We start from the raw sequence: 81,534 nt of genomic DNA on the forward strand, positions 1-81,534 counted from the left end.
ACCCTCGTCATGGTCGCCGCGACCGTCGTCGGCTCGGTCGTCGGCGGCCAGCTCTCCGACCGGTCGGGCCGCCGCAGGCCGTACGTCCTCGGCTCCTCGCTCGGGATGGCCGTCGGTCTGGCGCTCGTGGCGACCGCCCAGACCTTCGGGGCGTACCTCCTCGCCATGGTCGTGTTCGGCTTCGCCGAGGGGCTCTATCTCTCCGTGGACATGGCGCTGGCAGCCGCGGTGCTGCCCGACCCGGAGGAGTCCGCCAAGGACATGGGCGTCCTCAACATCGGCAACGCCCTGCCCCAGTCCCTCGTGCCGATCATCGCCCCGGGCCTGCTGGCCGTCGGCGGCAGCGGCTCCAACTACAGCGCCCTGTTCCTCTTCGGCGCCGTCGCCTCGCTCGCGGGCGCCCTCGCCGTCCAGTTCGTCCGTTCGGTCAAGTAGCCCCGCCAGAGCCCCCGTACAAGGAAGCCCCTCGCATGCTCCCGTACCGCGACCCCAGCCGCCCCGCCGACGAGCGCGTGGCGGACCTCCTGAGCCGGATGACCCTCGCGGAGAAGGCGGGCCAGCTCTTCCACGCCATGCTGACCATGAACCCCGACGGGTCACTCACCGGGGCCACCGACGCAACGCCCCCGCGTCGCGGCACCGCCGAACTGGTCACGGACGGGCACCTGAGCCATTTCAACCTCCTGGGCCAGTACGGGGTCCGCGAGACCGCCGAGTGGGTCAACCGGCTCCAGGCGGTCGCGGCGGACACCCGGCTGGGCATCCCGGTCACCCTCTCCACCGACCCGCGCCACTCGTTCACCGACAACCCGGGCACGGCGTCCGGCCACGGCGCCTTCTCGGCCTGGCCCGAGCCCCTGGGGCTGGCCGCGATCGGCGAACCGGAGCTGGTGGAGCGGTTCGCCGACACGGTCCGCCGCGAGTACCTCGCCGTCGGCTTCCGCGTCGCCCTCCACCCGCAGATCGACCTCGCCACCGAGCCCCGCTGGTCGCGCCAGTCCGGCACCTTCGGCTCGTCCGCCGAGGTCACGAGCGCACTGGTCCGGGCGTACGTACGCGGCCTGCAGGGGCCCCGGCTCGGCCCGCGCTCGGTCGCCGCCATGGTCAAGCACTTCCCCGGCGGCGGCCCGCAGCGGGACGGCGAGGACCCGCACTTCCCGTACGGCAAGGAACAGATCTATCCCGGCGGCATGCGCGACTACCACCTCGCGCCCTTCCGGGCGGCCGTCGAGGCGGGCTGCTCGCAGATGATGCCCTACTACGGTCAGCCGATCGGCGTCGAGGACTGGGAGGAGGTCGGCTTCGGCTTCAACCGGGACGTCCTCACCGGCCTGCTGCGCGAACGGCTCGCCTTCGACGGCATCGTCTGCACCGACTGGGGTCTGCTCACCGACGCGTCCATCGGCGGCGAACCGCACGAGGCGCACGCCTGGGGCGTCGAACACCTCACCGTCGCCGAACGCGCGGCCAAGGCCCTGGACGCGGGCGCCGACCAGTTCGGGGGCGAGCAGTGCCCCGAGGTGATCGTCGAACTGGTCCGTTCCGGCCGGATCCCCGAGGAGCGGATCGACGCCTCCGTACGCCGCCTCCTGCGCGAGAAGTTCGTCCTCGGCCTCTTCGAGCGGCGGTTCGTCGACCCGGACCGCGCCGAGGAGACCGTCGGCGCGAGCGAGTTCACGGCCCTCGGCGAAGCGGCCCAGCGCCGTTCCCTCACCGTCCTGACCAACCACTCCCTCCTCCCGCTCACCGACCGCCCCAACCTGTACGTCGAGGGCGTGTGCGCGCAGACGGCGTCCCTGTACGGCAACGTCGTGGCCGACCCCGCCCACGCGGACGTGGCCGTGCTGCGGCTGCGCACGCCGTACGAGGAGCGGCCCGGGCTCTTCGAGTCCTTCTTCCACGCCGGGTCACTGGCGTTCGGCGAGGAACGGCTGACGGAGATCCTGGCCCTGCTGGCGGCCGTGCCCACGCTGGTCTGCGTCAATCTGGAGCGGCCCGCCGTACTCCCGGAGATCGCGGCGAAGGCGGCCGCGCTCGTCGCCGACTACGGGGCCCACGACGAGGCCCTGCTCGACGTGGCCTTCGGACGGGTGCGGGCCGAGGGGCGGCTGCCCTTCGAACTGCCGCGCTCCATGGCGGCGGTGGCGGCGTCCCGCCCGGACGTGCCCAACGACACCGAGGACCCGGTCTTCCCCTACGGGCACGGTCTGACGCTCTGAGCCCCCTCCCGCCCCGCTGCGATCACGCCGGGTCGTCACCGGGCCGACGTAATTCGGCGGCCGCCGGCGCCCCGGTCGGGTAAGGATGGGCGGATGCCCATCACCGACGAACCCGAAGTCATCGACCGGCGCGAGGGCCCCTACGGCGAGGTCGTGCTGCGGCGCCACGGGGAGCTGCTGCAGATCATCGCCAACGGCTGCTTCCTGATGGACACTTCGGACGGCCGCTCGGAGCGGCTGCTGGTCGACGCCGCCCTCGACGCGCTGGGCCGCCGTTCCCGGCCGAGTGTGCTGATCGGGGGCCTGGGCGTCGGCTTCTCGCTCGCCCACGCCGCCGCGGATCAGCGCTGGGGAACGATCACAGTTGTCGAACGCGAACCCTCCGTGATCGAGTGGCACCGCGCGGGCCCGTTGGCCGAGGTGTCCGCCGAAGCGCTCGCGGATCCTCGTACGGAGATCGTGGAAGCCGATCTCGTGGCGTACGTCAATGAGACATCCGCCACGTTCGACGCACTCTGTCTGGACATCGACAACGGACCCGACTGGACCGTCTCCGAGGCCAACGGAAACCTCTACTCACCTGCCGGACTGGCAAGCTGCGCAAGGGTGTTGAGGCAGGGTGGGGTGCTCGCCGTCTGGTCTGCGCGGCCTTCTGCGGAATTCGAGGAAACCTTGCGGAATGCCGGGTTCCAACAGGTGCGTACCGAAGAGATCGAGGTTGCCCGGGGAGTTCCGGACGTGGTGCACCTCGCGATCCGACCTGGATAGCCGTGGTGCGGCGACTGCCCGTACCCTGCTTGCCTGACGCCGATCATTCAAGCGTCAATCGCAGTCAGGCGCAGCCATGCGTAGTCAAGGGATCACCCCACTGATTCCGGAAAGCAACACAGGGGCGGGCGATGGAGCAGACACACACCACCCACAGCAGCACCACGGCGACCCCGGGCGCACAGCGCCGGGTCCTCGTGGTCGAGGACGACCCGACGATCGTCGACGCCATCGCGGCCCGCCTGCGCGCCGAGGGTTTCGTCGTGCAGACCGCGACCGACGGGCCGGCCGCGGTCGACACCGCGGAGGCCTGGCAGCCCGACCTGCTGATCCTCGACATCATGCTGCCCGGCTTCGACGGCCTGGAGGTGTGCAGGCGCGTCCAGGCCCAGCGGCCCGTCCCCGTGCTGATGCTCACCGCCCGGGACGACGAGACGGACATGCTGGTCGGGCTCGGCGTCGGCGCCGACGACTACATGACCAAGCCGTTCTCCATGCGTGAGCTGGCCGCCCGCGTGCACGTCCTGCTGCGCCGGGTGGAGCGGGCCGCGCTGGCCGCGACCACACCGCGCTCGGGCATCCTGCGCCTCGGCGAGCTGGAGATCGACCACGCGCAGCGCCGCGTGCGGGTGCGCAGCGAGGACGTGCACCTCACGCCCACCGAGTTCGACCTCCTCGTATGTCTCGCGAACACCCCGCGTGCCGTACTCTCGCGCGAACAGTTGCTCGCCGAGGTGTGGGACTGGGCGGACGCGTCCGGGACGCGGACCGTGGACAGCCACATCAAGGCGCTGCGGCGGAAGATCGGCGCGGAGCGGATCCGCACGGTGCACGGTGTGGGGTACGCCCTGGAGACCCCGACTCCCTGATCCCGTGCCCGCACCGTGCGCGCGGGGCATACGCAGGCACAGAGGGACAGAGGGCTGGTGGCGTCATGAGCGGAGTCGGTGACCCGGGGTCGCGGAAGGGCGCGGGGCCGCTCAGCGGTCTGCGTCCCTTCTCGATCAAGACGAAGCTCGGCGCGCTCGTCGTCATCTCGGTCCTGATCACGACCGGTCTGTCGATGATCGCGGTGCACACCAAGACGGAGCTGCGCTTCATCACGGTGTTCTCGATGATCGCCACACTCCTGATTACGCAGTTCGTCGCGCATTCGCTCACCGCCCCCCTGGACGAGATGAACGCGGTCGCCCGGTCGATCTCGCGCGGCGACTACACCCGCCGGGTCAGCGAGAACCGCCGGGACGAACTGGGCGACCTCGCCCACACGATCAACCTCATGGCCGACGAGCTGGAGGCGCAGGACCGTCAGCGCAAGGAGCTCGTGGCGAACGTCTCCCACGAGCTCCGTACGCCCATCGCGGGCCTGCGCGCGGTCCTGGAGAACATCGTCGACGGTGTCACCCAGGCCGACCCCGAGACGATGCGGACGGCCCTGAAGCAGACCGAGCGCCTGGGCCGCCTGGTGGAGACCCTGCTCGACCTCTCGCGCCTGGACAACGGCGTGGTCCCGCTGCGCCGCCGCCGCTTCGAGGTCTGGCCGTACCTCTCGGGCGTCCTCAAGGAGGCCCAGATGGTCTCCTCGGCCCGGGGCGGCATCGCCTCGGGCTCCGGCAACCACACCCGTACGGACGTCCACCTGCACCTGGACGTCCACCCGCCGGAACTCACCGCCAACGCCGACCCGGAACGCATCCACCAGGTCGTCGCCAACCTCATCGACAACGCGGTCAAGCACAGCCCGGCGCACGGCCGCGTCACGGTGAAGGCCCGCCGCGGCCCCAGCCCCGAGTCCCTGGACCTGGAAGTCCTGGACGAGGGCCCCGGCATCCCCGAATCCGAATGGCACCGCGTCTTCGAACGCTTCAACCGCGGCGCCGTCAGCTCCCCCCACGGCCCCGGCAGCGACGGCGGCACCGGCCTGGGCCTCGCCATCGCCCGCTGGGCCGTGGACCTGCACGGCGGCCGCATCGGAGTGGCCGAGTCCCCCAAGGGCTGCCGCATCCGAGTACTCCTGCCAGGCGTACCGCCCCAGGCCACTCAACGCCAGCTGCAGACCTGAGCCGATCACTCCGGAACGGCGTTTCCGGGCAGCGACAGAGACAGCGTGCGGGCCTTCCCCCGATACCCACATCACACATGGCTGAATCCCCCCACCATTGCCGAATATCGCTCATCCTCCCGGTGCTTACATCTCCCCCAAGTTGACGTAAAGTTCGAAGCGGAGCCACAAGATCCACGGCCGTTCCGCCCAGCCGGACACGTGTGATCAGGTGCGTTCAGGCAGAGGGCCGCGGACACATACCCGCAGGCCCCACCCGACGCATGCCCAGCACACACCCCCCACCCCCATTCCGGACCGGAACCACGCTTGTTTCCCGCCATTTCCACCCCCGAAACACGCTTTCCGATGTGACTTACGCGACGAAGAGCGGACTCGGCCTGACCTACCCGGCCCCGGGGGCGTAGCCTTGATTCCCGCTGTCCATCACCTTGTGAAGCGGAAGAGGGCGGTTGCCGCCGTGTCGCCACAGTCCCCCAGTAACTCGAGCATCTCGACCGACGCAGACCAAGCGGGTAAGAACCCCGCCGCGGCCTTCGGTCCGAACGAGTGGCTCGTCGACGAGATCTATCAGCAGTACCTCCAGGACCCGAACTCGGTAGACCGAGCCTGGTGGGACTTCTTCGCCGACTACAAGCCGGGCGCCGCTGCCGCCTCGGCTCCGGCGAGCACTGCGGCCGCGGGGGCCGCAGCGACCACCACGCCCGCGGCACCCGCCGCCCCGGCTCAGGCCCAGGCCGCCCCCGCGAAGGCGGCCGCGCCCGCCCCGGCGGCCCCGAAGCCCGCCGCGGCGCCGCCGGCCCCGGCCGCCGCGAAGCCCGCCGCCGCTCCGGCCGCGCCCGCCAAGCCGGCGGCCGCGGCCCCCGCGAAGCAGGCCACGCCGGCCGCCGCCACCGAGGGCCCGGAGTTCATCACGCTGCGCGGCCCCGCCGCCGCGGTCGCGAAGAACATGAACGCCTCGCTGGAGCTGCCCACGGCCACGTCCGTGCGCGCCGTCCCGGTGAAGCTGCTGTTCGACAACCGCATCGTCATCAACAACCACCTGAAGCGCGCCCGGGGCGGGAAGATCTCCTTCACGCACCTGATCGGCTACGCGATGGTGCAGGCCATCAAGACGATGCCGTCGATGAACTGGCACTACGCGGAGAAGGACGGGAAGCCCACCCTCGTCAAGCCGCCGCACGTCAACTTCGGCCTCGCCATCGACCTGGTGAAGCCCAACGGCGACCGCCAGCTGGTCGTCGCGGGCATCAAGAAGGCCGAGACGCTGAACTTCTTCGAGTTCTGGCAGGCCTACGAGGACATCGTCCGCCGCGCCCGTGACGGCAAGCTGACGATGGACGACTTCACCGGTGTCACGGTCTCCCTGACCAACCCCGGCGGCCTCGGCACCGTCCACTCCGTGCCGCGTCTGATGCCCGGTCAGTCGGTCATCATGGGCGTCGGTTCCATGGACTACCCGGCCGAGTTCCAGGGCACGTCGCAGGACACCCTGAACAAGCTGGGCATCTCGAAGGTCATGACCCTGACCTCGACGTACGACCACCGGGTCATCCAGGGCGCCGCCTCGGGCGAGTTCCTGCGGATCGTCGCCAACTACCTGCTCGGCGAGGGCGGGTTCTACGACGACATCTTCGAGGCCCTGCGCATCCCCTACGAGCCGGTCCGCTGGCTCAAGGACATCGACGCCTCGCACGACGACGACGTCACCAAGGCCGCCCGCGTCTTCGAGCTGATCCACTCCTACCGGGTCCGCGGCCACGTCATGGCCGACACCGACCCGCTGGAGTACCGCCAGCGCAAGCACCCCGACCTGGACATCACCGAGCACGGGCTCACCCTGTGGGACCTGGAGCGGGAGTTCGCGGTCGGCGGCTTCTCGGGCAAGTCCCTGATGAAGCTCCGCGACATCCTCGGCGTCCTGCGCGACTCGTACTGCCGTACGACCGGCGTCGAGTTCATGCACATCCAGGACCCGAAGCAGCGCCGCTGGATCCAGGACCGCATCGAGCGTCCGCACAGCAAGCCGGAGCGCGAGGAGCAGCTGCGCATCCTGCGCCGGCTGAACGCGGCGGAGGCCTTCGAGACCTTCCTGCAGACCAAGTACGTCGGCCAGAAGCGCTTCAGCCTCGAAGGCGGCGAGTCGGTCATCCCGCTGCTCGACGCGGTCATCGACAGCGCGGCGGAGTCCCGTCTCGACGAGGTCGTCATCGGCATGGCCCACCGCGGCCGCCTGAACGTCCTGGCGAACATCGTCGGCAAGTCGTACGCCCAGATCTTCCGCGAGTTCGAGGGCAACCTCGACCCGAAGTCGATGCACGGCTCCGGCGACGTGAAGTACCACCTGGGCGCCGAGGGCACCTTCACGGGCCTGGACGGCGAGCAGATCAAGGTCTCCTTGGCCGCCAACCCCTCCCACCTGGAGGCGGTCGACCCGGTCCTGGAGGGCATCGTCCGTGCCAAGCAGGACATCATCAACAAGGGCGGCACGGACTTCACGGTCATGCCGGTGGCGATCCACGGCGACGCGGCCTTCGCGGGCCAGGGCGTGGTGGCCGAGACCCTGAACATGTCGCAGCTGCGCGGCTACCGCACCGGCGGCACGGTCCACATCGTCATCAACAACCAGGTCGGCTTCACGGCCGCCCCGGAGTCCTCGCGTTCCTCGATGTACGCCACGGACGTGGCCCGCATGATCGAGGCCCCGATCTTCCACGTGAACGGCGACGACCCGGAGGCCGTGGTCCGCGTCGCGCGGCTGGCCTTCGAGTTCCGCCAGGCGTTCAACAAGGACGTGGTGATCGACCTCATCTGCTACCGCCGCCGCGGTCACAACGAGTCGGACAACCCGGCCTTCACCCAGCCGCTGATGTACGACCTGATCGACAAGAAGCGCTCGGTGCGCAAGCTCTACACCGAGTCCCTCATCGGTCGCGGCGACATCACCCTGGAAGAGGCCGAGCAGGCGCTGCAGGACTACCAGGGCCAGCTGGAGAAGGTCTTCACGGAGGTCCGCGAGGCCACCTCGCAGCCGGTGTCCGGCGAGGTCCACGACCCGCAGGACGGCTTCCCGGTCGCGGTGGACACCGCGATCACGGCGGAGACCGTCAAGCGCATCGCCGAGTCCCAGGTCAACGTCCCGGACCACATCACCGCCCACCCGCGTCTGCTGCCGCAGCTGCAGCGCCGGGCGGCCATGGTCGAGGACGGCACGATCGACTGGGGCATGGGCGAGACCCTCGCGGTCGGCTCCCTCCTCCTGGAGGGCACCCCGGTCCGCCTGGCCGGCCAGGACTCGCAGCGCGGCACCTTCGGCCAGCGTCACGCGGTGATCATCGACCGTGAGACGGGCGAGGAGTTCACGCCGCTGATGTACCTCTCCGAGGACCAGGCGCGGCTGAACGTCTACAACTCGCTGCTCTCCGAGTACGCGGCGATGGGCTTCGAGTACGGCTACTCGCTCGCCCGTCCCGAGTCCCTGGTGATGTGGGAGGCCCAGTTCGGCGACTTCGTCAACGGCGCCCAGACGGTCGTGGACGAGTTCATCTCGTCGGCGGAGCAGAAGTGGGGCCAGACGTCCGGCGTCACCCTGCTGCTCCCGCACGGTTACGAGGGCCAGGGCCCGGACCACTCGTCCGCCCGCCCGGAGCGCTTCCTCCAGATGTGCGCGCAGAACAACATGACGGTCGCCATGCCGACCTCCCCGTCGAACTACTTCCACCTCCTGCGGTGGCAGGTGCACAACCCGCACCACAAGCCGCTGGTCGTCTTCACCCCGAAGTCGATGCTGCGCCTGAAGGCCGCCGCGTCGAAGGCGGAGGAGTTCACGAGCGGCCAGTTCCGCCCGGTCATCGGCGACAGCTCGGTCGACCCGAACGCGGTCAAGAAGGTCGTCTTCTGCGCCGGCAAGGTCTACTACGACCTGGAGGCCGAGCGTCAGAAGCGCGGCGTCACGGACACGGCGATCATCCGCATCGAGCGCCTCTACCCGCTGCCGGGTGCCGAGGTCCAGGCGGAGGTCAACAAGTACCCGAACGCCGAGAAGTACCTCTGGACCCAGGAGGAGCCGGCGAACCAGGGCGCCTGGCCCTTCATCGCCCTCAACCTGATCGACCACCTTGACCTCGCGGTCGGCGCGGACGTCCCGCACGGCGAGCGGCTCCGGCGCATCTCCCGCCCGCACGGCTCGTCGCCGGCGGTGGGTTCGGCCAAGCGGCACCAGGCCGAGCAGGAGCAGTTGGTGCGTGAGGTGTTCGAGGCGTAACAGCCCTCGACGACCGTACGCAACCGGGCCGCACCCCTCTCCAGGGGTGCGGCCCGGCCGTTTCCCCGCACTTATCCTTGACCCATGTACTTCACGGACCGTGGCATCGAGGAACTGGAGAAGCGGCGCGGCGAGGAGGAGGTCACCTTCGAGTGGCTGGCCGAGCAGCTGCGGACGTTCGTCGATCTGAACCCGGACTTCGAGGTCCCGGTGGAGCGGCTGGCAACCTGGCTGGCGCGGCTGGACGACGAGGACGAGGACGAGTAGCCGCCTCCCTTCGGCCGCGGTGCGAGTGATCAGTCGCGCGGGTGGGACAGGTCGTACAGCAGGCCCACGGCGCCGTGGGCGATGAGGAGACTGCCGGCGGTCAGCCAGCCGAGGCTCCGGCGGTGCAGACCCCAGGCGGTGAGCGGTAGGCCCGCGAGGAGTTGCGCGGCGGCCAGGGCACGGGCTCTGGGAGTGCCGGCCCAGGGGAGCCAGGGGCCGAGGCGGCCGCGTTCGAGCGCGTCCAGCTCCGTACGAACGGCACCGCGCCAGCCGGTCCATTCGATGCGCTGGACGCCGGGCTGGACACGGGCGACCTCACGGAGCCGGTCGGCGGGTTCGCCCGGGCCGAGGCCGGCGGGGAGCGTCACGCCCGCGCGGGCGAGGACGGCGAGGAGACCCAGCAGCCGGGAGCGGGCGTCCGCCGCCGGATCGGGTCGCGTGAGGCCGTCCAGGGCCTGCGCGTCGAGCACCGGGTCCAGGCCCAGACGGGCCGCGAACGTACGCATCGCCTCGTCCTCGCCGACCGGGGTGCCGTTCGCGAGCCATACGTAGCCGACGGTGCGGCGGAAGCCGGCGGCGAGGGTGTAACCGCCCCGGTCCGCGTCCCACCACAGCGCGAGCACGGGCCAGGGGACGCCGACGGCCAGGGCGGTCGCCCAGCCGGTGAGCACGCGGTCGACGGGTTCTCCGCCCTGCAGCCAGGGCTTTCCCTCGGGCACGAGCGCGGTCCACTCGGCTCCGGCGGGGGTGAGCAGCATGCGCTCGCGAAGCAGTTGGGCGACGGGGGCGACGGAGTCGGGATCCGCCCGGCAGAGCAGGAGCGCGCCGGGGGCGGGGGTGGACCGGGGGGCACGGGGCCCCGGGGAGCGTTCCGTCGACATGCACTCCACGCTAGGCCGGTTTGCCCTCTATGTACGTGCCGAGTCACCAGAACGGGTGTCTTGACTTTCCGTGACCGCGATATATCGTGAATAGCGAGAACGCGATAGTGCGCGTGTGGTCCTACGTCTTCTCGTCCTGCCCGTCTGTCATGCCGAGGGGGTCAGCACCATGTCCGAGTGGTCCGTCGCCGAGCCGCGGAGGCTCACGTTCGACGAACCGGTGACGGCACTGCATGTGCGCGTCGTCAACGGAACGGTCAACGTGGTGGGCACCGACGAGAGTTCCGCCCGTCTGGAGGTGTCCGCCGTCGAGGGCCCGCCCCTGACGGTGACGCAGAAGGGCGGCACCCTGACCGTCGCCTACGACGACCTGCCCTGGAAGGGCTTCCTCAAGTGGCTCGACCGGAAGGGCTGGCGTCGCAATGTCCTGGTGTCGCTCGCCGTCCCGGCGGCCACCCGTGTGGAGGTGGGCGTGGTCGGCGCGACGGCGGTCGTGACCGGGCTGGAGGGGCGCACCGAGGTGAAGGGCGTCTCGGGCGACGCCACCCTGGTCGGCCTGGCGGGCCCGGTGCGCGCCACGACGGTGTCGGGGAACGTGGAGGCGCAGTCCCTCAGCGGCGACCTCCGGCTCAGCTCCGTCTCCGGCGACCTGACCGTCATAGAGGGGTCCTGCCCCAGCGTGAAGGCCGACTCGGTGAGCGGCTCCATCATCCTCGACCTCGATCCCACGGGCGGCCCCACCGACGTCGGCCTCACCAGCGTCTCCGGTGAGATCGCCATCCGTCTCCCCCACCCCACCGACGCCGAGGTCGAGGCCAACACCGCCAGCGGCACCATCTCCAACGCCTTCGACGACCTCCGCGTCAGCGGCCCCTGGGGCGCCCACAAGGTCACCGGCCGCCTGGGCACGGGCAACGGCCGCCTCAGGGCGACCACCGTCTCCGGCTCCATAGCCCTCCTGCGCAGGCCCCCGTCGGAGGACGAGCCATGGGAGCCGGACCGCGAGGGCCGGGCGGAGGCCGGGGAGCCTCAGCCGGGCGGCAGTGCGGAGAAGACGGCGGAGGCGGGGCAGAACCCGGGAGCGCGGCAGGACCCGCGTCCTGGCACACCGGACGCGACACCGAGCGGGTCCGACTCCACCGGCCTCCCGTCCGTCGGCCGACCCGATGACGAAGGCGAGCCCTCACCCACCGACCCAACCGACGGCCACGGTGGCCCCCCGCCCACCCACCGGCCCGAGGGCATGAGCGACCATCCGTCGGACGGCTCCTCCGCCCCGGCGGGGAACCCGCCCGGCCACGCGCCCGCCCCGGACGACGGACCGGACGTCACCGGGGCCGACCGGCCGGCCGACGCCGCGACCGACCGCACGACCGACAAGAAGGTGTTCTGACATGCCTCCCGTCTTCGCCCACGGACGCCTGCGGCTGTATCTGCTGAAGCTGCTGGACGAGGCCCCGCGCCACGGCTACGAGGTGATCCGGCTGCTGGAGGAACGCTTCCAGGGCCTGTACGCCCCCTCGGCCGGCACCGTCTACCCCCGCCTGGCCAAGCTGGAGGCGGAGGGACTGGTCACCCACACCACCGAGGGCGGCCGCAAGGTGTACGCGATCACGGACGCGGGCCGCGCCGAACTGGCCGACCGCGGCGGCGAGCTGGCCGATCTGGAGCTGGAGATCCGCGAATCGGTGGCGGAGCTGGCCGCCGAGATCCGGGCCGACGTACGGGGCGCGGCGGGCGACCTGCGCCGAGAGATGCGGGCGGCCGCGTCCGAGGCCCGCAAGGGCGGCGGGACGGGCGAGGGGGAGCAGGGGACGCCCGGGGAGTTCGGCGGGTACGCCGACAACGCGTCCTGGCGTGCCGCCAAGGAGGAGATGCGCCGCGTCAAGCAGGAGTGGAAGGAGCAGGCACGCCGCGCGAAGGACGAGAGCCGGCGCGCCCGCGAGGAGGCCCAGCGTGCCCGCCGCCAGGCCAAGGAGGCGCAGGAGCATGCCCGCACCCAGGCTCAGGAGGAGCTGCAGCGCATCGCCAAACGAGTCCAGGACCACGTGCAGGACCACTTCACCCGGGGCGACTGGCCGACGGGCGTACGGGAGGGACTGACCGAACTGGCCAAGGAGTTCGGCGAGTTCGGGAAGGACTTCGGAAAGGAGTTCGGAAAGGACTTCGGCTTCGGGCGCACGGGCGCGGCGACCGGCGCCGGGGAGCCCGAGTACTCGGCCACTCCCGAGGAGTTCCCGGCCGACTACGAGCCCGCCTGGGTGCACGAGGCACCCACGGGTGAACCGGCCCGTGACCTCGACCGTCTCCTGGACCGCTTCCGCGACGACATTCGCGACGCGGCCCGCGACCACGGCGTGACCGAGGAGCAGCTGCGCGACGCCCGCCGGCACCTGTCGACAGCGGCGGCCCACATCGGTGTGGTGCTGCGGGCACCGAAGGGGTGAGCCGGGGCGGCACTCGCCGCACCCCGGCACGCTCACTCGGTGCACTCACCGACGCGCTCACCGGCGGGCGAACCGGCACGCTCACCCCGCTTTGGCCTCCCCCGCCCCGTACAGCACCCGCTCCAGCGCCGCGTACGTCACCCCATGGTCCGCGAGGACCTCGGCCGGGAGGCCGGGGCGGGTGGTGAGGGCCAGAAGGAGGTGTTCGTCGCCGATGTGCCGGTCGCGGTGGGCGTGCGCGGCGCGCAGGGAGCGGGTCAGGACGTCCTTGGCGTCACGGGTGAAGGGCCGGTGGCCGGAGCGGCGCGCCCAGCCGCTCCCGAAGCCCTTCCGCTCCGATGCCAACGCCCCCACGCCGTGAGCCTCTTCGACGCGGGAGACGATCTCGGAGAGGTCGATGCCGAGGCCGGAGAGGGCGTCGACGTCGGCGCGGGAGAGCCCACCCCGGCGGCGGGCCTCGGCGAGGGCACGCTCGACGGACTCCCGGCGGTCCGCCCCGGCGAGCCCCAGCGCGGCCAGGGCGAACGAGGCGCGACTGGCCTCGCGGTCCAGCAAGGAGAGGAGGAGATGCTCCTCGGTCACCTCCACCGCACGGGTGCGCTCCGCGTGGTCCACCGCTCCCAGGACCACGGCACGGGCGTCTTTCGTGAACCGTTCGAACATCAATGCCTCCCGTACTTCTTGTGCACGGCCTGCCTGCTCACTCCGAGTTCCGTGGCGATCTCCTGCCACGACCAGCCCTGCCGGCGGGCGCTGCCCACCTGCACCGACTCCAGGCGCTCCAGCAGCCTCCGCAGCGCGGCGACGGCCCGCAGCCCGACCCGGGGGTCGCGGTCGCCCGCGCGCTCGGCGAGATCCGTTGCTTCGGTCATGATGTCAACCTACGTTGACATTCATCCCCGCGTCAACCCCGGTTGACATGAGGACGGCCGGCCCGGAGAACCGGGCCGGCCGTCGCGGTCGCTGTAGCGAGAGAGTCCGTCAGGGGTTGGTGAGCACGATCTTGCCGAACTGGTCGCCCGCCGCCAGGCGTTCGAAGCCCTCGCGGGCACGGTCCAGGGGAAGCACCTCGTCGATGACGGGACGGACGCCGGTAGCGGCGCAGAAGGAGAGGAGGTCCTCCAGTTCGTCCTTGGTGCCCATGGTGGAGCCGACGACCTTGAGTTCGAGGAAGAAGATGCGGGTCAGTTCGGCGTGGGAGGGGCGGTCGCCGCTGGTGGCGCCCGAGATGACGAGGCTGCCGCCGGGGCGCAGCGACTTCACCGAGTGGGACCAGGTGGCGGCACCGACGGTCTCGATGACCGCGTCGACACGCTGCGGCAGCCGGGCCCCCGACTCCAGCGCCTCCACCGCGCCCAGCTCCAGGGCGCGCTTGCGCTTGGCCTCGTCCCGGCTGGTGGCGAAGACGCGCAGTCCGGCCGCCTTGCCCAGCACGATCGCGGCGGTGGCGACACCGCCGCCGGCACCCTGCACGAGGACGGAGTCACCGGGGCGTACGCCGGCGTTGGTGAAGAGCATGCGGTACGCCGTCAGCCAGGCGGTGGGCAGGCAGGCGGCCTCCGCGAAGGAGAGTTCCGCGGGCTTGGGAAGGACGTTCCAGGCGGGGACGGAGACGAGTTCGGCGAAGGTGCCCTGGTAGCGCTCGGTGAGGATCGAGCGGGGCTCGTCGGGGCCGACCCCGTGGCCGGTCTGGCCGATCACCGAGTGCAGGACGACCTCGTTGCCGTCCTCGTCCACACCGGCGGCGTCACAGCCGAGGATCATGGGCAGCTTGTCCTCGGCGAGGCCGACCCCGCGCAGGGACCACAGGTCGTGGTGGTTCAGCGAGGCGGCCTTCACCCTCACGGTCGTCCAGCCGGGCCTCGGTTCCGGGGCCGGGCGGTCACCCAACTCCAGTCCGTCGAGCGGTCGATCACGGTCGATGCGGGCGGCGTAGGCAGCGAACATGCGCCTGACCATAGGGGGACGCCGGGAGCGATGGAACCACGGAGCCCTGTGACACGCGTCCCGTCGCCCGGACTTCGGCGTTCCGGAAGCGGGCCATACGGGTTGCGTCGTCGGGTGCGGGTGGGTGGGGCTTCTCGCGCAGTTCCCCGCGCCCCTGAAAGACCAGGCCCTACGGGCGTGAAAGGTGGCCGGTGTCGGCGCTGAAAAGCACGGGGCGCAGCCACTGCTTTTCAGGGGCGCGGGGAACTGCGCGACCAGCCCCCACCGGACGGACGCCTGGGGGTCGAAGGGGCGCAGCCCCCGGGGTGGGCCGGGTAGGCGGTGCGGGGGCGAGGAAACCCCCGCACCGCCCCGGCACTCGGCTCAGCGCCGAGCAACACCCTCCGCCCGAGCCGCCGCGGCGACCGCCGCGGTCACGGCAGGAGCGACCCGCTCGTCGAACGGCGACGGAATGACATAGTCCGCGGCGAGGTCGTCCCCGACGACCGACGCCAGCGCCTCGGCCGCCGCGATCTTCATCCCCTCGGTGATCCGGGACGCCCGCACCTGAAGGGCCCCCGCGAAGATCCCCGGGAAGGCGAGGACGTTGTTGATCTGGTTCGGGTAGTCCGAGCGCCCGGTGGCGACGACCGCCGCGTACTTGTGCGCGACGTCCGGGTGCACCTCGGGGTTGGGGTTGGCCATGGCGAAGACGAAGGCGTTCTCAGCCATCGAGGCCACCGCCTGCTCCGGGACCGTACCGCCGGAGACGCCGATGAAGACGTCCGCGCCCGCGAGGGCGTCCTCCAGGGAGCCCGAGAGCCCGGCCCGGTTGGTGAGTTCGGCGAGTTCCCGCTTGACCGGCGTGAGGTCCTCGCGGTCCGCGGAGACGATGCCCTTGCGGTCGGCGACCGCGACGTCGCCGAGACCGGCCTCCAGCAGCATCTTGGCGATGGCCACACCGGCCGCGCCCGCACCCGAGATGACGGCCCGCAGATCGCCCAGCCCGCGCCCGGTCAGCTTCGCCGCGTTCCGCAGCGCCGCCAGCGTCACGACCGCCGTGCCGTGCTGGTCGTCGTGGAAGACGGGGATGTCGAGGGCTTCCTGGAGCCGCTTCTCGATCTCGAAGCAGCGGGGCGCGGAGATGTCCTCCAGGTTCACGCCGCCGAAGGAGGGCGCCATCCGGACGACGGTCTCGATGATCTCGTCGACGTCCGTGCAGGCGAGCGCGATCGGCACCGCGTCGACGCCGCCGAACTGCTTGAACAGGATCGCCTTGCCCTCCATCACGGGGAGGGAGGCCTCGGGGCCGATGTCGCCGAGTCCGAGGACCGCCGTACCGTCCGTCACGACGGCGACGACCGACGACTTCCACGTGTAGTCGTTGACCAGGTCGGGCTGCTCGGCGATGGCGGTGCACACCCGCGCGACGCCGGGCGTGTAGGCGAGGGACAGGTCGTCCTTGTCCCGGATCGGCACGGTGGCCTGCACGGCCATCTTGCCGCCGCGGTGCAGGGCGAAGGCGGGGTCGAAGGAGTCGAGGGAATTGAGAGGCTCCCCTCCGCCCTCCTGACCCGTACTGCCGTCGCCACTGTCGGTGCGAGGATTGACAATCTCCGCTGCCACTGGTGTTACCCCTTAGGTCTTCATGGTTTGAGGGTGTTCCGCTTCCGGTTCGCAAGCGGGCGGGCACCGCGTAAGTCCCAGGTCACCGATACGTACGGCGACGCCTGCGGGCTCAGACGCGACGGGCGCGCCGCACACGCGCCCTGGGCCCCGGATGAGGGGTGTAAGGAACCTTCTTACCGGACGGACGGCGCCGACGACGAGTCCACACGTCTTGATACCTCGAAGGTCACAACTCGTAGGTCATTTGAAGACGATCATGGATCGTTCGATTCATCGACGGATAACGGGGCAAGTCGGTACACGTCACGACAAGTCCAGTACAGCCACGTGTGCGGAGTTCGCGGCCGACCGCATCCTGAGATGCGCCGAAGATCTTCCGGCCGGAAGGAGGAATTCCCGCACAGGATCCGGTCTGATCACCTGGTCCGCGGCGGTTCGTAGGTCATCGGGGGGTCACCCGTTATCCGATTTTGACATGGCCGGTCATCTGATTGCACATGCCCGAATGGCAAGATGCCGTAATCACACGAGGTCGCCACACTCGAAGACGCGTGTTAATCGTCGACCTGTCGGCAACTCCACACCACCCCCGCCGGAGGAACCCACCATGACCGCAAGCACCACCTGTCGTACGACCGGCCTGCGTTCCCGTACCGCCGCCGTCGGAGCGATCGCGGTCGCGGGCGCCCTGCTGCTCACCGGCTGCGGTGACCAGACCAAGAGCAAGGACAGCGGTTCGGAGACCGCCTCGGCCAGCGGGGCCCCGCTGGCCGACAAGCTGCCCGCGGCCCTCCGGGACAAGGGCGTGATCAACGTCGGTTCGGACATCGCGTACGCCCCGGTGGAGTACAAGGACGAGTCCGGCAAGGTCGTCGGCATCGACATCGACATCGCCGCGGCGATGGGCAAGCAGCTCGGCGTGGACTTCAAGTTCCAGAACGCCACCTTCGACACCCTCATCGGTGGCCTGGCGGCCAACCGGTACGACATCGCGATGTCGGCCATGACCGACACCAAGGACCGCCAGGAGGGCATCGACGCCGACACCGGCAAGAAGGTCGGCGCCGGCGTCGACTTCGTCGACTACTTCACCGCGGGTGTCTCGCTGTACACCAACAAGGGCGACGACCAGGGCATCAAGACCTGGGACGACCTGTGCGGCAAGACGATCGCCGTGCAGCGCAACACGTTCTCGCACGACCTCGCCAAGGACCAGGCGAAGAAGTGCAAGGACGACAAGAAGAAGGCCCTCAAGATCGAGGACTTCGCCACCAACCCCGAGGCCGAGACCCGCATGCGCTCCAAGGGCGCGGACGTCGTCTCCGCCGACTACCCGGTCGCCGCGTACTCGGTGAAGACCTCGGGCGGCGGCAAGTACTTCGAGATCGTCGGTGACCAGGTCGAGGCCGGCCCGTACGGCATCGCCGTCGCCAAGGACAAGACCGAGCTGCGCGACGCGCTGCAGGCCGCCGTCCAGGCGATCATCGACAACGGCGAGTACGAGAAGATCATCAAGAAGTGGGGCGTCGAGGACGGCGCGATCACCGAGGCCAAGGTCAACGGCGGCTCCTGAATCTCGGCTCGGTTCTGAAAGGCAAAGGCTCCACCCGTGACTGTTGACGTCAGCAAGACGGACGGTCCCTCGGACACTCCCCCCGCCGGTCCGGAGGCCCTCAAGGCCATTCCGGTCCGGCACCCGGGGCGCTATGTGTCCGCGGCCATCGCTCTCGCTCTGCTCGGCTCGATCATCTACGCGTTCGCGCAGGCGAAGAAGATCAACTGGGGTGTCATCCCCGACTTCTTCTTTGACGAGCGCATCATCGAGGGCGTTCTGAACACCCTCCTGCTCACCGTGGTGTCCATGGTGATCGGCGTCGTCGGCGGCGTCCTGCTCGCCGTGATGCGGCTGTCCAAAAACCCGGTGACCTCGTCCATCGCGTGGTTCTACATCTGGTTCTTCCGCGGTACGCCGGTCCTGGTCCAGCTCTTCGTCTGGTTCAACCTGGGCCTGGTCTTCGAGTACATCAACCTCGGCCCGATCTACAAGGACTACTGGTCCTCCTTCATGACGCCGCTGCTGACGGCGCTGCTCGGCCTCGGTCTCAACGAGGCGGCGTACATGGCGGAGATCTGCCGCGCCGGTCTGCTCTCGGTCGACGAGGGCCAGACCGAGGCGTCGCACGCGCTCGGCATGAGCCACTCCAAGACCCTGCGCCGGATCGTCATCCCGCAGGCGATGCGCGTCATCGTGCCGCCCACGGGCAACGAGGTCATCAACATGCTGAAGACCACGTCGCTCGTCTCGACGGTGCAGTTCGTGGATCTGCTCAAGGCGGCCCAGGACATCGGCCAGAATTCGGGCGCCATCGTGGAGCTGCTGTTCCTCGCCGCCGCCTGGTACCTGGTCCTGACGAGCATCTTCAGCGTCGGGCAGTACTACCTGGAGAGGCACTACGCGAAGGGCTCCTCGCGGTCCCTCCCGCCGACACCGATGCAGCGTTTGAAGACGGCCGTGCTGCCCGTGCGCCGTCCGAAGGGAGTCTCGGCATGACCGCCATGGTGAAGGCCGAGGGCATCCACAAGTCGTTCGGCCCTGTCGAGGTCCTCAAGGGCATCGACCTGGAGGTGCGGACGGGCGAGGTGTTCTGCCTCATCGGCCCCTCCGGCTCCGGCAAGTCGACGTTCCTCCGGTGCATCAACCACCTGGAGAAGATCAACGCCGGCCGGCTGTACGTCGACGGTGAGCTGGTCGGCTACCGCCAGAAGGGCGACAAGCTGTACGAGCTGAAGGACAGCGAGGTCGCGGTCAAGCGCCGTGACATCGGCATGGTCTTCCAGCGCTTCAACCTGTTCCCGCACATGACCGCCACCGAGAACGTCATGGAGGCGCCGGTCCAGGTCAAGGGCGTCAGCAGGGCCCTGGCCCGTGAGCGCGCCCGTGAGCTGCTGGAGCGCGTCGGTCTCGGCGACAAGGCGGGCAACTACCCGTCCCAGCTCTCCGGCGGCCAGCAGCAGCGCGTGGCCATCGCCCGGGCGCTGGCCATGGAGCCGAAGCTGATGCTCTTCGACGAGCCGACCTCGGCGCTCGACCCCGAGCTGGTCGGCGACGTCCTCGACGTCATGCGCGACCTGGCCGAGTCCGGTATGACGATGGTCGTCGTCACCCACGAGATGGGCTTCGCCCGCGAGGTCGGCGACAGCCTGGTCTTCATGGACGGCGGTGTGGTGGTCGAGTCCGGCAACCCCCGTGACGTGCTGACCAACCCCCAGGAGGAGCGCACCCAGTCGTTCCTGTCCAAGGTGCTGTAGCGCCGCGGCACGACAGGCAGGGGCGGTACGGATCTCCGTGCCGCCCCTCGCGCGTGCACCCGTCCGTGCGCTCGTGCACCCGTCCGTGCGCGCGGCGGTCCGTGCCTGCGGCGGTCCGTGCCTGCGGCCGAATCCGCGTGCGGCCCCTCGGCGGTCTACCTCACGGCCAGCACCAGCGAGTCGGACGGCGAGCACCAGACCGCGCGGGCCTCGGCGAAGCCCTTCTCGCGCAGGACGCGGGCGTGCCAGTCGACGCTCTGGACGTCGCCGTCGGCGTGCTCCCCGTAGATCTCGAAACGGCGGGCCGTCGGCGCGGCGAGCACGGGGTCCTGGGCGGCGAGCTGCCACCATGCGGCCCAGTCGACGGCGCCGCGCGCCTTGGCCTGTTCCATACCCGCGTGCCGGTGCGCGCGCTCCGCCGCGTTGATCCGGGGCGTCGACTCGTCGATCATGTGGTCCGCGTTCATGAAGACACCGCCGTCGCGGACGAGTTCCGCGACCTGACCGTAGAGGGCGGCGAGGGGTTCGCTGTGCAGCCAGTGCAGGGCCGTGGCCGTCAGCACGGCGTCGTACGTGTCGTACGGCAGTCGGGTCGTCCAGTCGGGGTCGGTGAGGTCGGCGGTGACGAAGGTGACCCGGGGGTCGCCCTCGAACGTGCCCTCGGCGATCGCCAGGAGCGCGGGGTCGAGGTCCACGCCGGTACTGACGGCCTTCGGGAACCGCGCGAACAGTCTGGACGTGATGGAACCCGTACCGCAGGCGAGGTCCAGGACGCGGGGCTCGGGTCCGGTGAAGGCCTCGACCATGTCCAGCATCACCCGGAACCGCTCCTCACGGTCCGGCAGGTACCACTCCTGTTGCCGGTCCCAGCTCTCCTGCCAGGCATGCCAGTCGGTTCCGGCCGTGGTGGTCATGAGGCCCCTTCCTCCGTGTACCGCGTCTTCCGCCTACCGCGTAATACCCTGTAAGCACGAGCAGCCATTACCTGACCCGCATCACGACAATAGAGCGCCCTCGTAAGGACTACAAGTGGAACTGGCCCATTACTCGGACTACGCCGTACGCCTCGTGAACACCGAGGAGCCGGACCGGGGCAAGGACGCGCTCACCTCGGTCGAGGCCGTCCGTGATCTCTTCGGGCCCAGCCGGCAGGCGGCCCGGCGGGCGACGGACGCCGACGTGACCCGGTTCCGGTCGGTACGGGCCCGCCTGCGCTCGGTCTTCGAGGCGGCGAACGACGGGGACGAGACCCTCGCCGTGGACCTGCTGAACTCACTGCTGCTGGAGTTCCCGGTGAGCCCGCAGATCTCCGGCCACGACTTCCGCGACGACGACGGCCGCCCGCTGTGGCACATGCACCTGGCGGACCACCCCTCGAACGCGACGGCGGGCTACGCGGCGATCGCGGCGATGGGCCTGGCCTTCCACCTCACCGAGTACGGCGTGGACCGGCTCGGCCTGTGCGAGGCGGCGCCCTGCCGCAACGCCTACCTCGACACCTCCACCAACCGCTCCCGGCGCTACTGCTCGGACCGCTGCGCGACCCGCGCCAACGTGGCGGCCTACCGGGCCCGCAAACGCCTGGAGGCCGACCGGTCGCCGAACACGGGCCGGGCGGCCGAGAGCACCCAGCGGGCGAGCGCGAACGGCGAGCGCTGACCACCGGGCCGGGGCCGGTAGCGGAACCGGACCTTGCCGAGGACGAGTTCGTCGGGCACGACCCCGTAGTCGGTGCTGTCCCCGCCCGCGTACGCGTTGTCCCCGAGCACCCACCAGCCGCCGTCGCGGCGCTCGGCGACCCGCTTGACGACGAGCAGGTCCTGCTGGAAGGGGTGCCGCAGCACCAGGACGTCGCCGACCCTGAGGCGAGCCCCGTAGTGGACGAGCAGCTGGTCCCCGTGGCGCAGCGTCGGAACCATGGACGGTCCTGTGACCTCGGCCACTCCGAAGGGCAGGAGGGCCCGCTCCCGCTCGCTCTCCTGCGACAGCTCCGGCATCCCCGGCACCTCCCCGGTTCGTTCCTCCACCAGTCCCAGTCTGACCCCGGACTTTTGTCCTAAGCCCATGGGGGCACCCGCGAAATCCCCTCTCGCAGGGAGTAATGTCCCACCTGAGAAGACGATCACGAGGAAGGAACGCTCCATGCTTTCCCGCCTGTTTGCCCCCAAGGTCAAGGTCAGCGCCCACTGCGACCTGCCCTGCGGTGTGTACGACCCGGCCCAGGCCCGCATCGAGGCGGAGTCGGTGAAGGCCGTGCAGGACAAGATGGCCGCCAACGACGACCCTCACTTCCAGGCTCGCGCGACCGTCATCAAGGAGCAGCGCGCCGAGCTCGCCAAGCACCACGTCTCTGTGCTGTGGAGCGACTACTTCAAGCCCCCGCACTTCGAGAAGTACCCGGAGCTGCACCAGCTGGTCAACGACGCCCTCAAGGCCCTCTCGGCCGCCAAGGCGTCCACCGACCCGGCGACGGGCCAGAAGGCGCTGGACTACATCGCCCAGATCGACAAGATCTTCTGGGAGACCAAGAAGGCTTGATCTTTGATCACGCCATGTGACCTGCGATTTCCTTGGTCGCCAGGTCAACCGGTCCGCACCCGGTCCGCATGCCGCCGAGCACGGCGTCCATGACGGTCCGGGTGCGGTCTTCTTCGCCCGGCCAAAGGTGCGCGTAGATCCGCAACGTGATGACGGCGGACGCGTGGCCGAGGACCAGCTGGACCTGCTTGACGCTCGCTCCGCCGGCGATGAGGGCGGAGGCGTAGAAGTGGCGCAGGTCATGGGTCACCGTGTGCGGCAGCTCGACGGGCTTGCGGCCCTCGCGCTCGGCCGCCTCGTTCTCCGCTGCCTGGAGCGTCCTGCGAGCGCAGTTCCACTCCGTCTTCCAGCGGCGGTAGTTGAGCGGCTCTCCCTCCTCCATCGTGAACAGCCACTCCCTGGAGGGGCGTGCGGCGAGGTGCGCGAGGAGGGCGTCGGTGACGACCTCACCGACCGGGACGGTGCGCCGGGACTTGGCCGTCTTCGGTGGGCCGATCTTTCCGGACTGGAGACGCTGCCGCTCGACGCGGATGGTGCCCACCTTGAAGTCGACGTCCGACACCTTCAGGCCGAGCAACTCGCCTATTCGCAAGCCTGATCCGGCGAGGGTGACGATCGCCGCCCGGATGTACGGCGGCATGACGCGGGCCATGGCCTCGACCTGCGCGACCGTGGGCGGGGTGACCTCCTCGTCCTGCATGGGCGGAAGCGTGATCCGGCGGCAGGGGCTGGACGCGATGACCTTGTCCTCCACGGCCGCCGTCATGAGGCGTACGAGGACGTCGTAGACGTTGCGCACACTGCCGGGGCCGAGCAGCTCGGACAGGCTCTTGAAGAGCACCTGGAGGTCGTTGCGGCGTATCGCCGCCATCGCGCGGGAGCCGAGCGCCGGGACGAGGTGGAGCCGGAGCGCGTTGTCGGTGATCCGCTCGCCCGCCTCGCTTGCGATGAGTGACTCCTCCCACTTCTTCGCGTACTTCTCGAACGTGATTCGTCCGGCCTGCGGGTCGACGTACTGGCCGGTGACGATGCTGGCCGTTACCTCGTCGATCCAGCGCTGGGCGTCGAGCTTGCGGTCGAAGTGGCGGGCGTGCTCCTTGCCGTCGAGGTCGCGATAGCGGGCCCGCCATTTGCCGTTGGGGCGCTTCTGGATGTTCGCCAAGTGGCTTCTCCCTTGGGTTGGTTATCGGTGGTAGCCGCCGCCCTCGATGTGCTCGGTGAGGGTGCGGGCGTCGCGCTCATCACCCATGAGGCGAAGGCACTGCTCGTGGATGGCCCGTGAGCTGTCGGGGTGGGCCTGGATGTGCTCGGCGATGCCGACGACTGCGTGGTGCAGTCGGTCTTCGGCGTCGCGTGTCTCGTAGTACGCCTCGACGGCTTCCTGGACGAGCCGTCTGCTGTCGAGATCCAGCCCTTCCAGAGGCGGGGACATCAGCTCTTCGAGGGGCAGTTCGAAGACGCGGGCGAAGGCGAGGGCTTCGTCGACATTGATGCGGCGGCGTGGGGTGCCGTTCTCGATGCGCCAGACGGCGGTCTGGTTCATCTTGACGCCGGCCTTGGACACCCGATCTGCCAACTCGGTCGTGCTCCACCCCCTGACCTCGCGCTCCAGCGCCACCCGCGCGGCGATGTTGCCTTCGCTGTACAGCAGCGGCACCTCACCGCCGTCGACCTTGTCGCCTGTCATCGGACCTCCATCACGACCATCACTTTCCCAATTGAAACACACGCTTGCCGATTTGGTTAACCGGCGATCGTCGAGTACAAATTATGCAGACCGGATTGCCGCCTAGTCGATTGGGAATGCATGCGATACCTGACCACCGCCGAGGTCGCCGAGCGCTACCGCACAGCGGAGAGCACCGTCCGCTACTGGCGCCAGATCGAGAAGGGCCCGCGCGGTATCAAGATCGGCAAGCGGGTGCTGTACCCCGAGGCCGAGCTGCTGCGCTACGAGCGGACGCTGATCGAGGGCCGAGACGAGTGGGGTCTGGCCTCTTGAGCCGCCGGAAGCTCCGGACACAGAAACGGCCCCCGGCGCGCCAACGCCGAGGGCCGGAGATTCCCCTGCCGATCGCCCATCCCTGAACGTACGAGCTGGTGAGGGGCGGGACGTCGCCCGTCCTGCCCCTCACGGAGAGGAACGTCTATGGAGGACTCTATGTCCCCCACCACGACGGACACATCCCCCGCCGCCTGGCCCACGACGGCGGTCCCCGGCGGGGGCACCCCCTGGCGCCGCCGGGACCAGGACTCCGCTGATGCGGTGTCGGGGGACCGCCCCCGCGACGCACCCGGTCCCCTGTCACCGCAAGTCGCGGTCCCCATATCCACATCCGCTGGAAACGTGCAGGCCAGCAGCGTGGCAACGGGGACCGGTCCCCGAGACGCGGGAGTTGCACCAGGGGACCGCAATGGGGACCGGGGCGTCGGTCCTCGTCTCTCACCGGGGACCGACAATCCCGTGGAGGCCGAACAGCACGAGATCGCACCCGTCGATGGCCAGGCAGACAACGGAGTCCATGAGGGCGCGCGGGCGCAGGTAACTGCTGACGGGGTCGCGCTGCTGGACGAATTGCGGGCAGCGATCGGCAAGTACGTGGTGCTGCCCAGCGAGGAGGCTCTGACCGCGGTCACCCTGTGGGTGGCGGCCACGCACATCCAGACGGCTCTGCAGCACGCGCCACGTCTGGCGGTGGTCAGCCCGACGAAAGGGTGCGGCAAGTCCCGGGTTCTGGACGTCCTCCACGAGACCGTGCACCAGCCGATGATGACGGTGAACACCTCTCCGGCGGTCATCTTCCGGATCATCGGCAAGAACCCGCCCACCATGTTGGTGGACGAGGCGGACACCATCTTCGGCCCCAAGGCGAGCGGTGACAGTGAGATCCTGCGCGGCCTGCTGAATGCCGGCCACCAACGCAACCGGCCTGCCTGGCGGATCTCCGGTCCGGATCACAAACCGACCCCGTTCCCCACCTTCGCCATGGCCGCCATCGCGGGGATCGGCGACCTGCCGGACACGGTCATGGACCGGGCGGTCGTTCTGCGCATGCAGAAGCGCAAGCCGGGCGAAAGGGTCACCCCTTTCCGCTCCCGGTACTCGGTGCCAGAACTCAACGCGCTACGTGACCGGCTGACCTCATGGCTGGGTCCGCTGCGCGGGCAGGCAGCCCGCATGGTGCCGCACATGCCGGTGGAGGACCGGGCCGCAGACACCTGGGAGCCGCTGGTCATCATCGCCGACCTGGCCGGCGGCCAGTGGCCCGCCCAGGCTCGTGGCGCCTGCCTGGCCATGACCCGCCACGAGGCGGCCCAGGACGAGCAGAGCAGCCTGAAGACGCGGCTCCTGCGCGACATCCACCGCATCTTCGCGCAGGTGGAGAACCCCGAGGCCCTGTCCACCCAGGATCTGGTCGCCGCGCTGCTCCAGGATGCCGAGGCCCCGTGGGCGGAGCACGGCACCAAAGGGCTGAACGCCTACCACCTGAGCAACCTGCTGCGGGACTTCAACATCAGCCCGGCCAACTACCGGTTCGACAAGGGCAGGCAGGCCAAGGCGTACATGCGCAACCGCTTCCTGGACGCCTGGGCCCGCAACTGCCCCGACCTCGTCGAGGCGGCGCCCGAGTCCGAACACGGCGCTTTTCCTGCTCGCGTAGCGCAGGGCAGGCTGCCCGCCGCCCCGGCGGGGACGTTGCCTGTCGGCCCGCCCGGTGGACCCGCCGGACCGAAGCGCTCTCTCTGATCCCACCGGGATCCGTATCACTTCGTCGCATCCGTCCCCGCGCAGGTCAGCGCGGGGACGGACTCTGTCGCCGGGACGGAGTTCTCCGTACCTGCCCGCGTGTCCGTACCTGTGCTGACCAGGCGTGCGACGGATGCGACGGACGTGACACAGCCCGATCCCCTCACCTTCGGAGCACCACCATGCACACCGAGAACGACACGAACCCCTCTTCCTCCCGCCGCTGGGGTTGGTTCAACCGGGACCGACGAACAGCAGCAAGCTGGAGCGAACGAGCCCCTAACGGGGCTTCGTCCGCGCTTGCCTCCGCCCCTGGGGTGGCGGAGGGAGAGAAGGCCGGGCGCCAGCGGGCGCCCGAGCCTGAGGAGGGGGTGAACGAGCCCGGCACCGCGTCTGCCGCCGACAGCGCCGAGCAGCCCGTCACCGACTCCGTCACCCCATATGCCGAGCCGTCTGCCCGTCGACCGCCCGCCGCCGTCGAGCAGCCCTCGTGGCGTGAGCCCGACGCTCCCGCGCTGCCCGCGCGGATGAACCGCAAGCGCACCATCGAGAAGCGCGACCAAGAGAAGAAAATCCGCTTCACACCGACCGCGGTCCGTCTCATCGACGCCGAGGCCAGGCGGCGCCACCAGAAGTTCGCCGGCTTCGTCGGCGACGCCGCCCTCGCCGTAGCGCTCGGCAAGGCGAGCGTGATCGGCAGTCCAGAGGACGACCCCATCCGCCCGCTGGTGGAGGCCATCGAAGCCCACACCAAAGCGTTGAACCGGGTCGGCACCAACCTCAACCAGGTCGCGGCAGCCATCCACTCCGGCGCGATACCCGAGCGCGCCAAGGCCGTCCTCGAACGCATTGAGCAGGCCGCCCGGGCCAGTTACGCACTGATGGACCGGCTCCTGGCGGAAGGGGTTGGTCATGGTTCCTGACGTCTCCACCGGCGCCAGCACGCTCGGCCTGATCAACTACCTCTTCGGCAAGGGGCGACGCGACGAACACACCGACCCCCACATCGTGGCCGCCTGGGACTTGGCCGGCGCCCCCGACCCCGGCCGCGACCCCTCCGCCACCTACACCCAGCTCGCCCGACGCCTGGACCACCACGTCGACCTGCGCACCCGGGAACTCGGCGGAAAGCAGCCACCGCAGCATGTGTGGCACTGCCCGGTGCGCACCGCGCCCGGCGACCGCTACCTCACCGACGCTGAGTGGGCCGAGGTTGCCCGCCGCGTCGTAGCCGCCACGGGCATCGCCCCCGAGGGAGACGACAAGGCGTGCCGCTGGATCGCGGTCCGGCACGCCGACGACCACATCCACATCATGGCCACCAGCGTCCGAGCCGACGGCCGCCGCCCCCGTACGAACCGGGACGGCTGGCGGGCACAGCGCGAATGCCGAAAGATCGAGGCCGAGTTCGGGCTGCGCCGCCTGAAGTCCGGCGACCTCACCGCCCCGCGTACCCCAACCGGCGCCGAGCGGGCGAAGGCGGAACGCCAGGGCCGGGAGGAGACCGCGCGGGAGTGGCTGCGCGAGCAGGCGTACGCGGTCGCCGCCGCCGTACGCAGCATCGACGAGTACTTCACCGTGCTGCGCTCCCTCGGCATCCAGGTCAGGCCGCGCATAGGCCCCGAGACCGGCGAGGTGACCGGCTACAGCCTGGCCGCGCCCGGCGACACCACCCAAGGTGAGCCGGTCTGGTACGGCGGCTCACGGCTCGCTCCCGACCTGTCCTACAACCGCCTCTGCGAACGCCTTCCCACCCAGGATCTGGCCGACCGCCCCGAGCAGGCGGTAGACCCAGCCGAACCGTGGCACCGCGCCGAGACCGCCGTCCGCGACATCCACACCGCCCTCGACTCGGGCGACGACGCCGCGGCCCAGGGACATCTGGATGCCTTCGGCGACGCCCTCCACAACCTGGCCCTCACCGCCAACGGCGGGCACCGAGCCGAACTGCAAGCCGCCGCAAGGGCGTTCAACCGTGCCCGCCACTCGGTGATCCGAGCCGATCACCAGGCCGCCACCGCCCTACGGGAAGCCGCCAAGGAACTCGCCTACGCCACACACGATCCGGGCGGACTCGCCATCGCCCTGATCTTCGCCGCGCTCCACGTGGCGCGCGCGGCCGCCAAGTGGCATGAGCAGCGCGGCCACGAGCAGCAGGCCGCAGCGGCCGAAGAAGCCTTCCGCCATCTGCAGGCCGGTTACCAGCAGGCCGCCCAGCCGGCCTTGGCGGATCTCGCCCGTCGTGCACCGCGCGCCACAACCGTCAGCCGCTTCGAGCAGGATCTGCGTGCAGTCCTCCCCGACCACGCCGACCGCGTCCTCGCCGATCCCGCCTGGCCGGCCCTGACCACGACCCTCGCCCGCGCCGAGACCGCCGGCCACAACCCCCGACGCCTCTTGGCCGAAGTCGCCGCGCGGCGAGAACTCGACACCGCCGATCGCCCCGCCGAGGTCCTCAATTGGCGCATCGCCGTGCAGCCGAACAGGCGTGCTCAGGCGGCTCGCAGGCTGAGCACCCGCATGACCGCACCCGTGACGCCCACACCACAGACCACGTCCACGCCGGTGAGCGAACGGCTTACGGAACGCGGCCGACGGCGATAGCCAAGTCGGCTGTCAGCGACGGCAGACGAGGATGCCGCCCAGGCACGTGACCTCGAAGGCCCCATGCCGGGCAATGTGATCGACGAGGATCGCGCGGGCCCGCTCAATCGTGGCCTCGAAAGGCACGTCGTGCTGGTCCGCCCAAGCCCGGTAAGAGGCCATGTGCGCGATGACCGGCTCGGGGTCCTGGACCGTGATGATGCCGGGCAGTTCGATCGTCTCCACGCGGCCGAATTCATCGCCCAGGAAGGCCGGGGCCTTCTCCAGAGAGAAGCGGGCGCTGAGCGAGATGCGGGCCGGGCCACGTCCGGTACCGAGGACGTCGCCCGCCGCCCGCTGCCACAGGTCGTCGAGTTCGGCCTTGTCCCGGTCGCTGTTGGTGGAGACGATCACCGCCCCGTCACGAGCCACGACGCGGGACAGCTCCCTGACCGCCTGTGGGATCTCCGGGACGTGGTACAGCATGTGCAGCGCCAGGGCCGCGTCGACGCTCGCCGTGGCCAACGGCAGGCGAGTGGCATCCGCCACGGCGACCGGGCCGGGCACGCTGGCGAGGATGCCGGGGGCGATGTCCAGTCCGAGCAGGACCAGCTCGGGTCGATCGTCGCGAAGCCGCTGGATGAATTTACCGTTGCCGCAACCGACATCGACTACACGCCCGCGTACGCCGCTCAGCTGTTCGGCGACGATGCCAGGCAGGTCGTATCGGGGTGTCTGCCACTGGTAGAGCGACTGGCGGGCAGCCAGGTCCCGGTCGCCGTTGTAGGCGCTTCCGGCAAGGCGGCTCCGGTCGGTGACGGCGGCGTCGTGTGCGGCAGACAGTTCGGTCACGTCGGCAGCTCCGGTGGGTGGGCGGCGGGTGAGGCCGCGAGGACGGCCGCGTCTACACCGGGGGCATGGCCCATCTCTGGACCATGCGCGAAGGAATCAGCAAGAACGCACAGGTAGCCTCGTCCGACAACAACAAAGCTCGATTCGTCGTAGCCTGCCCCTGACGAAGGCATGATGCACCGCTCTTGAGTCGATGCGCCCGCAAGGCCAACGGCCCTGCGGGCGCATCGCTTCGCATCATGCCCTGTGCTTGCTGTCCTTTGCCGTGCCGCGTGACAGGATCTCATTCACCGAGACCGTGCCCGGGACTGCAATATTCAGTTTCAGCGGGTCGCCGAGCAATGCTTCCTCGCCGCCCAGCGGATAGCCGGTCGCCGGGTCAAGGAGCAGGGAGTCCCTGAATGTCGCTGCTTTGTGCCTGCCCTCCTGCGTGACGGCGAGGGCTTGCCGGCCGTGCCAGGTGGTTGTCGTCGCGACCGTCACGTCGGTCTGGTTGGCGAGGACCCGTAGCGCTGCCGCGCGCAGCGCCGGTTCGATGATGCCACCCGAGGCTCGTTGAGCCGTGTCGAGCATGGCGGAGACGCCCCAGATCAATCGCCCGCCTTCCCAGTTGACCTCCTTCAACTGCGCGAGCAGCCGATCCGGATCTGTCGAGAAGGGCAGGAGCACCTCCCACTCGGAGTCGTGCGCGAAGTGGCCCGGGCCGTACGTCGTGTCCTTGAGGCCCTTGCCCTCGATCAGCCCTGCCTCCCTGGCATCCCGTTCCTGGTCCGGGTTGGGGAAGTACGGCTTGCCGTACTTCCGGCGCTCGCGGCCCGCCCCGTCGGAGGTGTTGATCCATTGCTCCGTCACGGTCGGGACCGCAGCGTTGGCGACGCCTCCCGGGACGTCACCGGCGGAGTTCAGCGCCCAACCCCAGCTCTTGGTGTACAAGTACGGGCCGTGCACTGTGTCCGGGGCGAGTGCGCCGACCTTCTCGGCCAGTTGACTCAGCACGTCGTGCGGCGACCTGCCGGCAATCCTGCGCAGGTCAAGAACCGGTGGTGTCGTCATCGCTTGCGCCTCCACTCCCTCTGCGCCCAGCAATCGGCCCAGCTCGCCGGACGCGGCCACGGCGGTGCCCGCTGCCACCACCCCGCCTGCCAGCAGAATCCGCCGACGGGACATGCCCGTGCGGGGGCGCGGAGCGGTCTGTTCCGCAGCGGCCAGCAGCACAGCCAGTTCCCGCTCGGCGCGGTCCGGAAGCACACCGTCCCGGCCGAACCGGGCCTGCGGGTCGGGAGGCGCCATCTCCCGCACCTTCCTGAGATCGCCCTTCACCGTGTCCTCCCGTCCACCGGCAGTCTTGCCCCGGGTACCTGAATTTCGTCTGCGGCCACCGCCGCCTCCAACATTCGACGTGCGCGGTGCATACGGACCCTGAACGCCCCCGAGCTACAACCCATCACTTTGGCCGCGTCCCGCACGGACAGCCCGTCCCAGGCCACGAGAAGGAGCACCTCCTGCTCGTGTTCCGGAAGGCGCCCCAAGGCGCCTCGTGCCCCCAGCCTGTGCAGGACCGCCTCCTCAGCCGCGGGTTCGACTCCATCGTCGTGATGGGCACGTATACGGTCATCCAGACGATCAGCTCGACCTCGCGCTCGTACGGTGTTGGCCACGACGCGACGAGCGATGCCGTACAGCCAGGGCAGTTCCTTGCCGCGAAGTTCGTGTCGGTTCCGCCAAGCCGCCAAGAACACCTCTGCCGCCGCGTCTTCAGCCGCATTCGCCGGCAGACGCCTGCGCAGGAACCGCAGCACGGGCAGGTAGGTACGCCGGTAGACCTCCTCGAACCCCTGCGGGTCGTCCATCGGTCTGCTCACGCCCACCCTCCCCACACAATGGCTTCACCATGTTTGTGTCCGGCGCCGCGTGAAAGTTACGCGGATGAGCGAGCGGACATCCCGCAGTCCGCACACAGTCCGCAGAACACCCGATCGAGACCGTCGCACCCCATCGCCACCAATCGCCAAAAGGCCAGGTCAGCCACCCACAGGGAAGATCCCCGCAGGTCACCGACCTGGCCCATTACTAGGAGACCAAGAAGGCCTGACCCGGCCCCTCTCGACCGCACCCGGTCCGTATGCCGCCGTCCCGCACGGCGGTGTCACGGGCCGGGTGCGGTTGTGTTCCGGGGCCGTGCTGGTGGGGTTCCGGGGCCATGCTGGTGGGGGTTCCGGAGCCGTGCGGTGGGGTTCCGGGGCCGTGCGATGGGGTTCCGGAGCCGGAGCCCGGACCGCGACGGCGGCCGGCTCAGGTGCCCCGGCTCGGCAACGGCAGGGCGATGACGGTCGGCGACGGTGATCCGGGCGTCCGCGCGGACCGGACGGGGCGCTTCCTGCTGCCGACGGCCGACGGTGTGTCTGGTCAGCAGGCCCGGCTCGGGGCCTTTCGAGGGGGATCGGGCGGCTCACGGGCCGGTGTGCACGTAGGCGGCCCAGAGCAGGGGGTCGGCGTCGCGCTGCCGGACGCGGCCGACGGCCGTGCGCAGGGCGAACGCGGTGCGGGCGGGGTCGAGGCGGTCGGGGTGGTCGGGGTGGCGGAGTTCGGCGTAGAAGTGCGCGGTCAGTTCCCGGGCCGTGGTGTCCTCGGCGACCCACTGGGCGGCCACGACATGGGTGAAGCCCGCCAGTTGCAGCGCTCCCGCGAGATGCAGGGCCTCGTCCGGCAGCCGGGCCGTGCCGCGGGCCGTCTCGCAGGCCGACAGGAAGGCCAGTTCGGCGGTGTCGAGCCGGAGCCGGACGATGTCCTCCACGGTGAGGAGCGCGGGCCCCCGGTCGCCGTGGCAGAACAGCCCGCTCCTGGCCGGTCGCACCGGGTCGTGGCGGGCGTGCCCCGCGAAGTGCAGGCAGGAGTGGTTCGGCAGGGCCCGGCGGACGGCGCGCCGGTCGACCGTGGGCCCCGCCAGCAGCTTCCGCTCCCCGACCTGCGTGACCAGCCGCAGCGCCTCCTTGCGGGCGGACGGCAGCGGCAGGAGACCCGGAACGTCGGACTGGTCGACGACGAGGACACCGCCGGGCGCACGGTCACCGTCGTTCTGCCGCCGCCGTGCCCCGGCCAGGGATCTCAGCGTGGTGGTGTACGAGCAGACGTACCTCTCGGGAATCTCGCCGGCGGCGTGCAGCGGGAGGAGCGTGAGCATGCCGGTCGGGCACCACCACAGGCGTCCGGAGCCCCGGCCGGCGCGCCCCAGTCCGCTCAGCACGGGGGCCACCACGGTCTCCCGCAGCCACTCCAGGGTGTCGCGGAGCATCCGGCCGGCCTCGGCCGGAGACCGGCCCGCCGAGGAGAGCGCGGCCAGCAGTGCCTCCGTCCGCTCCCGGACCCCGCCGGGCCCCTCCAGGGCGAGGCCGGGCAGCGGTACGGTCCGCACCCCGTCCCGCGTGACGATCAGCGCGTCGCAGCGCAGGAAGCTCGTGTTGACGACCACCACGGCTCCGTCGCCGGCCGCCTCGCGCGACTCCTCGGAGGTGGGCGGCCGCAGGAAGTCGCCCAGGCCGAGCCTTCGGTACGCGCTGTGGGTCAGCTCGTCCAGCTCGGCCGCCAGCTCCCGGCGTTCGTGCGCCGCGGCCCACTGCTCGCGGGCCGGCGCCGCGGGGTCGACGAACGGGGAGTCCGCCGCATGGAGGACGGCGCGGATCTCCGCGATGCGGTGGGCGAGCCCGGGCTCCAGCTCGGCCAGTTCCGTCATGTCGAAGCGGGAGTCCACCGCCTGCGCCAGGAGCAGCCCGCGCCCCTGTTCCAGCAGCGCCAGGGCGGTTTCCGGCCGTCCCGCGGAGAGGGCGCAGGCCGCCGCGTCGCAGGCGACGTTGTCCGAGACGGCCAGCCCGCTGATGCGGTCCTCCAGCTCCAGGCCGTGCCAGGCCATCAGCGGGAGCTGGGCGATCGCCAGGCGGTAGGCGTCGACGGCCTGGTCCCAGTCCTCCAGCATGGCGGACCGCAGTCCCCAGTGCCCCGCGGCGGAGAAGCGCACCTTCGTCGGCACGCCCTCGACGCCCGCCGCCTCCCGGAACACCGCCCGTGCCGTCTCCAGGTCACGGGGGTCGCCGCCGTGCAGGGCCGCGAAGGTGTGTGCCTGGGCCAGACCGGCGAGGAAGCCCACACGGCGCACGTCGTCCTCGGGCGTGGCCCGAAGCGCCGCGTCCGCCGCGGCGATCGCCTCGTCCAGCTCGGCGCCGGACAAGGTCAGTTCGTACCGGGCGAGGTGGGCCGCGGAGAGCCCGAGCAGGGCCCTGGCCCGGTCCGCACGGCCCTTGGGACCGGCGTCGGCGGCCTCCTGGAAGCAGCGGACGGCCTCGTCCGCGTCGCCGCGCCGTCGGTGCCGCGCGCAGCGGTCGAGGAGGACCGTGGCCAGGTTCGTCAGCGCTCCGGGTCGCCGTGCGTGTCCCCGCGGCCAGGCCGCCGCGGCCAGGCGGCCGGCGTCGATCGCCTCGTCCAACTCCTGCGCCGACTCGGTGCGTTCGTGTCGATCGGCGAGCGCGAGACAGAGATTGGCGGCGGCCTCGCCCGCGCCCTCGCCGCCGGGGGCCACCGCCTCCACGGCCGTCCGCAGGACCTCGACGGCCTCGTCCAGGTCGGCGGTAGCGCCCGTCCGCTCGTGCGTCTTCCGCAACGCCACGCCCAGGTTCGTCAGCAGGACGGCCCGGTCGTGCGGCGCCGTCCCCGGCGGCACGGCGGCGACGGCCTCCCGGCCCACCCGCACCGCCTCCACCAGGTCCGCCACCGTGTTCAGCCGCAGGTATCGGCCGGTCAGGGTGGCGACGAGATGGGCGAGTTCCAGGGCGCGCTCGGGATGACCGAGGGGGAGCAGGTCCGCGGACTGCCGGGTCAGTTCCACCGCCCGGTGCAGATCGGGGACGGCGTCCAGGGTCTCGGCCCTGCGCAGCAGCGCCATGCCCAGTGCGGAGCACGCCTTCGCCAGGTTCCCGGCACCGGGCCGGGAGGCGATGGCCACGGCCTCCTCCAGACGCCGGACCGCCTCCTCCAGCAGGGCCGCCTCACCGGTGCGCTCGTGCAGCAGGCCAAGGGAGCGGCCGAGGTTGAACAGGGTCGGCAGTGCCTCCGCTCCTTCCAGGGCCCCCGAGTCCGCCGCCTCGCTCAGGACGGCGACGGCCCGGTCCAGCGTCTCCCGCGTGCCGTCGCGGCCGGCGTGCCGGAAGCGGATGGCCCGGGCCAGGTGGGTGAGGCCGAGTTCGGCGAGGCACCGGGCGCGTCGCTCGCTGCCGGCGGGCAGCCGGCGGCAGGTGTCCTCCAGGGCCGCGACGGCCTCGTCGCCGGTGTCCGCGCCGCCGCCCGGGTCCCAGTCCCCACCGCCGTCCAGGTCCCCGACACCACCGCCACCGGCGCCCGTACCGCCCGGCGCGAGCCGGTACCGCACCGCCAGGGCCTCCGCCAGCAGGGACTCGGCCTGCTCCTTCTGCGGGCCGACGGCGGCCGACACGGCCTGTCGCGCGACGTCGACCCCGGCATCGCCGTCCGCGGGGTCCTGGGACTGCCGGAAGCGCCCGAGGTACGCGCTGCCCAGCTCGTGGAGGTACAGCGCGGCGACGGCGCCCTCGCTCGCACGCAGCCCCTCCTGGCAGAGCGTGACGGCCTCGTCGATGTCCTCCGGCCTGCGTGTGCGGTCGTACCGGTACCGCAGGACCACCACCAGCAGCCACATCCGTCGCGGGCGCGACGCGGCGGGCAGGGCCGCCAGTTCGCGGCGCTCCTCGTCCACCAGCGCGTCGAAGTCGACGCTCTCCCCGAAGAGTTCGGCCTGCGAGGCGATGACGGCGGCGAGGTTGCCGAGGAACAGGACGTACTCCGGGTCCTCGGGGGAGCACAGCCGCGTCGCCCGCCGGGTGTGGTCCCTTGCTTCCCCGAGGCCCCGCAGAGCGTCGGCAGGCCCGCTCGCGTCCGTCGTGCTCAGGGCGCGCCGGTGGAGGGCGACGCCGAGGTGGGACAGGTACGTCGCGAGCCGCGGGTCGTGCGGGTCCGCCGCGCGTACGGCGCCGTGGAAGGCCTCGACGGCGTTCCGTACGTCGGCGTCGGCACCGCTGCCGTTCCGGCCGGCGCGGGCCAGGAGAGCCGCGCCGAGGTGCCCGTGGAGCAGCGCGACGGGCCGGGGCGCCGACCGCACGGCCTCGCGGGCGCACGCGACGGCCTCGTCCAGGGTGGCGTCCGCGCTCCCCGGCCGGGTCCGGCACAGCACGTCGAGCGCGCCGCCGAGGTCGCCGTGGTACATCCACCGGTTCGGGTCCCCCGGGTGCGCGGAGGCCACCGCCTCCCGCCCCGAGGCCACCGCCTCGTCCAGGTCGGCCTCGTACCGGCGCAGCGCGTACCGGTCGCGCAGGGCGCCGCACAGGTGGGACAGCGTCATGGGACGGCCGGGATGCCGCTCGGGCAGGAGGTCACGGCAGCCGCGCAGCAGCGCGATCGCCTCGTCGAGCGCCCGCGGGTCGCGTGCGGCGCCCCAGGCGGCGTACAGCTCCAGGGCTCGGGCGTTCATCCGGGCGACGTCGGTGTGCTCTGCCATGGCGGGCTTGTCGGCCTCTCCTGTTCGAAACGGGTCCGCCGCGCGGGGCGGGAGGGGTCAGCCCCCGTCCGTGGCCAGCAGGAACAGCACCGCTCCGAGGACGACGAAGAGCGACGCCGGTATCGTCTGCGCCCGGGCCCGGCGCAGGGCTCCCCGCACCTGCCAGGCGTGGACGAGTTCCACCAGGGCCCGGCGGCGGGCGGTGGCGTGCGCGATGTTGACGCGGGCCGCGGTGAGGGCCCGGTCCAGTTCGGCGCGGCGCTCCTCGTCCCGCTCCCGGGCGAGACGTGCCGTCAGGTTGACGGCGACGGTGGTGTGCAGCCGGCAGGCCCGGTCCAGTTCCTCCGCGGAGGTGCCGAACGGGCCGAAGAACACCTCCGGGGCGGCCGCGATCTCGGCGCGGAGATCGGCGAGGGAGGGGGCCCGCAGCGACCGCAGGGTGGTGAACCGGGGGGTCAGCACTTCGCCGGTCCACCAGATCGCCCAGAAGACGCCCACCATGGCCAGGGCCAGCCCTCCGGCGGCGAGCGCGATGTCACCGAAGCCGTGGATCTTGCCGATCGCCGCCAGCGGGAACCCGCCGAGCAGCAGTCCCCCCACGGCGGCGGTTGCCATGATCGTCCAGCGCGCGACCGCGCGCATGTCCGCGACGGTGGCGTCCGCGAGCGTGACCGCGGCCGCCTGTTCCCCGGCCGGCCCGGGATCGTGGGCCTGGGGCACCCCGGGAAGCGGGGTACTCATGACCGCGTGACACCGTCCCCGTCGTCGGTCCGAAAGCGCGTCCCCGACAGGTCGCCGTCGTCGGGCAACTCGCCGTAGGGGCGCCACGCGGTGCCGTCGTAGTGCTCGACCCCGCCGTCCGCACCGATCCGGACGGCACCGGTCTGCGGGACCTCCTCACTCTCCGAGGCGGGCCCGTCCCCTCGCGCCTGCGCACTCACGTCCGCAACTCCCCTACAGAGGCACCTGAGTGGGGAGAGGGTATCGCCGACCGCTCACCCGCGGGGCCGGACGCACTCGTACGAGTGGCCCGTCGGACCTCGGCGGTGCGTGGGCCGGGACGCCGGTCAACTCCCGTCGGGGCCGGGCCAGATGGCCGAGGCGTCGTCGCGCTCGGGGGCCGGGAGACGCAGGGGGCGGACGGGGACGGTCCTCGTGCCGCCCTCGGTGACCGCCGTCCAGGGGGCGGGGCGGCCCGTGTAGGAGAGCGTGGTCAGGGCGAAGACCCCGTCGGCGTAGATCTCGACGTACTCCCCGACGGTCAGGATGCGCAGGGTGGCGGCCGGTTCGGGGAGGACGGTCTCGGCGAGGGAGGTGCCGGCGGCGCCGGTGATCCGGAGGTTCTTGCCGTCGCAGCCGACGGTCAGGGCGGGGCTCTCGGCGCGGCCGGGGCTGTCCGCGCGGCCGGGGCTGTCCGCGCGCGCGGGGCTCGCGCGGTCGGGGCCGAAGGAGTCGGGGCCGAAGGAGTCGGTGCGCAGGGTGACTTCGACGGGGCCGGAGACCTCGACGTCGCCGACGGCATGCGGGGCCGGGGCGTGCGTCTCCTCGCCCAGCCAGGCGTCCAGGCCGGGCCACCACTCCAGCCGAGGGGCCGAATCCCCGCCCGTCACCAGGGACTTGGGCTGGGCGAGCATGCCTCGGCAGTGGTCGCCGGTGTCGGTCAGGCCGACGCGGCGGGGAGTGGTGTGCAGGACGACCCGGGAGCCGTCGGGGGCGAGGATGACGCGCGGGGCGTACGCCCCCGTCGGGCCGAGCACGCCCCGGCGGGTCCACGGGCCGCGCAGGCGCGGGGCCGTCCACGCCTCGAAGCCTCGGGTGGCGCCGATGGAGCCGAGGAGGAGCCAGGTTCCGTCGTCGAGGCGTTCCAGGACCGGGCATTCGAGTTCGTCGACGTCGCCGGGGGAGATCAGCGGCGGGTGGACCGTCCAGTGCTCCAGGTCGTCGGAGGTGGCGAGGGCGACGCAGCCGCCGGTCTCCACGGGGAGGGAGGCGTCGCTCGCGCAGATCGCCATCGCCCAGCCGTCGCCCTCGTCGTCGCGCACGACGAACGGGTCCCGCCAGCCCATGCGGTCGGCGGTGCGGTACCAGCGGGGGTCCGCCTCGACGACGGGCGTCGTGCCGTGGCGCCGCCAGCCCGTGCCGTCCGTGCGGTCGGAGTACGCGAGGCCCACCGCCTGCAACGGCCAGCCCTCCGGCGTCAGCCCGCTCACGCCCGTGTAGAGCATCGCCATACCGGTGCCGTGGCGGAACGGGTGCATCGTCCAGACCGCCCGCTGGTCGAAGCGGCCGGGCAGACCGTTGCCGAACACGCTGCCCTCGGGCAACCAGGCGACCAGGTCGGCCGAGGTGGCCCGGCCGTAGGAGGTCTCCATGCGCAGGTGGTCGAAGTCGTCGGTCCAGGGGCCCTGGAGGTGCAGCACGGAGTAGGTGCCGTCGTCGTCGCGGAGCAGGGCGAAGTCGTTCACGCAGAGGCCGGGCGGGGCGTATCGCATGCGCAGCAGTCCTGTCGCTCACAGCGCCCAAACGCGTGCGCTGACCATGGTTCCGGAGGGTGTCGCTGGAGAATCAGCGCCAGTAAATCTGAACGCAAACGCTTGCGCAACAGAGGAGGCGGGTTTACGGTCACGTCACCCCAACAGCTCACACCGACGTGAAACCGGCGCGGGATTGCACGCGAGACGCCGTTCCACGCCCTACCGACGGGAGAAGACCGCCGTGACGGTCAGCATCACCGATGTCGCCACCGCCGCCGGGGTCTCGGCGTCCACCGTGTCCCGCGCGCTGCGCGGCCGGCCGGGAGTCTCGGACGAGGTGCGGGCACAGATCGCGGCCGTCGCCGCGCAACTCGGTTATACGGCCTCCCGTTCGGCGTCCAGCCTGGCCAGCGGGCGGACCTACACGATCGGGGTCGTCGCCCCGTACATCGGCCGCTGGTTCTTCGGCACCGTGCTGGACGCCGCCGAGCAGGTGTTCAGCGCGGCCGGGTACGACGTCCTGCTGTACAACCTGGGTTCGCCCGAGGCACGCAAACGCTTCTTCACCAAGCTGCCGGTGCGCAAGCGGGTCGACGCGGTGCTCTCGCTGCTCATCCCGGACGAGGACGAGTCGGCGGCCCTGCGCTCGCTCGGAGTGCCGCTGGCCTCCACGGTCGGGGGCCCCCGCCCCGGCTTCACCGTGGTCGGGATCGACGACCGGGCGGGCGCGGAGAGCGCCGTACGGCATCTGGTGAACCTCGGCCACCGGAGGATCGGCATGATCTCCGGGGCCAGCGGTCCGCTGCACTGGACCACGCCCCTCGACCGTCGCGCCGCCTATCTGCACGTCCTCGCCGAGGCCGGGATCGAGCACGATGCGGCCCTGGTCGCGGACGGCGACTACACCGTCGACGGCGGTGAGCGGGCGATGACCGAGCTGCTGGCCGCGTCCCGGCCGCCGACCGCCGTGTTCGCCCAGTCCGACGAGATGGCGATGGGCGCGCTGCGCGCGCTCAGGCGGCATCGGCTGCGGGTGCCGGACGACGTGTCCGTGGTCGGCTTCGACGACCACGAGCTCGCCGACGTGGTCGGCCTGACCACCGTCGCCCAGCCCGTCGCAGGCCAGGGCGCGGAGGCGGCCCGGCTGCTGCTGCGCCGGCTGGACGAGCCGGACACCGAGCAGCCCGGCCATGTGCAGATGCCCATCCGGCTGGTCCTGCGCGAGACGACGGCACCGCCCCGCCCACGCGGACCCCAGTGACCCCCGGCCGACCGGCCGGACCGCGGTGATTCCCGTCCGCCCCGGTCCCCCCAGCCACGCACCCCCACGTCCACGCCCCCCGTCCACGCCCGCGCCCTCACCCCCCGGGACCGCGCACCCGCACGCCGCGACATCCCGCCGGCCCCGCCCCCCGAAGGCCCCGCCCGTCGCACCTCTCGGCGCCACCCGCTCCTCGCACCCTCATCCCGCACGGAGGCACACACCATGAGCCCGACCCCCAGCACGACCAGCAAGAGGTTCCGCCGCACGGCCCGAGCGGGCCTGGCCCTGGCCCTCCCCCTGGCAGCACTGGCCGCCTGCGGCGGTGGCGGTGGCGGCGACACGTCCGCCGAGGCCGGCAGCGGTGAGGGAACCATCAGCGTCTGGGCCCACCAGGGGCAGAAGAGCGAGTCGGAGGCGCTGCAGAACGCGGTGAAGTCGTTCAACTCCTCGCAGGACAAGGTGAAGGTCGAGCTGAAGCTGATACCGGAGACCGACTACACCAAGACGATCACCGCGACGAACGCCGACAAGCTGCCGGACGTCCTGGAGTTCGACGGCCCGACCATGGCCAACTTCGTCTACACCAAGAAGCTCGCCCCGATCGACGACTACGTCTCCGCCGGGACCCTCGACAACGCCACGGACGCGAGCAAGGCGCAGGGCGAGATCGACGGCAAGCACTACGGCCTGGGCATGTTCGACTCCGGGCTCGGCATGTACGGCAGCAAGAAGCTGCTGGACGCGGCCGGGGTGACGTATCCGAAGGGTGTGGACGACGCCTGGACGGCGGAGGAGTTCGACGCGGCGCTGAAGGCGCTGAAGGCGAAGGACTCCGACGGGAAGGTCCTCGACCTGCAGGAGGGCAACGGTTACGCCACCGAGTGGGGCACCTACGGCTTCGCCCCGGTGGTCTGGTCGGCCGGCGGTTCCCTGCTCAAGGACGGCAAGGCCGCGGGCGCCCTCGACTCCCCGGCGGTGGTCTCGGCCATGAAGACCTTCCAGTCCTGGAAGAGCACCGTCGACGCCAACACCGACGGCAACGCCTTCGCCAAGGGCCGGGTCGCCCTCAGCTGGGTCGGGCACTGGATGTACCCCGCCTACAGCGAGGCGCTCGGCGACGACCTGGTCGTGCTGCCGCTGCCCGACTTCGGCGACGGTCCGAAGACCGGCCAGGGCTCGTGGGCCTGGGGCGTCGGCGCGAACTCCGGGAACGCCAAGGCCGCCGGCGCCTTCCTGGACTTCCTCCTCGACGACACCAACGTCGGCGCGATGACGAAGGCCAACGGGGCTCCGCCCGCGACCAGGTCGGCGCTCGCCGCCAGCGAGCTGTACAAGAAGGGCGGCCCGCTCCAGCTCTTCGCGGACCAGCTCGCCAAGCCCTGCGGCGACATCGACATCAGCAAGTCCTGTGTCGCCGTCACCCGCCCGGTCACCGCCGGATACCCGGTGGTGACCGCGAAGTTCGGCGAGGCGCTCAACTCGATCTACGGGGGCGCCGACCCCGAGGACGCCCTGGCCGAGGCCGCCCGCGCCATCGACCGCGACTTCGCGGACAACGCGGGTTACGCGATCCCGTAGCCCCCTGGAATCCGTAGCACCCGTAGACCCACACGCCCCATAGGACCCACAGGACCCATCGGGTTCAGTCGAACCCATCGGCCGGGGCGGGCGCACACCACGTGGCCGCCCGCCCCGCAGGGAAGAGGACCCTCCCGTGAAAACCGTGAAAGCCGTGGAACCCGCGCCCGCGGCGGCCCCAGGCCGGAAGCAGGCCTCCCCCGTCGGTGAACCGGCCCGGCGGCCGTCCCGCCGGAACCGCGAGTGGCTGCACGGACTGCTCATGTCCGGGCCGGCCGTCGCCGGGCTCATCGCCTTCGTCGGCATCCCCTTCTGCTACGCCGTGGTGCTCTCCTTCTACAACGTGCGCCTCGGCTCCCCGCTGGAACCCACCTTCTTCGGGATCGAGCAGTACCGGCGGCTGTTCACCGACCCCGACCTCTCCGGCCCGTTCCTGCGGGCGCTGCTCAACAACCTGACCTTCGCCGTGGTCGTCGTCCCCCTCCAGACGGGTCTCGCCCTGGGCCTGGCGATCCTGCTGAACCGCAAGCTGAAGGCGATCGGCCTGTTCCGGTCCCTCTTCTTCATGCCGGTCGTCTTCCCGATGGCGCTCGTGGCCGTGATCTGGCGGCTGATCCTCGCCCGCAGCGACCAGGGCATGCTCAACTCGGTGCTGGACGCGGTGAGTCTCGGCAACTGGGGCGCGTTCGACTGGCTCGGCGACGGGCTGACGGCGATGGCCTCGATCATCGTGCTCTCCGTCTGGCAGGGCGTCGGCTTCCAGATGGTCATCCTGCTCGCCGGCCTCCAGCAGATCCCGGGCGAGCGCTACGAGGCCGCCCGGCTCGACCGGGCCTCCGCCTGGCAGCAGTTCCGGCACATCACCCTGCCCGGCATCCGCGGCACGCTCGTCTTCGTCGTCATGCTCACCTCGGTGCTGTCCTTCCGGGTCTTCGACCAGGTGTACGTGCTGGTCAAGGGCGGCGGCCTCGACGAGGACGCCGCGCGCACGGTGATGTACCAGGCGGTCACGACGGCCTTCGACCAGAACAACGTCGGTCAGGCGTCCGCCATCACCGTCGTCTTCTTCCTGATCGTCGTCGTCCTGACCCTGATCCAGCGCCGCGTCGTCCGGCCCGACAACGAGGACTGAGCATGAGCACCACCATGAGTACGAGCCTGCGTACGCGGACCGGGACGAGCGCGGGGGCCGGCCCGTTCCGCACCCGGCTGCGCCGGTTCCTCGACTACGCCGTCCTCTCCGTCCTGGCCTTCGTCTTCACACTGCCGGTCCTCTACCTCCTCCTCGGCAGCCTCAAGCCGTCCGACGAGGTCCTGAACGGTCTGTCCGGCTTCCTGCCCACCCATCTGTCCTTCGACAACTACGCCGCTGTCCTGGACAGCCTGAACTCCGACAGCACCGGTCACTTCTGGCAGTTCATGGGCGTCTCGCTGCTGCTGGCGTTCGTGGTGGTGACGGGCGGTCTCTTCGTCAACTCGATGGCGGCGTACGGGCTCTCGCGGCTGCGGTGGCGGGGGCGGGAGGCCGTGTTCACCCTGGTCCTGCTGCTGATGCTGGTGCCGTTCGAGTCGGTGGCCGTGCCGCTGTTCTACCTGTTCAACGACCAGCGGAACACGCTCTTCATCCAGGCGCTCCCGTTCATCGCCAACGCGTTCTCGGTCTACCAGTTCCACACGTTCTTCCGCTCGATCCCGCCGAGCATCGAGGAGGCGGCCCGGCTGGACGGCGCGGGCCCCTGGCGCACCTTCTTCGCGATCATCGTCCCGATGTCGAAGCCGGCGTTCGCGTCGGTCGCGATCCTGACCTTCCTCACCCAGTGGGGTTCGTTCCTGTGGCCCGTGCTGATGGTCTCGGACCCGTCGGTGCGCCCGCTGCCGCTGGAGATGAGCGTCTTCCAGGGCCAGCAGCCCCCGGACTGGGGTCAGATCCTCGCCTTCGGCGTCCTCCTCGTCCTGCCGGTCCTGATCGTCTTCGCCTTCTTCCAGCGGTGGTTCGTCCAGGGGGTGGCCAACTCGGCGGTGAAGGGGTGATCACGGGGGCCGGGCCGCGCGTGCTCCCTCGTCCGTGGCCGGTGCGATGCTGGTGGCATGAACCGGGACGACCTGGTGCGGCTGCGGCGGGCGCGGGACCGTATGGACCGCGAGTACGCCGAGCCGCTGGACATGACCGCCCTCGCCCGCACCGCGCTGGTCGGCGGCTGGGCGGGAGAACGTACGAGTCGTCCGGCCGCGGGGCCGGAGTCCGAGAGGGAACGGTGCTGTGGGCGGAGTGCGCGGGGGCGGCGGGGGCGGCGGCTCGCACGGAGAGAGGGCGGACGCGGCGCGCGGGGTGATTCGGTGGACGTATGCCTTCGCCGACCGGCCGACGGCAGGGTTCGAGCGGGCGTGCGCCTTCTGGACGGCGGTCACGGCCACCCGGTCGTCCGAACCCCGGGGCGACCGGGGTGAGTTCGTGACCCTGCTGCCCGCGACCGGCGACGCGTGCGTGAAGGCGCAGGGTGTGATGTCCGGCGACGGCGGCGCCCACCTGGAGCTCGCCGTCGACGACGTCCCCGCCCTGGTCGACCGGGCGGTCCGGCTCGGCGCCGAGGCGGTCGCCCCGAACGACGGCTGGACGGTGCTGCGCTCCCCCGCCGGGCACCTCTTCTGCGCGGTGCCGTGGCACGGGGAGTCCGTGCGGCCGCCGGTGGTCGACGGGAGCCGGCTGGACCAGGTGTGTCTGGACGTGGCGCCGGCCGACTTCGCGGGCGAGGTCGCGTTCTGGGCGGCCCTGTCGGGCTGGGACTCCCGTCCGGGCTCACTCCCGGAGTTCCATGTCCTGCGCCCGCCGGCCGGCCTCCCCTTCCGCGTCCTCCTCCAGCGTCTCGACGCCCCTCGCCCCGCCTCCGCCCACCTCGACCTGGCCTGCGCCGACATCGACACCGTCCGGGCCCGTCACGAAGCCCTCGGCGCCACCGTCGTGGCCCGCCACCCCCACTGGACGGTGATGCGCGACCCGGCGGGCGGCACGTACTGCCTGACGGGCCGGTCCCCGGAGACGGGCGGACTGCCACCGACGACGGGGTGAATCGGCGGAACGGGGACAGGGACGAACGGCTCAGACGTCTCCCGCGCCGTCGAGCACCGGCCGGATGACCACCGGATACTCCGTGAGCCCCTCGGGGCCGGGGCACCGGGCGACGCGGGCCGCGATCTCCGTGGCCCGGTCCAGGTCGGCGCAGTCCAGGAGCCAGTAGCCGGCGAGCAGCACCTCGGTCTGCGGGTACGGCCCGTCCGTGACCACCGGCTCGCCGTCGGCGCCGGCCGTGACGAAACGGGTTCGCGCCGGCTCCGCCAGTCCCTGCCCGTCGATCATCTCCCCGGTCCGGGCGAGGTCCTCGTTGATCGCGCCCATGTGTGCGTACATGGCCCGCAACTGCTCCCCCGTCCAGGCCGGGGAGCCCGCGGACGCCTTGCCGCGCATGCCCTCGTAGTCCGCCTGTGTGCCCAGGACCATCAGCAGGTATTTCATGCGTCCGCTCCTTCGACTCCCCTGGTCCGGGCAGCGCGCGCGGAAGGCGGCTGAGCCGCTCCGCCTCGGTGGCGGCCGCACCCGTCAGGTCTTCTCCTCGGCCCTCACCTCTGCGGTCTCACCCGCTCCGCCCGCCCGCGCGTCCTGACCGGCGTGCGCTCCATGACTGCCGTGCGTGCGCCGGGCCACCGCCCGGGGCTTCTCCGCGGCGGTCTCCTCGGCCTCGACGGCCTCGTCGACGTACGCCGCACACTCGTGATTCCTGCACGGACCCGGACTCCATACGGGTACCCACGCGCCCAGCGTCTTGTGCCGCCGTACGACCGTGGCCACAGGCTGTCCGCAGACCGGGCAGACATGCTCGTCGATGCCCATGCCCTCAGGGTAGGACCGACAGGGCCGGCGCGCTCCCCGCGTGCGCGAACGATCAGCGACCGGTCACGCGCGCACGGCGCCCGGACGGACGCCGCGGGGCCTCGACCGCGCGGGGCCCGTCCGTCAGCGCTTCCTGCTGTACGTGCGGACGACCACCCCGTTGTCGAAGCCGCGCACCTCGTCGAGCGTGAACTCGCGGATGTCGAAGCCGGAGCCGAACATCGGCATCCCGCTGCCCTGCACCACCGGATACGTCTTGATGATCAGCTCGTCGATCTCGTCGATCAGCGCGCCCGCGACGGCCGAGCCACCGCAGAGGTAGATGCCGAGTTCGCCGTCCTCCGCCTTGAGCTCACGGACCTTGCCGACCAGGTCGTCCGAGATGATCTCGACGTTCGGATCGGGCGACTCCTTCAGCGTGCGCGAGGCCACGTACTCGCGCAGGTGGGCGAAGGGGCTGGTGATGCCGTCCTTCAAGGCCACGTCGTAGCTGGCGCGGCCCTGGACGATCGTGTCGTAGTGCTTGTTCGGCAGGCCGTTCGTGCCGACGAGCCGACGCACATGGCTCGGATTGATGTCCGGGTGCTCCGTGAGGAGGTACTCGGCGTACTCCCCCACCACAAAGGGATACATGTACGACGCGTCCCCCTCCGGGTCCCCGATGAAGCCGTCGATGGAACAGGCGATGGCGTACGTGAGCTTGCGCAAACCGGTCTCTTTTCCTCGTCCGACAGGTGGATCACCGCGTGACCACCGTGCAACCACTTCAGTTATAGTACTTCAGTCGTAGTGGTTGCAAGCCGATTTCGGATACGAGGGAGCCCAGATGGTCAGGAACCCGGAGCGCAGGGCCGCTCTGCTGGACGCGGCGGTGGAGGTGCTGGCGCGGGAGGGGGCGCGCGGGCTGACGTTCCGGGCGGTCGACGCCGAGGCCCGGGTGCCGGTGGGCACCGCGTCGAACTACTTCGCCGACCGTGACGCCCTTCTCCACCAGATCGACGCCCGGCTGAAGGAACGCCTGGCACCCGACCCGGCCGTGGTCGAGGACCTGCTCGCGTCACCGAAGGACCGGACCCTGGTCACGGCCTTCATGCGCGACCTGCTGGCCCGCGTCACCGGGGACCGCACCGGCTACCTCGCCCATCTGGAACTGCGCCTCGAAGCAACCCGCCGCCCCGCCCTGTACGCCTCGTACACCGAGTCGGTGCGCGGAGAGCTGGAGTTCGGGATGCGCTTCCACCGCGAGGCCGGTCTCCCCGGCGGCGACGAGACGGTCATGGTCCTCTACCTGGCCATGCAGGGGCTCCTCCTCGAACACCTCACCCTGCCGGACGTCCTCGACGGCGCCCTTCCCGGCGTGCGGGCCCCCGGGGGCCTGATGGAACGCCTCGTGGAAACGATCGTCCCCGACCACTGACCCGCGCGCGAACCGCTGATCCGCGCGAAAAAAGACCGGCGGGCCCCGCACACCGTGGGGATGTGCGGGACCCGCCGGTCGACCGGAGGCGCCGGTACCACGCGGGGTCAGGTCGGCACGGCGCCGACACCTCCGGAGCCTGGACGCCGGCCCTGGGCGCCGGCCTCAGCTGCTGCGGCGCGTCACGAACTCGGCCAGGGCGAGGAGTCCGCCGGCCGACTCCGGGTCCGGGACCGCCCGGGACAGATCCTGCATGGCACGGGCCATCCGGTCGGCGGCCTGGACCTGCGCCCAGTCTCGACCGCCGGCCCGCTCCACCACGAGCGCCGTGCGCTCCAGATCTCCCTCTTCGTACGGCAGTCCGTACAGCTCGGCGAGTTCGGTCGCCTCCGGGGTGCCGGAGGCGAGCGCGGCGACCACCGGGAGGGACTTCTTGCGGACCATGAGATCCGCCCCGGCCGGCTTTCCGGTACGGCTCGGGTCCCCCCAGATGCCGATCACGTCGTCGATGAGCTGGAAGGCGAGCCCGGCCTCCCGCCCGAACGCGTCGAGAGCCTCGACGTCCTCCTCGCCGGCGCCCGCGTACAGCGCTCCCACGGCACAGGCGCAGCCGAGCAGCGCGCCCGTCTTCGCCTCGGCCATGGCGAGCACCTCGTCGAGAGTGACCTCCTCGGGCCGGCGGCCCTCCATCTCGGTGTCCGTGTGCTGGCCCGCGCAGAGTTCGATGACGCAGGACGCGAGCCGTGCGGAGGCCGTGGCGGACGCCGGGTGCGGGTCCTCGGCGAGCAGTTGCTGGGCGAGGGCCTGCATAGCGTCCCCGGCGAGGATCGCGTCGGGGACACCGAACACGGTCCACGCGGTCGCCCGGTGCCGACGGGTGGTGTCCTGGTCCATCACGTCGTCGTGCAGCAGGGTGAAGTTGTGCACCAGTTCCACCGCGGCGGCGGCCCGCACGGCGGCGGACTCGTGCCCGCCGAGCGCGGAGACCGCGGCCAGGACCAGGGCCGGGCGTATCGCCTTGCCCGCGTTCCCGGCGGCCGGGGTGCCGTGCGCGTCCTCCCAGCCGAAGTGGTAGCGCGCGACCCGGCGCATCGACAGGGGCAGGGTCTCCACGGCCCGGCGCAGTTCGGGGTCGACGGACACCCGGGCCCGCTCCAGGATTCCCGCCGCCTCCCGCCCGTCGAGCGGATTCCGCCCGCGCGCCCGGCCGGCCGCGCCCCGGTCACCGCCGGGAGACCCAGCCCTCACCGGCTCCCCGCCCTCCTTCGGCTCCGGCTCTCCCCTCCGCTTGCGGCCCCGGTCGCCCGCCGGCCCCGGTGGCCGGACAACTCCCGCCGGTTGCACCACCCGCACCGAGGACCCCGCTCCCGCGGGCTCCCCGGCCCCGGCCTCCTCCTCGGCGTACGCCGGCTCCTCGGCGTACGCCGGCTTCACCGTCCTCGCCGGAGTCTCGGCGGGGCCCCGCTTCGTCTCCGTCAGGAACTCACCCATGGGGCCGCCCCGGAGAGCCGGCGGTCGGTGGTGGTGCCGCTGCCGAGGGGCGCGTCCCGGAGTGCACCCGCCTTGAGGTGCGGGGACCCGCATTCCGGTCGGACAGGGTCACCGCCAGCGGCCGATCTCGACGTTCTCCAGAACGCCGAGCGCGTCGGGGACCAGGACCGCGGCCGAGTAGTAGGCCGTCACGAGGTACTTGATGATCGCCTGTTCGTTGATGCCCATGAAGCGCACGGACAGGCTGGGCTCGATCTCGTCCGGGATGCTCGCGGCCCGCAGACCGATGACGCCCTGGTCGTCCTCGCCCGTACGCATGGCGATGATCGACGTGGTCCTGGCCTCGGTCACCGGGATCTTGTTGCACGGGTAGATCGGCACACCGCGCCAGGTGGGAATGCGGTTCCCTGCGATGTCGATGGTCTCCGGGACCAGCCCGCGCTTGTTCAGCTCGCGTCCGAACGCGGAGATCGCGCGCGGGTGGGCGAGCAGCAGCTTGGTGCCCCGGCGGCGGCTGAGCAGTTCGTCCAGGTCGTCCGGGCTGGGCACACCGTCGTGCGGCTGGAGCCGCTGGTCGTACTCGCAGTTGTGCAGGAGGCCGAACTCGCGGTTGTTGACGAGCTCGTGCTCCTGGCGCTCCTTCAACGCCTCGACCGTCAGCCGGATCTGCTGCTCGGTCTGGTTCATCGGCTGGTTGTACAGGTCGGCCACGCGCGTGTGGATGCGCAGGACGGTCTGGGCGACGCTGAGTTCGTACTCGCGCGGCGCGGCCTCGTAGTCGACGAAGGTGTGCGGGATGTCCGGCTCACCGCTGTGGCCGGCGGCGAGGTCGATCTCCTTCTCGCCGTACTTGTTGGTGCGCTGCGACGGAATCGCGCGCAGCTCCTGAAGGTGCTCGCTCAGGGTCTCGGCCCGCTCGGCGAGCTGCTCGACGGCGCGACGGGGCAGGACGAGCACCGTGCACGCGGTGACCGCGCGGGCCGTGTACTCCCAGATCGCCTCGGGGTCGAGCAGGGCCTGGTCGCCGAAGTAGGCACCGTCCGCCAGTACGCCGAGGACCGCGTCGTCGCCGTAGGGGCCCGTGCCGACCTTCTCGACCTTGCCGTGGGCGAGGAGGAACACCTCCTCCGCCTGGCTGCCGAATTCGGCCAGTACGTCACCGGGGGCGAACTCCCGCTGTTCGCAACGCTGGGCCAGCTCGCCCAGCACCTCGATGTCCTCGTAGGTCCGCAGGGCCGGCAGTTCGCCCAGCTCCGCGGGGATGACGGCGACCCGGTCGCCGGTCTTCACGAACGTGACGCGGCCGTCGCCGACCGCGTAGGTGAGCCGCCTGTTCACCCGGTACGTGCCACCCTGCACATTCACCCAGGGCAGGGTGCGCAGCAGCCAGCGCGAGCTGATCTCCTGCATCTGGGGTGTGGACTTCGTGGTGGTGGCCAGGTTCCTTGCAGCCGCCGTGCCGAGACTCTGCTGCGGCTTGTCCTGCTGCGAGCGAACCTCTTCGCCTACCGACATACGGATTTCCCCTCCGGGTGTGCACTGATATCGCGGTCACCGATCTCCCGACCAGCCTCCCATCACGGAGCGTGTTGGTGCTATTACCCGAAAGAGCGGGAATGGATCTTAGGGAGACTGGGCATATCCGTCGCCGCTGTCGACCCGCTCGCGCACCTGTCCGAGCGCCGCGCGAATCTGACCGGATCCACCCGCACGCCCCGCCGACAACTCGCCCGCGCCGCGCGAGGGGGGTACAAGCCTGCGTACGAGGCGGCCACGACCAGCGGCCGCCGGACAGCACGAAGGAGTCGGCCATGGCCCCACCCATGTCCGCGAGCAGGTTCCTCACCGTCCTCAGGAACGAGGGCGTCCAGGTCGTCGAGGTCGGCGACTGGGAGCATCACAATCGCAACCACGTGGGCCCCTGGGGGCCCGTCCACGGCGTGATGATCCACCACACCGTCACCTCCGGCAGCGAACGCACGGTGCGCATCTGCCGCAACGGCTACGAGGGCCTGCCCGGCCCGTTGTGCCACGGCGTCATCACCAAGGACGGCCGGGTGCATCTCGTCGGCTACGGCCGCGCCAACCACGCCGGCCTCGGCGACGACGACGTACTGCGGGCCGTGATCGCCGAGAAGGCGCTCCCGCCGGACAACGAGTCCAACACCGACGGCAACCGCCACTTCTACGGCTTCGAGTGCGAGAACCTGGGCGACGGCCAGGACCCCTGGCCGGCGGCCCAGCTCGAAGCCATCGAACGGGTCTCCGCCGCGATCTGCCGCCACCACGGCTGGAACCAGCGGTCCGTCATCGGCCACCTCGAATGGCAGCCCGGCAAGGTCGACCCCCGGGGCTTCACCATGGCCCACATGAGAGACCGCGTACGGGACCGTCTGAAATAGGGCGCGCCCGACGCCGACCGGTCATGTGTCCGACAATGGGCACGTGACCGGCCAGCCCTCCGCCCCCGACCCCGTCGCCGCCCTGGACCCCGCGCTGCCGTCCCCTCTGCAGGAGGTGGTGGACGAGCGCTTCGCCCGCCACGGCGTCCGGCTGCTCCTCAAGCGGGACGATCTGATCCATCCGCGGCTCGTCGGCAACAAGTGGCGCAAGCTGGCCCCCAACCTGCGCGCGGCGGCCGGCCGGCCGGTGCTCACGTTCGGCGGCGCCTACTCGAACCACCTCCGTGCCACCGCGGCGGCGGGCCGCCTCCTGGGCCTGCCCACCGTCGGCGTGGTCCGCGGTCAGGAACTGGCCGACCGCCCGCTCAACGCGTCCCTGGCCCGCTGCGCGGCGGACGGCATGCGGCTGCACTTCGTCGACAGATCGACGTATCGCCGCAAGTCCGACCCCGCCGTCCTGGCCGCCGTCCTGCGCGCCGCCGACGCCGGGGACGCGTACGTCGTCCCCGAGGGCGGCAGCAACACTCTCGCGGTGCGCGGCTGCCAGGACCTCGGCGCGGAACTGCGCGGCCGGGCCGACGTCGTGGCCCTCGCCTGCGGCACCGGCGGCACGCTCGCGGGTCTGGCCGCCGGCCTGGCCCCCGGCCAGCGCGCCCTCGGAATTCCGGTCCTCAAGGGGGGCTTCCTCGACGAGGAGATACGAAGGCTGCAGGAGCGGGCCTTCGGCGGACCGCGCGGCGACTGGCGTCTCGACGACCGCTTCCACTGCGGCGGCTACGCGCGCACCACCCCCGAACTGGACGCCTTCGCCGTCGACTTCGAGGCCCGCCACGCCCTGCCCGTGGAGCGTCTCTATGTCGCCAAGTCGCTCTACGGAATTGTCGCCCTGGCCACGGAGGGCGCCTTCGCGCGCGGGACGACGCTCGCCGCGGTGATCACCGGCCGCCCTTTCGAGGACCACGCGCCCTAGGGCCCTTCTGACATGCCGAAACCGTCTCAGGACGCCTCCCGGAAGACCGCCGCCTCCTCCAGGTCCAGCCTGCGCAGCAGAGTGCGCAGCATCTCGTCGTCGATGTACCGGCCGTCCCGCAGTTTCACGAAGACCTCGCGTTCGGCGCCGATCATCTCGCGGGAGAGGCGGCTGTAGGTGTCGTCGACGCTCTCCCCGGTCACCGGGTTGACCGCGCCGAGCCGTTCCCAGACGGCGTTGCGGCGGCGTTCCAGGACGGTGTGGAGACGGTCGACGAGCGGGGGCGGCAGCTCGTTGCGCTCGTCGGCGAGGAGTTCGTCGAGGCGGGCCTCGGCGGCACGGGACGCCTGGGCCTGGGCGTTGGCCTCGGCGAGGGTCTCGGCCTGCTGGTCGCGTCCGGGCAGCTTCAGGACGCGGATGAGCGGCGGGAGGGTCAGCCCCTGGATGACGAGCGTCCCGATGACCGTCGTGAAGGTCAGGAAGAGGATCAGGTTCCGTTCGGGGAAGTCGTCCCCGCCGTTCACCGTGAGCGGGATCGAGAAGGCGATGGCCAGCGAGACGACACCCCGCATGCCGGCCCAGGCGATGACGAAGGGCGCCTTCCAGGTGGGGTTGGCCTCCCGCTCCCGGATGCGCCGCGACAGCATGCGGGGCAGGAAGGTGGCCGGATAGACCCACGCGAACCGGGTCGCGACCACGACGAGGAAGACGGCCGCGGCGTACCAGGAGGCGCGGACCCCCTCGTACTCGCCCAGCCCTTCGAGGACGAACGGGAGTTGCAGGCCGATGAGGGCGAACACGGCGGACTCCAGCAGGAAGGCGACCATCTTCCAGACGGCCTCCTCCTGGAGGCGGGTGGCGAAGTCGACCTGCCAGTTGCGGTAGCCGAGGTACAGGCCGACGACGACCACGGCGAGCACCCCGGAGGCGTGCACCCACTCGGCGAGGCCGTAGGCGACGAACGGGATCAGCAGGGAGAGGGTGTTCTGGAGCAGCGCCTCCTTCAGGTGCGTGCGCAGCCAGTGGATCGGCACCATCAGCAGCAGGCCCACCGCGACGCCGCCGACCGCCGCCACCAGGAAGTCGACCGTCCCGCCCGACCAGCTCGCGCCCTCGCCGATGGTGGCCGCGAGGGCCACCCGGTAGGCGGTGATCGCGGTCGCGTCGTTCACCAGGGACTCACCCTGCAGAATCGTGGTGATCCGCGAGGGCAGGCCCACCCGCCGGGCGACCGCCGTGGCCGCGACCGCGTCCGGCGGGGCCACCACCGCGCCGAGCACCAGCGCGGCGGTCAGCGGCATCCCCGGCACGAGCAGGTAGGCGGCCCAGCCGACCGCGAGCGTCGCGAAGAGCACGTAGCCGACCGACAGCAGCGCCACGGGTCGCAGCTGGGCCCGCAGGTCGAGGTAGGAGCTGTCGCTGGCGGCCGTGTACAGCAGCGGGGGCAGGATCAGCGGCAGGACGATCTCGGGATCGAGTTCGTAGTGCGGGACTCCGGGCAGATACGACACCGCGAGCCCCGCCGCGACCAGCAGCAGCGGGGCGGGCACCGGCGTACGCCGGGCGGCCCCGGCGACCGTCGCGCTCCCGGCGACCAGCAACAGCAAGGGCAGGAAGTGCATCGCTCGCGCCGCCTTCGTTTCCGCGCGGGGTTCCGCGCACCCGTCGTAACCTGGCAATCATGAAACAGTGCACGCACACGGAGGCGCTGCCGCACCCCGAGCCCGAACCGCTGAGCGACACCTGCCCGGAGTGCCTGGCCGCCGGGAGTCATCCGGTGCAGTTGCGGATGTGCCTGGAGTGCGGGCACGTGGGCTGCTGCGACTCCTCGCCGATGCGGCACGCGACCGCGCACCACAAGGAGAGCGGCCATCCCATCATGCGTACGTTCGAGGCGGGCGAGAGCTGGCGCTGGTGCTTCGTCGACCATGTACTCGTATGACGGCCCCTGTACCGGTATGACCATCGGAGCGGAGTCGTCGCGCGACGGAACCATGTCACCCCGTGACACGTCGACGTACTCGTGTGACACGGTTCGGCAGTCCGACGCCTGGGTACGTCAATCCGGCGCGCGCTCTTCCTATTTGAGACCCGCAGACCTCTAGCCACCGAGCGTATTCATAGGCTTACTATGAGTGACAGCATGGGGTGGGGTCCTCAGGACCCCGAGGACACGACGCTCGGTAGCGCGATAGCGTCACCGCTGAACCACGTAGCGCGTTACCCCGGGGGGCGACCCTCGGCCCCCGAAAAAGCTTGTACCACCTTGGAGGTGAGGGTGTCCCAGATCGCAGGCGAGCCCGGGATCCAGGACTTCGTGGAAGTCCGGCTGCCGGCCGCGGGTGCCTACCTGTCGGTGCTGCGTACGGCGACGGCCGGCCTCGCGGCCCGTTTGGACTTCACCCTCGACGAGATCGAGGATTTGCGCATCGCGGTCGACGAGGCCTGCGCGATCCTGCTTCAGCAGGCCGTGCCCGGCTCGGTGCTCAGCTGTGTCTTCCGTCTGGTCGACGATTCACTGGAGGTCACGGTCTCGGCCCCCACCACGGACGGTCACGCCCCCGCGCGCGACACCTTCGCCTGGACCGTGCTGTCGGCCCTGGCGGGGAAGGTCTCCTCCGCGGTGGCCGACGACAAAACCGTTTCGATCAGCCTCTACAAACAGCGCGGCGCGGGACCCGGGCCGGCGTGAGGAACGGGGACGGGCCGGTGCGGGACGAAGAACGCGGCACACGGGAACTTCCCGCGGAGGGCGACGGCGGTCCGAGTGGGCCGGCGCCTCTGGCGGACGGCGTCGACGGCATCCCCGAGCAGGCCAGGCCGCACCCGGAGGACGAGTCCTCGGCGGCCGGAGCGTCTCGGTGGACGGAGCCGGCCGACGGCGAGGAGCGCGAGGCGCCCTCCGGCGGGCAACGGGATCCGGAGGGTGCCCTGCGGATCACCACGTCCTCACGAGGGCGGACTGGGGCCTCCCCCGCTCGACAAGCACAGTCGGGAGCTGGGGGAACGGTGACGGCGGGCGGGACTATGAGCGAGCACGAGCGACACGACGAGGCGGCCGCGCAGCACGCGCAGACCGTGCGCAGCACCCAGCACCACCCGCAGGACCGCAGCGGGGCGCGAGCCCTGTTCATCGAGCTGCGCGCCCTGCCGGACGGCAGTGTCGAGTACGCGGAGCTGCGCAACCGGCTGGTCCGGATGCATCTGCCGCTCGTGGAGCACCTCGCGCGCCGTTTCCGCAATCGCGGGGAGCCGCTGGACGACCTGACGCAGGTCGCCACCATCGGGCTGATCAAGTCGGTGGACCGCTTCGACCCGGACCGCGGCGTGGAGTTCTCGACGTACGCGACCCCGACGGTCGTCGGCGAGATCAAGCGGCACTTCCGTGACAAGGGCTGGGCGGTGCGGGTCCCGCGCCGGCTGCAGGAGCTGCGCCTCGCGCTGACCACGGCCACGGCGGAGCTGTCCCAGCAGCACGGCCGTTCGCCGACGGTGCACGAGCTGGCCGAGAAGCTGGCCATCTCGGAGGAGGAGGTCCTGGAGGGCCTGGAGTCGGCCAACGCGTACTCCACGCTGTCCCTGGACGTCCCCGACACCGACGACGAGTCCCCGGCCGTCGCGGACACCCTCGGCGCCGAGGACGAGGCGCTGGAGGGCGTCGAGTACCGGGAGTCCCTCAAGCCGCTCCTGGAGGACCTCCCGCCACGCGAGAAGCGGATCCTGCTGCTGCGCTTCTTCGGCAACATGACCCAGTCGCAGATCGCCCAGGAGGTCGGCATCTCGCAGATGCACGTCTCACGGCTGCTGGCGCGGACGCTGGCCCAGCTCCGCGAGAAGCTGCTCGTGGAGGAGTAGCTCCCGCGCCCCGTCAGGACCTACCGCTTCGTCTCCTCCGCCCGGCCCGGCCCCTGGATTCCCAGGGCCTGGGTCGTAGCGGGATCGAGCAACAGGATCAGCGCGACGACGGCGACCACGGCCAGGACGATGCCCGCCCAGATCGCCACGCTGTCGGCGCGCAGCAGGTTGTAGGCCACCGGCAGCGCCATGATCTGGGTGATCACGGCGGGCCCCCGGCTCCAGCTCCGTCGCAGCAGCAGCCCCCGCGCGGCGATCAGCGGCAGCAGGGCCAGCGCGACGAGGGTGATCCCTCCGGTGACGCCGGTGCTCAGGTCGTCGGAGTCGCCGTTGAGGCCCAGGACGAACATGGCCCCGCCGCCCACCAGCAGGGCCACCCCCTCCAGCGCGGCCAGCGCCGCGGCGGCGGTCAGCCGCCCGGGACGGGGCTCGGCCTCGGAGGTGTCCGGCGTGGGGGTCTGCTCAGGGCTCACCCGTGAAGGGTAGCCGCCCCTCCGCACGCCCCCACGTGCTCATCGTCACTACCCGATCTCCCCCTTGATCCGCACCTCGGTATGGGCCGGGTACCACCCAGTAGGTACGCTGCAACCCATGCGTGCACTTCTCGTGGTCAATCCGGCGGCAACCACCACAAGCGCACGTACGCGCGATGTCCTGATCCACGCCCTCGCGAGCGAGATGAAGCTCGAAGCGGTCACCACGGAGTACCGAGGCCACGCCCGGGACCTCGCCCGGCAGGCCGCGGAGGGCAAGGACGGCATCGAACTGGTCGTCGCGCTCGGCGGCGACGGCACGGTCAACGAGGTCGTCAACGGCCTGTTGCACCACGGCCCCGATCCCGACCGCCTCCCCCGTCTCGCCGTGGTCCCCGGCGGCTCCACCAATGTCTTCGCCCGTGCGCTGGGGCTGCCCAACGACGCCGTGGAGGCGACCGGCGTCCTGCTCGACGCCCTGCGCGAGAGCCGGGAGCGCACGATCGGACTGGGCATGGCCTCGGGCACCCCTGGCACGGAGGACGAGGCGGTGCCGTCCCGCTGGTTCACCTTCTGCGCCGGCCTCGGATTCGACGCGGGTGTGATCGGCCGTGTCGAGCAACAACGGGAACGCGGACGGAAATCCACACACGCCCTTTACCTGCGTCAGGCATTTCGGCAGTTCCTGGAAGAGCCGCATCGCAGACTCGGCACGATCACCGTGGAGCAGGCGGGCCAGGATCCGATTTCCGATCTTGTGCTGTCCATAGTCTGCAACACGTCCCCGTGGACGTTTCTGGGTAATCGCCCGGTGTACGCGTCGCCTAAGGCCTCGTTCGATAAAGGCCTCGACGTGCTCGGTCTGAGCCGCATGTCGACGCCCGCGCTCGCCCGATATGGCACACAGTTGCTCACTTCGTCCCCCGAGCGGGGACCCCGTGGCAAGCACGCCACCACCCTGCACGATCTGACCGACTTCACCTTGCATTCGAAGGTCCCTCTCCCCCTCCAGATGGACGGCGACCACCTCGGACTGCGAACGAGCGTGACGTTCACAGGCGTACGCCGTGCACTGCGTGTGATTGTGTGAGCGGAACGGGCAAAAGTCCTTCCACTCGAACGTTTAGGCCAGGGTCCACCCCATGGAAGTACGGCTGTGACACAGTCGACACCGAGGAATCAAAAAAAACTTTCCGGAAGGGGTTGTATCCGCCGCTGAGGTTTGCGAGTCTCTACGTGGCGCTCGGGACAGCCCGCAACACCGGCTCAAGCAAGCGCCAGAACCCCTCCTCAATCCACAGGACCACACCAGTCCGTCTGGTGATCGGCCCTTCACTTGTTGAGGGATTCGTGAAAGCGTTCACATTCACAAGCAACGTGCAAGTAATACCAAGGAGAGGTAGCAGCCATGGACTGGCGTCACAACGCCGTTTGCCGCGAGGAAGACCCCGAGCTCTTCTTCCCCATCGGCAACACCGGTCCTGCGCTGCTGCAGATCGAGGAAGCCAAGGCTGTCTGCCGTCGCTGCCCGGTTATCGAGCAGTGTCTGCAGTGGGCGCTTGAGTCCGGCCAGGACTCCGGCGTCTGGGGTGGTCTCAGCGAGGACGAGCGCCGCGCCATGAAGCGCCGCGCCGCCCGCAACCGGGCCCGTCAGGCATCCGCCTGACATCCCACCCAGCAATAGCCTGAGCTTGGCGGCGCGCACAGCGAGTGCGCTTCTCCCGCCCCCGAGCCGCAGCGCGCAGTACCCCCGGTGCGCTTAATCAGCCACGAGCACGAGCCCTGGACCACATGGTGGTCCGGGGCTCTGTGCTGTTCGCAGCAGGAAAGCCGCGCTCGTCACGACGACCGCGGCTGTCGTGTCCGCGGCTGTCTTGTCCGCGGCTACTTCTGGGCCCGCACGGGGAGGTCCAGAATCACCTGGGTGCCCCGCTCCGGGGCGGGGACCATGTCGAACGTGCCGCCCAACTCGCCCTCGACCAGCGTCCGTACGATCTGCAGGCCGAGGTTGCCCGAGCGGTGCGGGTCGAAGCCCTCGGGGAGGCCGACGCCGTCGTCCTGGACGGTGACGAGGAGGCGGGTCTCCTTGCTGGTGCCGCCGCGCACGGCCGAGACCTCGACGGTGCCGGTGTCGCCCTCACGGAAACCGTGTTCGAGGGCGTTCTGCAGGATCTCGGTGAGGACCATCGAGAGCGGGGTCGCGACCTCCGCGTCCAGGATGCCGAAGCGTCCGGTGCGCCGGCCGACGACCTTGCCCGGCGAGATCTCGGCGACCATGGCGAGGACCCGGTCGGCGATCTCGTCGAACTCCACCCGCTCGTCCAGATTCTGGGACAGCGTCTCATGCACGATCGCGATCGATCCGACCCGTCGCACCGCCTCCTCCAGTGCCTCGCGGCCCCGCTCGGACTCGATGCGCCGCGCCTGGAGGCGCAACAGCGCGGCGACGGTCTGGAGGTTGTTCTTCACCCGGTGATGGATCTCCCGGATGGTCGCGTCCTTGGTGATCAACTCGCGCTCGCGCCGCCGCAGTTCCGTCACGTCCCGCAGCAGCACCAGCGAACCGATGCGCGGTCCCTTGGGCTTGAGAGGGATCGCCCGGAACTGGATCACGCCTTCCACGGACTCGATCTCGAACTCACGCGGCGCCCATCCGCTCGCCACCTTGGCCAGCGCCTCGTCCACCGGGCCCCGGGAGGGGGCGAGTTCGGCGGTCGTCCGGCCGAGATGGCAGCCGACGAGATCGGCGGCGAGGCCGAGGCGGTGGTAGGCGGAGAGGGCGTTCGGCGAGGCGTACTGGACGATCCCGTCGGCGTCGAGCCTGATGAGGCCGTCGCCGACACGCGGCGAGGCGTCCATGTCGACCTGCTGGTCGGGGAAGGGGAACGCGCCCCCGGCGATCATCTGGGCCAGGTCGGAGGCGCTCTGCAGATACGTCAGCTCCAGCCGGCTCGGGGTCCGCACGGTCAGCAGATTGGTGTTGCGCGCGATGACGCCGAGCACCCGCCCCTCCCTGCGCACGGGGATGGACTCGACCCGTACGGGCACCTCCTCCCGCCACTCGGGGTCGCCCTCGCGGACGATGCGGCCCTCGTCGTGCGCGGCGTCCAGCAGGGGGCGGCGCCCTCGGGGGACCAGGTGGCCGACCATGTCGTCCTGGTAGGAGGTGGGGCCGGTGTTGGGGCGCATCTGGGCCACGGAGACATAGCGGGTGCCGTCGCGTGTGGGGACCCAGAGGACCAGGTCGGCGAAGGAGAGGTCGGACAGCAGCTGCCACTCCGACACCAGCAGATGCAGCCACTCCAGGTCGGAGTCGCTGAGAGCGGTGTGCTGGCGGACGAGTTCGTTCATGGAGGGCACGTGTGCGAGCGTACCTGGCGGTACGAAGATGACCGGAAAGCACCGGTGGCCGTCGTGGTCGGCCCCGGAAACACCCGCGGGCCGCGGCGCCTGAGAGGGACCCTCAACCCTCTCGGCACCGCAGCCCGGAGCAACATCGGCCGTGGGGTGTGCGGTCCCAGTCGGCCGAAGGCGAGGATCCGGAGCAGTCAGGGCAGAGAGCGCCGGGTCCTCGGTCCGCCTTCCTGTGCGGGGAAGACGGAGGCTTTTTCTTCTTGACGGGCGATCGTCGGCGGCCGGAGCCGATGATCGATCACATGCCCTACCACGCATTGTTGACTAGACCACTGCGTGTGTCCATGCGTTGGCGGATGTTTGTTGTTGTTCCATTGTCCGACATCCGCCGACGACCCACACGCAGAGTAGCCCGCTTCCGGCCGGGGCGGGCCCAAACGCAGGACGACCGCGGCGACCGTGGTGTCCGCCTCAGGCACCTGCCCGGCCGACCCCTGTGGCGTCGGGGACACCCCTGCTAGATTGGTCTACACCACATGCGAGGTTACCTGGCTCCTCCGGGTCGGGTCTCCTTGAGTCCTTCTTTCCAGATCGGCAGGCCCAGCGTGGAAGTTGTCATCGTTCCGGATGCCAAGGCGGGTGGCGAACTCATAGCCGAGGCGATGGCGCAGTTGCTCCGGCGCAAGCCCGAGGCGCTGCTCGGGGTGGCCACGGGCTCGACCCCGCTGCCCATCTACACGGCGCTCACGGCGAAGGTGCGATCCGGTGCCGTGGACGCCTCACGGGCACGGGTCGCCCAGCTCGACGAGTACGTGGGTCTGCCGGCCGAGCATCCCGAGTCGTACCGCTCGGTGCTGCGGCGGGAGGTGCTGGAGCCGTTGGGGCTGGATCCGGACGCGTTCATGGGGCCCGACGGGACCGCCGAGGACGTGACGGAGGCGTGCGAGGCGTACGACAGGTCGCTGGCCGAGGCCGGGGGTGTGGATCTGCAGCTGCTCGGCATCGGGACCGACGGGCACATCGGGTTCAACGAGCCGTGCTCCTCGCTCGCCTCCCGGACGCGGATCAAGACGCTCACGCAGCAGACCCGGATCGACAACGCGCGGTTCTTCGGCGGCGACATCGAGCAGGTGCCGCACCACGTCATCACCCAGGGCATCGGCACGATCCTGGAGGCACGGCACCTGGTGCTGCTCGCCACGGGCGAGGGCAAGGCCGACGCCGTCGCGGCGACCGTGGAGGGGCCGGTGGCGGCGGTCTGCCCGGCCTCGGCGCTGCAGCTCCATCGCCACGCGACGATCGTGGTGGACGAGGGCGCCGCGTCGAAGTTGAAGCTGGCGGACTACTTCCGGCACACGTTCGACAACAAGCCCGACTGGCAGGGGATCTAGGCGGCGGGGGTACGCGACGGCGCCACGGCCCGGTGGGAGGGCTGTGGCGCCTTTGTGCGTGGGGGCTGCGCGGGGTGGGTCTGTTCGGTCGGGGTGGGTTTGTCGGGCGGGGTGGGTCGTTCGGTCGTGGTGGGTCTGTTCGGTCGTGGTGGGTCTTTCGAGGCTGTCGGGAGTCTCTAGCGTGTCCCGGCGATGACCTCGGCCGCCGCCCTTCCGCAGACCCTCGCCGCGCCGTGGGTCGCGATGTGGAGGGCACCCCGGGGCGGGGCCTGCGGGATGCCCATCTCCACGACGATCGTGTCGGGGCGGGTGGCGAGGAGCAGGTCGAGGGCCGCGGTCATCCATGGGTGACGGTGTTCGTCGCGGACGACGGCGACGACGCGGCGGGTGCCGGCGACCGACAGGGCCGAGGCTCCGGCGCTGTCGCCGGCGAAGGTGCCCGTCTCGGTGCCGGGAAGGAGGCGGGCCAGTTCGGCGCCGACGCCCCAGGGGGTCTCGTCGCCCACGGCTATGTTCGCGACCGGGGTGAAGGCCGCGACGTAGAGGGACTGGGTCGGCGGCTCGTAGGGCCGGGCGCGGGTGGTGGTCAGGGCGCGGCGGGCGGCCACGAGACCGACATCCCCGGTGGCCTCGCCGGTCTCGGGCCCGCCACCGCCGTCTCCCGCTTCCCCGGCCGCCGACCGGGTCCACTTCGCCAGGGACCGGACCCGCCGCGCCGCGTCCGCCAGGCGTTCCTCGGCGAGGTCGCCGTCGCGGACGGCCGTGACGAGGGCGTCGCGCAGGCGGCGGACGGTCTCCTCGTCGGCGAGGCCGCCGCCGACGCAGATGGCGTCGGCGCCCGCGGCCAGCGCGAGGACGCTGCCGCGTTCGATGCCGTAGGTGTCCGCGATGGCCCGCATCTCCATGCCGTCGGTCACGATGAGGCCGTCGTAGCCGAGTTCGCCGCGGAGGAGGTCGGTGAGGATGCCGTGGGACAGCGTCGCCGGCAGGTCGGGGTCCAGGGCCGGGACCAGGATGTGGGCGCTCATCATCGCGCGCGAACCGGCGGCGATGGCGGCGCGGAAGGGCGCCAGGTCCCGGGAGTCCACGAGCGAGCGGTCCGCGTCGATCCGGGGCAGGAAATGGTGGGAGTCGACGGCGGTGTCGCCGTGGCCCGGGAAGTGCTTGGTGCAGGCGGCGACGCCCGCGTTCTGGAGGCCGGTGACGTAGGCGGCCGTGTGGCGGGCGACCAGGTCGGGGTCGGCGCCGAAGGAGCGGACCCCGATGACCGGGTTGGACGGGTTGGCGTTCACGTCGGCCGAGGGGGCCCAGTTGAGGTTCACCCCGCACTCCGCCAGGCGGCGGCCCAGGGCGAAGGCGACGTCCCTGGTCAGGTCCACGTCGTCGACCGCTCCCAGGGCGTGGTTGCCCGGGAAGGAGGAGCCGGTGCGCACCTCCAGGCGCGTGACGTCGCCGCCCTCCTCGTCGATCGCGACCAGCACGTCCTCGTGCTCGGCCCGCAGCCGGTCGGTGAGAGCGGCCAGCTGCCCGGGCGAGGTGATGTTGCGGCCGAAGAGGCCGACGGAGGCGAGGCCCTCGCCGAGGCGCCGTAGCAGCCAGTCGGGGGCGGTGGTGCCCGTGAAACCGGGCTGCAGAACCGTCAGCGCGTCCCGCGCGAGGCCGTCCTGTCCGGAGTGCGAGCCGGGCGAGCCGGTGGCGAATGTCGTCGGTGACATCAGGGTCGGTTATCCCTTCACGGCGCCCGCGGTGAGGCCCGCGGCCATCTTGCGCTGGACGAGGAGGAAGAGGACGACGATCGGCACGGCCATCATGGTGGAGCCGGCCATCATCGGGGCGTATTCGGTGCCGTGCTTGGTGGTGAAGTTGCCGAGCCAGACGGTCGCGGTCTGGTTCTGCTGGCTCATCAGCATCAGGGCGTAGAGGTACTCGTTCCACGCCTGGATGAAGCCGTAGACCGAGGTCGCCACCATGCCCGGTGCGAGCAGCGGGAACACGACGCGGAGGAAGGCGGTGGTGCGGGAGCAGCCGTCGACCATGGCCGCCTCCTCCAGTTCGCGCGGGATGTTGACGATGAAGCCGCGCAGGGTCCACACGGTGAACGGGAGGATGAACGTCAGGTAGGTGATGATCAGGCCGGTGAGGCGGTCGTACTGGCCGAGGTCGTTCAGGAGCAGGAAGACCGGGATGATCATCGCGACCAGCGGGACCATCTGCACCGCCAGGATGCCGACGATGACCACCTTGCGTCCGCGGAAGGCGAACCGGGAGATGGCGAGGGCGGCCAGCATGCCCACGACGATGCCGATCACGACCACGGTCAGGGACACGATGAGGCTGCGGCCGACCGGGCCCCAGAAGTCGGCGATGTCCAGCGCCCGGCCGAAGTTGGCGAAGGTGATCGACGTCGGCAGCAGGCTGGGGTCGGGGTCGATCGCATCCTTGGCGGGCTTGAACGCCGTGTTGAGCATCCAGTAGACGGGGAAGCCCGCGGTGACGAAGACGAACAGGCCGAGGAGGTTCCAGCCGAGCTTCGGCTTCCGGGGGCCGGAGCGGCCCTTCGTGGTGGCGATCGCGCTCGTGCCGCTCATTCGACCTCTCCGATCTTCAGCATCTGGCGCATGTACACACCGATCACGCCGAGCAGCAGCAGCACGGTCAGCAGTGCGATCGCCGAGCCCTGCGCGTAGTCGTTGACCACGAACGCCCTGTCGTACGAGTAGGTCGTGAGCAACTGGAACTCGGCCTCCGGGTGGCCGTTGCGCATGACGAACACCTGGGGGAAGACGCCCATGTCCCAGATGACCGAGAGGGTCGTGAGCATCACGATGATGGGCTTGAGGATGGGGAGCGTGACGTAGCGGAACACTCCCCACGCGCCGGCGCCGTCGAGGCGGGCGGCCTCCTCCAACTCCTTGGGGACCTGGGTGAGTCCGGCGCTGAGGGTGATGACGACGAACGGCACAGCGCCCCACACCACGAGGAGCGTGATGACGGCCAGGCCCTCGGGGCCGCTGGCGAACCAGTTGTGGCCGATCATGTCGACGCCGGGGAGCTTGCTGAGGAGGGCGTTGAAGATGCCGTAGTCGGAGTCGAACAGCCACTTGAAGACGGTGGTGGCGACGATGATGGGCATGCCCCAGCTCGCCACGAGCGCGATGTTGACGAGCGTCTTCACCCAGCCGGAGACGCGCTGGAGCAGCAGGGCGACCGCCATGCCGATGACCATGGTGAACACGACGCAGGCGGCGGCGAAGACGATGGTCCGGACGACCACCGACCAGAACTCGCCGTCCCCCAGCACCTTGGAGAAGTTGTCGAACCCGACCGACTCGGCGGGCTTGAACCCCCACAGCTGGGACTGGCCGAACTCCTGGAAGGACAGGGTGACGAGGCGGACCAGCGGGTAGCCGAGGACGACGGCGAGAATCAGCAGACAGGGGGCGAGGAGGGCCCAGGGGACCGCGGCTCCCCCTGTCGGACGTCTGGCCGAACGCCCGGTGACCACCGGCGGAGGTGGCGCGGGCGGCGCCGACCGCGCGGGCGGCACCTTCGCGGGGGCAGTCGTGTCTGCGGCACTCATCGCGCACTCCTAAGCAGATGAAGGAGGGGCCGGCAGCAGCGCCCCCACAGGGGCGCGGGGAACCGCGCGACCAGCCACGACGCACCGGCACCGAACCGACACCCCATCGCGGCACTTTCGTAGATCACCCACCGGCCGAACCGGCGTCTGAACCGGCCGACCCGATGTCTTCCAACCGGCCGACCCGATGTCTTCCAACCGGCCGAACCGGCGTCTTCAACCAGCCGACCCGATGTCTTCAACCGGCGAACCCGGTCTCCCCCACCGGCCGACCACCAGGGCACCCCCGGCCGGGCCCGGCCATCGCGGCCCGGCCCGACCGGCAGGTCACCTCACTCGTTGTTGATGACCTTGTCGATCTCGGCGTCCGCTTCCTTCGCGGCCTCCTCGACCGACTTCTTGCCGGTGCCGATGGACTGCAGCATCGTCTGCAGGATCTGGGCCTTCTCGACCTGTCCCCAGCCGGGCGCCATCGGGACGAACCAGTTGGACTCGGCCGCGGTGGCCGGAACCGCCGTCGCCGGGTCGTCCTTCAGCGTGGCGAGGTCGGTCTTGTTGTTGGGCAGGTTGCCCTTCTCCATCAGCCCCTTCTGGCCGGCGGGACCGGTGAAGGCGTTGATCCACTCGGCGGCGACGGTCTGCGCGTCGGACTTCACCGGGACGGCGAGGTCGCTGCCGCCGAGGAAGACGGGAAGGTTCTCGCCGGACGGGCCGGGCATCACGAAGTTCTCGACGTTGCCTTCGAGCTTGCCGGTCTTGTCGTTCTCCTTGGCCGCGGCGGTCGCGCCCTCCCAGGCGGGGGCGAAGATCATGCCGGACTTGCCCTGCCCGTAGACGATGTACCGGTCGGACTCGTCCTTGGTCTTGTCGCCGTGCATGTACTTGTCGACGACGTTCTTGAACTCGCCGAGCCCCTTGAGGGATTCGGGCGAGGAGAGGTTGGCCTTCCACGTGCCGCCGGACTCGACCGCGATGGAGCCGCCGGCGTCGTACACGAAGGACATGGCCGCGTACCAGTCGCGGGTGGGCTGGTACCAGGCGCTGAACTTGTCGCCCCGCTTCTTCTGCACCTTGTCGAGGGCGGCGGTGAGTTCGGCGTACGTCTTCGGCGGGGACTTGACGCCCGCGGCGGCGAAGACGTCCTTGCGCCAGTTGGCGACGCGGCCACCGGCGTAGTACGGGACGCCGTAGGTCTTGCCCTCGTAGGTCACGGAGGCCTTGAGACCGTCGAGCCAGGCGTCCGCGTTGTCGAACTTCGCCGCGTCGAGGGGGGCGAAGGCGCCCTTGACCATGTAGGCGAGCATCTCCGTGTTGCCCATCTCGACCACGTCGGGGGCCTTGTCGGTGGCGAGGACGGCGTCGAGCTTGGCGTTCTTGTCGGGCCAGCCGTAGTACTCGTGCGTGATGGTGATGCCGGGGTGCTTCTTCTCGATCGCCGCGTCGGCGGCCTTGACCAGCTCGGGCCAGTTGTTCTGCGCGTCCACCGTGAGCCAGACCGTCAGCTCCTTGGTGTCGGCGCCGGTGTCCGAGCTCTTCTTCTCGCCGCCCCCGCACGCCGCGATGGAGACCATCATGCCCGCGACACAGATCGCGGTCGTCAGCTTCCTCTTCACGCCACCCTCCTCAGGGATGCCATTGCTCAGGGATGCCACAAACCCCCCTGCTCCCCGCGGTGACAGGACGTACCGCCCCTGGGGCCAGGACCTGGACCAATGGTGTAGACCAGTAGGCGGAGCTTGGCTCAGACCATTCGCCGTGTCAAGAGTGCTCGAACCCCCTCTCACCAGCCGTTATGCGACCTACATATGCAGGAACCTTTATGTAATAAGCCAGCGAAAACAGCGCCGCTTGAGCCACACTCTTCGGGTAGACCACTGCACCGCTGCGGAGTGGACCAGTCAGGACGCCTTCGTGGACTAGACCAGCGGGGCCCGCAGGGGTATACAGAGGGATCACGCCACGAAGACCGGGAAGGCGGAGCATGAGCACCGACGTCAGCAGTGCGGAGAACGAGAACGGGGCGACCGTCCGTACCGCACGCGTGCCCAAGTACTACCGCCTGAAGAAGCACCTGCTCGACATGACCGAGACGCTTCCGCCCGGCACGCCGGTGCCGCCGGAGCGCACGCTCGCCGCCGAGTTCGACACCTCGCGCACGACCGTGCGACAGGCGCTGCAGGAGCTGGTGGTCGAGGGGCGGCTGGAGCGCATCCAGGGCAAGGGCACGTTCGTCGCGAAGCCGAAGGTTTCCCAGGCGCTGCAACTCACCTCGTACACCGAGGACATGCGCGCCCAGGGCCTCGAACCGACGTCCCAGCTGCTCGACATCGGATACATCACCGCCGACGACACGCTCGCGGGGCAGCTCGACATCACCGCCGGCGGCCGGGTCCTGCGCATCGAGCGCCTCCGCATGGCCAACGGCGAGCCGATGGCGATCGAGACGACCCACCTGAGCGCTAAGCGTTTCCCGGCCCTGCGCAGGTCACTGGTCAAGTACACCTCCCTCTACACCGCGCTCGCCGAGGTGTACGACGTCCGTCTCGCCGAGGCCGAGGAGACCATCGAGACCTCGCTGGCCACCCCGCGCGAGGCCGGTCTGCTGGGCACGGACGTCGGCCTGCCGATGCTGATGCTCTCCCGGCACTCGCTGGACATGGAAGGCCAGCCGGTGGAGTGGGTGCGGTCGGTGTACCGGGGCGACCGCTACAAGTTCGTGGCGAGGCTCAAGCGCCCGCAGGACTGAGCCGGTCGGGGCGCCCGCGGCGGCTGAGCCTCTCGGGCCCCGGCGGCGCGCGTGACTGGTGGTGCCCGCAGCGCGCGTCACAGGGTGGTGCACGCAGCGCGCGTCACAGGTGGTGCACGCGGTGTGGCGCGATGGCCGCTCCTGTTCTACGGTCCTTGCGTCGCCCCACCGACACGGAGGCCCCGCTGTGCGTATGCCCGCGCGCGACCCCGGCACGGTGGTGTCGCGCCCCGGGGGGAGTCCGAGCACTCGCGGACGGATCGCCAGGAAACGTGCCCCGGCCAGGAGTTCCGCCGCCGCTGAACACACAACCTCCGCATCCGTTATCCGGACAAGGGGTTCCGGACGACGGAACCTGTCCCTTACATTTCCTGCGCGTCGAGCACGTGATCAGTGGCGATCAATGGCGACCAGCGAGGGGACGGAACCGGGACATGTCAGAAGCGCCTGAAGTGAGACCACCGGTGGTGACACCTGTCAGAGTCGTCATCGCCCTGTGCCTGCTCGCCCCGTTCGTGGCGATGCTCTGGGTCGGCTCGTACGCGAAGACGGACCCGGCGTTCATCGGCATCCCCTTCTTCTACTGGTACCAGATGGCCTGGGTGCTCGTCTCCACCGCGCTCACGGCCACCGCGTACGTGCTGTGGCAGCGTGACCAGCGCGCCCGCAGGTCCGAGACGCGGGGCGGGGGTGTCGCGAAGTGAAGGACGGCGTGAACGGCGTGGCACTCGCCGTCTTCATCTTCTTCTTCCTGGCCGTCACGGTCATGGGCTTCCTGGCCGCGCGCTGGCGCAAGGCCGAGAACGACAGCCTCGACGAATGGGGCCTCGGCGGCCGGTCGTTCGGCACCTGGGTCACCTGGTTCCTGCTCGGCGGCGACCTCTACACGGCGTACACCTTCGTCGCCGTCCCCGCGGCGATCTACGCGGCGGGCGCGGCGGGCTTCTTCGCGGTGCCCTACACGATCCTCATCTACCCGCTGATCTTCACGTTCCTGCCCCGCCTGTGGTCCGTCTCGCACAGGCACGGCTATGTGACGACCTCGGACTTCGTGCGGGGCCGCTTCGGCTCGAAGGGCCTGTCGCTGGCGGTCGCCCTGACCGGCATCCTCGCGACGATGCCGTACATCGCGCTCCAACTCGTCGGCATCCAGGCCGTCCTGGACGTGATGGGCGTGGGCGGGGCTGAGGGCACCAACTGGTTCATCAAGGACCTGCCGCTGCTGATCGCGTTCGGCGTGCTGGCGGCCTACACCTACTCCTCCGGCCTGCGTGCCCCCGCGCTGATCGCGTTCGTGAAGGACACGCTGATCTACATCGTCATCGCGGTGGCGATCATCTACATCCCGATCAAGCTCGGCGGCTTCGACGACATCTTCGCCAAGGCGGGCGAGGCGTACAGCCAGACCAACCCGGCGACGGACAAGCCCCGCGGGGCCCTCGTCCCGGGCGACGCCAACCAGTGGACGTACGCGACGCTGGCCCTCGGCTCCGCGCTGGCGCTCTTCATGTACCCGCACTCGATCACGGCGACGCTGTCGTCCAGGAGCCGCGAGGTCATCCGCCGCAACACGACGATCCTGCCGCTGTACTCGCTGATGCTGGGCCTGCTCGCCCTGCTGGGCTTCATGGCGATCGCGGCCGGCATCCAGGTGCAGAACGGCCAGCTGGCGATCCCGCAACTGTTCGAGACGATGTTCCCCGACTGGTTCGCGGGCGTGGCCTTCGCGGCCATCGGCATCGGCGCGCTGGTCCCCGCGGCGATCATGTCCATCGCGGCGGCGAACCTCTTCACCCGCAACATCTACAAGGACTTCATCAAGCCGGACGCCACACCCGCGCAGGAGACCAAGGTCTCCAAGCTGGTGTCCCTGCTGGTGAAGGTGGGCGCCCTGGCCTTCGTCCTCACCATGGACAAGACGGTCGCCATCAACTTCCAGCTCCTCGGCGGCATCTGGATCCTCCAGACCTTCCCGGCGCTCGTCGGCGGCCTGTTCACCCGGTGGTGCCACCGCTGGGCCCTGCTCGCGGGCTGGGCGGTCGGCATGCTGTACGGGACGATCGCCGCGTACGGCGTGGCCTCCCCCACGCAGAAGCACTTCGGCGGCTCGTCCGCGGAGATCCCCGGCATCGGCGAGATCGGCTACATCGGCCTGACCGCCTTCGTCCTCAACGTCGTGGTCACGGTGGTCCTCACCTTCGCCCTGCGCGCGTTCAACGCACCCGACGGCATCGACGAGACCAGCCCGGAGGACTACACGGCGGACGCGGGCGACCGAGGCGTCCAGGTGGAACTGCCTCCGGCTACGGCGGGGACGAGCCACTAGGTCGGGGCGGGGGCGGGGCGGGGAGGTCTGCCTTTTCGCCCCACCCCCGCATCGCCGTGGATTCGCGGAGCCTTCCTCGCCCTCCCCCACCCGTCCCGTCCGAGGGGCCCCGCTCCCGGGCCCGCAGGGCCTGGTCCTTCAGGGGCGCGGGGAACTGCGCGAGAACCCCCACCGACCCGCACCCGTGGAACTCACCCCTCGGGGTCGAAGGGGCAGCGCCCCTGATGAAGGGACGGGCAGGGGCGGCGGGGGCGCACACCACCCGGCTACGCTGACGACGTGACCGTTCGCGCACCGATCGTCCTGGACAGCGACCCCGGTATCGACGACGCCGTAGCCCTGCAGTACCTCCTCGGCACAGGCCTGTGGGACCTCAAGGCCTACACCTCGGTAGGCGGCAACCTCCCCGCCGAAGCGACCTACGCCAACGCCCGAGCCCTCTCCCGAGCCCTCCGCATCGACGGCGACATCCCCGTGCACCGAGGCACGGGCCGCCCCCTCTCCCCCCTCCCCTACCGAGAGGCATCCGCCTTCCACGGCCCGGCGGGCCTCGGCAACGAGACACTGCCCGACTCCACGGCCCCGCACCCGACGGAGTCGTCCGCACAGGCCCTGCTCCGCCTCTCCCGCCAGTACGAGGGCGAGCTGACGGTGTGCGCCACCGGCCCCCTCACGAACATCGCCGTCGCACTGCTCGAAGACCCTCACTTCGCCCACCGCGTCGCCAGATTCGTGTTCATGGGGGGCGCCGCCCAGGTGCCGGGAAACATCACCCCGGTCGCCGAGTTCAACATCTGGGCCGACCCCGACGCGGCCGAGATCGTGCTCTCCTCCGGCATCCCGTTCACCATGGTCGACCTGGACGCCTCGCACCGCTGGCTGTTCCGCCCCGCCGACCTCGCCGCGCTGGAGGCGGCGGGCCCGGGCACGGCCCTCGCCGCCCGGCTGATGCGCACGTACATGGACGCCTACACCCGCCACGGCGGAGACGGCACCTGTCCGTTGCACGATCCGCTGGCCGTGGGGGTGTGCGGGGACGAGGCGTTCGTGGCGGCCGCCGAGGGCGCCGTCGTCGTCGAATGCGCGAGCGAACTCACCCGGGGCCAGACCGTGTTCGTGCCGGCCACCGCCCGGCGCGTCTACTACTCCGAGTCCCCCGCCCTGACCGCCCGCCTCCGCGCCACCGGCCGCGTGGCCCTGGGGCCGGGCACCCGCGACTTCAGCAGGGACTTCGTGGCGACGCTACCGCGGTGGCCGGCGGTGGCCTGACCGGCCCGATCACCGGTGGACCGGCCGGTTCGGAGCAACCTTCGGCCGACCGGACCGGATCATCCGACTAACGCCTGCTCCTGTGGACAACCGCGGACCCGCTAGGCCGCCCCTCGTGCACACTGCGACGCATGGACATCACGATCAGGGACGCGGCCCCGGATGAGTACGCCGCCCTGGGCGAGGTCACCGCACAGGCCTACCTCGGCGACGGACTGCTGGACTTCGGGGAGAGCGACCAGTACCTCGGTGAGCTGCGGGACGTGGCGAAGCGGGCCGCCGAGGCCGAGGTGCTGATGGCCGTGGCGGACGGCCGGGTGCTCGGCGGTGTGACCTTCGTCCCGGCGGGCGGCCCCATGGCCGACATCGCCGGTGCGGGAGAGGCCGAGATACGCATGCTCGCGGTCTCCCCGGAAGCACGCGGGCGGGGTGTCGGTGAGGCGCTCGTGCGGGCCTGTGTGGAGCGCGCCCGGGCAGTGGAGGGCTGTGTACGCGTCGTGCTGTCGACCCAGAGGAGCATGCACGCGGCCCATCGCATCTACGAACGTCTGGGGTTCGCCCGCACACCGGAGCGCGACTGGAACCCCCTCCCCGACGTCCTGGACATCTCGCTGATCACCTATGAGTTGACGCTCTGACACCCTGCGCAGCCGAATGCGACACAACATGTGGGGGTGACACCGCGCACCGGCACTAGATGTATGCTCATGCTCGCTGTCGCCACAGGGGAATCCGGTGCGAATCCGGAACTGTCCCGCAACGGTGTACTCGCGTGCGTTCACGCTCTTTTGCGCACGCCTGTTCAGTCCGAACACCTGTCGACAGCGCGCCCGGCCGTCCGGTCCGGGTGCCTGACGTCCGGGCCTCGTGGAATGGGCCGGTGGACGCGACGCCCCCGTGCGCTCGTGAGCTGCCGCCTGCCCTCCGCCAGGCCGCTTGCCGAGCGAGGGAGAGCCCCACGTGACCATCGCGCCAGCCGACCCGGTTTCAGCCAACCCGGTTTCAGCCGACCTGGCTTCAGCCGACCCGGCGACGGAGACCGACAGTCCGGGTTCCGCGTTGCTGCGGACCCTGACCGAGCTGACCGTCGACCTCCCCGACGCCGACCCCGGCCGGGTCGCCGCCGCCGCGCTGCGCGGCCGGTCCTCACGCGGCGCCTCCGCCGAGATGGTCGTGGAGCTGCGCGAGCTGGCCACGGAGGCGGCCGCCGGTCTGATCTCCGAGGACCCCGCCTACTCGAAGCTCGCCGCGCGGCTGCTGGCCATCGGCATCCGCGACGAGGCCGCCTCGCAGGGCGTCACCACCTTCGCCGAGTCCATCGCCGTGGGCCACCGGGAGGGCCTCGTCGCCGACCGCACCGCGGAGTTCGCGCGCGTACACGCCGAGCGCCTCGACGCCCTGGTCGACCCGGCCGGCGACGACCGCTTCGGCTACTTCGGCCTGCGCACCCTGCACAGCCGCTATCTGCTCCGGCACCCCCTCACCCGCAAGGTCGTCGAGACGCCCCAGCACTTCATGCTGCGGGTGGCGAGCGGGCTGGCCGAGGACGACACCACGCGGGCCGTGGACGAGGTCGCCGCGCTCTACGGCCTCATGAGCCGCCTCGACTACCTCCCCTCCTCCCCCACACTGTTCAACTCCGGCACCCGCCACCCCCAGATGTCCTCCTGCTATCTCCTCGACTCCCCGCTGGACGAGCTGGACTCCATCTACGACCGCTACCACCAGGTGGCCCGCCTCTCGAAGCACGCCGGCGGCATCGGTCTGTCCTACTCCCGCATCCGCTCGCGCGGTTCGCTGATCCGGGGCACCAACGGGCACTCCAACGGCATCGTGCCGTTCCTGAAGACGCTGGACGCCTCGGTCGCCGCCGTGAACCAGGGCGGCCGGCGCAAGGGCGCGGCCGCGGTCTACCTGGAGACCTGGCACTCCGACATCGAGGAGTTCCTGGAGCTGCGCGACAACACCGGTGAGGACGCCCGCCGTACGCACAACCTGAACCTGGCGCACTGGATCCCGGACGAGTTCATGCGCCGGGTGAACGCCGACGAGCAGTGGTCGCTGTTCTCCCCGGCCGACGTGCCCGAGCTGGTCGACCTGTGGGGCGAGGAGTTCGAGGCGGCCTACCGCAAGGCGGAGGCGAACGGCCTGGCGAGGAAGACGATCGCCGCCCGTGAGCTGTACGGCCGCATGATGCGTACCCTCGCGCAGACCGGCAACGGCTGGATGACCTTCAAGGACGCGGCCAACCGCACGGCCAACCAGACGGCCGAGCCGGGCCACGTCGTCCACTCCTCCAACCTCTGCACGGAGATCCTGGAGGTCACGGACGACGGGGAGACGGCGGTCTGCAACCTGGGCTCGGTGAACCTGGGCGCGTTCGTCGACCGGGCGGCCGGCGACATGGACTGGCAGCGGCTGGACGAGACCGTCCGCACCGCCGTCACCTTCCTCGACCGCGTCGTCGACATCAACTTCTACCCGACCGAGCAGGCGGGCCGCTCCAACGCCCGGTGGCGCCCGGTCGGCCTCGGCGCGATGGGGCTCCAGGACGTCTTCTTCCAGCTGCGCCTGCCCTTCGACTCCCCCGAGGCGAAGGCGCTGTCCACCCGGATCGCCGAACGGATCATGCTCGCCGCGTACGAGGCCTCCGCCGACCTCGCCGAGCGCAACGGCCCGCTGCCGGCCTGGGAGAAGACCCGCACGGCCCGTGGTGTGCTGCACCCCGACCACTACGACGTCGAGCCGGCCTGGCCGGAGCGCTGGGCGGCCCTGCGCGAGCGCGTCGCGACGACGGGCATGCGCAACTCGCTGCTCCTCGCCATCGCGCCGACGGCCACCATCGCCTCGATCGCCGGTGTGTACGAGTGCATCGAGCCGCAGGTGTCCAACCTGTTCAAGCGCGAGACGCTGTCCGGTGAGTTCCTCCAGGTCAACTCGTATCTGGTGAAGGACCTGAAGGAACTGGGCGTCTGGGACGCGCGTACCCGGGAGGCCCTGCGCGAGTCGGGCGGCTCGGTGCAGGACTTCGCCTGGATCCCGGCCGACGTCAGGGCGCTGTACCGCACGGCCTGGGAGATCCCGCAACGCGGCCTGATCGACATGGCCGCCGCCCGCACCCCGTATCTCGACCAGTCGCAGTCGCTGAACCTGTTCCTGGAGACGCCGACCATCGGCAAGCTCTCCTCGATGTACGCGTACGCCTGGAAGTCGGGTCTGAAGACCACGTACTACCTGCGCTCGCGCCCGGCGACCCGGATCGCCCGTGCGGCGCAGGCCCAGGCCCGGCAGCCCGAGACGACCATCCCCCTCCAGCAGGCCACCTCCGAAGAGGCCGTCGCCTGCTCCCTTGAGAACCCCGAGTCCTGCGAGGCCTGCCAGTGATGCCCAGCAACCAGAACCTGCTCGACCCCGGCTTCGAGCTGACTCTCCGCCCCATGCGCTACCCGGACTTCTACGAGCGCTACCGGGACGCGATCAAGAACACGTGGACCGTCGAGGAGGTCGACCTCCACTCGGACGTCGCGGACCTCGCGAAGCTGTCCGAGGGCGAGCAGCACATGATCGGCCGCCTGGTCGCGTTCTTCGCGACGGGCGACTCGATCGTGGCGAACAACCTCGTGCTGACCCTCTACAAGCACATCAACTCCCCCGAGGCGCGGCTCTATCTGAGCCGCCAGCTCTTCGAGGAGGCCGTGCACGTCCAGTTCTATCTGACCCTGCTGGACACCTACCTGCCCGACCCGGCGGACCGGGCGGCGGCTTTCGCGGCGGTGGAGAACATCCCGTCCATCCGGGAGAAGGCGGAGTTCTGCTTCAAGTGGATGGACTCGGTGGAGAAGCTGGACCGCCTGGAGTCCAAGGCCGACCGCCGCCGCTTCCTGCTCAACCTGATCTGCTTCGCCGCCTGCATCGAGGGCCTGTTCTTCTACGGCGCCTTCGCGTACGTCTACTGGTTCCGCAGCCGGGGGCTGCTGCACGGTCTGGCGACGGGCACCAACTGGGTGTTCCGCGACGAGACGATGCACATGTCCTTCGCCTTCGAGGTGGTGGACACCGTCCGCAAGGAGGAGCCGGAGCTCTTCGACGATCTGCTCCAGCAACAGGTCACCGACATGCTCAAGGAGGCCGTCGAGGCCGAGCTGCAGTTCGGGCGCGACCTGTGCGGTGACGGCCTGCCGGGCATGAACACCGAGTCGATGCGGCAGTACCTGGAGTGCGTCGCCGACCAGCGGCTCACGCGCCTCGGTTTCGCGCCGGTCTACGGCTCGGAGAACCCGTTCTCCTTCATGGAGCTACAGGGTGTCCAGGAGCTGACCAACTTCTTCGAGCGGCGTCCCTCGGCCTACCAGGTGGCGGTGGAGGGCACCGTCGACCTGGACGAGGACTTCTAGGCCGCCCGGGTCAGCGGTGTGACCTCGTCCCCGGCCGGCGTGACCCGCGCGGCCGTCGTCGTGCCGGGGACGTATCAGCGGCATCGGGCCGCCGCTCAGGCGGCGCGGGCGACGTGGTGCGACGCCCGTCGTTCCTGCGCCCGCCTGAGCTGGCGGTCGACGCGCCGTTCGTGCACCACGCCGACGATCGCGGGCAGTGCGACCAGGGCGAGCAGTCCGAGGACGGCCAGTGTTCCGATGAGTCCTTGCAGCTGTGTCGTATCCATGGACACCACTTTCGCGCCGAACGTTCCTGGCAAACAGTGGCAGGACTGCCGCACCCCCTCGAATTCCTGCCACTTCCCATGCACACTGGCAGCATGCTGAAAAACGTGGCCACCGTCCTCCTGGAGGGCGTGCATCCCTTCGAACTGGGCGTCGTCTGCGAGGTCTTCGGCCTCGACCGCAGCGACGACGGCCTGCCGGTGTACGAGTTCGCGGTCGCGTCGGCGGAGGGCGCGACCCTGCGGACGCCCGCCGGGTTCACGATCTCCACGCCGTACGGGCTGGACCGGCTCGAAGAGGCCGACCTGGTCGTCGTGCCGGCGGGCGACAGCTATGTGCATCGGGACTACCCGCCGGAACTGCTGGATGCACTGCGGCGGGCCGCCGACCGGGGCGCCCGGGTGCTGAGCGTGTGTTCGGGGGTGTTCGTGCTCGGCGCGGCCGGGCTGCTGGACGGGCGGCCCTGCGCGGTGCACTGGAAGCACGCCGAGGAGCTGGCCCGGCAGTATCCGCGGGCGGTGGTCGAGCCGGACGTGCTCTATGTGGACGCGGACCCGGTGATCACCTCGGCGGGCACGGCGGCCGGCATCGACGCGTGTCTGCACATCGTCCGCAAGGAGCAGGGACCGGAGGTGGCCAACAAGATCGCCCGGCGGATGGTGGTGCCGCCGCACCGTGACGGCGGTCAGGCGCAGTACATCGAGCGACCGCTGCCCCGCTCCCAGTGCGACACGGTGGGCGAGGTGCTCGTCTGGATGGAGCAGCACCTCGACGAGGAGGTCACCGTCGAGCAGCTCGCCGCCCGCGCGCACATGTCCCCCCGCACGTTCGCCCGCCGCTTCCAGCAGGAGACCGGGACCACGCCGTACCGCTGGATCCTGCGCCAACGGGTGCTCCTGGCCCAGCGGTTGCTGGAGGCGACGGACGAGACGGTGGACGGCATCGCCTGGCGCGCCGGCTTCGGTACCGCCGCCGCCCTGCGCCATCAGTTCGTGCAGTCACTGGGCACGACCCCGCAGGCGTACCGCCGGACCTTCCGGGGCCCGGAGGCGGCCTGAGGGCCGGACGCGGAGGCCACCTGAGGCCCGGGCCGGCCCGGGCCCGGCGCACGGCTCAGTCGTTCGCGACCACGGGGTAGCGGGGCTCGTTCTCGGCCATCTGCCGCAGTGCGTCCTTGCGGTCGCGCTTGGAGAGCCGGTCGATGTACAGGTAGCCGTACAGGTGGTCGGTCTCGTGCTGCAGGCAGCGCGCGAAGTACCCGGTGCCGCGCACCTTGATCGGGTTGCCCTTCTCGTCCTGCCCGGTGACCTCGGCATAGTCGGGGCGGGCGAGCGGCATGTACGCGGTCGGCACCGACAGGCAGCCCTCGTTGCTGTCGTCCAACCGGCGCGCCTCGGCGGGCAGTTCGACCAGCTCGGGGTTGCAGATCACACCGGTGTGCCGCTTGCCCTCGTCGTCCGGGCAGTCGTACACGAACACCTTCAGGTCGACGCCGACCTGGTTCGCGGCCAGGCCCACGCCCTCCGCCGTGCGCTGGCTGGCGAACATGTCGTCCACCAGCTTCGCCAGCTCGTCACCGAACTCCGTGACGTCCTTGCACTCCTTGTGCAGCACCGGGTTCCCGACCACGGTGATCGGCAGCGAGGTGCCGCGCTCGCGGTACGCCTGCTCGCGCTCCTCGCAGTCCTCCGTGTCGATGACGAACCCCTCGTCGTCGACGGGGAGCACGCCCTCGCGCTGCTGATCGGTGTCCTGCTGGGCCATGACAGACGTACGCCTTCCTAGAAAAACAGGGGGTGGTGATGCTGATACAGGGTACGGGGATCGCGCCGCTCAGGGGGCGCCCCGTAAGGGGCGCGGGGACCCGCGCGAGCGACCACGGCGAACCCGCGGCCGAAAGAGAACCGTGAGCCCCTAGCAAACCTCTTCCAGATCCCGCCAGTCCCGGGAATCCGGACTGTCGGCCACCCACCCGTCCAACAGCCCCCGCACCAGCGAGGCCGGCGCCGCAACCCCGCACTCCCGTTCGGGCGCCCACAGCTGCCCGTCCGTCACATGCCCGAGCGGCCCGGGATGCCCCGGCTCACTGTGGTCGTGGGGATCGAGATGCTCCCCGTCTCCCTCGTCGGACGGCATCCGCGACTCCGAGCACAGCCGGCACAACAACCGCACCGAAGACGACCAGTCCTCCGCCGCGAACCCGGCGTCCGCCGCGAGCCGCTCCAGCGCGTCCCGGTCGTCCTCGGTCGCGGCCTCCAGCAGCACCACCCACGTCGGCACGGGAGAGGGCGCCCACAACTCGATCTCGTCGAACACCGGATACGCGTGCCCCACGGCCGTGGTCCGCTCCCCGTGCGGCACCCCGTCGTGCAGGACGACCTCGCCCCAGCGCCGCCCGGACGACGGCAGCGGAATGGAGAGCACCTCGATCCGGGCGGGGTCGAGCCGCCGCCCCCACACGACCTCGGCCTCACCTTCCGGCGACAGCCGTACGGCCGCGCTGCCGAGGTCCATGCCCACCGGCTCGCCGTTGTCCCCGGGGCCGCTGCCGGGCCTCGGCCGGGACGCCCCACCGGGCACCCGCAGTCCGTACGCCTGCCAGGCACGGCGGGCCAGCGGCCAGTCCTGCAGCGCGGTCGCGGCGATGCCCACGTTCCACCAGTCGGGCGCCCCGGTCTCCCGGTCGAGCAGCGCGACCGCCCTGAGACCGGCGGCCCGCGCCTGTTCCCAGTCGTGCCGGAACTTGTGCAGCAGGGCCAGGTTGAACCAGGACTCGGACAGCCACGGCTCCAGGTCCGCGGCACGTGTCAACAGTGCGCCCGCGTCCTCGTACCGACCGTCACCGATCAGCGTGAACGCACGATCGGTGGCCTGCCGCCAAGAGGCGGAGGGCCGATGCCGTCCCTTGCCGAAGATCCTCACGATTCCCGCCTGCCAGTTACGGTTCCCGCCTGCCAGTTCCGTCGGAGTGGGCTGGCCGTCGCCCCCGGTACACCCTCTCCCTCGCATCCAACCACGACCGCGTGGAGGGCCGCTCATTACCCATGGGTTACCCCACCGCGGGAAGGGTCAGACAGTCTCTCGACCGTACCTCGCGAGCGATTCCACCACGTCCGGGTGAAAGTCGCGCGCCTGACGTCGGCCACGGCTTGCTCCCTCACCCGCAGCGAGCGGCCCTCCGGCCCTGCTGCCCGGGACGTCCGCCTCGTATGCCTGCGAAACGACCGCCGCTCGGTGAGCGGGAGAGAAGCGCACAGGACCGGCGGCCCGCGCAGCCGGTCTCTGCGGGCAGCGACGAGATCCGACGGCCGGCACCGCACCGGCGGTCGACGAAACCGTCGACACCGCTCGTCTCAGTGCGCCACGTCCGCCGCGAGCACCTTGGTGAGCTGTTCCACGGTCGCCGGGGACTCGCGCTGGAAGGCGGCGAAGTCGAGGCCGTCGTCGCCCATGACGGTCAGGAGCGTACGCTCACCGACCGCGACCACGATGACGTGCCCGGAACCGCAGCGGACGACGACCTCGCGGAGCGCGCCGACGCCGGACTGGTCGGCCATGCGGCGGCTGACGCCGAGGGTGGCGGCGGCGAGAGCGGCGACGGACTCGGGGTGGACCTTGTCCACGTCGGCGACGACGAGGAGTCCGTCCACGGTGGACAGGACGCTCTCGGCGACGCCCATCACCCGGTCACGCAGCGAGGCCAGGATGCCGGTCAGCGATTCGGTCGATGCGTGTGCGGTCATGGGCACGTGCTCCTTGATCCAGATGTCTGCGGTGGGTGTGCGGTCCGGTCGGCAGAGGTGTGCCGGGCACGGGGGATGCCGTGCGGGAGGGTCACGGCACCCCTCAGTCGGGGAGGTGCCCGTCGGACTCGGGGAGAGCCCGCAGCCCGCGGCGGACGCGCCGCAGCATGTCGAGGGAGGGTTGGTCGGCGAGCAGTTCCTCGGCCGACAGCAGAGACAGCGGTGGGAAGGGCGGCGGCACGGCCGGGTCGTCCGACGCCCCCTCCCCGGCGTCTCCGGGGCCCGGCACGGCGCCCCGCACGGGTAACGGGGGCAGTCCCGCGGCAGCGCCCCGCGCGGGTGACGGGGGCGATTGCGCCGCACCGCCACCGGCGCCGGTCCGCGCGGTCGTGGCGGGACCACCGGCGCCGGTCGCCGGGGTCGTGGCACCGCCACCGGCGCCGGTCTCCGCGGTCGTGGCACCACCACCGGCGCCGGTCTCCGCGGTCGCGGGGACGGACACGTCGGGCGGCTGTCCGGCCGTCGCGCCACCCGGTTCGGCGGCCGGCGGTCGTCCATCGGTCGTGGGGACGGGTGCGGTGGCCGGCCGGGCTCCGGCGGGTGGTGCCGGGCGGTCGTCCGCGGCCGCTCCGGGGGCCGAACGCCGTCGGAGGCGGGCGGCCTTGCTGCGTATGCGGCGCTTGCGGGCCGGGTTCTTGTCGGGGCTCACTACCCGTCCTTCGCTCCGAGGTCTCCGATCGGAGAGCCTCCGCCGGGCCTGCGTCTGGGCAGGGGGCCGGCTCTCGGTGACGGCTCCTCGGACGCCGGCGGACCCTGCGGGATCCGGGGCGCCGTGCTGGGCCGGCCGTCGGGCTCGGCCCGGTGCTGCCAGCGGACCGCCTGCAGCGATTCCAGCCGGACGAGGTCCAGCATGACCGCGTAGAGGCCGCGCCCCCGGGCGAAGGCGATGTCACGCGGAGTGCGGCGGCCGTTCGCGCTCGCGACGAGGTCGCGATGGCGCCGGGTCAGCCGGCCGTCGTGTTCCGCGAAGCCGCGGCCGGTGACCGGCTCGGGCCGGGCACGCGCCAGTTCGCTCGCGGGGCCCCAGATACGCGTCAGCAGGGCCATGCGACGGGTGGTCTCCTCCGCCAGCCGTCGCGGCTCGACGCCGGGCCGGGCGAGGAGGGCGGGCTGCCGTTCGGTCAGTTCCCAGCCGCCGGGCGGGCTGAGCGCCATCGCGAAGGCCCCGTCGAACACGGCCGCCGTGCAGACGACCTCCAGTTCGGCGGCGCCGATCAGACCGGTGGCCGCCAGGTGCACGTCGAGCCGGTCGGCGTCGGGTTCGGCCGCGCAGGCCGTCAGCCAGGCGTCGTCGTCGATCCGGCCCGAGGAGAGCAGCGCGGACGTCGCGGTCGGCGCGCCCGGTGTCTCGATCGCGCCGATCAGGCCGTCCCGCAGGTGAATCGTGCCACCGGGGGAACCCGAGACCCGGACCGTGCCGGTATGGCTCTCCTGGTGCAGGGCCTGCAGAAGCGCGGGTACGTTGCGTGCCGAGGGTGTTTTCACGCCAGCACCTCGCGGGCCCGGTCGCCGAGGCTGCGCAGCGCCAGGGCCACGTTCGCCCGGTCGCGGTCGAGACCGGCCGCCAGCAACAGCGGGTCTCCGGCCGACCGGTCCACGGTGAGCAGCACCTGATGGCGACGTCCGCTGGTCATGACCACGCTCTCCAACTCCCCCTCGGCTCCCGCCGCGCCGAGCCGCTCGGAGATGAGGGTGGCGAGATCGGAGCACTCCGCCCCCGTCCCCGCCTCGGCGGCGTCACCCGCCGTGGCATAGGTGAGACCCGTGACCGCGTCGACGAGGGCGACGCCCATGACACCGGGAGAGTCGAGAAGCCGGTCCAGGGAGGTCTGAAGCGCAGGCTTCGTTTCCTCAAGTCCCCCCATTCGCCCTCCACGTTCACGCGCCGCGCAGTACTTTGAACGCCAACTTCCGTAACAAGGCGAAAAGTTGATGTTTGTGACCGGCAGGTCACTGGCGTCGATCGTAGTTGGCCGGACAGTGACCGGTCAGCAGCACTGAGGAATTGGGGCAGCAATATGAACATCGAGACGGCGCTCAAGGAAGCCATGGCTCTCGACGGCGCGGTCGGTGTCGCGCTGGTCGACTACGAGAGCGGCATGTCGCTCGGCACCCTCGGCGGCGGGCAGCACCTCGACCTGGAGCTCGCGGCGGCCGGCAACACCGAGGTGGTGCGCGCCAAGATGCGCACGCTGGCCTCGCTGGACATGAACGACGTGATCGAGGACATCCTGATCACACTCGGCCGGCAGTACCACCTGATCCGCCCGCTGACCAGCAGCAAGGGATCGCTCTTCCTCTACCTGGCGCTGGACCGTTCCCGCAGCAACCTGGCACTGGCCCGGCACGGCCTGAAGCGCATCGAGAACGGCCTGGAGGTCTGAGCCCGCCCACCCCACTCCGTGCCCATGACGGAGCCCGCCTCGCGAACGGCCCCACGGCCCCAGCGGGGGGGGGGGGCGCGGCAGTCGCTCCGGAGCTGGGGGGACAGCGCGGCCCCCGCCCAAACCGAGACCGGCCCCTGCGGCCCCCCCCCCCGCAAGAAAAA

Annotated in this window: 76 protein-coding genes, 1 pseudogene and 1 riboswitch (1 of these 78 cut by a window edge); of the genes and pseudogenes, 42 read left to right on the top strand and 35 right to left on the bottom strand. The window is 70.8% G+C overall.

What is annotated here, in order from left to right; translation table 11 throughout:
• The 7 genes from ACWCRJ_RS17515 to ACWCRJ_RS17545 form a co-directional block, all read left to right on the top strand.
• Positions 1-435: the 3' end of an MFS transporter gene (locus tag ACWCRJ_RS17515; protein ID WP_450940089.1), read on the top strand. 867 nt of this gene lie to the left of the window's left edge; only the last 435 of its 1,302 coding nucleotides appear in the window; its start codon lies beyond the left edge, outside the window; its stop codon occupies positions 433-435.
• 35 nt (positions 436-470) lie between these two features.
• Entirely contained in the window at positions 471-2,219 is a 1,749-nt protein-coding gene (locus ACWCRJ_RS17520) for a glycoside hydrolase family 3 protein (RefSeq protein WP_450940090.1), read from the top strand.
• Between the two features lie 93 nt (positions 2,220-2,312).
• Positions 2,313-2,987, top strand: coding sequence for a spermine/spermidine synthase domain-containing protein (locus ACWCRJ_RS17525; protein ID WP_450940091.1), 675 nt, complete (start codon positions 2,313-2,315; stop codon positions 2,985-2,987).
• A 131-nt stretch (positions 2,988-3,118) separates the two neighbouring features.
• Complete coding sequence (locus tag ACWCRJ_RS17530) at positions 3,119-3,856, top strand: response regulator transcription factor (RefSeq protein ID WP_046709344.1); 738 nt, start codon at positions 3,119-3,121, stop codon at positions 3,854-3,856.
• Between the two features lie 65 nt (positions 3,857-3,921).
• A complete protein-coding gene (locus ACWCRJ_RS17535; RefSeq protein WP_450940092.1) occupies positions 3,922-5,049 on the top strand; it encodes a sensor histidine kinase in 1,128 nt (375 codons plus the stop codon).
• Positions 5,050-5,509: 460 nt separating this feature from the next.
• Positions 5,510-9,313 carry a multifunctional oxoglutarate decarboxylase/oxoglutarate dehydrogenase thiamine pyrophosphate-binding subunit/dihydrolipoyllysine-residue succinyltransferase subunit gene (locus tag ACWCRJ_RS17540; RefSeq protein ID WP_450940093.1) on the top strand — a complete coding sequence of 1,268 codons (3,804 nt, stop codon included), beginning with the start codon at positions 5,510-5,512 and terminating at the stop codon, positions 9,311-9,313.
• A gap of 84 nt (positions 9,314-9,397) precedes the next feature.
• Positions 9,398-9,580, top strand: coding sequence for a DUF6104 family protein (locus ACWCRJ_RS17545; protein WP_003961784.1), 183 nt, complete (start codon positions 9,398-9,400; stop codon positions 9,578-9,580).
• 29 nt (positions 9,581-9,609) lie between these two features.
• On the opposite strand, the gene ACWCRJ_RS17550 is transcribed toward ACWCRJ_RS17545, so the two are convergent.
• Positions 9,610-10,461 (bottom strand): hypothetical protein, encoded by an 852-nt coding sequence (locus tag ACWCRJ_RS17550; protein ID WP_450940094.1) that lies wholly within the window; start codon positions 10,459-10,461, stop codon positions 9,610-9,612.
• Between the two features lie 115 nt (positions 10,462-10,576).
• On the opposite strand from ACWCRJ_RS17550, the gene ACWCRJ_RS17555 reads away from it, so the two are divergent.
• Together ACWCRJ_RS17555 and ACWCRJ_RS17560 are read left to right on the top strand one after the other, a co-directional pair.
• Positions 10,577-11,854, top strand: a complete 1,278-nt coding sequence (locus ACWCRJ_RS17555) for a DUF4097 family beta strand repeat-containing protein (protein ID WP_450940095.1) — start codon at positions 10,577-10,579, stop codon at positions 11,852-11,854.
• A 1-nt stretch (position 11,855) separates the two neighbouring features.
• A complete protein-coding gene (locus ACWCRJ_RS17560; RefSeq protein ID WP_450940096.1) occupies positions 11,856-12,908 on the top strand; it encodes a helix-turn-helix transcriptional regulator in 1,053 nt (350 codons plus the stop codon).
• Positions 12,909-12,989: 81 nt separating this feature from the next.
• On the opposite strand, the gene ACWCRJ_RS17565 is transcribed toward ACWCRJ_RS17560, so the two are convergent.
• From ACWCRJ_RS17565 to ACWCRJ_RS17580, 4 genes are all read right to left on the bottom strand, one after another.
• Complete coding sequence (locus ACWCRJ_RS17565; RefSeq protein WP_450940097.1) at positions 12,990-13,571, bottom strand: Clp protease N-terminal domain-containing protein; 582 nt, start codon at positions 13,569-13,571, stop codon at positions 12,990-12,992.
• Positions 13,571-13,780 (bottom strand): helix-turn-helix domain-containing protein, encoded by a 210-nt coding sequence (locus tag ACWCRJ_RS17570; RefSeq protein ID WP_450940098.1) that lies wholly within the window; start codon positions 13,778-13,780, stop codon positions 13,571-13,573. Before ACWCRJ_RS17570 ends, ACWCRJ_RS17565 begins: the two co-directional genes overlap by 1 nt.
• Positions 13,781-13,889: 109 nt before the next feature.
• Positions 13,890-14,855, bottom strand: a complete 966-nt coding sequence (locus ACWCRJ_RS17575) for a zinc-binding dehydrogenase (protein WP_450940099.1) — start codon at positions 14,853-14,855, stop codon at positions 13,890-13,892.
• Positions 14,856-15,218: 363 nt separating this feature from the next.
• The gene (locus ACWCRJ_RS17580; protein WP_450940100.1) at positions 15,219-16,460 is read right to left on the bottom strand and encodes an NAD(P)-dependent malic enzyme; all 1,242 of its coding nucleotides are present in this window, start codon (positions 16,458-16,460) and stop codon (positions 15,219-15,221) included.
• Positions 16,461-17,070: 610 nt separating this feature from the next.
• On the opposite strand from ACWCRJ_RS17580, the gene ACWCRJ_RS17585 reads away from it, so the two are divergent.
• From ACWCRJ_RS17585 to ACWCRJ_RS17595, 3 genes are read left to right on the top strand one after another with little or no spacing between them, the layout of a single operon-like run.
• Positions 17,071-18,036: an ABC transporter substrate-binding protein gene (locus tag ACWCRJ_RS17585; RefSeq protein ID WP_450940101.1), complete on the top strand. Its 966-nt coding sequence runs from the start codon at positions 17,071-17,073 to the stop codon at positions 18,034-18,036.
• A gap of 36 nt (positions 18,037-18,072) precedes the next feature.
• The gene (locus ACWCRJ_RS17590) at positions 18,073-19,014 is read left to right on the top strand and encodes an amino acid ABC transporter permease (protein WP_319763887.1); all 942 of its coding nucleotides are present in this window, start codon (positions 18,073-18,075) and stop codon (positions 19,012-19,014) included.
• Complete coding sequence (locus ACWCRJ_RS17595; RefSeq protein ID WP_450940102.1) at positions 19,011-19,772, top strand: amino acid ABC transporter ATP-binding protein; 762 nt, start codon at positions 19,011-19,013, stop codon at positions 19,770-19,772. Before ACWCRJ_RS17590 ends, ACWCRJ_RS17595 begins: the two co-directional genes overlap by 4 nt.
• A gap of 155 nt (positions 19,773-19,927) precedes the next feature.
• Here ACWCRJ_RS17595 and ACWCRJ_RS17600 read toward each other — a convergent pair whose 3' ends face one another.
• Positions 19,928-20,686: a class I SAM-dependent methyltransferase gene (locus ACWCRJ_RS17600; RefSeq protein WP_450940103.1), complete on the bottom strand. Its 759-nt coding sequence runs from the start codon at positions 20,684-20,686 to the stop codon at positions 19,928-19,930.
• Between the two features lie 115 nt (positions 20,687-20,801).
• On the opposite strand from ACWCRJ_RS17600, the gene ACWCRJ_RS17605 reads away from it, so the two are divergent.
• Positions 20,802-21,431 (top strand): CGNR zinc finger domain-containing protein, encoded by a 630-nt coding sequence (locus ACWCRJ_RS17605; RefSeq protein ID WP_005480376.1) that lies wholly within the window; start codon positions 20,802-20,804, stop codon positions 21,429-21,431.
• Here the strand turns inward: ACWCRJ_RS17605 and sodX are convergent.
• The gene (gene sodX / locus ACWCRJ_RS17610) at positions 21,335-21,769 is read right to left on the bottom strand and encodes a nickel-type superoxide dismutase maturation protease (protein ID WP_450940150.1); all 435 of its coding nucleotides are present in this window, start codon (positions 21,767-21,769) and stop codon (positions 21,335-21,337) included. The genes ACWCRJ_RS17605 and sodX overlap by 97 nt on opposite strands.
• Before the next feature lie 145 nt (positions 21,770-21,914).
• Between sodX and sodN the strand changes: the two genes are divergently transcribed.
• Entirely contained in the window at positions 21,915-22,310 is a 396-nt protein-coding gene (sodN, locus tag ACWCRJ_RS17615) for a superoxide dismutase, Ni (RefSeq protein ID WP_005480378.1), read from the top strand.
• Between the two features lie 7 nt (positions 22,311-22,317).
• Here sodN and ACWCRJ_RS17620 read toward each other — a convergent pair whose 3' ends face one another.
• Complete coding sequence (locus ACWCRJ_RS17620) at positions 22,318-23,472, bottom strand: tyrosine-type recombinase/integrase (RefSeq protein WP_450940104.1); 1,155 nt, start codon at positions 23,470-23,472, stop codon at positions 22,318-22,320.
• A gap of 21 nt (positions 23,473-23,493) precedes the next feature.
• The gene (locus ACWCRJ_RS17625; RefSeq protein WP_275456149.1) at positions 23,494-23,997 is read right to left on the bottom strand and encodes a helix-turn-helix transcriptional regulator; all 504 of its coding nucleotides are present in this window, start codon (positions 23,995-23,997) and stop codon (positions 23,494-23,496) included.
• Positions 23,998-24,117: 120 nt separating this feature from the next.
• Between ACWCRJ_RS17625 and ACWCRJ_RS17630 the strand changes: the two genes are divergently transcribed.
• From ACWCRJ_RS17630 to ACWCRJ_RS17645, 4 genes are all read left to right on the top strand, one after another.
• Positions 24,118-24,312 (top strand): helix-turn-helix transcriptional regulator, encoded by a 195-nt coding sequence (locus tag ACWCRJ_RS17630; protein WP_061334472.1) that lies wholly within the window; start codon positions 24,118-24,120, stop codon positions 24,310-24,312.
• Between the two features lie 561 nt (positions 24,313-24,873).
• Positions 24,874-26,058 carry a DUF3631 domain-containing protein gene (locus ACWCRJ_RS17635; RefSeq protein ID WP_450940151.1) on the top strand — a complete coding sequence of 395 codons (1,185 nt, stop codon included), beginning with the start codon at positions 24,874-24,876 and terminating at the stop codon, positions 26,056-26,058.
• Positions 26,059-26,375: 317 nt separating this feature from the next.
• A complete protein-coding gene (locus ACWCRJ_RS17640) occupies positions 26,376-26,981 on the top strand; it encodes a hypothetical protein (RefSeq protein ID WP_450940105.1) in 606 nt (201 codons plus the stop codon).
• Entirely contained in the window at positions 26,971-28,662 is a 1,692-nt protein-coding gene (locus ACWCRJ_RS17645; RefSeq protein ID WP_450940106.1) for a relaxase/mobilization nuclease domain-containing protein, read from the top strand. The genes ACWCRJ_RS17640 and ACWCRJ_RS17645 overlap by 11 nt, the downstream gene beginning before the upstream one ends.
• A 12-nt stretch (positions 28,663-28,674) precedes the next feature.
• Here the strand turns inward: ACWCRJ_RS17645 and ACWCRJ_RS17650 are convergent, their stop codons facing one another.
• The 7 genes from ACWCRJ_RS17650 to ACWCRJ_RS17680 all read right to left on the bottom strand — a co-directional run bounded on the left by ACWCRJ_RS17650 (position 28,675) and on the right by ACWCRJ_RS17680 (position 38,541).
• On the bottom strand, positions 28,675-29,493 hold the full coding sequence (locus ACWCRJ_RS17650; protein ID WP_450940107.1) for a class I SAM-dependent methyltransferase: 819 nt from the start codon (positions 29,491-29,493) through the stop codon (positions 28,675-28,677).
• Between the two features lie 237 nt (positions 29,494-29,730).
• Positions 29,731-30,813, bottom strand: a complete 1,083-nt coding sequence (locus tag ACWCRJ_RS17655; RefSeq protein WP_450940108.1) for a CU044_5270 family protein — start codon at positions 30,811-30,813, stop codon at positions 29,731-29,733.
• Positions 30,810-31,355, bottom strand: a complete 546-nt coding sequence (locus tag ACWCRJ_RS17660; RefSeq protein WP_450940109.1) for an RNA polymerase sigma factor — start codon at positions 31,353-31,355, stop codon at positions 30,810-30,812. Before ACWCRJ_RS17660 ends, ACWCRJ_RS17655 begins: the two co-directional genes overlap by 4 nt.
• Before the next feature lie 587 nt (positions 31,356-31,942).
• Complete coding sequence (locus ACWCRJ_RS17665; RefSeq protein WP_450940110.1) at positions 31,943-36,049, bottom strand: CHAT domain-containing protein; 4,107 nt, start codon at positions 36,047-36,049, stop codon at positions 31,943-31,945.
• Between the two features lie 57 nt (positions 36,050-36,106).
• On the bottom strand, positions 36,107-36,790 hold the full coding sequence (locus ACWCRJ_RS17670; RefSeq protein WP_450940111.1) for a hypothetical protein: 684 nt from the start codon (positions 36,788-36,790) through the stop codon (positions 36,107-36,109).
• Positions 36,787-36,990, bottom strand: coding sequence for a hypothetical protein (locus ACWCRJ_RS17675; RefSeq protein ID WP_450940112.1), 204 nt, complete (start codon positions 36,988-36,990; stop codon positions 36,787-36,789). Before ACWCRJ_RS17675 ends, ACWCRJ_RS17670 begins: the two co-directional genes overlap by 4 nt.
• Before the next feature lie 126 nt (positions 36,991-37,116).
• Positions 37,117-38,541: a mucin-1 gene (locus ACWCRJ_RS17680; RefSeq protein WP_450940113.1), complete on the bottom strand. Its 1,425-nt coding sequence runs from the start codon at positions 38,539-38,541 to the stop codon at positions 37,117-37,119.
• Positions 38,542-38,764: 223 nt separating this feature from the next.
• Here ACWCRJ_RS17680 and ACWCRJ_RS17685 point away from each other — a divergent pair, with 223 nt between their 5' ends.
• The 6 genes and pseudogenes from ACWCRJ_RS17685 to ACWCRJ_RS17710 all read left to right on the top strand — a co-directional run bounded on the left by ACWCRJ_RS17685 (position 38,765) and on the right by ACWCRJ_RS17710 (position 44,432).
• On the top strand, positions 38,765-39,784 hold the full coding sequence (locus tag ACWCRJ_RS17685; protein WP_005480384.1) for a LacI family DNA-binding transcriptional regulator: 1,020 nt from the start codon (positions 38,765-38,767) through the stop codon (positions 39,782-39,784).
• Positions 39,785-40,009: 225 nt separating this feature from the next.
• Positions 40,010-41,365: an ABC transporter substrate-binding protein gene (locus ACWCRJ_RS17690; RefSeq protein ID WP_450940114.1), complete on the top strand. Its 1,356-nt coding sequence runs from the start codon at positions 40,010-40,012 to the stop codon at positions 41,363-41,365.
• Positions 41,366-41,510: 145 nt separating this feature from the next.
• Entirely contained in the window at positions 41,511-42,497 is a 987-nt protein-coding gene (locus ACWCRJ_RS17695) for a carbohydrate ABC transporter permease (RefSeq protein ID WP_450940152.1), read from the top strand.
• Between the two features lie 2 nt (positions 42,498-42,499).
• A complete protein-coding gene (locus tag ACWCRJ_RS17700) occupies positions 42,500-43,396 on the top strand; it encodes a carbohydrate ABC transporter permease (RefSeq protein ID WP_450940115.1) in 897 nt (298 codons plus the stop codon).
• A gap of 57 nt (positions 43,397-43,453) precedes the next feature.
• Positions 43,454-43,600, top strand: a pseudogene (locus tag ACWCRJ_RS17705) (AraC family transcriptional regulator); the annotation flags it as partial.
• 25 nt (positions 43,601-43,625) lie between these two features.
• On the top strand, positions 43,626-44,432 hold the full coding sequence (locus ACWCRJ_RS17710; RefSeq protein WP_450940116.1) for a VOC family protein: 807 nt from the start codon (positions 43,626-43,628) through the stop codon (positions 44,430-44,432).
• Positions 44,433-44,462: 30 nt separating this feature from the next.
• On the opposite strand, the gene ACWCRJ_RS17715 is transcribed toward ACWCRJ_RS17710, so the two are convergent.
• The 3 genes from ACWCRJ_RS17715 to ACWCRJ_RS17725 form a co-directional block, all read right to left on the bottom strand.
• Positions 44,463-44,876, bottom strand: coding sequence for a YciI family protein (locus tag ACWCRJ_RS17715; protein WP_450940117.1), 414 nt, complete (start codon positions 44,874-44,876; stop codon positions 44,463-44,465).
• 84 nt (positions 44,877-44,960) lie between these two features.
• Positions 44,961-45,251: a hypothetical protein gene (locus ACWCRJ_RS17720; RefSeq protein WP_450940118.1), complete on the bottom strand. Its 291-nt coding sequence runs from the start codon at positions 45,249-45,251 to the stop codon at positions 44,961-44,963.
• Between the two features lie 123 nt (positions 45,252-45,374).
• A complete protein-coding gene (locus ACWCRJ_RS17725) occupies positions 45,375-45,959 on the bottom strand; it encodes a dihydrofolate reductase family protein (protein WP_450940119.1) in 585 nt (194 codons plus the stop codon).
• A gap of 118 nt (positions 45,960-46,077) precedes the next feature.
• On the opposite strand from ACWCRJ_RS17725, the gene ACWCRJ_RS17730 reads away from it, so the two are divergent.
• Entirely contained in the window at positions 46,078-46,668 is a 591-nt protein-coding gene (locus tag ACWCRJ_RS17730) for a TetR/AcrR family transcriptional regulator (RefSeq protein WP_450940120.1), read from the top strand.
• Between the two features lie 165 nt (positions 46,669-46,833).
• Here ACWCRJ_RS17730 and ACWCRJ_RS17735 read toward each other — a convergent pair whose 3' ends face one another.
• Together ACWCRJ_RS17735 and ACWCRJ_RS17740 are read right to left on the bottom strand one after the other, a co-directional pair.
• A complete protein-coding gene (locus ACWCRJ_RS17735) occupies positions 46,834-48,159 on the bottom strand; it encodes a family 2 encapsulin nanocompartment cargo protein polyprenyl transferase (protein WP_450940121.1) in 1,326 nt (441 codons plus the stop codon).
• Positions 48,160-48,267: 108 nt separating this feature from the next.
• Complete coding sequence (locus ACWCRJ_RS17740) at positions 48,268-49,674, bottom strand: family 2B encapsulin nanocompartment shell protein (RefSeq protein WP_450940122.1); 1,407 nt, start codon at positions 49,672-49,674, stop codon at positions 48,268-48,270.
• A 296-nt stretch (positions 49,675-49,970) separates the two neighbouring features.
• Here ACWCRJ_RS17740 and ACWCRJ_RS17745 point away from each other — a divergent pair, with 296 nt between their 5' ends.
• The gene (locus tag ACWCRJ_RS17745) at positions 49,971-50,561 is read left to right on the top strand and encodes an N-acetylmuramoyl-L-alanine amidase (RefSeq protein WP_334659633.1); all 591 of its coding nucleotides are present in this window, start codon (positions 49,971-49,973) and stop codon (positions 50,559-50,561) included.
• A 43-nt stretch (positions 50,562-50,604) separates the two neighbouring features.
• A complete protein-coding gene (locus tag ACWCRJ_RS17750) occupies positions 50,605-51,531 on the top strand; it encodes a 1-aminocyclopropane-1-carboxylate deaminase/D-cysteine desulfhydrase (protein WP_450940123.1) in 927 nt (308 codons plus the stop codon).
• A 26-nt stretch (positions 51,532-51,557) separates the two neighbouring features.
• On the opposite strand, the gene ACWCRJ_RS17755 is transcribed toward ACWCRJ_RS17750, so the two are convergent.
• Positions 51,558-53,153 (bottom strand): Na+/H+ antiporter, encoded by a 1,596-nt coding sequence (locus ACWCRJ_RS17755; RefSeq protein ID WP_450940124.1) that lies wholly within the window; start codon positions 53,151-53,153, stop codon positions 51,558-51,560.
• A gap of 59 nt (positions 53,154-53,212) precedes the next feature.
• On the opposite strand from ACWCRJ_RS17755, the gene ACWCRJ_RS17760 reads away from it, so the two are divergent.
• The 3 genes from ACWCRJ_RS17760 to ACWCRJ_RS17770 all read left to right on the top strand — a co-directional run bounded on the left by ACWCRJ_RS17760 (position 53,213) and on the right by ACWCRJ_RS17770 (position 55,386).
• Positions 53,213-53,473 carry a UBP-type zinc finger domain-containing protein gene (locus tag ACWCRJ_RS17760; protein ID WP_450940125.1) on the top strand — a complete coding sequence of 87 codons (261 nt, stop codon included), beginning with the start codon at positions 53,213-53,215 and terminating at the stop codon, positions 53,471-53,473.
• Between the two features lie 336 nt (positions 53,474-53,809).
• A complete protein-coding gene (locus ACWCRJ_RS17765) occupies positions 53,810-54,223 on the top strand; it encodes an ATP-binding protein (protein ID WP_005480408.1) in 414 nt (137 codons plus the stop codon).
• Complete coding sequence (locus ACWCRJ_RS17770; protein WP_450940126.1) at positions 54,220-55,386, top strand: RNA polymerase sigma factor SigF; 1,167 nt, start codon at positions 54,220-54,222, stop codon at positions 55,384-55,386. Before ACWCRJ_RS17765 ends, ACWCRJ_RS17770 begins: the two co-directional genes overlap by 4 nt.
• Before the next feature lie 20 nt (positions 55,387-55,406).
• On the opposite strand, the gene ACWCRJ_RS17775 is transcribed toward ACWCRJ_RS17770, so the two are convergent.
• Positions 55,407-55,859, bottom strand: coding sequence for a hypothetical protein (locus ACWCRJ_RS17775; RefSeq protein WP_450940127.1), 453 nt, complete (start codon positions 55,857-55,859; stop codon positions 55,407-55,409).
• 118 nt (positions 55,860-55,977) lie between these two features.
• Between ACWCRJ_RS17775 and ACWCRJ_RS17780 the strand changes: the two genes are divergently transcribed.
• Together ACWCRJ_RS17780 and ACWCRJ_RS17785 are read left to right on the top strand one after the other, a co-directional pair.
• Positions 55,978-56,949: a diacylglycerol/lipid kinase family protein gene (locus ACWCRJ_RS17780; protein ID WP_450940153.1), complete on the top strand. Its 972-nt coding sequence runs from the start codon at positions 55,978-55,980 to the stop codon at positions 56,947-56,949.
• A gap of 318 nt (positions 56,950-57,267) precedes the next feature.
• Positions 57,268-57,525 carry a WhiB family transcriptional regulator gene (locus ACWCRJ_RS17785; protein ID WP_003992873.1) on the top strand — a complete coding sequence of 86 codons (258 nt, stop codon included), beginning with the start codon at positions 57,268-57,270 and terminating at the stop codon, positions 57,523-57,525.
• A 218-nt stretch (positions 57,526-57,743) separates the two neighbouring features.
• Here the strand turns inward: ACWCRJ_RS17785 and ACWCRJ_RS17790 are convergent, their stop codons facing one another.
• Positions 57,744-59,210 (bottom strand): sensor histidine kinase, encoded by a 1,467-nt coding sequence (locus tag ACWCRJ_RS17790; protein ID WP_046915172.1) that lies wholly within the window; start codon positions 59,208-59,210, stop codon positions 57,744-57,746.
• 608 nt (positions 59,211-59,818) lie between these two features.
• On the opposite strand from ACWCRJ_RS17790, the gene nagB reads away from it, so the two are divergent.
• Positions 59,819-60,604, top strand: coding sequence for a glucosamine-6-phosphate deaminase (gene nagB, locus ACWCRJ_RS17795; RefSeq protein ID WP_450940128.1), 786 nt, complete (start codon positions 59,819-59,821; stop codon positions 60,602-60,604).
• Positions 60,605-60,780: 176 nt separating this feature from the next.
• Here the strand turns inward: nagB and ACWCRJ_RS17800 are convergent, their stop codons facing one another.
• The 4 genes from ACWCRJ_RS17800 to ACWCRJ_RS17815 form a co-directional block, all read right to left on the bottom strand.
• A complete protein-coding gene (locus ACWCRJ_RS17800; protein WP_450940129.1) occupies positions 60,781-62,319 on the bottom strand; it encodes a glycoside hydrolase family 3 protein in 1,539 nt (512 codons plus the stop codon).
• A gap of 9 nt (positions 62,320-62,328) precedes the next feature.
• On the bottom strand, positions 62,329-63,192 hold the full coding sequence (locus ACWCRJ_RS17805) for a carbohydrate ABC transporter permease (protein WP_005480422.1): 864 nt from the start codon (positions 63,190-63,192) through the stop codon (positions 62,329-62,331).
• Positions 63,189-64,184, bottom strand: coding sequence for a carbohydrate ABC transporter permease (locus tag ACWCRJ_RS17810; protein ID WP_450940130.1), 996 nt, complete (start codon positions 64,182-64,184; stop codon positions 63,189-63,191). Before ACWCRJ_RS17810 ends, ACWCRJ_RS17805 begins: the two co-directional genes overlap by 4 nt.
• Positions 64,185-64,516: 332 nt before the next feature.
• Positions 64,517-65,797: an extracellular solute-binding protein gene (locus ACWCRJ_RS17815; RefSeq protein WP_450940131.1), complete on the bottom strand. Its 1,281-nt coding sequence runs from the start codon at positions 65,795-65,797 to the stop codon at positions 64,517-64,519.
• A gap of 368 nt (positions 65,798-66,165) precedes the next feature.
• Here ACWCRJ_RS17815 and ACWCRJ_RS17820 point away from each other — a divergent pair, with 368 nt between their 5' ends.
• The 7 genes from ACWCRJ_RS17820 to ACWCRJ_RS17850 all read left to right on the top strand — a co-directional run bounded on the left by ACWCRJ_RS17820 (position 66,166) and on the right by ACWCRJ_RS17850 (position 74,919).
• The gene (locus tag ACWCRJ_RS17820) at positions 66,166-66,930 is read left to right on the top strand and encodes a GntR family transcriptional regulator (protein WP_005480427.1); all 765 of its coding nucleotides are present in this window, start codon (positions 66,166-66,168) and stop codon (positions 66,928-66,930) included.
• Positions 66,931-67,364: 434 nt separating this feature from the next.
• Positions 67,365-67,634: a DUF3311 domain-containing protein gene (locus tag ACWCRJ_RS17825; protein ID WP_450940132.1), complete on the top strand. Its 270-nt coding sequence runs from the start codon at positions 67,365-67,367 to the stop codon at positions 67,632-67,634.
• Positions 67,631-69,256 (top strand): monocarboxylate uptake permease MctP, encoded by a 1,626-nt coding sequence (mctP, locus tag ACWCRJ_RS17830; protein WP_450940133.1) that lies wholly within the window; start codon positions 67,631-67,633, stop codon positions 69,254-69,256. Before ACWCRJ_RS17825 ends, mctP begins: the two co-directional genes overlap by 4 nt.
• A 279-nt stretch (positions 69,257-69,535) precedes the next feature.
• Positions 69,536-70,525 carry a nucleoside hydrolase gene (locus tag ACWCRJ_RS17835; protein WP_450940134.1) on the top strand — a complete coding sequence of 330 codons (990 nt, stop codon included), beginning with the start codon at positions 69,536-69,538 and terminating at the stop codon, positions 70,523-70,525.
• A gap of 131 nt (positions 70,526-70,656) precedes the next feature.
• Entirely contained in the window at positions 70,657-71,163 is a 507-nt protein-coding gene (locus ACWCRJ_RS17840) for a GNAT family N-acetyltransferase (RefSeq protein ID WP_450940135.1), read from the top strand.
• 63 nt (positions 71,164-71,226) lie between these two features.
• Positions 71,227-71,362: riboswitch (cobalamin riboswitch) on the top strand.
• 123 nt (positions 71,363-71,485) lie between these two features.
• Positions 71,486-73,909 carry a ribonucleoside-diphosphate reductase subunit alpha gene (locus tag ACWCRJ_RS17845; protein ID WP_450940136.1) on the top strand — a complete coding sequence of 808 codons (2,424 nt, stop codon included), beginning with the start codon at positions 71,486-71,488 and terminating at the stop codon, positions 73,907-73,909.
• A complete protein-coding gene (locus ACWCRJ_RS17850; RefSeq protein WP_450940137.1) occupies positions 73,909-74,919 on the top strand; it encodes a ribonucleotide-diphosphate reductase subunit beta in 1,011 nt (336 codons plus the stop codon). The genes ACWCRJ_RS17845 and ACWCRJ_RS17850 overlap by 1 nt, the downstream gene beginning before the upstream one ends.
• 95 nt (positions 74,920-75,014) lie before the next feature.
• Here ACWCRJ_RS17850 and ACWCRJ_RS17855 read toward each other — a convergent pair whose 3' ends face one another.
• Positions 75,015-75,185, bottom strand: coding sequence for a hypothetical protein (locus ACWCRJ_RS17855; protein WP_450940138.1), 171 nt, complete (start codon positions 75,183-75,185; stop codon positions 75,015-75,017).
• Positions 75,186-75,278: 93 nt separating this feature from the next.
• On the opposite strand from ACWCRJ_RS17855, the gene ACWCRJ_RS17860 reads away from it, so the two are divergent.
• Positions 75,279-76,241, top strand: a complete 963-nt coding sequence (locus ACWCRJ_RS17860; RefSeq protein WP_450940139.1) for a GlxA family transcriptional regulator — start codon at positions 75,279-75,281, stop codon at positions 76,239-76,241.
• A gap of 55 nt (positions 76,242-76,296) precedes the next feature.
• Here ACWCRJ_RS17860 and def read toward each other — a convergent pair whose 3' ends face one another.
• The 6 genes from def to ACWCRJ_RS17890 form a co-directional block, all read right to left on the bottom strand.
• Positions 76,297-76,947 (bottom strand): peptide deformylase, encoded by a 651-nt coding sequence (def, locus tag ACWCRJ_RS17865; RefSeq protein ID WP_450940140.1) that lies wholly within the window; start codon positions 76,945-76,947, stop codon positions 76,297-76,299.
• Between the two features lie 150 nt (positions 76,948-77,097).
• Positions 77,098-78,105: a tetratricopeptide repeat protein gene (locus ACWCRJ_RS17870; protein ID WP_450940141.1), complete on the bottom strand. Its 1,008-nt coding sequence runs from the start codon at positions 78,103-78,105 to the stop codon at positions 77,098-77,100.
• 431 nt (positions 78,106-78,536) lie between these two features.
• Complete coding sequence (locus ACWCRJ_RS17875) at positions 78,537-78,926, bottom strand: roadblock/LC7 domain-containing protein (RefSeq protein WP_020113986.1); 390 nt, start codon at positions 78,924-78,926, stop codon at positions 78,537-78,539.
• A gap of 103 nt (positions 78,927-79,029) precedes the next feature.
• Positions 79,030-79,635 carry a hypothetical protein gene (locus ACWCRJ_RS17880; RefSeq protein WP_450940142.1) on the bottom strand — a complete coding sequence of 202 codons (606 nt, stop codon included), beginning with the start codon at positions 79,633-79,635 and terminating at the stop codon, positions 79,030-79,032.
• Positions 79,635-80,471, bottom strand: a complete 837-nt coding sequence (locus tag ACWCRJ_RS17885) for a hypothetical protein (RefSeq protein ID WP_450940143.1) — start codon at positions 80,469-80,471, stop codon at positions 79,635-79,637. The genes ACWCRJ_RS17880 and ACWCRJ_RS17885 overlap by 1 nt, the downstream gene beginning before the upstream one ends.
• The gene (locus ACWCRJ_RS17890) at positions 80,468-80,809 is read right to left on the bottom strand and encodes a hypothetical protein (protein WP_450940154.1); all 342 of its coding nucleotides are present in this window, start codon (positions 80,807-80,809) and stop codon (positions 80,468-80,470) included. The genes ACWCRJ_RS17885 and ACWCRJ_RS17890 overlap by 4 nt, the downstream gene beginning before the upstream one ends.
• Positions 80,810-81,004: 195 nt before the next feature.
• Between ACWCRJ_RS17890 and ACWCRJ_RS17895 the strand changes: the two genes are divergently transcribed.
• The gene (locus ACWCRJ_RS17895) at positions 81,005-81,370 is read left to right on the top strand and encodes a hypothetical protein (protein ID WP_013000814.1); all 366 of its coding nucleotides are present in this window, start codon (positions 81,005-81,007) and stop codon (positions 81,368-81,370) included.
• Positions 81,371-81,534: the final 164 nt, after the last annotated feature.

This window comes from Streptomyces sp. NPDC002324 (assembly GCF_053593335.1).

Bases quoted from the DNA above. Each gene is read 5' to 3' on its own strand.
- ACWCRJ_RS17825 (WP_450940132.1), top strand. From the start codon at position 67,365: ATGTCAGAAGCGCCTGAAGTGAGACCACCGGTGGTGACACCTGTCAGA.
- ACWCRJ_RS17850 (WP_450940137.1), top strand. From the start codon at position 73,909: ATGCCCAGCAACCAGAACCTGCTCGACCCCGGCTTCGAGCTGACTCTC.
- ACWCRJ_RS17840 (WP_450940135.1), top strand. From the start codon at position 70,657: ATGGACATCACGATCAGGGACGCGGCCCCGGATGAGTACGCCGCCCTG.
- ACWCRJ_RS17755 (WP_450940124.1), bottom strand. From the start codon at position 53,153: ATGCACTTCCTGCCCTTGCTGTTGCTGGTCGCCGGGAGCGCGACGGTC.
- ACWCRJ_RS17585 (WP_450940101.1), top strand. From the start codon at position 17,071: ATGACCGCAAGCACCACCTGTCGTACGACCGGCCTGCGTTCCCGTACC.
- ACWCRJ_RS17745 (WP_334659633.1), top strand. From the start codon at position 49,971: ATGGCCCCACCCATGTCCGCGAGCAGGTTCCTCACCGTCCTCAGGAAC.
- ACWCRJ_RS17670 (WP_450940111.1), bottom strand. From the start codon at position 36,790: ATGAGTACCCCGCTTCCCGGGGTGCCCCAGGCCCACGATCCCGGGCCG.
- ACWCRJ_RS17665 (WP_450940110.1), bottom strand. From the start codon at position 36,049: ATGGCAGAGCACACCGACGTCGCCCGGATGAACGCCCGAGCCCTGGAG.
- ACWCRJ_RS17780 (WP_450940153.1), top strand. From the start codon at position 55,978: ATGCGTGCACTTCTCGTGGTCAATCCGGCGGCAACCACCACAAGCGCA.
- ACWCRJ_RS17860 (WP_450940139.1), top strand. From the start codon at position 75,279: ATGCTGAAAAACGTGGCCACCGTCCTCCTGGAGGGCGTGCATCCCTTC.
- ACWCRJ_RS17535 (WP_450940092.1), top strand. From the start codon at position 3,922: ATGAGCGGAGTCGGTGACCCGGGGTCGCGGAAGGGCGCGGGGCCGCTC.
- ACWCRJ_RS17820 (WP_005480427.1), top strand. From the start codon at position 66,166: ATGAGCACCGACGTCAGCAGTGCGGAGAACGAGAACGGGGCGACCGTC.
- ACWCRJ_RS17805 (WP_005480422.1), bottom strand. From the start codon at position 63,192: ATGAGCGGCACGAGCGCGATCGCCACCACGAAGGGCCGCTCCGGCCCC.
- ACWCRJ_RS17790 (WP_046915172.1), bottom strand. From the start codon at position 59,210: ATGAACGAACTCGTCCGCCAGCACACCGCTCTCAGCGACTCCGACCTG.
- ACWCRJ_RS17800 (WP_450940129.1), bottom strand. From the start codon at position 62,319: ATGTCACCGACGACATTCGCCACCGGCTCGCCCGGCTCGCACTCCGGA.
- ACWCRJ_RS17565 (WP_450940097.1), bottom strand. From the start codon at position 13,571: ATGTTCGAACGGTTCACGAAAGACGCCCGTGCCGTGGTCCTGGGAGCG.
- ACWCRJ_RS17715 (WP_450940117.1), bottom strand. From the start codon at position 44,876: ATGAAATACCTGCTGATGGTCCTGGGCACACAGGCGGACTACGAGGGC.
- ACWCRJ_RS17560 (WP_450940096.1), top strand. From the start codon at position 11,856: ATGCCTCCCGTCTTCGCCCACGGACGCCTGCGGCTGTATCTGCTGAAG.
- ACWCRJ_RS17645 (WP_450940106.1), top strand. From the start codon at position 26,971: ATGGTTCCTGACGTCTCCACCGGCGCCAGCACGCTCGGCCTGATCAAC.
- ACWCRJ_RS17700 (WP_450940115.1), top strand. From the start codon at position 42,500: ATGAGCACCACCATGAGTACGAGCCTGCGTACGCGGACCGGGACGAGC.
- ACWCRJ_RS17690 (WP_450940114.1), top strand. From the start codon at position 40,010: ATGAGCCCGACCCCCAGCACGACCAGCAAGAGGTTCCGCCGCACGGCC.
- ACWCRJ_RS17740 (WP_450940122.1), bottom strand. From the start codon at position 49,674: ATGTCGGTAGGCGAAGAGGTTCGCTCGCAGCAGGACAAGCCGCAGCAG.
- sodX (WP_450940150.1), bottom strand. From the start codon at position 21,769: ATGCCGGAGCTGTCGCAGGAGAGCGAGCGGGAGCGGGCCCTCCTGCCC.
- ACWCRJ_RS17550 (WP_450940094.1), bottom strand. From the start codon at position 10,461: ATGTCGACGGAACGCTCCCCGGGGCCCCGTGCCCCCCGGTCCACCCCC.
- ACWCRJ_RS17520 (WP_450940090.1), top strand. From the start codon at position 471: ATGCTCCCGTACCGCGACCCCAGCCGCCCCGCCGACGAGCGCGTGGCG.
- ACWCRJ_RS17530 (WP_046709344.1), top strand. From the start codon at position 3,119: ATGGAGCAGACACACACCACCCACAGCAGCACCACGGCGACCCCGGGC.
- ACWCRJ_RS17545 (WP_003961784.1), top strand. From the start codon at position 9,398: ATGTACTTCACGGACCGTGGCATCGAGGAACTGGAGAAGCGGCGCGGC.
- ACWCRJ_RS17720 (WP_450940118.1), bottom strand. From the start codon at position 45,251: ATGGGCATCGACGAGCATGTCTGCCCGGTCTGCGGACAGCCTGTGGCC.
- ACWCRJ_RS17730 (WP_450940120.1), top strand. From the start codon at position 46,078: ATGGTCAGGAACCCGGAGCGCAGGGCCGCTCTGCTGGACGCGGCGGTG.
- ACWCRJ_RS17600 (WP_450940103.1), bottom strand. From the start codon at position 20,686: ATGACCACCACGGCCGGAACCGACTGGCATGCCTGGCAGGAGAGCTGG.
- ACWCRJ_RS17625 (WP_275456149.1), bottom strand. From the start codon at position 23,997: ATGACAGGCGACAAGGTCGACGGCGGTGAGGTGCCGCTGCTGTACAGC.
- ACWCRJ_RS17785 (WP_003992873.1), top strand. From the start codon at position 57,268: ATGGACTGGCGTCACAACGCCGTTTGCCGCGAGGAAGACCCCGAGCTC.
- ACWCRJ_RS17760 (WP_450940125.1), top strand. From the start codon at position 53,213: ATGAAACAGTGCACGCACACGGAGGCGCTGCCGCACCCCGAGCCCGAA.
- ACWCRJ_RS17855 (WP_450940138.1), bottom strand. From the start codon at position 75,185: ATGGATACGACACAGCTGCAAGGACTCATCGGAACACTGGCCGTCCTC.
- ACWCRJ_RS17735 (WP_450940121.1), bottom strand. From the start codon at position 48,159: ATGGGTGAGTTCCTGACGGAGACGAAGCGGGGCCCCGCCGAGACTCCG.
- ACWCRJ_RS17575 (WP_450940099.1), bottom strand. From the start codon at position 14,855: ATGTTCGCTGCCTACGCCGCCCGCATCGACCGTGATCGACCGCTCGAC.
- ACWCRJ_RS17595 (WP_450940102.1), top strand. From the start codon at position 19,011: ATGACCGCCATGGTGAAGGCCGAGGGCATCCACAAGTCGTTCGGCCCT.
- ACWCRJ_RS17570 (WP_450940098.1), bottom strand. From the start codon at position 13,780: ATGACCGAAGCAACGGATCTCGCCGAGCGCGCGGGCGACCGCGACCCC.
- ACWCRJ_RS17810 (WP_450940130.1), bottom strand. From the start codon at position 64,184: ATGAGTGCCGCAGACACGACTGCCCCCGCGAAGGTGCCGCCCGCGCGG.
- def (WP_450940140.1), bottom strand. From the start codon at position 76,947: ATGGCCCAGCAGGACACCGATCAGCAGCGCGAGGGCGTGCTCCCCGTC.
- ACWCRJ_RS17875 (WP_020113986.1), bottom strand. From the start codon at position 78,926: ATGACCGCACACGCATCGACCGAATCGCTGACCGGCATCCTGGCCTCG.
- sodN (WP_005480378.1), top strand. From the start codon at position 21,915: ATGCTTTCCCGCCTGTTTGCCCCCAAGGTCAAGGTCAGCGCCCACTGC.
- ACWCRJ_RS17525 (WP_450940091.1), top strand. From the start codon at position 2,313: ATGCCCATCACCGACGAACCCGAAGTCATCGACCGGCGCGAGGGCCCC.
- ACWCRJ_RS17630 (WP_061334472.1), top strand. From the start codon at position 24,118: ATGCGATACCTGACCACCGCCGAGGTCGCCGAGCGCTACCGCACAGCG.
- ACWCRJ_RS17680 (WP_450940113.1), bottom strand. From the start codon at position 38,541: ATGCGATACGCCCCGCCCGGCCTCTGCGTGAACGACTTCGCCCTGCTC.
- ACWCRJ_RS17895 (WP_013000814.1), top strand. From the start codon at position 81,005: ATGAACATCGAGACGGCGCTCAAGGAAGCCATGGCTCTCGACGGCGCG.